The 115343-nt window shown below is 70.6% G+C and carries 72 protein-coding genes, 1 tRNA gene and 2 pseudogenes (1 of these 75 running past the window's edge); 44 read left to right on the forward strand and 31 right to left on the reverse strand.

Annotated features, from left to right (window positions below; translation table 11 throughout):
* Positions 1–92: 92 nt before the first annotated feature.
* The 3 genes from ACLQ2R_RS18740 to ACLQ2R_RS18750 are packed head-to-tail and all read left to right on the forward strand — an operon-like array spanning position 93 to position 6052.
* The gene (locus ACLQ2R_RS18740) at positions 93–5045 is read left to right on the forward strand and encodes a polymorphic toxin-type HINT domain-containing protein (protein ID WP_425961162.1); all 4953 of its coding nucleotides are present in this window, start codon (positions 93–95) and stop codon (positions 5043–5045) included.
* Entirely contained in the window at positions 5042–5524 is a 483-nt protein-coding gene (locus ACLQ2R_RS18745) for a hypothetical protein (protein WP_425961163.1), read from the forward strand. The genes ACLQ2R_RS18740 and ACLQ2R_RS18745 overlap by 4 nt, the downstream gene beginning before the upstream one ends.
* Positions 5525–5569: 45 nt before the next feature.
* On the forward strand, positions 5570–6052 hold the full coding sequence (locus ACLQ2R_RS18750; RefSeq protein WP_425961164.1) for a hypothetical protein: 483 nt from the start codon (positions 5570–5572) through the stop codon (positions 6050–6052).
* 639 nt (positions 6053–6691) lie between these two features.
* Here the strand turns inward: ACLQ2R_RS18750 and ACLQ2R_RS18755 are convergent.
* Positions 6692–7204 (reverse strand): annotated as a pseudogene (locus tag ACLQ2R_RS18755) (DUF6461 domain-containing protein); the annotation flags it as partial.
* 190 nt (positions 7205–7394) lie between these two features.
* Between ACLQ2R_RS18755 and ACLQ2R_RS18760 the strand changes: the two are divergent.
* Both ACLQ2R_RS18760 and ACLQ2R_RS18765 read left to right on the forward strand, forming a co-directional pair.
* The gene (locus ACLQ2R_RS18760; RefSeq protein ID WP_425961165.1) at positions 7395–7907 is read left to right on the forward strand and encodes an RNA polymerase sigma factor; all 513 of its coding nucleotides are present in this window, start codon (positions 7395–7397) and stop codon (positions 7905–7907) included.
* Positions 7904–8986: a CU044_5270 family protein gene (locus tag ACLQ2R_RS18765; RefSeq protein ID WP_425961167.1), complete on the forward strand. Its 1083-nt coding sequence runs from the start codon at positions 7904–7906 to the stop codon at positions 8984–8986. The genes ACLQ2R_RS18760 and ACLQ2R_RS18765 overlap by 4 nt, the downstream gene beginning before the upstream one ends.
* A 62-nt stretch (positions 8987–9048) precedes the next feature.
* On the opposite strand, the gene ACLQ2R_RS18770 is transcribed toward ACLQ2R_RS18765, so the two are convergent.
* Positions 9049–9642, reverse strand: a complete 594-nt coding sequence (locus ACLQ2R_RS18770) for a TetR/AcrR family transcriptional regulator (RefSeq protein ID WP_425961168.1) — start codon at positions 9640–9642, stop codon at positions 9049–9051.
* Positions 9643–9711: 69 nt separating this feature from the next.
* Between ACLQ2R_RS18770 and ACLQ2R_RS18775 the strand changes: the two genes are divergently transcribed.
* From ACLQ2R_RS18775 to ACLQ2R_RS18785, 3 genes are all read left to right on the forward strand, one after another.
* Positions 9712–10086 carry a nuclear transport factor 2 family protein gene (locus ACLQ2R_RS18775; RefSeq protein WP_425961170.1) on the forward strand — a complete coding sequence of 125 codons (375 nt, stop codon included), beginning with the start codon at positions 9712–9714 and terminating at the stop codon, positions 10084–10086.
* A 203-nt stretch (positions 10087–10289) separates the two neighbouring features.
* A complete protein-coding gene (locus ACLQ2R_RS18780) occupies positions 10290–11126 on the forward strand; it encodes an alpha/beta fold hydrolase (protein ID WP_425961171.1) in 837 nt (278 codons plus the stop codon).
* On the forward strand, positions 11119–11721 hold the full coding sequence (locus tag ACLQ2R_RS18785) for a TetR/AcrR family transcriptional regulator (protein ID WP_425961173.1): 603 nt from the start codon (positions 11119–11121) through the stop codon (positions 11719–11721). Before ACLQ2R_RS18780 ends, ACLQ2R_RS18785 begins: the two co-directional genes overlap by 8 nt.
* A gap of 176 nt (positions 11722–11897) precedes the next feature.
* Here ACLQ2R_RS18785 and ACLQ2R_RS18790 read toward each other — a convergent pair.
* Positions 11898–12380 (reverse strand): annotated as a pseudogene (locus ACLQ2R_RS18790) (DUF2306 domain-containing protein); the annotation flags it as partial.
* Positions 12377–12769 carry a hypothetical protein gene (locus ACLQ2R_RS18795; RefSeq protein ID WP_425961174.1) on the reverse strand — a complete coding sequence of 131 codons (393 nt, stop codon included), beginning with the start codon at positions 12767–12769 and terminating at the stop codon, positions 12377–12379. The gene ACLQ2R_RS18795 and the pseudogene ACLQ2R_RS18790, both read right to left, overlap by 4 nt.
* Before the next feature lie 108 nt (positions 12770–12877).
* On the opposite strand from ACLQ2R_RS18795, the gene ACLQ2R_RS18800 reads away from it, so the two are divergent.
* Genes ACLQ2R_RS18800 through ACLQ2R_RS18810 form a run of 3 tightly spaced genes read left to right on the forward strand, consistent with a single transcriptional unit; the run spans position 12878 to position 14903 of the window.
* On the forward strand, positions 12878–13993 hold the full coding sequence (locus ACLQ2R_RS18800) for a sensor histidine kinase (protein ID WP_425961175.1): 1116 nt from the start codon (positions 12878–12880) through the stop codon (positions 13991–13993).
* A complete protein-coding gene (locus tag ACLQ2R_RS18805) occupies positions 13990–14643 on the forward strand; it encodes a response regulator (protein WP_425961176.1) in 654 nt (217 codons plus the stop codon). The genes ACLQ2R_RS18800 and ACLQ2R_RS18805 overlap by 4 nt, the downstream gene beginning before the upstream one ends.
* A gap of 59 nt (positions 14644–14702) precedes the next feature.
* A complete protein-coding gene (locus ACLQ2R_RS18810) occupies positions 14703–14903 on the forward strand; it encodes a hypothetical protein (RefSeq protein WP_425961178.1) in 201 nt (66 codons plus the stop codon).
* Here the strand turns inward: ACLQ2R_RS18810 and ACLQ2R_RS18815 are convergent.
* The gene (locus tag ACLQ2R_RS18815) at positions 14893–15510 is read right to left on the reverse strand and encodes a TetR/AcrR family transcriptional regulator (RefSeq protein ID WP_425961180.1); all 618 of its coding nucleotides are present in this window, start codon (positions 15508–15510) and stop codon (positions 14893–14895) included. The two genes, ACLQ2R_RS18810 and ACLQ2R_RS18815, sit on opposite strands and share 11 nt — an antisense overlap.
* Before the next feature lie 156 nt (positions 15511–15666).
* On the opposite strand from ACLQ2R_RS18815, the gene ACLQ2R_RS18820 reads away from it, so the two are divergent.
* Entirely contained in the window at positions 15667–16470 is an 804-nt protein-coding gene (locus tag ACLQ2R_RS18820; protein ID WP_425961181.1) for a siderophore-interacting protein, read from the forward strand.
* A gap of 85 nt (positions 16471–16555) precedes the next feature.
* Here the strand turns inward: ACLQ2R_RS18820 and ACLQ2R_RS18825 are convergent, their stop codons facing one another.
* The 12 genes from ACLQ2R_RS18825 to ACLQ2R_RS18880 all read right to left on the reverse strand — a co-directional run bounded on the left by ACLQ2R_RS18825 (position 16556) and on the right by ACLQ2R_RS18880 (position 57013).
* Complete coding sequence (locus tag ACLQ2R_RS18825; protein ID WP_425961182.1) at positions 16556–17365, reverse strand: maleylpyruvate isomerase family mycothiol-dependent enzyme; 810 nt, start codon at positions 17363–17365, stop codon at positions 16556–16558.
* Between the two features lie 297 nt (positions 17366–17662).
* Positions 17663–19288 (reverse strand): MFS transporter, encoded by a 1626-nt coding sequence (locus ACLQ2R_RS18830; RefSeq protein ID WP_425961184.1) that lies wholly within the window; start codon positions 19286–19288, stop codon positions 17663–17665.
* Complete coding sequence (locus tag ACLQ2R_RS18835) at positions 19269–23582, reverse strand: AMP-binding protein (RefSeq protein ID WP_425961185.1); 4314 nt, start codon at positions 23580–23582, stop codon at positions 19269–19271. The genes ACLQ2R_RS18830 and ACLQ2R_RS18835 overlap by 20 nt, the downstream gene beginning before the upstream one ends.
* The gene (locus ACLQ2R_RS18840; RefSeq protein ID WP_425961186.1) at positions 23579–30685 is read right to left on the reverse strand and encodes an amino acid adenylation domain-containing protein; all 7107 of its coding nucleotides are present in this window, start codon (positions 30683–30685) and stop codon (positions 23579–23581) included. Before ACLQ2R_RS18840 ends, ACLQ2R_RS18835 begins: the two co-directional genes overlap by 4 nt.
* The gene (locus ACLQ2R_RS18845) at positions 30678–33941 is read right to left on the reverse strand and encodes a non-ribosomal peptide synthetase (RefSeq protein WP_425961188.1); all 3264 of its coding nucleotides are present in this window, start codon (positions 33939–33941) and stop codon (positions 30678–30680) included. Before ACLQ2R_RS18845 ends, ACLQ2R_RS18840 begins: the two co-directional genes overlap by 8 nt.
* Positions 33938–34147: an MbtH family protein gene (locus tag ACLQ2R_RS18850; RefSeq protein ID WP_425961190.1), complete on the reverse strand. Its 210-nt coding sequence runs from the start codon at positions 34145–34147 to the stop codon at positions 33938–33940. Before ACLQ2R_RS18850 ends, ACLQ2R_RS18845 begins: the two co-directional genes overlap by 4 nt.
* Positions 34144–39735, reverse strand: a complete 5592-nt coding sequence (locus ACLQ2R_RS18855) for an SDR family NAD(P)-dependent oxidoreductase (protein WP_425961191.1) — start codon at positions 39733–39735, stop codon at positions 34144–34146. Before ACLQ2R_RS18855 ends, ACLQ2R_RS18850 begins: the two co-directional genes overlap by 4 nt.
* Positions 39736–39905: 170 nt before the next feature.
* Complete coding sequence (locus ACLQ2R_RS18860; protein WP_425961192.1) at positions 39906–45281, reverse strand: amino acid adenylation domain-containing protein; 5376 nt, start codon at positions 45279–45281, stop codon at positions 39906–39908.
* A gap of 310 nt (positions 45282–45591) precedes the next feature.
* A complete protein-coding gene (locus ACLQ2R_RS18865; RefSeq protein WP_425961193.1) occupies positions 45592–48885 on the reverse strand; it encodes a non-ribosomal peptide synthetase in 3294 nt (1097 codons plus the stop codon).
* On the reverse strand, positions 48885–55892 hold the full coding sequence (locus ACLQ2R_RS18870) for an amino acid adenylation domain-containing protein (RefSeq protein WP_425961194.1): 7008 nt from the start codon (positions 55890–55892) through the stop codon (positions 48885–48887). The genes ACLQ2R_RS18865 and ACLQ2R_RS18870 overlap by 1 nt, the downstream gene beginning before the upstream one ends.
* A gap of 242 nt (positions 55893–56134) precedes the next feature.
* On the reverse strand, positions 56135–56776 hold the full coding sequence (locus ACLQ2R_RS18875) for a GNAT family N-acetyltransferase (RefSeq protein ID WP_425961196.1): 642 nt from the start codon (positions 56774–56776) through the stop codon (positions 56135–56137).
* A gap of 162 nt (positions 56777–56938) precedes the next feature.
* Positions 56939–57013, reverse strand: a tRNA-Leu gene (locus ACLQ2R_RS18880).
* Positions 57014–57130: 117 nt separating this feature from the next.
* On the opposite strand from ACLQ2R_RS18880, the gene ACLQ2R_RS18885 reads away from it, so the two are divergent.
* From ACLQ2R_RS18885 to ACLQ2R_RS18910, 6 genes are all read left to right on the forward strand, one after another.
* A complete protein-coding gene (locus ACLQ2R_RS18885) occupies positions 57131–57763 on the forward strand; it encodes an ANTAR domain-containing response regulator (RefSeq protein WP_425961197.1) in 633 nt (210 codons plus the stop codon).
* A gap of 503 nt (positions 57764–58266) precedes the next feature.
* A complete protein-coding gene (locus ACLQ2R_RS18890) occupies positions 58267–59430 on the forward strand; it encodes a branched-chain amino acid ABC transporter substrate-binding protein (RefSeq protein ID WP_425961594.1) in 1164 nt (387 codons plus the stop codon).
* Positions 59431–59591: 161 nt separating this feature from the next.
* Positions 59592–60560, forward strand: coding sequence for a branched-chain amino acid ABC transporter permease (locus ACLQ2R_RS18895; RefSeq protein WP_425961199.1), 969 nt, complete (start codon positions 59592–59594; stop codon positions 60558–60560).
* Complete coding sequence (locus ACLQ2R_RS18900) at positions 60557–61726, forward strand: branched-chain amino acid ABC transporter permease (protein WP_425961201.1); 1170 nt, start codon at positions 60557–60559, stop codon at positions 61724–61726. The genes ACLQ2R_RS18895 and ACLQ2R_RS18900 overlap by 4 nt, the downstream gene beginning before the upstream one ends.
* Positions 61723–62577 carry an ABC transporter ATP-binding protein gene (locus ACLQ2R_RS18905; protein WP_425961203.1) on the forward strand — a complete coding sequence of 285 codons (855 nt, stop codon included), beginning with the start codon at positions 61723–61725 and terminating at the stop codon, positions 62575–62577. The genes ACLQ2R_RS18900 and ACLQ2R_RS18905 overlap by 4 nt, the downstream gene beginning before the upstream one ends.
* A complete protein-coding gene (locus ACLQ2R_RS18910; RefSeq protein ID WP_425961205.1) occupies positions 62567–63445 on the forward strand; it encodes an ABC transporter ATP-binding protein in 879 nt (292 codons plus the stop codon). The genes ACLQ2R_RS18905 and ACLQ2R_RS18910 overlap by 11 nt, the downstream gene beginning before the upstream one ends.
* Positions 63446–63582: 137 nt before the next feature.
* Here ACLQ2R_RS18910 and ACLQ2R_RS18915 read toward each other — a convergent pair whose 3' ends face one another.
* The gene (locus tag ACLQ2R_RS18915) at positions 63583–64149 is read right to left on the reverse strand and encodes a DUF4352 domain-containing protein (RefSeq protein ID WP_425961207.1); all 567 of its coding nucleotides are present in this window, start codon (positions 64147–64149) and stop codon (positions 63583–63585) included.
* 242 nt (positions 64150–64391) lie between these two features.
* On the opposite strand from ACLQ2R_RS18915, the gene ACLQ2R_RS18920 reads away from it, so the two are divergent.
* The 3 genes from ACLQ2R_RS18920 to ACLQ2R_RS18930 are packed head-to-tail and all read left to right on the forward strand — an operon-like array spanning position 64392 to position 66874.
* The gene (locus tag ACLQ2R_RS18920) at positions 64392–65255 is read left to right on the forward strand and encodes an ABC transporter substrate-binding protein (protein ID WP_425961209.1); all 864 of its coding nucleotides are present in this window, start codon (positions 64392–64394) and stop codon (positions 65253–65255) included.
* A gap of 3 nt (positions 65256–65258) precedes the next feature.
* Positions 65259–66104, forward strand: coding sequence for an amino acid ABC transporter permease (locus ACLQ2R_RS18925; RefSeq protein WP_425961211.1), 846 nt, complete (start codon positions 65259–65261; stop codon positions 66102–66104).
* Positions 66101–66874, forward strand: coding sequence for an amino acid ABC transporter ATP-binding protein (locus ACLQ2R_RS18930; RefSeq protein ID WP_425961212.1), 774 nt, complete (start codon positions 66101–66103; stop codon positions 66872–66874). The genes ACLQ2R_RS18925 and ACLQ2R_RS18930 overlap by 4 nt, the downstream gene beginning before the upstream one ends.
* A 411-nt stretch (positions 66875–67285) precedes the next feature.
* Here the strand turns inward: ACLQ2R_RS18930 and ACLQ2R_RS18935 are convergent, their stop codons facing one another.
* A complete protein-coding gene (locus tag ACLQ2R_RS18935; protein ID WP_425961596.1) occupies positions 67286–67687 on the reverse strand; it encodes a PaaI family thioesterase in 402 nt (133 codons plus the stop codon).
* A gap of 89 nt (positions 67688–67776) precedes the next feature.
* Between ACLQ2R_RS18935 and polA the strand changes: the two genes are divergently transcribed.
* From polA to ACLQ2R_RS18970, 7 genes are all read left to right on the forward strand, one after another.
* The gene (polA, locus tag ACLQ2R_RS18940) at positions 67777–70605 is read left to right on the forward strand and encodes a DNA polymerase I (RefSeq protein ID WP_425961214.1); all 2829 of its coding nucleotides are present in this window, start codon (positions 67777–67779) and stop codon (positions 70603–70605) included.
* 108 nt (positions 70606–70713) lie between these two features.
* Positions 70714–71838, forward strand: a complete 1125-nt coding sequence (locus ACLQ2R_RS18945) for a polysaccharide deacetylase family protein (RefSeq protein ID WP_425961216.1) — start codon at positions 70714–70716, stop codon at positions 71836–71838.
* A 220-nt stretch (positions 71839–72058) separates the two neighbouring features.
* Positions 72059–73561: a 30S ribosomal protein S1 gene (gene rpsA, locus ACLQ2R_RS18950; protein ID WP_425961217.1), complete on the forward strand. Its 1503-nt coding sequence runs from the start codon at positions 72059–72061 to the stop codon at positions 73559–73561.
* A gap of 299 nt (positions 73562–73860) precedes the next feature.
* Positions 73861–74319 (forward strand): GNAT family N-acetyltransferase, encoded by a 459-nt coding sequence (locus ACLQ2R_RS18955; protein ID WP_425961219.1) that lies wholly within the window; start codon positions 73861–73863, stop codon positions 74317–74319.
* Between the two features lie 392 nt (positions 74320–74711).
* Positions 74712–75311, forward strand: coding sequence for a dephospho-CoA kinase (coaE, locus tag ACLQ2R_RS18960; RefSeq protein ID WP_425961221.1), 600 nt, complete (start codon positions 74712–74714; stop codon positions 75309–75311).
* 63 nt (positions 75312–75374) lie between these two features.
* Entirely contained in the window at positions 75375–76571 is a 1197-nt protein-coding gene (locus ACLQ2R_RS18965; RefSeq protein ID WP_425961222.1) for an SLC13 family permease, read from the forward strand.
* A gap of 523 nt (positions 76572–77094) precedes the next feature.
* Positions 77095–80415 (forward strand): LamG-like jellyroll fold domain-containing protein, encoded by a 3321-nt coding sequence (locus ACLQ2R_RS18970; RefSeq protein WP_425961224.1) that lies wholly within the window; start codon positions 77095–77097, stop codon positions 80413–80415.
* Positions 80416–80670: 255 nt separating this feature from the next.
* Here ACLQ2R_RS18970 and ACLQ2R_RS18975 read toward each other — a convergent pair whose 3' ends face one another.
* A complete protein-coding gene (locus tag ACLQ2R_RS18975; protein WP_425961226.1) occupies positions 80671–83709 on the reverse strand; it encodes a BTAD domain-containing putative transcriptional regulator in 3039 nt (1012 codons plus the stop codon).
* 327 nt (positions 83710–84036) lie between these two features.
* On the opposite strand from ACLQ2R_RS18975, the gene ACLQ2R_RS18980 reads away from it, so the two are divergent.
* Both ACLQ2R_RS18980 and ACLQ2R_RS18985 read left to right on the forward strand, forming a co-directional pair.
* On the forward strand, positions 84037–89493 hold the full coding sequence (locus ACLQ2R_RS18980) for a LamG-like jellyroll fold domain-containing protein (RefSeq protein WP_425961227.1): 5457 nt from the start codon (positions 84037–84039) through the stop codon (positions 89491–89493).
* A gap of 90 nt (positions 89494–89583) precedes the next feature.
* Entirely contained in the window at positions 89584–90429 is an 846-nt protein-coding gene (locus ACLQ2R_RS18985) for a hypothetical protein (protein ID WP_425961228.1), read from the forward strand.
* Between the two features lie 163 nt (positions 90430–90592).
* On the opposite strand, the gene ACLQ2R_RS18990 is transcribed toward ACLQ2R_RS18985, so the two are convergent.
* Positions 90593–90802 (reverse strand): DUF397 domain-containing protein, encoded by a 210-nt coding sequence (locus ACLQ2R_RS18990; protein ID WP_425961229.1) that lies wholly within the window; start codon positions 90800–90802, stop codon positions 90593–90595.
* Complete coding sequence (locus ACLQ2R_RS18995) at positions 90799–91623, reverse strand: helix-turn-helix domain-containing protein (RefSeq protein WP_425961598.1); 825 nt, start codon at positions 91621–91623, stop codon at positions 90799–90801. Before ACLQ2R_RS18995 ends, ACLQ2R_RS18990 begins: the two co-directional genes overlap by 4 nt.
* Before the next feature lie 252 nt (positions 91624–91875).
* On the opposite strand from ACLQ2R_RS18995, the gene ACLQ2R_RS19000 reads away from it, so the two are divergent.
* Positions 91876–92295 carry an ATP-binding protein gene (locus ACLQ2R_RS19000; RefSeq protein ID WP_425961230.1) on the forward strand — a complete coding sequence of 140 codons (420 nt, stop codon included), beginning with the start codon at positions 91876–91878 and terminating at the stop codon, positions 92293–92295.
* Between the two features lie 129 nt (positions 92296–92424).
* Positions 92425–92967 (forward strand): CPBP family glutamic-type intramembrane protease, encoded by a 543-nt coding sequence (locus ACLQ2R_RS19005; protein WP_425961231.1) that lies wholly within the window; start codon positions 92425–92427, stop codon positions 92965–92967.
* Positions 92968–93259: 292 nt separating this feature from the next.
* On the opposite strand, the gene ACLQ2R_RS19010 is transcribed toward ACLQ2R_RS19005, so the two are convergent.
* On the reverse strand, positions 93260–94063 hold the full coding sequence (locus tag ACLQ2R_RS19010) for a hypothetical protein (protein WP_425961232.1): 804 nt from the start codon (positions 94061–94063) through the stop codon (positions 93260–93262).
* A gap of 87 nt (positions 94064–94150) precedes the next feature.
* On the opposite strand from ACLQ2R_RS19010, the gene ACLQ2R_RS19015 reads away from it, so the two are divergent.
* Positions 94151–94939: a class I SAM-dependent methyltransferase gene (locus tag ACLQ2R_RS19015; RefSeq protein ID WP_425961233.1), complete on the forward strand. Its 789-nt coding sequence runs from the start codon at positions 94151–94153 to the stop codon at positions 94937–94939.
* Positions 94940–95042: 103 nt separating this feature from the next.
* On the forward strand, positions 95043–95912 hold the full coding sequence (locus ACLQ2R_RS19020; protein ID WP_425961234.1) for a GNAT family N-acetyltransferase: 870 nt from the start codon (positions 95043–95045) through the stop codon (positions 95910–95912).
* 90 nt (positions 95913–96002) lie between these two features.
* Here the strand turns inward: ACLQ2R_RS19020 and ACLQ2R_RS19025 are convergent, their stop codons facing one another.
* From ACLQ2R_RS19025 to ACLQ2R_RS19040, 4 genes are all read right to left on the reverse strand, one after another.
* Entirely contained in the window at positions 96003–96545 is a 543-nt protein-coding gene (locus tag ACLQ2R_RS19025; RefSeq protein WP_425961235.1) for a dihydrofolate reductase family protein, read from the reverse strand.
* A gap of 68 nt (positions 96546–96613) precedes the next feature.
* Complete coding sequence (locus ACLQ2R_RS19030) at positions 96614–97384, reverse strand: sporulation protein (protein ID WP_425961237.1); 771 nt, start codon at positions 97382–97384, stop codon at positions 96614–96616.
* Between the two features lie 29 nt (positions 97385–97413).
* Positions 97414–98685: an SPFH domain-containing protein gene (locus ACLQ2R_RS19035; RefSeq protein ID WP_425961239.1), complete on the reverse strand. Its 1272-nt coding sequence runs from the start codon at positions 98683–98685 to the stop codon at positions 97414–97416.
* Positions 98682–100325 carry an SPFH domain-containing protein gene (locus ACLQ2R_RS19040; protein WP_425961240.1) on the reverse strand — a complete coding sequence of 548 codons (1644 nt, stop codon included), beginning with the start codon at positions 100323–100325 and terminating at the stop codon, positions 98682–98684. The genes ACLQ2R_RS19035 and ACLQ2R_RS19040 overlap by 4 nt, the downstream gene beginning before the upstream one ends.
* Positions 100326–100579: 254 nt before the next feature.
* Between ACLQ2R_RS19040 and uvrB the strand changes: the two genes are divergently transcribed.
* A complete protein-coding gene (gene uvrB, locus ACLQ2R_RS19045) occupies positions 100580–102691 on the forward strand; it encodes an excinuclease ABC subunit UvrB (RefSeq protein ID WP_425961242.1) in 2112 nt (703 codons plus the stop codon).
* Positions 102692–102881: 190 nt separating this feature from the next.
* Here uvrB and ACLQ2R_RS19050 read toward each other — a convergent pair whose 3' ends face one another.
* The 4 genes from ACLQ2R_RS19050 to ACLQ2R_RS19065 form a co-directional block, all read right to left on the reverse strand.
* Positions 102882–103463 (reverse strand): Uma2 family endonuclease, encoded by a 582-nt coding sequence (locus ACLQ2R_RS19050; RefSeq protein WP_425961244.1) that lies wholly within the window; start codon positions 103461–103463, stop codon positions 102882–102884.
* A gap of 114 nt (positions 103464–103577) precedes the next feature.
* On the reverse strand, positions 103578–104192 hold the full coding sequence (locus ACLQ2R_RS19055) for a hypothetical protein (protein WP_425961245.1): 615 nt from the start codon (positions 104190–104192) through the stop codon (positions 103578–103580).
* A 142-nt stretch (positions 104193–104334) separates the two neighbouring features.
* The gene (locus tag ACLQ2R_RS19060) at positions 104335–104925 is read right to left on the reverse strand and encodes a DUF4126 domain-containing protein (protein ID WP_425961247.1); all 591 of its coding nucleotides are present in this window, start codon (positions 104923–104925) and stop codon (positions 104335–104337) included.
* 79 nt (positions 104926–105004) lie between these two features.
* Complete coding sequence (locus ACLQ2R_RS19065; protein WP_425961249.1) at positions 105005–105787, reverse strand: acyltransferase; 783 nt, start codon at positions 105785–105787, stop codon at positions 105005–105007.
* Between the two features lie 156 nt (positions 105788–105943).
* On the opposite strand from ACLQ2R_RS19065, the gene ACLQ2R_RS19070 reads away from it, so the two are divergent.
* The 9 genes from ACLQ2R_RS19070 to ACLQ2R_RS19110 all read left to right on the forward strand — a co-directional run.
* Positions 105944–107614 (forward strand): CTP synthase, encoded by a 1671-nt coding sequence (locus ACLQ2R_RS19070; RefSeq protein ID WP_425961251.1) that lies wholly within the window; start codon positions 105944–105946, stop codon positions 107612–107614.
* Between the two features lie 62 nt (positions 107615–107676).
* Positions 107677–108288 carry an NUDIX domain-containing protein gene (locus ACLQ2R_RS19075; RefSeq protein WP_425961599.1) on the forward strand — a complete coding sequence of 204 codons (612 nt, stop codon included), beginning with the start codon at positions 107677–107679 and terminating at the stop codon, positions 108286–108288.
* Between the two features lie 12 nt (positions 108289–108300).
* Positions 108301–109227 carry a tyrosine recombinase gene (locus ACLQ2R_RS19080; protein ID WP_425961600.1) on the forward strand — a complete coding sequence of 309 codons (927 nt, stop codon included), beginning with the start codon at positions 108301–108303 and terminating at the stop codon, positions 109225–109227.
* A 100-nt stretch (positions 109228–109327) separates the two neighbouring features.
* Positions 109328–110275, forward strand: a complete 948-nt coding sequence (locus ACLQ2R_RS19085) for a ParA family protein (protein WP_425961253.1) — start codon at positions 109328–109330, stop codon at positions 110273–110275.
* Positions 110276–110326: 51 nt separating this feature from the next.
* Complete coding sequence (locus ACLQ2R_RS19090; protein ID WP_425961255.1) at positions 110327–111154, forward strand: segregation and condensation protein A; 828 nt, start codon at positions 110327–110329, stop codon at positions 111152–111154.
* Complete coding sequence (gene scpB, locus ACLQ2R_RS19095; RefSeq protein ID WP_425961257.1) at positions 111147–111761, forward strand: SMC-Scp complex subunit ScpB; 615 nt, start codon at positions 111147–111149, stop codon at positions 111759–111761. The genes ACLQ2R_RS19090 and scpB overlap by 8 nt, the downstream gene beginning before the upstream one ends.
* The gene (locus tag ACLQ2R_RS19100) at positions 111758–113977 is read left to right on the forward strand and encodes a pseudouridine synthase (protein ID WP_425961258.1); all 2220 of its coding nucleotides are present in this window, start codon (positions 111758–111760) and stop codon (positions 113975–113977) included. Before scpB ends, ACLQ2R_RS19100 begins: the two co-directional genes overlap by 4 nt.
* Before the next feature lie 78 nt (positions 113978–114055).
* The gene (gene aroH, locus ACLQ2R_RS19105; protein ID WP_386243286.1) at positions 114056–114415 is read left to right on the forward strand and encodes a chorismate mutase; all 360 of its coding nucleotides are present in this window, start codon (positions 114056–114058) and stop codon (positions 114413–114415) included.
* Positions 114416–114497: 82 nt separating this feature from the next.
* Positions 114498–115343, forward strand: partial view of a prephenate dehydrogenase gene (locus ACLQ2R_RS19110; RefSeq protein ID WP_425961259.1) — the 5' portion only. 228 nt of this gene lie beyond the right edge of the window; the window shows 846 of its 1074 coding nt (coding positions 1–846); its start codon is at positions 114498–114500; its stop codon lies beyond the right edge, outside the window.

Below are 115343 nucleotides of genomic sequence, written 5' to 3' on the forward strand. Positions count from 1 at the left end.
ACTACCGTCGTCAACAGGCCGCACTCACCGCTGCAGAAACCAAGTAGCCGAGTCTCCACGAAACCCGGCGCGGTTCAAGATGCACCGTCCAGGTGGGTTGTACCAACGGGGCGCTGGCCTTCTACTCCACCCGCAAGCTGAACTCGGTGCTGACCGAGTCGCTCAACGCCGGCGGCGGCTGGGATCCGGTGGACCGCCTGGATCTGAGTTACGCGTGGGTCTACACCCGCACCGACTTCGGCACACCCTATGACCCGGTGCTGTGGCTGGACACGATCCAGCACACCGGTCTGGCCGGTGGAGGCTCGGCCACGCTACCGGCAACCGACTTCGACGCGGTGATGCTGGCCGGGAAGATGGTCTATGACGACGCCTCGGACTGGACGCAGTACCTGTCGTGGCGGATGGTGCCGCGGATCGGCGCGATCGCCAACGGGATGGGCGGGCGCGTCGAGGTCGCCTACGGCCAAGCTGATCCATGCTCGGGCGGCAAGGGCCGCGACGGCACCAACTACCACGCCGACCATGTCGGTGACTGCTACAAGATCGACATGAGCGAGAGCGGCAACGAGGCCTGGACGCTGTACTACAAGCAACTGGTCACCAAGGTCACCGAAAAAGACACGGTCGCAGCCTCCCCGGACATGGTCAACGCCTACGAATACCTGGGCGCGCCGGGCTGGGCCTCACCGGTGGAGTACGCCGAGCCCGGCCTCTCACCGCCCTCGACCGACTGGCGTGGATACGCCACCGTGCGCACCACCCAGGGCTCGGGCACCGACGTGAACGGCTACACCGTCACCTCCGCCACCTTCCTGCGCGGCATGGGAACCACCATCACCAACTTCGAAGGCGGCACGGTCAGCGACGCCCGTGCTCTGCAAGGACAGGTGTTGCAGGAACAGTCATGGAAACTGACCACGCTGAGCCCACGCGTCCTCGCCGAAGTCGACGGAACACGGTATGAGTACTCCATCCTCGCGACCGGTACCGGTCCCGGGGTGCATGATCCGGTCAAGGTACTGACCACCCGTGAGCGCGATCGTGAACTTCTCGCGGGCGGTTCGTGGCGCTACACCGACGAGAAGACCGCCTACAACGCCGATGGCCTGCCCAACAAGGTCAACGACTACGGCCAGGACGGCGTCACGACCGACAACTCGTGTGTGTCGATCACCTACGCCCGCAACACCGACCCCGGCCAGTGGATGATCGACTATCCATCGGTGACAGAGAAACGGGCCGGGGACGAGTGCGCGGCCGGAACGCTGGTCAGCAAGTCGATCACACTGTATGACGGCGGCACCGACCCAGCCACCAACAAACCCACCGACGGCAACGTCACTGAGAGTCGCTCGTATGCGAACGCGACCACGATCTCGACCGCCAAGACGACCTATGACGACTACGGCCGCGTCCTGACCAGTGTTGATCCACGCAACAAGACCACCAGCACCCTCTACAGCCCGGCTGTTGGCTGGCCGTACACCGGGGTCACTGTCACCAACCCCCTCGGCCACACCACGATCACCAAGGACTCCCACCTTCACGGCGGCCCCCTGTCGGTCGTTGATGCCAACACCAAGAAGAGCGAGGTCGACTACGACGCTCTCGGACGCTCCACCAAGGTTTGGGGGCCGGGCCAGCCGCGCGCCGGCGGCACGCCCACCGCGACCCTCGCTTACCAGCTGACCGGCGCCACCCCGGCCAAGACCACGATCAATCGCCTACTGTCGGGCACCGGCAGCGGCGCGAAATGGCTGACCTCGCACACCTTCGACGACGGGTTCGGCCGCCAGCGCGAGACCCAGGCCACCTCCCCGGCCGGAGGACGGGTGGTAAACGTCACCACCTACGACGAACGCGGCTTGGTGGCGGCAGTGTCCGATCCGGTGCACAACGCTTCGACGGCCGGATCAGGGTTGCTGAATCCTGTTTTGACCAGCCTGCCGCAGTGGTCCAAGACTCTCTATGACGGGCTGGAGCGACCGGTCGCCGATGTCGATTATCACCTGGGCACCGAGCTGCGCCGCACTACCACCACCTACCCCGGCGCCGACCGGACCGAGACGGTCCCGCCGGTGGGGGGCAAAACCGTCAGCGTTCTGGACGCCTCTGGTCAGCTGTCCAAGGTTGAGGAATGGGTGGACGCGACCGCCCATCACGACACCGCCTACGCATATGACTTGGACGGCAACCTCACCACGATCACCGACGCCAAGGGCAAGATCCGCACCTTCACCTTCGACTGGCTGGGTCGGCGCACCGCCGCCACCGACCCCGACACCGGGGCTTCTTCCTCCGGCTACGACGCGGCCGGAAACCTGACCTGGAGCATCAACGGCAAAAACCAGAAGGTCTCCTACACCTATGACGATCTGGGACGGCGGGCCGCTCAATGGGCTGGAGAGGTGAGCATCGGTACCAAGCTCGCCGAATGGACCTATGACACCCTGGCCAAGGGTCGTCCGACCGCGGCGATCCGCTATACCGGCGGCCAGGCCTACGCCCAAACTGTCGCCGGTTATGACGCCGGCTACCGTCCCACCGGTTCCAAGGTGACCATTCCCGCTACCGAGGGCTTGCTCGGCGGCGAGTACGCCTTCACCTCCGGCTACGACGCCGCAGGCAACCTGATCAAACAGAGCTTGCCTGCCGTCGGCGGCCTGACGGCCGAGGAGCTCACCTTCGGCTACAGCGACTTAGGACTGCCCAAGACGCTCACCTCCAACCACGGCGGCGGCTTCACCTACGTCAAGGACACCACCTACACCGCCACGGCCCGTCTGAACGATCGCACCCATGGCGCCAACGGCCAGCTCAAGCGAGCCTTGGCCTGGGATGATGCCACAGGTCTGCTCAAGCGGGTCACCACCACGACCAAGGCCGACACCGCCGTCCCGGTCACCGCGCAAAACGACGAGTTCTTCTACAACACCGCCGCCCAGATCACCCGGATCCTGGACGCCGCCTCCGCCGTCCCGAACGGCACCACCGGACAGTCGGAGTGCTACACCTACGACGCTCGCCGCCGCCTGAGCACCGCGTTCACCACCACCGGCTCCTCTTGCGCGAGCCCCGCCGACGGCTTGGGACTGGATCCCTACAACCAGACCTACAGCTATGACGCGGTCGGCAACATCACCTCCCTGAGCGAGGACGGCCAGGCCGCCACCTACACCTACCCCACCGGGACCGTTCGTCCGAATGCGGTCACCTCCATCACCCGGCCCGGCGGCACCGACACCTACGGCTACGATGCCGCCGGGCAGATGACCAGCCGCACCGCCGCGGGCAAACAGGCCACCTTCGACTGGGACGAACTTGGTCGGCTCACCCAAGCTGTTGTCGACGGCCAGCAGACTTCCATGGTCTACGATGCCGCCGGCGAACGCCTGATCCGCCGCGACCCCGGCGGCGCGACCACCCTGTACCTGGGGGCGATGGAACTCACCCTGTCCGGCGGAGCGGTCAGCGCCAAACGCTACTACGCCGCAGCCGACGGCTCCACCATCGCTATGCGCACCTCTGCTGGTCTCACCTGGATGCTGCAAGGGCTGCACGGCAGCAATCAGCTCGCCATTAATGACGCCACCAGCCAGGTCAGCCGCGAGCGCTACACCCCCTTCGGTAAACGCCGCGATGACGACGACCTGCCCTTCACGGACCGGGGCTTCCTCGGCAAAGTCGAAGACGCCTCCACCGGCCTGACCTACCTCTCAGCGCGCTACTACGACCCGGCCGTCGCTAAATTCATCAGCCCCGACCCGGTGTTCAACTCGCTGATCCCAGCCTCATTCAATCCCTACGCCTACGCCGGCGACGACCCGATCGGCCAATCCGACCCTAGCGGCCTATGCCGTCCGGATTACTGTCCTCAGCGCGCCGGTGGCTTGCGCCGGCTGGCCGACAAGGCCAAAACCAAAGCGGAGAAGAAGAAATACGAAAAACTCGCCCGCAAGTCCGAGAAGGGCGAGGCGAAGCGCAATAAGCGTCAACAAAAGACATATGCAGAGTCTCAGAGGAAAGCGAGCCAAGAGCAGAAGATCTCTCAGCGAGAGGCGGCCAGGAGGAAGGCTGCCAGAGATGAGTACTATGCGAAAAACCGTGCCCGCTATGGCTGTGACCAGCCGCCGTGCTCGGATGGCCAAGCCCGTCCAGATGGACTCGTCGGGGAAGGGGAGGGGGTTCTTGAGGACCTTTTAGCAGCCCGGCTTGGCGCCCGGCGTAGCTCGAATGGGTCGAAAAGCTCGAAACGTAGGGACTCGGAATGTAGCAGTTTTGTGCCTGGCACCAAGGTGCTTATGGCCGATGGCTCTTCCAAGTCGATCGAAAAGATCAAGGTCGGCGAAAAAGTCCTTGCGACAGACCCGCACACCGGCAAGACCGAAGCCAAGTCCATAACAGCTCTTATCGGCAGCACAGGCGAAAAGCGGCTTGTGCGAATCAGCGTAATCACCGACGACGGCAAGCCCGGCAAGACGAGGGCAGTTCTAGCGACTGACCAACACCCGTTCTGGGTTGAATTCGAGCGCCGCTGGGTCGATGCCGATCAACTCAAGCCGGGCATGTGGCTCCGTACCGGCTCTGGCACATTTGCGCAGGTTTCCTCTGTCAAGGTTCAGCTTACCAAAAAACAGAACGTTCATAACCTAACCGTTGCCGATATCGCTACATACTATGTATTCGCTGGTATTGCGCCGGTTTTGGTGCATAACTCTGGCGGTCCTTGCCCGCACGTGAATTATGATGGCGTCCCGGAACACCTTAGGCCCGCCGCCGAGAACGTCATCAGGTCGATAGACAAGGATGGGACATTGCCCCCGGGGGTCAGGCAGGGGGGGACCCGTAAAAAGCCTGGTATTTACGGTGGGGAAGGTTTGCCACCCGCCTCGGAAAACTACTACACAGAAATGGATATCCTGCCTACGCCACCTGGCGGTAAGAGGGCGGACGGGCGACTGGTATACGGAGGGCGGGGCGAAATATGGTATACTAACCATTATAAGGATGGTTTCGTTCAGCTCAGGGGGCCGCACTGGTGAACGCTGATACGCCGAAGGCTTCGAAGCTGTGGGTCGACGTGGTGGGGCGTATTTCGTGGCTGCGTTCCCGACCATTTCTTGTAGATGTTTCGAAGGTGGGGGCTCTGGTCGGAGATCTTTCGGAGTCGGGGTTCCGGGTGGTGCGGGTGGATTTTCCTCGGGGTGCGGCGGATTCCGAGGAGGCGTTGTTGATCGAGCTCAGCGGGAGGCTTGGTTTCTCTGAGTCCGGTGCGGGGAGCTGGGCCGCTTACAATGACCGGCTCTGGGATCTACAAACGGCGGAGAGCGAGCCGCCTCTCGCCGTGCTGATCGAAGGACTCGACGCCCTTCTCCAATCAGACGTTCAGAGATTCGTCAGGTGTGTACACAACCTGCTCTCGATGACAGAAGCAGCCGATCCGGCAGACGCTGAAACAGGTCTTCAAATCGAATATTTTTTCACCGGTCGATGGGCCCTGGATCAAGAAAAACAGCCATGACCCCGGAAGGTATAAAGATGAAGACTCCAACAGGGGGCCGCACTGGTGAACGCTGATACGCCGAAGGCTTCGAAGCTGTGGGTCGACGTGGTGGGGCGTATTTCGTGGCTGCGTTCCCGACCATTTCTTGTAGATGTTTCGAAGGTGGGGGCTCTGGTCGGAGATCTTTCGGAGTCGGGGTTCCGGGTGGTGCGGGTGGATTTTCCTCGGGGTGCGGCGGATTCCGAGGAGGCGTTGTTGATCGAGCTCAGCGGGAGGCTTGGTTTCTCTGAGTCCGGTGCGGGGAACTGGGCCGCTTACAAAGACCGGCTCCGGGACCTGAAAACGGCGGAGAGCGAGCCGCCTCTCGCCGTGCTGATCGAAGGACTCGACGCCCTTCTCCAATCAGACGTTCAGAGATTCGTCAGGTGTGTACACAACCTGCTCTCGATGACAGAGGCTGTCGGTCTTTCAGACACGAAGGCAAATCTGCAGATTGAATACTTTTTCACCGGTTCGTGGGCTATGAACTCGGCGCGGAGACGCTAGCCTCGATCTTTCGTGATCTTCGTGTTGTCGGTTGAGAAATTCGGGTGAGGGTTGATTTCGCGTCCTGGTCAGCGTGGTGGCCCGGCTGTCGCGCCGGGTGGGCGGGGTTCCACGAGCCCGTGGGTGTCCTTTCTTGGTCGTTGGAACGGCTTGATGCTGGTCAAGGCGGCGCCGGTACGGCTTGCAGGCGGGTGGCAGCGGTGATGATCTGCGTTGCCCAGGTCGTCGGGCGGTGATGCGGAGCCGGAGCCGTCGGCCGCCGTGGCCCAGGCGTCCGGCGACGGTGAACAGGCGCAGTCGCAGGCGTTTGGGTGTGCCGAGTTAAGACGTACGTCGGCGGGCCCGCGGGTGGGGCCTGACGTGTCACGGCCCGGACCCGGGCGAAGCGAGGACGGGGGCCGAGAAGGGAAAGGGGAGTGGCCTGACCGTCGCCCTGCGGCTATGCCGGGGGAGGCGGTCGGCTGTGCCGGTTCGCCGCCGTTCGTGGTCGAGGGTCTATCGGGCCCGTGCCGCCAGGTCGGCCCGATCGACGTCGGCCAGGGCGAGGCCGTGGGAGACGGTGCCGTTCACGGTCTGCTCCTTCTTGTCGAGGTGGCTGGACGGGGCAAGGCAGGGCGAAAAGGGAAATGCCCGCCGGTGTCACGACGCGGGTGGTTCCGGGACGACGCCCCACCTGAACGTGGAGTCCTTCAGCAGTCGCTCCGTCACCATGATCCCGGTCAGGTGCTCGACGAGCAGGAACGCCGGCCCTCTGTAGAGCCGGGGATACGACGGATAGAACCTGTCGATCTTCGCCACCGTGTCCACGAGTTCGTCCGGAATCTCCATCAGGTATCCGTCGTCGCCGCCCCAGGCGAACCTGATCTCGCCGTCCTCGCACCAATAGAAGTAGTCCGTGTCCTCGATGCCGAGTGCCATCTGGGAGACGAGGCGGGTGCCCCGGGAGAGTTCGGTGATCACGTCTTCGCGGGTGCCGAGCCAGTCGGGGTCGAAGACGAACGTCCAGTCGCCGATGGAGGTGACGCCGAGAGGCTCCCCATGGCGTGGGTACTGATCCGGGTCGTCGGGGAAGGGGCCCGGCGTGAAGTCCTCCCAGCGGCCACCGAGGCGGGCGATCACCCGTTGAGGCGTGGCGCGGACGTAGATGAAGCTGTAGCACTCCTCTCCGTATTCGCCGCGGAGCCAGGAGACGTCGGGGGGTGCATGATCATGTCGTCATGCTGCCAGCCGCCACCGACAGGCGACGACAAGCGGACAACGCGGGCTGTTCGCGGTGAGGTGTCACAGTTCCGAAGGTGCCGGACATGAACAGGCGTCCGGCACCTTTCGGCAAGGAGATCGTGTGACCCACCGAGATCGCTTCGAGGCGGTCTATGACGCGTACTACCCGGCGATACACCAGTACGCCGCCCGCCGCGCCGGTTCTCCCGACGACACGGCCGACGTCATCTCCGAGACCTTCCTCACCGCCTGGCGGCGCATCGACGACGTGCCCGAGGGCGAGGAGGCGTTGCTGTGGCTGTACGGGGTGGCTCGCCGCGTGCTGGCCAACCAGCGGCGCGGCGCCGTCCGCAGGGCCGTGCTCGCCGAGCGGCTGCGCAAGGAACTGGCCGTCGGGCGGCCGGCCGGGCCGGTCGAGCTGGACCATGTCCGCGCCGCCTTCGACGAGCTGCCCGAGCGTGACCGCGAGGTCCTGGCGCTGGCCTGCTGGGAGGAACTGACCAGCGAGCGGATCGCCAAGGTCGTGGGATGCACGGCCATCGCCGCACGGACCCGGCTGCGCCGGGCGCGCAGACGGCTGGCGGCGGTGCTGGAGCGGCAGGCGTCCTTGACGACCGCGACGGGAGAAGCATGAGTGACATCGACGACCTGGTGAAGGCCATCGACCTCGCGCCGCACGCGCCGGATCAGGGGCCCGGCGCGCGCGAACTGCGCGAGGAGATCGTGATGACCCGGATCGAGCCCGGCACCCGCACCCGGACCCGGACCCGGACACGCTCGGTCCTGGCGGCCCGGCGGCGCCTGTCGTGGCGGATCGGCGCCGCCGGGCTGGTCGCGGCCGCGTCGGCACTCCTCGTCGGCCAGCTCGTTCCCCTCGGAGGGCCCTCTCCGACGGCCGTACCCGGTGGCGCCGAGCTGTCGGGGACCTCGGTCCTGCTGGCCGCCGCGGCCAAGGCCGAGGCCGCCCCCGAGGGGACCTACTGGCGCCTCAAGGAGCAGTACACGCATCGGCTGTTCTGGACGTTCGGCGAGAACGGCATCTCCTACGATCTGGAGCTCTCCCACGTGACGGAGACCTGGGTGGCCAAGGACGGTCGTAGCTGGGACGGCTTCAGGCAGCTGGCCTCGCGTCCGCTGGACCTGGAGGCATGGCGGCGGGACGGCTCACCGACCGAGTGGGCGATGGGCAGGGACCCCGCCCCTCCCTTCTCCGTCTCGCCCGGCGAGGGCAGGCTCTCGCGGAACAAGAGATGGGCGAAGATCTACTGGAGTGCCATGCCCATGACCCTGAAGCAGATCGAGGCGCTGCCCGCCGACCCCGAGGCGCTGAAGAAGCGGGCCCTGCGGGCGATCCGCAGGGACGCCGACCTCGTCACCCCGGCGGAGGAGGGCCTGCCGGAGACCCTGGCCTCGCTCCTGTACCAGCTGCCCGCCTCCCCGCAGGTGCGCAGCGCCGCCTACCGGGCGATGGCGACGCTGCCCGGGGTACGGGCCGAGGGCCCGGCCACCGACTCGCGGGGGCGGCGGGGCATCGCCGTGACCTTCCCGATCCAGCCGGAGCGAGGCACCAGGAGCAGGCTGATCATCGACCCCGCCACCTCCAAGGTGCTGTCGGTCGGTTCCATCGGCCTGCCGCGCGACAAGAGCGGAGACAGGGTGGTGCTGGAGTCGGGCTGGACCGACACCAGGCCGTCCCCGCCCTCGGCCGGGTGAGCCCCGGCGGCTGAGCGCGTTCTCGTCCAGGCGTCCGATCCGGTGCCCGGGGGCGTCGCCGATCAGGGTTCGCGGGCGCCGTACACGCGCACGATGCTGTGGCGGAGCGCCGTCGCCGCCTGGTCGGTGGTCATGCGGCCGGCGGCGACCTCGCCGCCGGCCGCGTGACCGAGGGCGATGGTCGCGGAGATCAGCCAGGCCGGGTCGAGGACGCCGTCGAACTCGCCGTCGGCCCGGCCGCGCCTGATCAGCTTCTCCAGGCCCTCGGTGACCGGGGCGTGCAGGCGGTCGGAGTCCGCCGGGTCGACGGCGGTCACCGAGGGGTGCAGGAGCAGCGGGTACCGGTCCATCAGCCGCCAGATGACGTCCAGCCAGCGCAGCAGCGCCTCCAGGGCGGTGCCGCTCTCCATGTCGGTGTCGAGGGCCGCGACGACCTCGGCGGTGATGCGGTCGACGACCGCGGCCACCAGCAGCGGCCGGGACGGGTAGTGGGCGTACACGGTCTGGCGGGTGACACCCGCCGCTGCGGCGACCTCCTCCACCGTCGCGTCCGGATGCCGGCCGAGCACCCGGACGGCGGCGTCCAGCACGGCGGCGGCGCTGCGCTCGGCGTCCGAACGCCGCCGGCGGCGCCGGGCACCCGTTATCTCTGACACGTTGTCCAATCTATCAGCCGACGTTATCGTGGACACGATGTCAAAGATAAGACGACCCAGGGAGATCGCATGACGCCTCGCGCCGATCTGTCCGGCTACCTGACCCGCTACCCGCGGGAGGCGGGGCTGGGGGAGGAGGATCCGGCGACCGTGCTGGACCGCTATCACACGCCGGACTACGAGATGGTCAACGACGGTGTGCGGCTGGACCGGCAGCGGCTGCTCGACCACATGCGGCCGGCCCGCAAGCGGGTCGCCGGTGTCCGTGTCGAGGTGGAGCAGGCGCTGGTGGACGGTGACCAGGTCGCCGCCCGGTACCGGCTCGTCGCGGAGATGCGCAAGGGCGGCGCCGTCGTCACCGAGATCTACATGTTCGGGGAGCTGGCCGCCGACGGCCGGTTGCGCCGCGCGGTCCAGATCACCCGGCCGATCCCGTCCGAGTAGATCCGCAGGAGCGGGAGCGCCGACCCCGGCAGGCGGGAAAGGGGGGGTGGTGTGGCGGGTCGCGCGGGCTGACCGGGGCGGGCCGTCGCGTTCCGGAAGGCGCCCTGCCCCTCCTCGTGGCCGTTGCCGGGGGGCGTCGTTGACAGGTTTGGCTAATGAGAGTAGCTTTTAGCTAATCGAGTTAGCCAAACCTGGAGGATGTCGTGACCGAACACCTCGCCGTCGACGGCGGCACGATCGCGTACGAGGTGACGGGGTCCGGGCCGCTGATCGTCCTCGCGCACGGCATGGGAGACAGCCGGGCCGCGTACCACGGCGTGATCCCGGAACTGGTGGCGGCGGGGTACCGGGTCGCCGCGGTCGACCTGCGCGGCTGCGGCGAGTCCAGCGTCGACTGGCCGTCCTGGAGCCGTACCGACATCGCCGGTGACCTGCTCGCCGTGATCCGCCACCTGGGCGGCCCGGCCGTGCTCGTCGGCCACTCGATCTCCGGCGGCGCCGCCACGATCGCCGCGGCGGCGGAGCCCTCGCTGGTCATCGCGGTCGTCGAGCTGGCGCCCTTCACCCGCAAGCAGTCGATCAGCCTCGGCGACCTGCGGGTGAAGCGCTTCCGGCGGGGCATGCTGCGGCTGGCCGGCGCGACCGCGTTCGGCAGCGTGCCGCTGTGGCGCTCCTACCTCGACGTGGCCTACCCCGGGACGAAGCCGGCCGGCTGGGCCGGCCGGCTCGACCGCGTCGACTCCCTGCTGCGCGAGCCGGGCCGGATGAAGGCCCTGCGGGGCATGGGCGGGGGCACCCCGGCCGACGCCGGCGCGCGGCTCGGCAATGTCCGCTGCCCGGTCCTGGTCGTGATGGGCACGCTCGACCCCGACTGGGCCGACCCGCGCGCCGAGGGTGAGGCGATCGTCGGCGCCCTGCCGTCCGGCCTCGGACGGCTGGAGATGATCGAGGGCGCCGGGCACTACCCGCACGACCAGTTCCCCGAGCGGGTGACCGAGCTCGTGCTGGACTTCCTCCGCTCGGACACCTTCCGTGCCTAGGGCCGGCCTGGACCCGGCGGCCGTGGTCGCGGCCGGAGCCGCCCTCGCCGACGAGGTGGGTCTCGCCGGACTGACGATGGGGTCGCTGGCCGAGCGGCTGGGGGTGCGCCCCCCGTCCCTGTACAAGCACGTGGACGGCCTGGAGGACCTCACCCGGCGCATCGCGGTCCTGGCGCTGGGCGAGGCCGCCGAGGCCATCGGCGGCGCGGTCCAGGGGTACGCGGGCCGCGACGCCCTGGAGGCCGCGGCGCGCGCCTTCCGCGCCTTCGTCCTGGAGCACCCCGGCCGGTACGCCGCGACGATCGGCGTGGAACCGTCCGGCCCGGACGACCCGCTGGCCACCGAGAGCCGGCGCGCGCTGGGCGCGTTCACGGCGGTCCTGCGCGGCTACGAGATCGGGGAGTCGGAGATGGACCACGCCCTGCGCATGCTCCGCAGCCTCTTCCACGGCTTCGCCACGCTGCAGGTGAACGGCGGTTTCCAGTGGAGCGCCGACGTCGACGAGAGCTTCGAGTGGCTGATCGCCTTCGTCGACCGGGGCCTGAGCGCCCTGGGAACGCGGCCGGCGGCGGCCGCACCCGCCGCGGCGCCCTGAGGCGTGCCTGACGATCCGGTGTGGTGGCCGTTCCGCCGGCGGCGCCTGATGATGCTCTCCGCCACGACGAGGTCGACGATCCAGCCGAGGGTCTGGCCGATCGGGATCAGGGACCCAACGCGTTCCCCGATCGGTCCGGCGTCACCGGGGACGAACGGAACCTGGGCCAGGAGCAGCAGCGGGGTGAGGACACGCGAGGTGACGGCGAGGAACGTCAGCGCGTAGTTGCGCGTCATCCAGTCCCGGTGGCCGGCGAAGTCCCGGCGGCGGGCGGCACGGCAGGCGAGCCCACCGGTGATCAGCCACAGGACGGCCGCGGTGGTGAGACCGATCTGGGTCACGACGCGGCCGGACCACAACGCGACCGGGATCGCGGTCACCGCGGAGGGCAGGACTCCGGCGACGAGGTAGACCCGGCCGATCGTACGGTGCAGGGTCCGGCGCGCCCGCACCCCGGGCATGAACTGCAGCGGTCCGAGCACGATGGCGACCGCGGCCGTGAAGATGTGCGCCACGAGCATGCGGTAGTGCAGGGTCCCGCCCACCTCCAGGCGGCTGTCGTCGATGTCGAGCCCCAGGTACGGGCCGAGGAGGACGACCCCGACGACGAGCGCGGCGGCGAACATCGGCCATGCGCCTCGTGGGCGCGGCAGGGTCATCGCCCGGCCCGGCGTTCCCGTCCGACGGCGATCGAACCGGCCGCCAGGGCGACGACGACACCGGCCAGCTGTGTCACGGTGCCGATCACCCCGCCGACGCCCGCGTCGCCGGTCAGGTAACCGATGCCGGCCCCGCTGACCACGCTGGACAGGACGAACCCGACGATCACGAACAGGCCCAGGAACGCGCCGACGCCCGGCGCCCAGAAACGCCTCACCAGACCGACGAACGCGGCGCCGCCCGCCAGGATCAGCAGACCCGGCGGCGGGTAGAACGGGAACTCGACCCCTGACGCCCACAGCATCGCGATGCCGGCGGCGCCCGTGGCGAGCCCGCAGACCGTGAGCCTGCGGGGTGTGGTCGACGTGGTTGTCACACGATTGGTCATCGACGCAGCATGCCGGGGCGCGGCGGCGCCGGCATCGGCTCGATCGCGGCGGCGGTCGTACGCAGAATCGCGTACGCGGCACGGTCGCCGTCCTGCGAGGATGACCGGATGGGGTGGATCCGTTCCTCCGCGGCGGACCTGGGCGCGGCCGCCCTGCTCGCCGCAGCCGCCGTCGCCGGCAGCGCCGTGGCCGACGAGGTCGGCCGTCCGTCGGTGCCGATGGGCACGCCGGGCCATGTCCTGGTGGTGATCGCGGCGCTCGGCCTGGCGGCGCGCCGGCGTCGGCCGCTCGTGACGCTGACGACCGCGGCGGTCTGCACCGGCGTGTACCTCGCGCTGGGCTACGCCTACGGTCCAGTCATTCTCGTGCTCATGATCGCGGTGTACAGCGCGGCCAGGCACACTCCTCCCCGGGCCTTCGTCTGGTGCGCGGCGGCGACGTCGACGCTGCTCCTGGTCCACCTGCTCACCTCCGACCGCGCGCTGGGATGGCTGGGCGTGGTGCCGACGGCCGCGTGGGTGGCCGTTCCCGGCGCCCTGGGACACAGCCTGCGCCTGCGGCACCAGGCCGACCGGCGGGCACGGGCCGAGGCGATACGGCAGGGGCTGAGCGACGAGCGTCTCCGCGTCGCCCAGGAGGTCCACGACGTCGTCGGGCACGGCCTGGCCGCCATCAAGATGCAGGCCGATGTCGCCCTGCACGTCATGTCCCGGCGGCCCGGCCAGGCTCGGGTGGCACTGGAGGCGATCAGCCGGAGCAGCGGGCAGGCGCTCGACGAACTGCGCACCACACTGGCCGCCGTGCGGCACGCCGACGGCGACGACCGCGCCCCCGTCGCCGGTCTCGGCCGCCTGAACGACCTGCGCCGGCGGATGGCCGACGCGGGCGTGACGGTACGCGTCGACACCACGGGGACGCGTTTCGGCGCCGTTTCCCCGCAGGTCGACCTGGCCGGGTATCGCATCGTGCAGGAATCGCTCACGAACGTGTTGCGGCACGGACGCTGCGAGCGGGCCGACGTCACTGTCCGGTACACCGCCGACAGTGTCACGATCACGGTCGCGAACCCGATCACCGGCACGCCCGCACCCGGCACCGGCACCGGCACCGGCATCAGCGGGATGCGGGCACGGGTGGAGGCGCTGGGCGGTGACTTCGCCGCCGGGCCGGTGGCCCGGCGGTTCGAGGTCCGCGCGCGGCTTCCCACCGGGGGCGGCACATGATCGGCGTCCTGATCGCCGACGACCAGGAACTCGTCCGGCTCGGGCTGCGCGCCCTCATCGCCGAAGAGGACGGCCTCACCTGCGTCGGCGAGGCCGCCGACGGCCTCGCCACGGTGGCGACGGCCGTCCGCACCAGACCGGACATCGTGCTGATGGACATCCGCATGCCGGGTATCGACGGACTGGAGGCGACCCGCAGGATCGTCGCCGACCCCCGGCTGAGCGCGACACGCGTCATCGTGCTCACCACCTTCGAACACGACCGGTACGTCTTCGACGCCCTGCGGAACGGAGCGAGCGGCTTCCTGCTCAAGGACACCGCGCCGGCGGAGCTTCTCCGCGCCATCCGCACCGTCGCCGACGGCGGCGCGCTGATGTCACCGTCGGTCACCCGCACACTGCTTCGGGAGTTCGTCACGCTCCGGCCCCGCACGAGGCTTCCCCACCCGCAACTGCACACCCTCACCGATCGGGAACGCGAGGCCGTGGTGCTCGCCGCGGAGGGACTCGCCAACGACGAGATCGGCAGGCGCCTTCGCATCAGCACCGCCACCGCCCGCACGCACGTGAGCCGCGCCATGGTCAAGCTCGGCGCCCGCGACCGCGCGCAACTCGTCGTGTTCGCCTACCGGTCCGGGCTCGTCGACTGAGACGTGGCCGCTGAACGATCTCGACGGTCCGGCCGGACGACCCCTCGTGGCGCGATGAGGTGAGGCCCCGCTCCGCGATCCTCGACGTCATCCGCCGGATCTTCGACACCGATGTCCTCGGCGTCGTCACCGGCGCCTTCACCGACGACACGGGTTCGGTGCCCTGGCAGGAGCGGCCGGTGCGGGTCCAGGGAGCCGGTCCCCGCGACCGGTCCAGGGGGCGGGGGAAACCCGGTGCGGGTCGTCCCGTCAGGCCGTGAGGTAGAGGGTGAGCATGGCCGTGAGCTCGTTCTCCAGCCGGGAGAGGTCGACGGGGTCGGGGGCGGCGATGAGCTGGTGGACGACGAGCTCGACCGTGGAGACGGCGAGCCGGGCCGCGGTGTGCGTGTCCTCGACCCGCACCTCGGGGTGATGGTCCAGCAGGTCCCGCATGGAGGTGACCAGGACCCTCTCGTGCCGGGAGATCCTCTCCAGCAGCGCGCCGGAGCGGGGGGCCTGCTCGACCATCACGCGCAGCAGCTGCGGATCGTCGAGGTGGTTCTCGATCGCCGCCCGTACGAAGACGCGGACGATCCCCTCCAGGGAGTCGGGCGGCTCCTCGCCCTGGTGGTGCTCGACGGCGGCCATCCCGGCGTCGAGGTGCGCGGCCAGCAGCTCCACCAGGATCGCGTCCTTGTTCGGGTAGTACTGGTACAGCGAGCCGATCGAGATCCGGGCCCGTTCGGCGATCCGGTTGGTGGTGCCCGAGGCGTAGCCGTGCTCGGCGAAAACGTGAGCAGCCGCCGTGAGGATGCGCTGCCGGGTGATCTCGGCCCGGGGTTGGCGTGGCTGTTTACGTGGGCGGAGCCGGCGTTCGTCGGACGTCATGACACCTCCTGGACGGCGCCGGAAAGCGAGTGGCGCGCGATGTGAATAATTGCTCATAATACTGCCCTGAGCTGCGGAGAAGTAGGAAAGAGTCGTCGTGGGAGCAGTTGCTCGGCTCATACCGCCGCCGACCGGCCGAACCCGATGAGGAACGACATGCTGCCCAAGGTACGCGCCCCCGAGACACGCAGAATGATCACGCTGGAGGTGCTCGCGAACACCGCGCTGAGCCCCGGCTTCACGACCGTCACCCTCGGCGGCCCCGAGCTGGAACACCTGAGACCCACCGGAGACGACCAGACCGTGCGGCTGTTCTTCCCCCGCGACGGGCAGGACCGGCTGCGGATGCCCACCTTCTCCAACGAGGCGTGGATGGCGGAGCTGCTCCTGATGCCCAGGTCACGCCGCCCCTGGGTGCGCAACTTCACGATCAGGCGGGTCCGGCCGGAACTCGGCGAGGTGGACATCGAGTTCGCCCTGCACGGCGACGCCCCGGCCTCCTCCTGGGCCCGCAGCGCCCGGCCGGGATCGCCGGCGGGCATCTTCGACATGGGGGTGAGCTACCTGCCGCCGGCCGGGGCGTCCTGGCAGTTGCTGGTGGGGGAGGAGAGCGCCGTGCCGGCGATCCTGGCCATCCTGGAGCACGCCCCCGCGTCGCTGGCCGCGGAGGTCTTCCTGGAGGTGCCGCGGACGGAGGACATCCGGCCGGACGTCGTCGCCCCCGAGGGGGTACGCGTGCACTGGCTGGCCCGCGACGGCGCGGACGGCCTGCCGGGAACGCTGGCCCTGGAGGCGGTCAGGCGCTCCCCGCTGCGGCCGGGCCGCTTCTACACCTGGGTCGCGGGCGAGGCCAGGCTGCCCACCGGCCTGCGCCGCCACCTGGTGAACGACCGGGGCGTGCCGAAGTCCGACATCGCGTTCCTCGGGTACTGGCGGCACGGGCGGTCGAGCCCCGGCTGACGCCCGGCGCGCGCGACGGGACCCTCGGCGCGGGACGACGGCCGTGTGGAGGACCGCGCCGCGGGGAGCCCCGGCGCGTACGGGCTCAGAAGCCCGGGAACACCCGGCGCAGGTGGTCCAGGGTGACCCCGTCGCCGATGACCGTCACCGTCGCCGGGGTGTTCTCGGGCGCCAGCCTGCCGGTGAGCAGGCGGATCCACGCCTCGGCGGGCAGCGACAGGACGACGTCGGCGTCCTCGGGGGCCTCGCTGAAGCCGACGGTCTCGCCGAGGATCAGGCCCAGCCTCCGCTCAGGATCGGTGGTCTCGACCCGCAGCGTGGTGGCCAGGCGCGGGTCCAGCGCGTCGGACCTGGCGATGAAACCGGTCAGGAAACCGAGCGGCCCGGCGTGCAGGTCGGTCAGCACCCCGGCCGCCTCCGGCGCGACGGCGGCCCCCGGGTCGAAGGCGACGCGCACGTCCCAGGTGTGCAGGGCGGTCTCGTTCAGGCGCATCCCGGCCACCAGCGCGACGTCGCCGGGCTCGGGCAGGAAGCCCAGCTTGATCCGCAGTTCCTCGCGGGCGCCCGCGTCCAGGCTCTCGTACGCGGAGACGATCTCGGCGTCCGCGGTCGCGAAGTCCTCGGCCTGCTCCTTGGGGCCCTTGGCGTTCCAGCGGTCCCAGACCCCGTTCATGAAGTCCGAGCCGGGGGCCTCCCGGCCCTCCTGCGCCGCGCGCAGCGTCTCCAGGCCGATCTCCGCGCCGCTGCCGAGGTGGCTGAGCACCTGGGCGACGGTCCACTCCGAGCAGCCCGAGGTACGGGTGAGATCGGGCGCGTCCAGATCGCGGACGAGGGCGGTCAGCTCGTCGTGGGTGGTGCGCAGGGCCGCGATGGTCCTGTCGGCGAGGGTGGTCATGGTGCTCCTGACGGGGTGGACGCGGGACGCGGCGGCCGGGTGGACCGGCCGGGTGCATCGTATCCGGGTACCGGCACGTGATCGCGTACCGCCGTCCGGGTACGTCGCGTCCGGCCACCGGCACGAGGTCCGGGAGGACGCCGGGTGTGTCGTGTCCGGCCACCGGCACGAGGTCCGGGCGATCGGCCGGGTGTGTCGTGTCCGGCCGTCGCGACGACCGGCCCACGGAGGTTCATCCCGTGGAGAGGACACGTGGCCGGGGGCCCTCCCCCGGAGAGAGGGAGGGCCCGTGGCCGGTCAGGTGCCGGGGATCCTCTTCACCTTCGGGATGGGGGAGAAGACCAGCAGCAGGATCGGCAGGATGGCCCCGGCGACGACCGCGAACAGGATGGCCGTGCGCAGGCCCAGGGTCTCGCCGAGCAGGCCCGCGCCCAGGGCGCCCAGCGGCGCCGGGATCAGGCCGAGGGAGTAGATCGTGCCGATCACCCTGGCCTGCAGGTGCGGCGGCGTGATCGACTGGACCAGGGTCATGTTGCTGACGAAGAAGACCTGGTTGCTGGCCCAGACGACGAACTGCGACAGGCCGAGCATCCCGGCGGCCAGCCAGACCGGCCCGGACGCGAACGGCACCAGCAGCAGCGCGCAGTTGCCGACCACCGTGCTCCACAGCAGCGTCGGGCCGATCCCGATGCCGCGCATGGTCCTCACCGACATGGTGGCGCCGAGGATGGCGCCGACACCGCCGGTCGCCATCACGATGCCGATCCACTCCGCCGGGAGGTTGGGCCCGCCCCGCAGCAGGAACAGCACGTAGATCGACTGCATGGCGCCCATGACGAAGAACGAGTACAGCCCGCTGGCGATGGCCAGCGGCCGGATCATCGGCTGCTCCATGATCCACTTGAAGCCCGCCCAGATCGCCCGGTGCACGCTGCCGGCCGTCTCCTCGTCGGGTACGGGGGCGTCCTCGCGCTTGCGGATGAGCATGATGGCGATCGCGGAGAACAGGTACGTGAGCACGTCGATCATGATGAGCAGCGGCGCGGCCACCACCTTGAGCAGCGCCGAGGCGACACCCGGACCGGCCGTCTGCGCCAGCGACTCACTCAGCTGCAGCTTGCCGTTGCCCTCGCCGAGCTGGTGCATCGGGACGAGCAGCGGGAAGTAGGAGCGGTAGGCGACCTGGAACAGCACCGACAGCAGGCTCAGGAAGAACACGACCACGTACAGCACGCCGAGCGTGAGGGCGTCCAGCACGTACAGCAGCGGTATCAGGGCGAGCACCGCCGCGCGGCCCAGGTCCGACCAGATCAGCACCGGCCGCTTGCGCATCCGGTCGATGTAGACGCCGAACAGCAGGAAGCCCAGCATCGGCAGCCGGAGCAGCGCGCCGAGGATTCCCATCTCGGTCGCGCTCGCGCCCAGCGTGACGATGGCGATCAGCGGGATCACCAGGTAGGAGATCTGCGAGCCGAACTGGGAGAGGGTCTGGCCCGTCCACAGGCGCAGGAAGTCCTGGTTGCTCCAGAGGCTGCCACCGCCCCCGCCCTGGCCGGGGTGTTCCCCGTCCCCGGTGTCCCCGGTGTCCCCGGTGTCCCCGGTGTCCTTGGGGTTCACCGGCTCGCCGGGGCCCCCGGAGTCCCCGAGCGCGGCGGGGTCCGCCGGGCCGGCGGCCTCACCGGCGGGGCCGACGACACCCGCGGGCGCGGCCGGTCCCGCGGGCTCCCCGGGAGGGCCGGTGACGGTCGCGGCCGGTCCCGCCGTGTTTCCGGGAGGATCGGTGACGGTCTTTCCGGGAGGATCGGTGACGGCCGCGGCCGGACCGGTGGACGGGACGCCACCGGGGCTCTCGGCGCCGTCCGGGCGCCGGGGTGGTCCCGCGCTCCCGGCACCCTGGGTGCTCTCAGTGTCCGGTGACGCCATGGTCGATCCAACTCCTCAGCTTGGCGGCCGCCTCGGCGACCAGGGGTTCGAAAAGGATGACCACGCGCTCGCCGGGAATCGCCTCGATCGCGAGGTTCCCCTTGACCACGCCGCCCCAGCCCAGGTCGGGCCGGTCACCGGTAGGGGCGAACAGCGCCACGTCACCGTCGTACGGTTCGTGCCGGTAGCGGCCGACCGCGTGCGCGTTGGCCCGGAACACCGTCAGGAAGCGCCTGGCCTGCTCGACGTCGGCGGTGTCGGGGGCCAGCCGCTGCTCCCGGCTCGCGGCGGCGATGACGGCCAGCAGCATCTCCTCGGGGCCGAGCCCGGCGAACTCCGCGGAGTCGGTCTCCAGCGGCCCTCCGGCCAGCGCGTGGGTCATCAGCGAGGCGTCGTCCTCCAGCGAGCTGTTGATCACGGGCTCGTCGGCGTCGGAGTAGAACAGCACCAGCAGCGGGACGTCCTCGCCGAGCTCGCGCAGCCGCCGGGCCATCTCCATCGCGATGTTCCCGCCGATGCAGAAACCGCCCAGCACGTACGGGCCGTGCGGCCGGACGGCGCGCAGCCGCTCGACGTAGTCCTCGATCATGTCGGCCATGGTGGTGTGCGGTTCCTCGCCGGCGGCCAGGCCGGCGGCGGCGATCGCGTAGACGGGCTGGTCGGAGCCGAGCCTGCGGGCCATCGGCTGGTAGCGGAAGACCTGCCCGCCCAGGGCGTGCACCAGGACGATCGGTGTACGGTCGCCCTCGGCGTTGAGCGTCACCAGCCGCTGCTCGCTCAGGTCCTCCGGGCGGCGCAGGACGTCCGCCAGGCCCGCCACGGTCGGCGAGGCCAGCACGGTGGCGACCGGCAGGTCCCTGCCGAACTCCCGCCTGATCCGCACGGCCAGCCGCAGCGCCAGCAGCGAGTGCCCGCCCAGGTCGAAGAAGTCGTCGAACACCCCGACCATGGGGACGTCGAACAGCTCCTCCCAGATCGCCGCGACCCGTCCCTCGACCGGGTCCCTCGGCGGCACCCGGAAGGCGTCGCCGCCGGCCCGCTCCGGCGCGGGCAGAGCCTTGCGGTCCAGCTTGCCGTTGTGGGTGAGGGGGAGCGCGTCCAGCGTCACCCAGGCGGAGGGGATCATGTGCTCGGGCAGCCGGGAGCGCAGCCGTGCCCGCCAGTCGACGCCCCTGACGCTCCCGGCGTCTCCGGTGCTCCCGGCGCCATCGGTGTTCTCGGTGCCCTCGCCGCTTCCGGTGCTTACGGGGTTCTCGCCGTTCCCGGCCGTCTCGGTGGTCACCACGTAGCCGATCAGGCGGTCGCCCTCGACGACGACCGCCGCCGCCCGGACCTCGGGCTCGGACAGCAGCGCGGCCTCGATCTCGCCGGGTTCGACGCGCATGCCGCGGATCTTGGTCTGGGTGTCGAGGCGGCCCAGGTAGTCGAGTTCTCCGTCGGGCCGCCAGCGGGCGCGGTCCCCGGTGGCGTAGAGGCGGGAGCCGGGGGGTCCGTAGGGGTCGGGCAGGAAACGTTCGGCGGTCAGGGCGGGGCGGCCCAGGTAGCCGCGGGCCACCTGCACCCCGCCGATGAACAGCTGCCCGGGGGTGCCCACCGGAGCCCGCCCGAACCGGTCGTCGAGCACCTCCAGGCGGGTGTTGTCGACCGGGCGGCCGATCGGCACGCTCTGCTCGGCCGGATCACACACGTGCCAGGAGACGTCCACCGCGGCCTCGGTCGGGCCGTAGAGGTTGTGCAGCTCCACCCCGGGCAGCCGCTCGGCGAAGCGCCGCACCAGGTCGGCGGGGAGCGCCTCACCCGAGCACACCACCCGGCGCAGGCTTCCCGTACGGGCACCGCTCGCGCGGGTGGCGTCGGGGCCGTCGGGGCCGTCGGTGACGGATTCCTTCGCGATGTCCACGAGGAGCGCGGTCGCGGCGTCCTCGGGGGACTCGGGGGATTCAGGGAACGCGGGGGACGCGGCGGACTCGGCGGATGCGGGGGTGACGCCGGTCGCGTCGGTGCCGTCCGCGAGCAGGTCCGGTGTGTCGAGGAACGCGTCGAGCATGGACGGCACGAAGTGCGCCGTGGTGACCTGCTCGGTCTCGATGAGGTCGATGAGGTGACCGGGCTCGTAGTGCCCGCCGGGCCGCGCCACCACCAGGCCCGCGCCGGTGAGCAGCGGCCAGAACAGCTCCCAGACCGACACGTCGAACGACACCGGCGTCTTGTGCAGCACCCGGTCGGCCGCGGTGAGCCGGTAGGTCTCCTGCATCCAGCGCAGCCGGTTGACGATCGCGCGGTGCGAGACCCCGACGCCCTTGGGACGTCCGGTCGACCCGGACGTGAAGATCACGTACGCGAGCGAGTCCGGCAGGTCCTCCGCCACCGCGCCGACCAGGTCGACCGGTTCGGCGGGTACCCCGGGCACGGCGAGTCCGGCCGGGGGCAGGACGACGACGCGTACCCCCTCCGGCGCCTCGTCCGCCAGGTCGGCGGAGGTCAGCACCACCGAGGCGCCCGCGTCGTCGAGCATGCCGCGCATCCGTGCCGGGGGGTGGCCCGGCTCCAGCGGCAGGTAGGCGCCCCCGGCGGCGAGGACGCCCAGCAGGGCGGCCGGCAGGTCCGCGCTCCGTTCGAGCAGCACCCCCACCGGCTGGTCGTGCGACACCCCGGCGCGGTACAGCTCGGCGGAGATCGCCGAGGCGCGCCCGGCCAGCTCGCGATAGGTGGTCCAGGAGCCCTCGAAGGACACCGCCGGGGCGTCGGGGGTCAGCGCCGCCTGCGCGAGGAACAGGCCGTGCAGGGTGCCGCCCGCCGGGTGGGCGCGGCCGGTGGCGTTCCAGCGGTCGATCGTCTCGTCCTCGGCCGGGTCCGTCGCCGGTTCGCCGGTCAGCGCGCCGATCACCCGCCCGGCCAGCGACTCCATCTGCTCGCGCGGGAACTGCGAGGCGTCGTAGGACAGCGTGAGGGTCAGGCCGCCGCCGGGCAGGCGGACGAAGGCCACCGTGCACGGCATGTCGGTCTGCTCGAAGAACTCCTGCCCGGTGATCGCCACGCCGTCGCCGGACAGGCCCCCGTACACGTGGAAGTCCCGGAAGTCGAACAGCGTGTCCAGCAGCGGCGAGCGCCCGGCGGCCTGCTGGATCTCGAACAGCGGGTAGTGCCGGTACGGAACCGCCGCCACCTCCGCGTCGAACACCCGCCGGACCAGAGCGGCCCGGTCGCCCGCGTCGAGGTGGACGCGGAGCGGCAGCGTGTTGAGGAACAGCCCCAGCACCTCGCCGCCGCCCTCGGTCTCCGGGCGGCCGTGCCCGAGGACACCGGCCATCACCTCCCGCTCGCCGGTGACGTGACCCAGCGCCGTCAGGTAGGCGGCGAGCAGGGTGGTGCGCAGCGGGACCCGCAGCTCGCGGCTCCGCCGCTCCAGCTCCGCCACGGTCCCCTCCGGTACGGGCACGGCCACCACCTCGGCGGCACGCGGCCCCCCGGTGGGGAACCCGGGCAGGCGGGGCAGGCGGCTCTCCGGGGCGTCCTCGACGCGCTCGCGCCAGAACTCCCGCGCCTCGGCCGAGGCCGTCGCGGCCCGCTCGGCCGCGACCAGGTCCCGGAACAGGGCCCGGGGCAGATCCCGGGACGGATCCAGGGACGGCGCGGACCCGGCCTGTCCGGCATCCGTGCCGGTCGTGCCGTCCGTGCCGGTCGTGCCGTCCGTGCCGTCCGTGCCGTCCGTGCCGTCCGTGCCGTCCGTGCCGTCCGTGCCGTTCGAGCTTCGGGCGCCGTCCGGGCCGGGGGCGTTCGCGCCGTCGGCGGTGTAGCGGCCCAGCAGCTCGGTGACCAGCGCCGCGACGCTCCAGCCGTCCAGGATCGCGTGGTGGAAACTGAGGCTGAGCGCGAACTCCTCCTCGTCCAGCACGTGCGCGTACGCCCGCAGCAGCGGCGGCGACGACCAGTCGAACCCGTTGTGCTTCTCCACCTCGCGCCAGGCGGCCAGCCGCTCGCGCGGACCGTCGCCGGTGGCGCTCCCGCCCTCCGTCGCGGCGCCGTCGCGCAGGTCGACGACCTCCAGCGGGACGGTCACGTCGTCGTGCACGAGCTGCAGCGGCTCGCTGAACCCGGTCAGGTCGAACGAGGTGCGCAGCACCGGATGGCGGGCCGCGACCTCGGCCAGCGCCCGGGTCAGCGCGGGCACGCTCAGGGAGCCGCGCAGCGTGACGGTCATCAGGTCGTGGTAGGTGGGGCTGCCGGGTTCGAGTTCGCTGTGATACAGCATCCCCGCCTGCAGCGCCGCCAGCGGGTACGCGTCCTCGATCATCGTTCGCCCTTCCTGAGCTTGGCCAGATCCGCGGCGCTGAGCAGGCCGAACGCGCCTGTGGCGGCCTTCGGCTCCGGCTCGGCGACGGGCTTGGCGCCTGGTGTGTCCAGCACGGAGGCCAGCTCGGCCACGGTCTGGTGGGTGAACAGCCGCTGCAGGTCCAGCGTGTAGCCCCGGCGGCGCAGTCCCGCGACCACCGAGAGGCTGAGGATGGAGTCGCCGCCGACGGAGAAGAAACCGTCGTGACGGCCCACCCGCTCCAGGCCGAGCACGTCCCGCCACACCTCGGCGACGTCCTGCTCGGCGCCGGGACGCGGGGGCTCCCACGCCGCGACGCCGGAGTGCGCCGACGGCGACGGTGACGGCAGCGCCGCCCGGTCCAGTTTGCCGTTCGGCGTGAGCGGGAGGGCCTCCAGCTCGACCCAGAGGGCAGGGACCATGTGCTCGGGCAGCTCCTCGCGGAGCCGGTCCCTGAGCCGGTCGTGCAGCTCCGGGTCGGCGGCGAGCTCCCGGACGCCGCGCCGGTCGTGCGGTTCCAGGTCTCCTGCGGGTCCCTGGACGCCGTGCCGGTCGTGCGGCTCCGGGTCCCTCGCGGGCTCCCGGACCCGTCCGCCCTCGCCCGGCGCATCACCGGGGAGGGTTCCGGCGCCGGGGCGGCGCACGACGTAGCCGACCAGGCGGGCCCCGCCGGGGCCGTCCAGGGTCACGCCGACCGCCGCGGCGCCCAGCTCCGGGTGACGGGCGAGCGCGGCCTCGATCTCGCCGGGTTCGACGCGCATGCCGCGGATCTTGGTCTGGGTGTCGAGGCGGCCGAGGTAGTCGAGTTCCCCGTCGGGTCGCCGGCGGGCGCGGTCCCCGGTGGCGTAGAGGCGGGAGCCGGGGGGTCCGTAGGGGTCGGGCAGGAAGCGTTCTGCGGTCAGGGCGGGGCGGCCCAGGTAGCCGCGGGCCACCTGCACCCCGCCGATGAACAGCTCGCCCGGCATCCCGGCGGGCACCGGGCGCAGCGAGCCGTCCAGCACGTACAGGCGGGTGTTGGCCACCGGGCGGCCGATCGGCACGGTCGGCTCGCCCGGCACGTAGCGGTGCCAGGAGACGTCCACCGCGGCCTCGGTCGGGCCGTAGAGGTTGTGCAGCTCCACCCCGGGCAGCCGCTCGGTCAGCCGCTCCGCCGCCGCGGCGGTGAGCTCCTCACCGCTGCAGATCACCCGGCGCAGCGAACGGCACTCCTCGATCCGCTCCTCGGCGGTGAAGGCCGCGAGCATCGACGGGACGAAGTGCATCGTGGTGATCGCCCGCGCGATGACGAGGTCGCGCAGGTAGGCCGTGTCGCGCTGGCCGTCGGGGCGGGCGAGCACCAGGCGCGCACCGCTGATCAGCGGCCAGAAGAACTCCCACACCGACACGTCGAACCCGGCGGGGGTCTTCTGCAGCACCGCGTCACCGGCGTCCAGCCGGTAGGTCTCCTGCATCCAGCGCAGCCGGTTGACGATCGCGCGGTGCGAGACCCCGACGCCCTTGGGACGTCCGGTCGACCCGGACGTGAAGATCACGTACGCGAGCGAGTCCGGCCGCTCCCCGACCCGGTGACCCGTCTCCCCGGGATCGGCGAGGGTGTCGAGCTCCACGGCCCCGGCGTCGGCGAGCATGGCCGCGACGCGGCGGTCGGGCAGCCCGGGGTCGAGGGGCAGGTAGGCGGCCCCGGCCTTGAGCACGGCGAGCAGCCGCACCGGCAGGTCGAGGGAACGCTCCGCCCGTACGGCGAACACCTCGCCGCCGCCCGCGCGCAGGCGCGCGGCCAGTGCCTCGGCCCGGTCGTTCAGCTCGGCGTAGGTGAGGGTGTCGTCGCCGAAGATCACGGCCGGTGCGTCGGGCGTCCGCGCCACCTGCTCCTCGACGAGGCCGTGCAGCGTCTCCGGCGGCGGGTACGCGGTGCCGGTGGCGTTCCAGCCGGTCAGCACCAGCTCCCGCTCCGCGGGGGAGAGGAGGTCCAGCTCGCCGACCCGGGCCCGGGGGGCGGCGACGGCCGAACGCAGGAACGTCTCGAAGGACGCGGCCATGCGCTCGACGGTCGCGGGCAGGAACAGGTCGCGGTTGTAGACGAACCTCGCGGCGAGGCCGCCGCCGGTCTCCGAGACGTACAGCTCCAGGTCGAACCGGGTGGAGGTGGTGTCGGGCGCGAACGGCTCGGTGACCGTCGTGGCCGCCGTCCCCGTTCCCGCTCCGCCGGTCGTCCTGCTTCCCGCTTCTCCGGTCGTCGCATGGCCCGGTCCGCCGGCCGGTGCGACGACGGATCCCGCGGGGACCGTGCCGCCCAGATAGCTCTGCAGGGCGAAGAGCGCCTGCACCACGGGCGGCCGGGTGGCGTCCCTGGCCAGGTCCAGCTCGGCGACGAGCTTCTCGAACGGCAGCTCCTGGTGGGCGTAGACCTCCAGGGCGGCGTCACGGGTACGGCCGAGCAGGTCGGTGAACGTGGGGTCGCCCTCCAGGCGGGCGCGGAGCGGGAGCAGGTTCACGAACAACCCGACCACGTCCTCGAACTCGGCCCGGTCCCGTCCGGCCACCGGCGAGCCCACCGCGAAGTCACGCTGCCCCGACCAGCGGGAGAGCACGGCCTGGTAGGCGGCGAGCAGCACCATGTAGAGCGTGGCGCCGTTCTCCCGCCCCAGCTCACCGAGGTCCCCGGTGAGTCCCGCGTCCAGCCGCAGGTCGTGCCAGGCGCCCCGGTGTCCCTGCCGGGCCGGTCGTGGCCGGTCCAGGGGGAGCTCCAGCGGGGGCAGCGCGGCCAGCTCCCGCCGCCAGAACTCCAGGTGCCCCTCCAGGCGCTCCCCGGTCAGGCGGTCGCGCTGCCAGAGCGCGTAGTCGCCGTACCCGACGGACGGCTCCGCACGACCGGCGCGGTCGGTGAGCAGCTCGTCCAGCAGGAGTTCCGCCGACCATCCGTCGGCCACGATGTGGTGCACGGCGACCAGCAGCACGTGGTCGCCGGGGCCGATCCTGACGAGGGTCGCCCGCAGCGGCGGGGCGCCGGCGAGGTCGAAGGGGCGGGCCGCGTCGGCACTGACGATCCGCCGGGCCTCCACCTCCGCCGCTCTCGCCCTCGTCTCCGCTTCCGTCCCCGCCTCGGCCTCTGCCTTCGTCCCTGTGCCGGCTCCCGTCCCCGCCTCGGCCTTCGTGCCGGCTCCCGGCCCCGCGTCGACGACGCGGAGCGCGACCCGGGACGCGGGGTCGTCCGCGGCGACGATCCTCACCTCGGGCCGCCCGTCGGGGGCGGCGGGGAAACGCATCCGCAGGCTCTCGTGCCGGGCCACGGCCGCGTCCAGCCTCGCGGCCAGTGCCGCGAGGTCCAGCGGCCCGCGCAGGCGTGCCGCGGCGGGCAGGACGTAGGCGCCGGTCCCGGGGCTGAACTGCTCCATGAACCAGAGCCGTTCCTGCGCGAACGACAGCGGCGGCGCCGTGCCCTCCGGCCGCCGGACCGGGCCCGGACCCGCGCCGGTGCCGGGACCCGCCTGGGCCAGCTCGTCGAGCGCCTCGGCCAGCCGTCGTACGGACGAGTGGCTGAAGGCCAGCTTCAGCGGGACGTCCAGCCCGGTCGCGGCCGAGAGCCTGGCGATGGTCCTGGTCGCCAGCAGCGAGTGGCCGCCGAGCTGGAAGAAGTCGTCGAGCGCCCCGACCCGGTCCACTCCCAGCACCTCGGCCCAGACCGAGCAGACCAGCTCCTGGGTGGGGGTGCCCGGGGGCAGGTAGCCCTCGCCGGAGCGGTGTTCGGGGGCGGGGAGCGCGGCCTGGTCGACCTTCCCGCTCGGGGTGAGCGGGATGCGCGCCACCTCCACCACGGCGCTCGGCACCAGGTGCGGCGGCAGCTCGGCCGCCAGATGCCCGCGCAGGTCCACGTCGCCCGGCCGTGCCCCGGTGGACGCACCGGTCTCCCGGCCCTCCGCCACGACCTCACCGGGAGCGGACCCGTCCGGGAGCGGTCCGGTGGTGCCGGGATCCCTCGGTACGACGTAGGCGACGAGGCGGCGGTCGCCGGGGGTGTCCTCCCGGACCGTCACCGTCGCCCGCGCCACCCGGGGGTGGGCCAGCAGCCGGGCCTCGATCTCGCCGGGCTCCACACGGTAGCCGCGGATCTTCACCTGGCGGTCGAGGCGGCCGAGGATCTCCAGGCGGCCGTCCGGCCGGAACCGGGCACGGTCGCCGGTGCGGTAGAGCCGCGCCCCGGCCGGGCCGTGCGGGTCGGGGACGAAGCGCTCCGCCGTCAGCGCGGGCGAGCCCAGGTAGCCCCGGGCGAGGCCGTCGCCGCCGATGCAGAGCTCGCCGGGCACGCCGACGGGGACCCGCGCGCCGTACGCGTCCAGCACGTGCACGCGGGTGCCGGAGAGCGGGTGCCCCACGGTGGGCCGCCTGGACGCCTCGGCGGGGTCGAGCTCCCCGGCGGTGGCGATGATCGTCGTCTCGGTGGGCCCGTAGCTGTTGACCAGGGTGACGCGCTCGCCCTGCGCCTCGTACCAGGAGGCGAGGGCGGGTGCGTGCAGCGGGTCGGCGCCCAGGATCAGCAGGCGCAGCGCCGCGGGCCAGGTGATGCGGGCCGCGACCAGCTCCTGCCAGTACGAGGTGGGCAGGTCCATCACGGTCAGTGACGCGGCCTCGGGGGTGCGCAGGAAGTCGGGGAGCGGCTCGTCCGGGGCGAGCACGAGCTCCGCCCCGGAGGTGAGCGCGGGGTAGACCTCCTCGGCGTGCGTGTCGAAGCCCACCGAGGCGAACTGGAGGACCCGGTCGCCGGGCCCGACGCCGTACTCGGCGCGCATCCACGCCACCCGCGCGTCCAGCGCGCGCCGCTCGACCTGAACGCCCTTGGGACGGCCGGTCGACCCCGAGGTGTAGATCACGTACGCCAGGTTCGCCGCGCCGCCACGGACCGGAACCCGGCCGCCGCCGGCGGTGACCGCGTCGCCGGTGGGCGGGCCGTCGGCGACGCCCTCCAGCGGGATCACCGGCACCTCCCCGCCGGAGACGCCCGAGCTCCCGGAGGCGCCCGAGCCCTCGGAGACGCCCGAGGTCACGGAGGCGCCCGAGGTCACGGAGACGCCCGAGGTCACGGAGATCCCGGAGACGCCGTCCCGCGGGGACGATCCGGACGGCTCGTCCTGGGAGAGCAGCAGCGCGGCCCCGCTGTCGCGCAGCATCCAGCGCAGCCGCTCGGCCGGGTAGGCCGGGTCCAGGGGAAGGTAGGCGGCGCCCGCCTTGAGCACCGCGATCAGCGCCACGACCAGTTCGAGGCCGCGCCGGGCGCGTACGGCGACCACGGTCTCCGGTCCCGCCCCGGCGGCGGCCAGCCTCGCGGCCAGCCGTCCGGCGCGCTCGTCCAGCTCGGCGTAGCTCAGCCGCCGGTCGCCCTGGCCGACCGCGGGCGCGTCCGGCGCGAGCCTGACCCGCTCCTCGAACAGCTCGACCACCCCGGCGGTCCCGCCGGATGGCCGGGCTGCGGGCCCGGCCACCCCGGCGCCGGAGGCACCCGGAAGAACACCGTCCGGAAGAACACCGTCCGGAAGAACACCGCCAGGGAGAGCACCGGCGGAGGAGACGTCCCCCGGGGAGAGCAGGGCGGAGGGACGGGCGCCGGTGGACAGCGACGCCGTGACCGCCGGCAGCCGGTCCTCGGGCAGCAGCATCGCCGCGCGCAGCCGCGAGAGCGGGATGTCCGGGTCCGCGGCCACGGCCTCCAGGACGCGCTCGTAGCGGCGCAGCATCCGGGCCATCGTGTCCGGCTCGAACAGGTCGGCGTTGTAGGACAGCAGCGCGTACAGCGAGTCCGAGCGGGGCGTCACGTCCAGCATCAGGTCGAACTTGGCCTGCCGCGCGCCCGGGTCGAAGACGCCGGTCTCCAGGCCCGGGATGGTCAGCGCGGAGGCGTCCTTGTCCTGCATCACGAACATCGCCTGGAACAGCGGCGTGGTGCTCAGGTCCCGCTCCACGTGCAGCTCGTTCAGCAGCCGCTCGAAGGGGATGTCCTGGTGGGCGAAGGCGTCCAGCACCGTCGACCGGACCCGGCCGAGCAGCTCCCGGAACCCCGGGTCGCCCGACAGGTCGGCGCGCAGCGCGAGCGTGTTCGGGAAGAACCCGACGACGTGCTCCAGCTCGGGACGCTCACGCCCGGCGATGACCGATCCCACGCACACGTCGTCCTGCCCGGAGTGGGCGCCGAGCAGCGTCTGGAAGGCGGCCAGCAGCACCATGAACGGGGTGCACCGCTCGTCCCTGGCCAGCCGGTCCAGGTGGGCGGTCAGCTCGCGCCCGATGCGCCGCGCCGCGTAGTCGCCGTTGGACGAGCGCACCGGCGACCGGGGCCGGTCGGCGGGCACGTCCAGCACCGGCACCCCGGCCAGGCGCTCGCCCCAGTAGTCGAGCTGGCGGCGCACGCCCTCCTCGTCCAGGCGCTCGCGCTGCCAGGCGGCGTAGTCGGCGTACTCCAGCACCGGCTCCGGCAGGACGGCCTCGCGGCCCTCCAGGTGGGCGCCGTAGAGGGTCGCGAACTCGCCCAGCAGGATCTTCAGCGACCAGCCGTCGGCCACGATGTGGTGCAGCACCACGCACAGCACGTGGTCGTTCCGCGACAGGGTGATCAGGTGGACCCGCAGCAGCGGCCCGGCCGCCAGGTCGAACGGCCGGTTGGTGAGGTCGGCGACCAGCTCGGTCGCGCGGCTCTCCCGCTCGTCGGCCGGCAGGCCGGTGAGGTCGATCAGGTCGGGCTCGACCGGCTCGGGCGGCCCGATCTCCTGCACCGGGCTGCCCTCGCGCGCGGTGAAGCGGGCGCGCAGCGTGGCGTGCCGCTCCACCAGGCGGCCCAGCGCGTGCCGCAGGGCCTCGGTCGAGACCCGCCCGCGCAGCCGCTGCACCATGAACATGTTGTACGAGGCGTCGGCGGGGTCGAGCTGCTGCAGGAACCACAGCCGTTCCTGGCCGAAGGAGAGGGGCGCCGGGCCGTTCCCCGCGCGCCGGGGGATGCCCGGCGCGCGCTGCGGCGACGGCTGCCGTCGCATCCTCTCCTCCAGCGCGGCGCGCTGTTCCGGGCTGAGCCGGGCCAGCCTCGCCCTCAGGTCACTCATTCGCGGGATCCTCCAGCGACGCCAGCAGCGCCTCCATCTCCCCGTCGTCCCCGTCGAACTGCGACTCCAGGACGACCAGGGCGTGCTCGGCGACCGTGGTCGCCTCGAAACAGCGTCGCAGCGGCATCTCCACGCCGTAGGTCTCCCGGTAGCGGGTGACCAGCAGCACCGCCAGCAGCGAGTGGCCGCCGAGCTGGAAGAAGTCGTCGTCGACGCCGATCCGCTCGCGGCCCAGCAGCTCGCCCCACAGGGCGCTCAGCTCGGTCTCCAGCGGGGTGCGCGGCTCGGCGTAGGGGGTGCCGAGGTCGGCGCGTCCCGAACCGGTCGGCGCGGGCAGCGCCTTGCGGTCGAGCTTGCCGCTCGGCCCGAGCGGGACGTGGTCGATCGCGACGAACGCCTGCGGGATGAGCGCGGCGGGCAGCTTCCTGGCCAGGGCCCTGCGCATCTCGGCGGTGAGCGCCGCCGCGTCCCCGGACCAGTCGACGTAGCCGACCAGGCCGCGTCCGCCGGGGGCGTCGTCGCGCAGCGCCACGATCGCCCTGCGCACCTTCGGGTGCTCGGCGATCACGGACTCGATCTCGCCGAGCTCGACCCGCCAGCCGTGCACCTTCACCTGGTCGTCCAGCCGCCCGAGGAACTCCAGGTTCCCGTCGGCGCGGACCCGCGCCAGGTCACCGGTCGCGTACAGCCGCGAGCCGGGCTCCCCGTACGGGTCGGGGACGAACCGCTCGGCGGTCAGCGCCGGGCGCCCGGCGTAGCCGCGCGCCACCTGGACGCCGCCGATGTGCAGGTGCCCGGGGACGCCGACCGGCAGCGGCCGGAGCGCCTCGTCCAGCACGTGCAGCCGGTTGCCCGGCATGGGCGGGCCGATGGGCAGCGTGTGCAGCTCCCGCAGCGCGTCCGCGCTCTCGCCGCTCTCGCCCGGCACCTGCCAGGCGGTCACGTCGACCGCCGCCTCGGTCGGCCCGTACAGGTTGTGCAGCTCCACGCCGGGCAGCCGCTCCAGGAACCGGGCGGCGACCCGGGGCGGCAGCTCCTCGCCGCTGCAGATGACCCGCTTGAGCGACCGGCACGACTCGATGCCGGTCTCCTCAAGGAACAGCGCCAGCATCGAGGGCACGAAGTGCACGGTGCTCACCGCGTGCGCCTTGATCAGGTCGCGCTGGTGGGTGGGGTCGCGGTGCCCGCCCGGCCGGACCGGTACCAGGGACGCGCCGGTCACCAGCGGCCAGAAGAACTCCCAGACCGACACGTCGAAGCTCGTCGGGGTCTTCTGCAGGACCGTCTCTGCCGGGGTGAGGCCGAACCGGCGCTGCATCCAGGCGAGCCGGTTGACGATGCCCCGGTGGGTGTTGACGACCCCCTTGGGGCGGCCGGTCGAACCCGAGGTGTAGATCGTGTACGCGGCGTCGTCCGGCCCGGTGACCGGGGGCGGCGAGCCCGCGGGCTGCGGCCCCCAGGACTCGGGCGCGTCCAGCAGCACCGGCTTGACGGCGCCCTCGGGCAGCAGCTCGCGCAGGTGGCGCTGGGTCAGCATCACCCGGGCGCCGCTGTCGGCCAGCATGAACGCCAGCCGCGACGGCGGGTACTCCGGGTCGAGCGGCACGTAGGCGCCGCCCGCCTTGAGCACCGCGAGCAGCGCCACGACCAGCTCGGCCGAGCGCTCGGCGCAGACCGCGACCGGGCTGCCCCGGTGGACGCCGATCCTGCGCAGCCAGTGCGCCAGCGCCCCGGCGCGCTCGTCGAGCTCCGCGTACGTCAGCGTGACGTCGCCCGCGACCACGGCCGGGGCGTCCGGGGTCCTGGCCGTCTGCGCCTCGATCAGTGAGGTCAGCGTGACCTCCCCGTCCGGGACCCCGCCGTCACCGGCGCCGCGCAGGTCCCGCAGGTCCTCCAGGTCCCCGGCCGTGCCGAGCGCCAGGACGTGCTCGCTTTCGGCCGGGGTCAGCAGCGGCAGCGCGGAGATCGGCGTGCCGGGGCCGGCGATCGCGGCCTCGACCAGCGTCTCCAGGCTCGCCGCGAACCGCTCCATGGTGGGCCGGTCGAACAGGTCCGTGCTGTACTCCAGGCGCAGGTGCAGCCGCCCGTCGCGCATGTTGATGTCGAGCTGCACGTCGACCTTGGCGGTCCCGTTGGCGATCTGGCCCTCGTTGGTGTCGACGGCCAGGTTGAACATCACCTGGTAGATCGGCGGCACGCTCAGGTCCCTGGACGGCTGGAGCGCCTCCACCAGCCGCTCGAACGGCAGCTCCTGGTGGTCCAGGGCCTCGGCGACGGTGTTGCGCACCCGTCCCACGGCCTCGGCGAACGTCGGGTCGCCCGACAGGTCCGAGCGCAACGCCACCGCGTTGACGAACATGCCGATGACCGGCTCGGTCTCCGGCAGCAGCCGTCCCGCGATGGGGGTGCCCACCACCACGTCGTACTGCCCCGACCAGCGGGCCAGCACGGTCGTGAACGCGGTGAGCATGACGGTGAACAGCGTCGAGTTCAGGTCCTTGGCCAGCCGCTGCACGCCCGCCGAGGTCTCCGGGGAGAACGCGGCCAGGTGCATCTCGCCCCGGAAGCTGCGGCTGCGCGGGCGCGGCCGGTCGGCGGGCAGCGCCAGGTCGGACGGGATGCCGGCCAGCCGCTCCCGCCAGTGCGCCAGCTCCTGCTCGACGAAATCGCCGGTCAGCCGGCCCCGCTGCCAGACGGCGAAGTCGGCGAACTGGATGGGCACCTCGCCCAGCTTGGGCTCGCGGCCCTCGCCGAGCGCGTCGTAGCACTCCTCCAGCTCGTTGACGAAGATGTGGCTGGAGACGCCGTCGAACACGGTGTGGTCGAACACGCAGACCAGCCGCAGGTCGTTCTCGCCCATCCGCACGTGCCGCAGCCGCCACAGCGGCGCCTGGTCCAGCACGAACGGCGCGACGCCGTCGCTCTTGGCCAGCCGGGCGAGCTCGGCCTGGCGCTCGTCCGGCGGCAGGTGCGTCAGGTCGGTCTCGGTGAGCCGCACCGGCGGCACCGTGCCGTCGACGATCTGCATCACCTGGCCGTCACGGAACTCGAAGACCGTGCGCAGCACCTCGTGGCGGCGTACCACCAGGGCGATGGCCGCCTCCAGGCGGCGCGGGTCGACCGGCTGGCGCGCGGTCATCGGGATGACCATGCCGATGTTGTAGACGGCGAGTTCCGGCTCGAAGCGGGCCAGGAACCACATCCGCTCCTGCCCGGAGGAGGACGGGAAGACGTCCTCCACCTGTTCGGTGGTCATCCCGCGCCCCCGGCCTGCATCGCCTCGCGCAGGCTGCGCGGGCGCATGTCGGTCCACACGCGCTCGATGTGGGCCAGGCACTCGTCCCTGGTGCCGGTGAAGCCCTCGTCGTGCCAGCCGGCCGGGTTCTCCCGGTTCGCGGGCCAGACGGAGTACTGCTCCTCGTCGTTGAGGACGACCTTGGTGTCGGGAAGGGAATCGGTCACTGCTGCTCACTCCTGCGGGGGAGGCGGGGGATGGAGGTCGGGCCGGCGGCCGGGGTGGCGCTCTCCGCCGGTGCGGCGGCGCGCGCCTGCTCGATCAGCGAGGTGACCCCGGCCACCGTGGGCTCCTCGAAGAGGCTGCGCATCGGCAGCCGCACGCCCAGCTCCTTGCGGATGAGGGCGATGAGCTGCACGGCGATCAGCGAGTTGCCGCCGAGCTCGAAGAAGTCGTCGTCGACGCCGATGCGCTCGCCGCCGAGCACCTCGCTCCACAGCCGGGCGATGGCGGTCTCGACGTCGCCGCGCGGCGCGACGTAGTCGTCGTCGGCGTGGCCGGGACGGGAGGGGCGGTCGGACACGGCGGCCGGGTCCAGCTCCGTCTCCACCGTCTCCTGGGTGACCGACCCGACGCCCGACAGGTAGTCGGCCACCGGCGTCGCGGCGATCACCACCTGCGCGCCCAGAGGCGTGGCCAGCAGCCGGTGGAACGCCTCGGCGCCCTCGGCCGGGCGGATGCCGACCGCGTCGGGGCCACCGGCGACCGTCGCGACCGTACCGCCCTGATCGGCGGCGGCGACCACGCCGGCCTGCTGGGAGTCGGCGTTGGCCGTCACCCCGGCCACCACCGCCTCGGTGTTGATGCGCCGCAGCACGTAGTCGGAGATCTCGACCACGATCGCGCCCTCGTCGTCGATGAGCGTCACGTCGACCGCCAGCACCTCGTCGGTGCCGCTGTCACGGAAGCGCATGTGGCTCCAGAACGTGCCGGGCAGCCGGTCGACGACGGTGATGCGGCCGTAGCCGAGCGGCAGGTAGTGGCCGACGACGTCGATCCAGGTGAAGGAGGTCGCGCTGTCCAGCAGCGCCGGGTGCAGGCCCCAGCCGGCCAGGTCCTCCGAGAGCTCCGCGGGCAGCTCGAACCGCCCCAGGGCCTCGTTCTGGCCGATGTACCACTCGGTCATGTGACCCCAGTGGGGGCCGAGCGTGAGCAGTCCCGACAGCGGCACGCCGCCCTGCTCCTCGGTGGCCGGGGTGCAGCGCTCGATGATCGCCGCCACGTCCGCCTGCCGGCCCGAGGGGGAGTCGACCTTGGCGGCGGTGCCGCGCGCGTGGGTGCGCTCGCTGCCGCCGATGACGCTCTGCACCTGGAACTCCGCGCCGTCGGCCTCGGGGGTGAACATCACCCGCACCTCGGCGAAGGCGCCGTCGGCCACCGAGAGCGGCTCGACGAACACCACGTCGCGCAGCTCGACCGCGCCCGTGCCGGGCAGCCCGACCTCACCGGCGCTGCGCGCCAGCTCCAGGTGGCCCGTGCCGGGCAGCACCGGCACGCCGGAGATGCGGTGACCCTCCAGCGCCCAGTGCGTGTCGGGCGACAGGCCGCCGCCGGCCCAGCCGAGCCCCTCGCCGTCGGCCTCGTGCCAGGCCGACAGCACCGGGTGGTCGATGGCCCTGATCCGGTCGCCGCGCTGCAGCGCCACGAACCCGGCGGGGGCGGTGACCTCCGCCGCCATGCCGACCTCCAGCCACTTGCCCCAGTTGGCCGAGACGACGGTGGCCGCGCGCCAGCCGTGCTCACCCCTGGCGTGCGCGTCGAGGAAGTTGTTGGCCGCGCAGTAGTCGACCTGGCCGAAGCCGCCCGCCACCGCGGTGATCGACGAGCAGAGCACCACGGCCTGCAGGTCGAGGTCGCCGAAGGCGTCGCGCAGCGCGAGCGTGCCGGCCACCTTGGGCGCCAGCACCTGCTCGGCGGCGGCCCGCTCCTTGATCTCGGCCATGCCACCGCCGGGCAGCCCGGCCGCGTGCACGATCACGTCCACCCGGCCGAACGCGGCCAGCGTCTCGTCCCTGACCCGGCGCATGTCGCCGGCGGAGGTGACGTCGGCGGCCAGCACCAGCACCTCGGCCCCGGCCTGCTCCATCCTGCGGATCGCGGCGATCGCCCGGCCCTGGCGGCCGGCCGGGTGCCCGTCCCACGCCGTCCGCTCCGGCAGCCCGCTCCGCGAGAGCAGCACCAGCCGCACCCGGGCGCGCGCCGCAAGGTCCTCGGCGAGGGAGACGCCGATGCCGCCCAGGCCACCGGTGATCACGTAGACCTGCCCGTCCACCGGGCCGGCGTTCCCGGCGACCGCCAGGGCCGTCTCGTCCTGGCCGGGACCGGCGTGGCCCGCCTCGGCCGGCACCGTCCCGTCCGGGGACGCCTCACCGGCCGCGGCGGTCTCGACCGCGGGCACCTCCAGCTGCTCGTAGTGCTGCGACCAGCGGCGGCCGCCCCGGATGCTGACCGTGGTCAGCAGCCCGGCCTCGTCGGTCTCGGGCCTGCGGCCCAGCTCGGCCGCGGCGTGCCTGACCCAGTCGCGGGCCTCCACGTCGATGTGACGCACCCGCAGCCACGGGGTCTCCAGCGGCACCACGCGGGGGAAACCGGCCAGCGTCGCGTGCTCGGGGCGGATCAGGTCGCCGCCGACGACGTCCTGCGCGCCCGAGGTGAGCAGCGAAAGCTCCACCCCGTCGGCGGGCTGCACGGCGGTCAGCGCCTGCACCAGCGCCAGCACGCTGAAGAAGCCCGCGTCCTGCGCCTTCCAGGTCTCGTCGACCCCGGCGGCGGGCTCGGCCGAGACCGTCCAGGCGTGGACCACCCGGCCGGGCACCTCGCCGACGGCCGCCAGCAGCGCGTCGTAGTCGGCGCGCTCGGCCGGGCGCACGGTGTAGCCGTCACCCGAGGAGGCGAACTCCGTCCCCGGCCTGACCGCGACCACCTCGGCGCCTCCCGCGCGCAGCGCGTCCACCAGGCCCGAGGAGCCCTCGTCGGCGAAGACCAGCGCGCGGGTGACCGGCGACAGCGGCGCCGGGCCGGGCGGGGTCTGCCGCCAGACGGGCACGCTGAACCAGCGGTCCAGCGGCAGGTCCTCCTCGACCGGCGCGCGGTTGGCCACGCCGCCGACGAACGCGCCGTGCGGGTCGGGGTCGATCCAGGCGCGCTGACGCTCCCACGGGTAGGTGGGCAGCGAGATCCGCCGCCCCTCCTCGCCGAACGCCTCCAGCGCGACGCCGTGCGCCCACAGCGTGCCGACGGCCGCCGACAGCACCCGCACGTCGCCGCCGTCGTCCTTGGGGCCGGGCAGCGAGGGCAGCGGCGCGACCGCGCCCGGCGGGTTCTGCGCCCGCGCGAGCCCGGAGAGCTGCCTGCCGGGACCGCACTCGATCATGATCCAGTCGCCGTCGGCGAGCAGGGTCGCCACGCAGTCGCCGAACAGCACCGGCTCGCGCATGTGCCGCGCCCAGTACGACGGGTCCGTCGCCTCGGCCGCGGTGATCCAGGTGCCGGTCACGTTCGACAGGAACGGCAGGCTCGGCGCCGACCGCTCGACACCGGCGACCAGCTCACGGAACTCGCCCAGGATCGGGTCCATCATCTCGGAGTGGAAGGCGTGCGAGGTGCGCAGCTCCATCCGGCCGATGCCCTCCTCCTCCAGCAGGGCGGCGAACTCGGCGATGGTCTCCGGCGGGCCGGCCACCACGCAGGTGCCCGGGCCGTTGACGGTCGCCACCGACACGCCGTCGGGCAGCAGCGGCCCGATCTCGTCCGGCGCGAGCTGCACGGCGAGCATCGCCCCGGCGGGCATGCTCTGCACCAGGCGGCCCCGGGCCGCGACCAGCCGCAGGGCGTCGGGCAGGGTGAACACCCCGGCCACGGTCGCCGCGACGTACTCGCCGATGCTGTGGCCGATCATGCCCGCGGGCTCGGCGCCCAGCGAGCGCCAGAGCGTGGCCAGCGCGTACTCCACGGTGAACAGGGCCGGCTGGGTCAGCGAGGTCTGCCGCAGCCGCTCGTCGGCCTCCTCGCCGCGGGCGAAGATCAGGTCGCGCAGGTCCTCGCCCAGCTCGGCCCGCAGGATCTCGGCGCACTCGTCGACCGCGTCCCTGAAGACCGGCTCGGTGCGGTACAGCTCGGCGCCCATGCCCGCGTACTGCGAGCCCTGGCCGGAGAACAGGAACGCCGGCCTGGGGGTGCGCCGGGAGGTGGCGCCGGCGATGAGCCGCTTGGGGTCGCGCAGCGCGGCGACGGCGTCGGCGACGCCGGTGGCCACCACCGCGGTCCTGCGCGCCAGCTCCCTGCGCCCCACCCGCAGGGTGTGGGCGACGTCGGCGAGGTCGGCCTCGGGGTTGGCCTCCAGGTGCGCGGCCAGCCGCTCGGCGGCGGCGGCCAGCGCCGAGTCGGTCCTGGCCGACAGGCGCAGCAGGTGCGCCGGGCGCGGGTCGCGCTCCTCGCGGGCCGCGCGGGGCGCCTCCTCCAGCACGATGTGCGCGTTGGTGCCGCCGATGCCGAACGAGCTGACGCCCGCCCGCCGCGGGAAGCCGTTCGGCTCCCACTTGGTCGGCGACGCCGCCACGTAGAACGGGCTCTGCGTGAAGTCGATCTTGGGGTTGGGGCTCTCGTAGTGCAGCGTGGGCGGGATCAGCCCGTGCTCCAGGGCCAGCACGGCCTTGATGATGCTGGCGATGCCCGCCGACTGGCCCAGGTGGCCGATGTTGCTCTTGACCGAGCCGATGCCGCACCACTGGGTGTCGTCGGTGTCCTGGCGGAACACGCTGCTCAGCGCCGCGACCTCGATCGGGTCGCCCAGCGCGGTGCCGGTGCCGTGCGCCTCGACGTAGGTGATGGTGCGCGGGTCGACGCCGCCGACGCCGAGCGCCTGGGCGATGACCGCGGCCTGGCCGTCCATGCTGGGGGCGGAGAAGCCCACCTTGCTGGCGCCGTCGTTGTTGATCGCGTTGCCCAGGATGACGGCCCGGACGTTGTCGCCGTCCTCGATCGCCTCCGACAGGCGCTTCATCACGATCACGCCGCCGCCGCTGCCCCAGATCGTGCCGGCGGCCTTGGCGTCGAAGGCGCGGCAGTGGCCGTCGGGGGAGACGATGCCGTCCTCGTCGTAGACGTAGCCCTGGCCCTGCGGCAGGTCCAGCATGGCGCTGCCGGCCAGGGCCATGTCGCACTCGCCGTTGCGCAGTGCCTCGGCCGCGACGTGGATCGCGACCAGCGACGTCGAGCACGCCGTGTGCAGCGTGTAACTGGGACCGCGCAGGTCCAGCTTGTACGACGACAGGGTCGCACAGTAGTCGACGTGGTTGCCGACCATGACGGCCAGCCAGCCCGCGTTGGCGTGGGCCTGCGCGTTGCTCCTGATGTTGATCCACTGGTAGAAGTCCGAGCCGGAACCGGCGTAGACGCCGATCTCGCCCGGGTACCGGAAGGAGTCGTAGCCGGCGTCCTCCAGGGCGGTGTGCGACAGTTCGAGGAAGAGCCGGTGCTGCGGGTCCCGGATCTCCGCCTCCCTGATCGACATGCCGAAGAACCCGGCGTCGAACCCCTGGTGGTCGTCGAGCATCATCGCGGACGGCACGAAGTCCGGGTCGTCGAGGATGTGGTCGGGCACGCCGAGCGCGCGCTGCTCCTCGCGGGTGAAGTGGGTCAGTGACTCGACTCCGTCGGAGAGGTTGCGCCAGAACTGCCTGGCGTCCCCGGCTCCCGGCACGCGGCACGAGAGGCCGATGATCGCGATCGGTTCGACGGTGGGCTCCTCGGCCATGCGGGGGTCCCTTTCTTCCTTGCTGGGCGCGGTCGGCGCCGGTGCGGGGGTTCGAGCGGTATGGGACGCCGTGAGCGCGGTGTGGGTCGTGTGCGTCGCGGACGTCGTGGTCCGGGGCTCCGGGCCGATGGGTCGTCGGCCCGGATCCGGCTTCGTGTGCGGCAGTGGTTTCAGCTCGGTTTCCGTGAGCGGTCCTTGAGGCGGTCTCGCCGGACGGCGAGGCGCCGGGCGGCGCGGTCGAGGCCGGGGGTGGGGCCTCCACCGTCGAGGTGCGCGGCGAGCGCGCGGATGGTGGGATGGCGGAACAGGTCGACGATCGGGATCTCCCGGCCGAGCGCCGAGCCCAGGCGGGCCTGGACCGCGGCGATGGCCAGGGAGTGACCGCCGATCTCGAAGAAGTTGTCGGCGGCGCCGACCCGCGGGACGCCGAGCACGGCCCGCCACACCTCGGCCACGGCCCGCTCGGTGGGCCCCGACACCTCGCCGCCGGCCCCGTCGCCCTGCCGGGGGGCGGGGCGGCGCAGCGCGGCGCGGTCGATCTTGCCGTTGGGGGTCAGCGGCAGCGCGGGCACCACGATGACCTCGGCGGGCACCGCGTGCTCGGGCAGCACCGCGCGCAGGTGCTCCAGCAGCCGCTGCGGCGCCAGTCCCGGCCTGCGGGGCACCGCGTAGGCGTGCAGCACGGTCTCGCGTCCCTCGCCCCGGTCGGCCACCGCGGCGGCGGCGCGGACCTCGGGGTGGGCGGTCAGCGCGGCCTCCACCTCGCCGGGCTCCACCCGGAAGCCGCGGACCTTCACCTGGTCGTCGCGCCGCCCGGCGATCGTCACCGTCCCGTCCGGGTTGAGCCGGCCCAGGTCGCCGGTGGCGAAGGAGCCGCCGGTGAAGCGGAGCCGGGTCAGCTCGGGGTCGAGGTAGCCGGTCGCCAGGTTGGCGCTGCGCACCACGACCTCGCCGAGCTCGCCCACCCCGGCCCGGCGGCCGTGCCGGCCGAGGACGACCAGCTCGCTGCCCTCGATGCCGCGCCCGGCGGGGACGGGCTCGGCGCTCTCGCGCGGCCGCTCGGGCAGCTCGTGCCAGGCGTGCGCCTGCGGCGTCTCGGTGGTGCCGTAGAAGGCGACCAGGCGGGCGGCCGGGGCCAGCCGCCGCAGCCGCGCGGCGTCGGCCTGGGTGAGCCGGTCGCCGCCGGTCGCGATCAGCCGGACGTCGGGCAGTGCCGCGCCGGTCCCGCAGAGCATCCTGGCCAGTTGCGGGGTCAGGTGCAGCACGCCGACGCGGTGCTCGCGCAGCCACGCGGCCAGCCGGGCGGGGTCGCGCAGCAGGTCCTGCTCGGGCATGCAGAGCCGGGCGCCGGTGGCCAGCGGCACGAACAGGTCGCGCAGCGCCGGGTCGTGCGCCAGGCCCGAGAGCAGGGCGAACCGGTCGCCGGGGGTCACCGCGAAGGTGGCGGCGTACCAGGCGACGAAGTGCGCCAGCGGGCCCTCGCCGGTCAGCACCGGCTTGGGGTCGCCGGTGGTCCCGGAGGTGAGCGAGAGGTACCCGCGCCCGGTCCCCGCCGGAGCCTCCGCCGGGGAGGGCCCCGTCGAAGCCCGCGCGGAAGCCTCCGCCGGAGCCTCTGCCGAAGCCCGCGCGGAGACCTCTGCCGGAGCCTCTGCCGACGTCTCCGCGGAAGCCTCCGCCGGAGCGGGCTCCGGCAGGACGATCTCCGGCAGGCCCGGCAGGGCCGGCGTTCCCGGGCAGCGCAGCACGGCCACGGCCCCGGCGGCGGCGGCCTGGCGGGACAGCACCGGCCCGGGGTGGGCCGGGTCCAGGATCACCCAGCGGGCCCCGGAGGCCAGCACCCCCAGCAGCAGGCCGGGAAGCTCGGGCACCCGCGCCGCGAGCACCGCGACCGCCTGCCCCGGCTCGACCCCGGCCGCGCGCAGCGCCCCGGTCGTGCGCCGGCGCAGCGCGACCAGCCCGTCGTACCCGAGGGTCCGGCCCGCGCCTTCCACCACGACCTCGGGGTGCAGCGTCTCCAGCGGCCCCGGCCCGTCCCAGACCGGCAGCTCGGCGGGGGGCTCCGGCTCCGACAGCACGGCCAGGCGCGCCGCCTCGGCGGGACGCTCCAGCAGCCCCGCCAGCAGGTGCCGGTAGGAGGCCAGCAGGGCCTCCATCCTGGCGGCCGAGAACAGGTCGGGGTTGTAGACGAGCTGCAGCGCGTAGCCGTCGCCGCGCTCGCTGACGTACATCGTCAGGTCGAACAGCGCGCCCGGCAGCCCGGCCGCCAGCGCCTCGGTCACGCACCCGGGCAGGTCGAGCTTGGGCTCGGCGAAGTTGTACATGTTGAACATGACCTGCGTCACCGGGTTGCGCCCCAGGTCGCGGGGGACGCGCAACGCCTCCACCACGCGCTCCAGCGGCACCTCGCCGTGCGCCACCACCCGCGACAGCTCGTCCCGGCAGCGGGCCACGTGCTCCTCGAAGGAGGAGTCCGGGTCCCGGCTCAGCCGCAGCGGCAGCACGCGCACGCACATGCCGACCAGCGACTCGAACGCTACGTGCCCCCGGTCGGCGTACGGGGTGCCGACCACCAGGTCGTCCTGCCCCGACAGCCGGGAGAGCAGCTCGGCGAACGCGGCCAGCAGCACCGGGTACGGGGTGACCCCCATCCGCAGGGCCAGTTCCCTGACAAGGGCGCCGACCCGGGAGTCGACCTCCGCTGTCAGGAGCGCTCCAAAAAAGGTCTGCACGGGGGGCCGGGGGGCGTCCCTGGGCAGGTCGAGGACCATGGGCGCGTCGCGCAGGTGCTCGCGCCACCAGTCGACGGCCTCGCCGTTCGAACGCTCCCTGGACCAGGCCACGTAGTCGGTGAACGCCGCTCCGGCGGGCCCGGGGTCGGTGCCCCGGTAGGCGGCGCTCAGGTCGCGGTAGAAGACGTCCTGGGACCAGCCGTCGAAGACGATGTGGTGGACGGTCACGGCGAGCACGTGGTCGTCGCCGGCCAGGCGCAGCAGCCTGGCCCGCACCAGCGGCCCGGCCTCCAGGTCGAAGCGCGTGCGGGCCTCGCGCTGCAGCAGCCTCTCCAGCGCCACCTCCGGGGAGGGGTAGGCCGACAGGTCGTCGAGCGGGAGGGGCACCTCGCCGGGCGGGGCGACCGAGACGTGCGGCACGCCGTCGCGGGAGGCGATCCGCCAGCGCAGCGCCTCGTGCCGGGCCACCACGGCCTCCAGGGCGCCGCGGAGCGTGTCCTGGTCGAGCGGGCCGCGTACCCGCTCGGCCATCGCGATGTTGTGGGCGGGCGTCTCGGGGGCGAGCCGCTCGACGAACCACATGCGCCGCTGCGCGGGCGAGAGCGACGGCCCCTCGGCGCCCGGGGTGCCCGGCGCGTCCGAGGCGCCGGGCGTATCCGCGAGGGCGGTGCCGGCGCCGGTGCCGCACGGGGGCGCCTGCTCGACGCCGGACGACAGGGCGCCGTAGGTACGGGCCGCGTAGACGTCCTCGACCGAGACGTCCCGGCCGAGCTCGGCGCGGATGGCGGAGACCAGGCGCATCGCCCGCAGCGAGTGCCCGCCGCGCTCGAAGAAGTCGTCGTCGTCGGCCGGGGCGGGGGCGTCCAGCACCCGCGCCCAGATACCGGCCAGACCGGCGTCGCCGGAGGCGCCGGTGACACGGGTGACACCGTCGGTGCTGTCGGTGCCGACGGTGCCGGCGGCTTCGTCGGTGCCGGTGGCGTGGGCGGCGTCGCGGGGGAGGGCGCGCAGGGCGGCCAGGTCGACCTTGCCCGAGGAGTTCAGCGGCAGGACCGGGACGCGTACCACCCGGGTGGGCAGCATGTACACCGGCAGGCGCCGCGCGCAGTGCTCGCGCAGAGCGGCCTGGTCGGGCGCGTCCAGCGGCGCGAGGTAGGCCACCAGCTCGCCGGGGGCGTCGACCACGGCCTGCGTCACCCCGGGGTGGGCCCGGATGACCGACTCGACCTCGCCGATCTCGACCCGCTGTCCCTGGATCTTCACCTGCCGGTCCAGCCGCCCCATGAAGGCGATCCGGCCGTCGGGCTGCCAGGCCACGTGGTCACCGGTGCGGTAGAGCCGCGTCCCCGGTGTCCCGGAGAACGGGTCGGGCACGAACCTGCCGGCCGTCATGCCGGGCAGGCCCAGGTAGCCGCGGCTCACCTGCGGCCCGCCGATGTACAGCTCGCCGGGGACGCCGACGGGACACTCGCGCATGTCCTCGTCCAGGATGTGCGCCCGGCAGCCGCCCAGCGGGAACCCGATCGGCAGCGACCGCTCCCAGGTGCCCGACAGCTCGGTGCCGACCACGCACACGGTCGTCTCGGTGGGGCCGTACCAGTTGTGGAAACGCGTCCGCGCCGACCAGCGCTCGACCTGCTCCGGGCCGGGCGGCTCGCCCGCGGTGACCAGGTCGCGCAGGTGCGGCAGCCCGGCCGGGTCGACCAGCGGCAGCAGCGCCGGGGGGATGAAGCCCCAGGTGACGTCGTGCGCCTCCAGGAAGCGCTGGAGGCGGCCCGGGTCGGACCTGTCCTCGTCCGGGACCAGCTGCACGCACCCGCCGGCGGTGAGGGGGGTGAACATGTCGAGCACCGAGACGTCGAACCCGAGCGCGGAGAAGGCGATCGACCGGCACGTGGCGTCCAGGCCGAAGTGGGCCGCCGAGGCGGTGACGAAGGCGACCACCGAGGAGTGGTTCACGACCACTCCCTTGGGCCGCCCCGTCGATCCCGAGGTGTAGAGCACGTAGGCGGCGTTCCCGGGACGGACACCGCCGCGGGTGTCACCGCCGCCGCCGGTGATCGTCTCCCCGGCACCCGTTCCCGCGGTCGCGTCACCGGTTCCGCCCGTGCGGCCGCTCGCGTCGCCGGTTCCGCTCGCGGTACCGGTCGCCGTCGCGGGGCCGGTTTCGGTCACGGCGCCGGTCGCGGGGGGCGTATCGCCGGTTTCGGACGCCGGGGTCGCCGGGGCGCCGCTCACCGCTGCGGCCGGTGTGACGGAAGGGGTGCCTGCCGGGGCGTGAGCGGTAATTTCGGACACGGTTCCGGTCCCCGTGCCGATTTCCGGCTCGACCAGGACCCGCCCGCAGCCGGCCAGCAGCCCGTGCCCGCGGGCGTCGGTCACCACGATCGTGACACCGGCGTCGTCGAGCACCTCGTCCAGCCTGCGGCGTGGGTGCGCCGGGTCCAGGGGGACGTACGCGCCACCGGCCATCATGATGCCCAGGGCGGCGACGGGCATCAGGGGAGTGCGCCCGGCGCAGAGCCCCACCCGGTCCTCAGGACCCACTCCCAGGGCACGTAACCGCAGCGCAAGGGCGGTGGCCGCGTCCATCAGCCCCCGGTAGGTGAGACGGTTCCCCCACTGCCGGATCGCGGGCGCGGAGGGTGTCCGTGCCGCCTGGGCGGCGATGAGGTCGCAGAGCAGCGCCTCCGGAGCGGTGTGCGCCGGTCCGGCCGTCCAGGAGGCGGGAGCGGGAGCCGCCGGCGGTTCCGGAGAGGTGAACGGCCCTCCGGTCACCGATGCGGACGACGAGTCATCCCGCGTCGCTTCGAGCATCCACCCCCCATAGCCCCAAACAGGGTTTTTACCCTGTCAAGTATTCACAAGCCTCAAGCCAGTCATTCCTAATGTTTGTCTCAGGGGGCAGTCAAGGGTTGAAAGTTAAACCTGTGTCGGAATGCCGGTTTCGGCTGTCCCTCAAGATCCCTGCGGGCATTGACCGTCCAGAATCACCGCAGGTCACAGTGTTCTGTTAGACGGAAGGTGACCGTCCACTTCCCTCTGTCGCGAAGCGCGGGGGTGGACGGTCACCTGATGTCATGACGCGTTGACCGAGAGCAAATGGCCGAAATACCAATTTCGGTCGTCAGTTCACCACGCTGTCATCCCGGTCGTAGTCGTCGGCGATTCGCTCGGCCTCCTCGTCGGTCAGCCGGTCGATCTCGGCGGCCAGCGTCTCCTCCACCACCAGGGCGAGGCGGCGGACCGAGCGGGTTTCGAACAGGGCGTTGAGCGGCAGGTCGATCCCCACCGCCGAGCAGATCCTGGCGACCACCTTGGTGCCGAGCAGCGAGTGCCCGCCGACCTCGAAGAAGTCGTCGTCGACGCCGAAGCCCTTGCGGCCCAGCACCTCGCACCAGATCTCGTGCACCAGCTCCTCGCTCGCCGTGTCCGGGGCGGCGGGCGGGGCCGTCGTGTCCGGCGCGTCACCGGCGTCGGCGGGGGAGGGCAGCGCGGAGCGGTCGAGCTTGCCGTTGGGCAGCCGGGGCACCCGCTCCAGCGGCACGAAGAGGCTCGGCACCATCGTGGCGGGCAGCCGCGACGCCAGGAACGCCCGCAGCTCCCCGGACGGCACCCCGCCCCCGGGAGCCGCCTCACCGCCCGCGCGGCCGTCCGAGCCGCCAGAGCCGCCAGAGCCGCCAGAGCCGCCAGAGCCGCCAGAGCCGCCAGAGCCGCCAGAGCCGCCAGAGCCGTCAGAGCCGTCAGAGCCGTCAGGGGCGGCGCCCGCGCCGGTCGCGGGGGCCATGTCGACGTACGCGACCAGTGCCCGGCCGCCCGGAGCGTCGTCGCGGACCGCGGCGACCACCCGGCGCACCCCCGGGTACGCCGCCAGTGCCGCCTCCACCTCGCCCAGCTCGATCCGCACCCCGCGCACCTTCACCTGGTCGTCGGCGCGTCCCAGGAACTCCAGGGTGCCGTCGGCCGACCGCCGCACCAGGTCCCCGGTGCGGTACAGGCGGGTGCCGTCGCCGAACGGGTCGGGCACGAAGCGCTCGGCGGTCAGCCCGGGCCGCCCCCGGTACCCGCGCGCCACCCCGTCGCCCCCCAGGAACAGCTCCCCGGCCACCCCGACCGGCACCGGCTCCATCCGCTCGTCCAGCACGTACGCCGTCGTGCCCGCGACCGGTGTGCCGATCGACATCGACTCCGCGCCGTCGGGCACCCGGTGGGCCAGCGACCAGATCGTCGTCTCCGTCGGCCCGTAGAGGTTCCACAGCTCACCGGCGACCCGCCGGATCCGCGCGGCCAGCGCCACCGACAGCGGCTCCCCGCCGCTGAACACCCGGCCCAGCCCGGCCGGCAGCCGCTCGGTGATCTCCTCCAGCACCGACGGCGGCGCCTGCACCGTCGTCACCCCGGTCCGCGTCACCAGCTCCGCCAGCCCGCCGTTCCCGTACGGGGGAGCCAGCACCACCGCGCCGCCCGCGGTCAGCGGACCGAAGATCTCCAGCGCCGCGATGTCGAACGAGAGCGAGGTCAGCAGCAGCATCCGCTCCCGCTCGGTGAAGCCGAACCCGGTGACCAGGTTCACCACCCCCCGGTGCGGCACCACCACCCCCTTGGGCCTGCCCGTCGAGCCCGAGGTGTAGATCACGTACGCGGGCGCGTCCGGGGAGAGCGGCTCGGGCTCCAGGACGGGCCCGCCGTTCATGGGCAGCGCGTCCATCAGGATCGCCGGGGGATGGCTGGCCGGAAGCCGCTCCACCATCGTCGAGCGGGTCAGCAGCAGCGGGCTGCCCGAGTCGGAGAGCATGAAGGCCAGCCGGTCCGCCGGGTAGTCCGGGTCGAGCGGCACGTAGCACCCGCCCGCCTTCAGCACCGCCAGCAGCGCCACCAGCAGCTCCGGGCCGCGCGGCAGGCAGACCGCGACCGGCGTCTCGGCCCGCACGCCGCGCTCGCGCAGCCGCCGGGCCAGCACGCCCGCCCGCCGCTCCAGCTCCCCGTACGTCAGCTCGCCCTCGCCCCAGATCACCGCGGGCGCGTCCGGCGCCCGTCCGGCCCGCTCGGCGATCAGCTCGTGCAGGCAGCGCTCCGGGTAGGAGGGGGCGGGCCCGTGCCAGGAGGACAGCACCCGCTCCCGCTCCGCGCCGTCCATCACCGGCAGCCGCGACAGCGGCAGGTCCGGGTCGGCCACGGCGGCGCCGAGCAGCGTCAGGAACCCCGACGTCAGGCGGCGGATCGTCGCCTCGTCGTACAGGTCCGTGCTGTACTCGATCCAGCCCTCCAGCGCGCCCGCGGGGTTGTGCAGCTCCATCGTCAGGTCGGTCTGGGAGGTGCCGTTGCCGTACCGGCCGCGCCCGTCCGTCGCGATCTGGTTGAACCCCACCTGGAACAGCGGCGTCCTGCCCGGGTCGCGCGGCGGGTCCACCACCTCCACCAGCTTGGCGAACGGCACGTTCTGGTGGTCGAACGCCTCCAGCACGGTCGTGCGGACCCGGTCCAGCGCCTCGGCGAACGACGGGTCGCCCCCCAGGTCGCTGCGCAGCGGCAGCGTGTTGACGAACATGCCGATCAGGGCGTCCAGCTCGGGCAGCTCGCGCCCGGCCACGGGTGAGCCCACCACCACGTCCGTGCGCCCGCTCCAGCGCGCCAGCAGCGCCGAGAACGCCGTCAGCAGCACCGTGAACGGGGTGGTGCTGCGCGACCTGGCCAGCGCGCCCACCCGGGCCGACAGCTCCTCGGGCACGGTGAAGTCCACCGAGGCGCCCAGGTACCTCAGCTGTGCCGGGCGCGGCCGGTCGCCCGGCACCTCCAGCGGTACGCTGCCGCGCAGCCGCTCCCGCCAGTAGGCCAGGCCGGCGTCGAGCTCGCCGCCGCCCAGCCGGCCGCGCTGCCAGGCCGCGTAGTCGGCGTACTGGATCGGCAGCTCGGGCAGCTCCGGCGCGCGGCCTTCGCGCAGGGCCAGGTAGATCTCGCTCAGCTCCCGCGAGAACACCCCGGAGGACCAGGCGTCGAAGATCGTGTGGTGCAGGACGCCCACCAGCCGCCACCGCCCGCCGCCCAGCGTCACCAGCCGCATCCGCCACAGCGGGGCGGTGTCCAGGCGGAAGGGCCGGCGCGCGTCCCCGGCGGCGATCCGCTCGAACTCCGCCGAGGACGCCTCGGGCGTCAGGCCCGACAGGTCCGTCCTGGCGAGCTCGACCGGCACCCGGTCCGCGACCGCCTGCACCACCTGCTCGTCGCGCAGCTCGAACGTGGTCCGCAGCGACTCGTGCCGGCCGGCCAACGCCTCCAGTGCCCGCTCCAGCAGCCCGGGATCCACCGGCCGCATGGCGGTCAGCTCCGAGACCCAGGCGACGTTGTAGACGGCCAGCTCCGGCATGAGCTCGTGCAGGAACCAGATCCGCTCCTGGGCGAACGAGGCGGGGAAGACGTCCATCACACTTTCTCCTTCAGGCATTCGCGGAGCTGGTCGGCGATCGTGGGCAGGGCGGCCGTCTCGCCCAGGGTGGCCAGCCAGTGCCACTGCTCCAGGGCGTGGCAGAGCCGGTAGAAGGCGAGGCGCTCGGCCTGGTCCTCCGGCAGGTCCCCGTACCCCTCCAGCAGGTGGCGCCGCAGCTCCTCGTCGCCCCTGACCGCGAAGTAGTCGGTCCGCGCCAGGTCCATCAGCGGGTCGCCGCCCAGCGCGTTCTCCATGTCGATGACACCGGTCATCCGCAGCGGCCCGGCCGCTCCGCCCGAGCCGTTCGAGCCGTTGCGGACGGCCGACCCGTCGTGCCTCTCGACCATCACGTTGCGTTCGTGGAAGTCGTAGTGGCACAGCACCGGCTCGGTGCAGCGCGCCAGCAGGTGCCGGTCGCGCCCGATCCGGCCGGTCAGCTCCGCGTGCAGCTCCGCCTCCCCGCCGAACTCGACGAACTGCGCCAGCAGCGTCTCCATCCGCGCGCCGAAGAAGGCGTCGTTGGAGGACTCCATCGGCCCCTCGACAGGTCCGAAGCCCTCCACCCGCACGCCGTGGATCGCCCGCAGCGTCCGGCCCATCTCCCGGTAGAGCGGGGCGATCTCCTCGCCCGACAGCCCGGACGACACCTCCGACAGCGGCCGTCCGGCCACCTTCGTCATCACCGAGTACGGGTAGGGCAGGTCGCGCCGCGAGTCGTCCCAGTGGACCACCTCCGGGCACGCGGCGCCGCTGCCGCGCAGCAGCGCGTAGACGCCCACCTCCTTGTGCAGCCGGGCCGCCAGCACGTTCGGGTAGATCTTCACGATCAGGTCCCGGTCGGCGCACTCGACCTCGTACACCGCGCTGATCTCCCCGCCGGTGCGCAGTCTCACCCCGCGCACCTCGGCGTCCGGGCACGGGCCGCTCAGCAGCGCCCGTGCCCGCTCCACCGGCAGCGGCATGGTGATCGCCTTGGCGAACGCCGGCGCGGTCCACGACACGCTCACCCGGTTGCCCACCCGCTCGCGCAGGATCTCCGCGCCCACCAGGTCGTCCGGCGGGGCGTCGGGCATCTCGTCGTCGAACGTGGACAGCACCCGGGTGCGCATCGAGATCAGCACGTGCACCGCGATGCCCAGGCCCAGCACGATGTACATCAGCGCCACCCCGCGTCCGGGACCGACGCCGATCACGGCGCCCACCGTCGGCGCCAGCGCCCCCTCGGGCATCATCAGCGGGTTCAGCAGCCGCTCGCCCAGCGGCGCGACCACCGCCATGCCGATCGGCAGCGTCGACCACGACACCATCTGGTTGAGCGACTGCACCCGGCCGTGGAAGCGCTGCGGCACCTTGGTGTGGATGATCGTCAGGAAGGTGCCGTTGACGATCGACAGGCAGCCCCACAGGCCGAACGCGCCGATCCCCACCACCAGCGCGGAGGGCTGCAGGCCGGTGATCACCGCGAACACCGAGAGCGCCAGCGTCGCCAGCAGCACCCCGCGCATCCGCCGGCGCCGGGGCCCGCCCCACAGCGCGATCACCATGCCGCCCAGCGCCCCGCCCAGGCCGCCGACGAAGGAGATCTGACCGGCGACGGTCAGCGTGGAGAACGACAGCACCAGCGGCGTGATCGACAGCAGCAGCGCGGCGAGCATCACGTTGAGCGTCGCGAAGTAGATCATCGCCGCCCGCAGGTGGCGGTTGCCGATCGACATCCGCAGGCCCTGCCTGATCTCCTTGGAGAGCGGCTCCCTGGGCGAGTGCGCCATCGTGTCCGGGAAGCGGATCAGCAGCAGGGCGCCCAGCACCAGCACGAAGCTCGCCACGTCGACCACGAGGATGCCGCCCAGGCCGATCGAGGAGAGCAGCGCCACGGCCAGCAGCGGCGCCGCGAACTGCGCGGTGCCGATCACCATCTGGACCACCCCGGCCGCGTGTCCCATGTACTCCTTGGGGACGAGCTGGGGGAGCGCGGTGGTGAAGCCCAGCCGCTGGAAGATCAACGCGATCGACAGACACACCGTCAGCGGGTAGATGTGCCAGATCTGCAGCGTGCCGGTCCAGAACAGCATGCCCAGGACCAGTTGCGTGCCCCCGGCCATGCAGTTGCCGAGGATCATCATCGAGCGCCGGCTCGACCGGTCCACCAGCGCTCCGGCCAGCGGCGCGACCACCACGCCCGGCATGATCGACAGGGCCACGAACAGCGCGAAGTCCACCAGCGACCCGGTGGTCAGGTAGATCCACACCGGGATCGCGAAGTCGGTGATCGCGGTGCCCACCATCGAGACGAGCTGGAACACCGAGACGATCAGGAACCGCCGCAGGCTGGGCGGCGGCGCCTTGCGCGCGGGTGCCGTTCTCACCGGCGCGGCCCTCGTCGCCGACCTGGGCACGGGGGGCGGTGGCGCTACGGCCGGTGCGGGCGTCCCGGTTCCCGTCGTGCCCGCGTCCGCGTCCGCGTCCGCGTTCGTGTCCGCGTTCGCGTTCGTGCCCGTGCTCGCGTTCGCGTCCGTGTTCGTGCCGGTGTCCGTCGCCGCCGGGGCCGGGTCGGCCTCGCCGGGCTCGGGGGAGCGGAGGGAGACCTCCTCGACCCACCAACCCGCCCCCGGGCCCCGGGAGGGCCGGTCCAGGGTGTCGGCGGCGTCGTACCCGATGGCGATGTGCGTGTTGGTGAGGATCTCCGACAGCTCAGCCGCCCGATATTTCAGGAAATAGTGACCGGCTTCATCCAGGATGACCAGCGCGGCCGTGTCGCTGAGGAAGTGCCACTCCCGGTAGCGCTCCAGGTAGTAGTCGGTCGTCGGGTCCTGCTCGCCCACCACCGAGACCACCGGCGCCCGCAGCCGCTCCACCTTCTCCGCCAGCGCCCGCGTGAAGATCTCCTCCGCGATCAGCGTGTCCTGCCGCTGGTTGCGCACCATGAACCGGATCTGCTCGTCGTCCAGCCCCGAGATGTCGGTGCCCATCGACTTCATCCGGTTCTCGTACACCCGGTCGCCGCGCAACCGGTCGTAGCGGGTCAGCCGGGCCAGCGGCCCCATGATCCGCCCCCGGGGCCGGGCGAACGGGAAGATCGCGCCGATGTACACCGCCTCCAGAGCGCGTCCCCGCGCCTCCAGCCGCCGCGCGACCTCCACCACCAGCGCCCCGCCGATGCCGCAGTGCCCGTACAGCGCCAGCGGGCCCTCCACGTTCGCCAGGATCTCCTGCACGCACAGGTCCGCGACCTCCTCGAACGGCCGCGTCTCCTCGTCCGGCAGTCCCGGGTCGTGCCCGGGGAAGGCCAGCGCGTGCAGCGCGCACCCGTCCGGCAGCGCGTCGGCCAGCGGCTGGAAGATCAGCGGGCTGCCGCCGCCGTACGGCACGCACACGTACGTCATCAGCCGCGGCCCCGGCGCGGTCAGCTCGTACAGCAGGCTCCGCGGCCCCGACGGGCCCGTGGGCCGTTCCACCAGCGCGGCCAGCTCGCGCACCGTCGAGTGCTTGAACAGGTCCATCACCCCGACCGCCCGGCCCCCGACCATCGGCAGCGACTTGCGCATCCGCGCCACCGCCTGGATCGCGACCAGCGAGTGACCGCCCAGCGCGAAGAAGTCCCCGTCGGCGCCGACCGACTCCACGCCCAGCAGCTCCCCCCAGATCTCGGCGATCGCCCGCTCCACCGGCGTCCGGGGCTCGGCCCCGGGCCCCGCCGTCTCGGCGGGCCGGCCGGGCGCGGGCAGCGCGGCGCGGTCCAGCTTGCCGTTCGGGCTCAGCGGCAGCGCGTCCAGCACCACGAACGCCGCCGGAACCATGTGCTCGGGAAGCGTCAGCTTCAGCGCCCGCCGCAGCTCCGCCCCGTCCGTCGCCGTCCCGCCCGCGGCTCCGTCCGCCGTCCCGCCCGCGGCCTTGCCCGCCGCTCCGCCCGTCGCACCGCCCGTCGTCCCGTTCGCGGCGCCGTTCGCGGTCCCGTCCGCCGTTCCCTCCGCGGCCCCCGGCGCCTCACCCGGTGCCGGGACCACGTACGCCACCAGCCGCCGGTCACCCGGCGCGCCGTCCTCCCGCACCGTGACCACCGCCTCGCGCACCCCGGGCAGCGCGCGCAGCGCCGCCTCGATCTCGCCCGGCTCGATCCGCTGCCCGCGGATCTTCACCTGGTGGTCGATCCGCCCCAGGAACTCGACGGCACCGTCACGCCGGAGCCGCGCCAGGTCGCCGGTCCGGTACAGCCGCGACCCCGGCTCCCCGAACGGGTCGGGCACGAACCGCTCGGCCGTCAGGCCGGGCCGGGCGTGGTAGCCCATCGCCACCTGGACCCCGCCGATGTGCAGCTCCCCGGGCACCCCGAACGGCACCGGGCGCAGCTGCCCGTCCAGCACGTACAGCGACGTGTTCCGCACCGGATGCCCGATCGGGATCCGCTCCTCACCCGGGCGGCACCGCCACAGGCTCACGTCGATCGCCGCCTCCGTCGGCCCGTACAGGTTGTACAGCTCCGTGCCCGGCAGCCGGTCGAAGAGCCGCGCGGCCACGTGGACGGGCAGCTCCTCGCCGCTGCACACCACCCGCCGCAGCGACCCGCACGCCTCGACGCCCTCCTCCTCCAGGAACGCCGCCAGCATCGAGGGCACGAAGTGCGTCGTCGTCACCTTGCGGTGCACGATCAGGTCGCGCAGGTACGCCGCGTCCCGGTGCCCGCCAGGACGGGCCAGCACCAGCCGCGCGCCGGTCACCAGCGGCCAGAAGAACTCCCACACCGACACGTCGAACCCGGCGGGGGTCTTCTGCAGCACCACGTCGTCGCCGGTCAGCCGGTAGGTCTCCTGCATCCAGCCCAGCCGGTTGCGGATGCCCGCGTGGCTGTTGGGCACCCCCTTGGGGCGCCCGGTCGATCCCGAGGTGTAGATCATGTACGCCGCGTCCGCCGAGGTCGCGGACGGCTCCACCGGCGTGCCCGGCCCGTCCAGCGGATCGTCGAGCACCACCGTCACCACCCCGGTGGCCGTCCCCCCCGGAGACACATCCGCCGCCGTGCCCGCCGCCCTCGTGGCCGCGTCCCGCAGCTCGGGGAGCGTCTCCAGCACCGCCCGCTGCGCCAGCAGCACCGGCACGGCCGCGTCGGCCAGCATGAACGCCAGCCGCTCCGGCGGGTAGTCCGGATCCAGCGGCACGTACGCCCCGCCCGCCTTGACCACGCCCAGCAGCGCCACCACCAGCTCGACCGACCGCTCCGCGCACACCGCCACCAGCGAGCCGCGCCCCACCCCCAGCTCCCGCAGCCGGTGCGCCAGCCGGTTGGCCCGCGTCTCCAGCTCCGCGTACGTCAGGCGCTCACCCTCGAACTCCACCGCCACCGCGCCGGGCGTCCGCGCCACCTGCTCCTCGAACATCCCGCCCAGCGTCGCCCCGTCCCGGTACGGCTCGCCCGGTCCCGCCGCGCACGCCAGCACGCGCTCCCGTTCCCCGGCCGAGAGGACGTCCAGCTCCGAGACGCGCGCGGCCGGGGCGGCGACCACCGCCTCCAGCAGCGTCCGCAGCTGGGTGACCATCCCCTCGACCGTGGCCGCGTCGAACAGGTCGCGGTTGTAGACGAACAACCCGCCCATGCCGTCCGGCTGCTCGGTCAGGAACAGCTCCAGGTCGAAACGCGTCGCGCGGGCCTCGAACTCGAACGGCTCCACCTCCAGCCCCGGCCAGCGCGTCGCCTCCCTGCTGCCGTAGCTCTGCAGCGCGAAGACCGTCTGGAACACCGGCGAGCGGCTCACGTCCCGCTCGACGCCCAGCTCCCCGACGAGCTGCTCGAACGGCAGCTCCTGGTGCTCGTACGCCTCCGTCGTGGTCCTCCTGACCCGGGCCAGCAGCTCGGAGAACGTCGGGTCCCCCGACAGGTCGGCCCGCATGGCCAGCACGTTCACGAACATGCCGATCACGCTCTCCAGCTCCCGGCGGGGCCGCCCGCCCACCGGGGAGCCGACCGCGAAGTCCTCCTGGCGCGCGTAGCGCCCCAGCAGCACCTGGTAGGCCGCGAGCAGCACCATGTACAGCGTCGCGTCCGACTCCCGCGCCAGCCGCGTCAGCCGTTCCGTCAGCCCGGGGCTCAGCGAGAACCCCCGCGAGGCGCCCGCGAACGTCTGCTCGCCGCGCCGCCGCCCGTCCAGCGGAAGCTCCAGCGGCGCCACCCCGGTCAGGCGCGACCGCCAGTACGCCAGGCTCGCCTCCGAGGTGGGCCGCTCCCGCTGCCAGAGCGCGTAGTCGCCGTACTGCAGGGCGGGCGCGGGCGGTTCCTTCCCCGCGTAGCAGGCTCCCAGCTCCCCGGCCAGGATGTCGGCGGACCAGCCGTCACCGCAGATGTGGTGAAGGGCGACCAGCAGCACGTGCTCCTCGGCGTCCCCGGCCGGCGCGTACCCGGCCACGGTCCCGCGAGCGTCCCGCACGTCCCCGGCGTCCCCGGCCCGCGCGTCCCCGGCCCGCGCGTCCCCGGCCCCATCCCCGTCCTCGGTCCCGGCCTCGCGAGCGTCGTCGGTGTCCGGGGCGTGGTCCACCCGGACCAGCAGCACCCGCAGCAGCGGCCCCCGCGACAGGTCGAACGGTGCCGCCGCCGCGTCGCTCACCACCCGCAGCGCGTCCTTCAGGTCGCTCGCGCGGGCCCGCTCGAGCGGGACCTCCACGCGTTCCCCGACCACCGCCGACGGGCGCCCGTCCTCGTCGGAGGGGAACAGGGTCCGCAGGCTCTCGTGCCGGGCGACGACCGTCCCCACGGCCCGCTCCAGCGCCGCCACGTCCAGCCGGCCCCTCAGGCGCAGCGTCATCGGGATCGTGTACGCGCCGGTTCCCGGGGCGAAGCGGTCCATGAACCACAGCCGCTCCTGCCCGAACGAGAGCGGCGCGGCCTGTCCCGGCGCCCGCCGGGGGATCGTGTACGCCGGATCCGGTGCGCGCCGGCGTAAGCGTTTCTCCAGTAGTGCTCGCTTGGCCTCGGAGAGCTGGGTGCTGCTGGGAGACGGGCCAGGCGGGGAGCTCACACAGGTCTCACTTTCCGCGGGGGGTGGGGAACGCTCCGCGGCGACAAGCACGCCGGATCGCTACACGACCACTTCCCCTTCCTCGGGATCACAGATACCCATGCATATCTGTCGAACCCGGGTGAGATCAACGAAAATCACGATTGAAGTCACCATTCGTTCACATTTCGGCACACTCGCGCCGTGTCTCCCCTCCACACGACGTTCCGTTCACGCCGCGTCCCGCCGGCGTCGCGTCCGCCTCACGTCGTGCCCCCGCTTTTCCCGCCGTTCCCCTCGTTCCCGTCACGCGCGCCGGGCTCCGCGTACTCCCAGGTGCGCAGCGTGATCGACCGCCCCTTCCCCTCCGCGGGCGCCGGTGGCGCGTCCGTCAGGCGGTATCCCGTGGCGCGGGCCACCGCCACGCTCGGGGCGTTGTCGTCCTCGATCTCCAGCAGCAGCCGGTCCACCCCGACCGTCTCCCGGGCGTACTCCGTCATCAGCCGCACCGCCGCCGTCGCCAGCCCGCGTCCCCGGTGGGCGGCTCCCACGCTGTAGCCGATCGCGGCCAGGTCGGGGCCCAGCCCCCTGAACATCAGCAGGACCTCGCCGGCGGGCTCGCCCCCGTCCACGGTGATCACCAGTTGCACGGACTCCCCGGCCGCCCGCCGCTGCCGGGACCGCTCCAGATAGGTCCGCGCCGCCTGGAGGCCGAAGGGCGAGACCAGCGGCGTCCAGTAGGCCACCTGGGGGTCGTCGAACAGCGTCACCATCGCGTCGAGGTCGCCGTCCTCCCACTCCCGCAGCACCACCCCGTCACCGGTCAGCCTCACGTGCTCGGGAAGGCGCACCCGGGAGCCGTCCCCGGCCCCCCGCTCCGGCCCGCCGTCTCCTGCAGCCTCCACGCCGCCACCTCCGGTCGCACCACGTCACGTCACTGGTGAGCAACCTACTCGCCCGCGCGCCTGCCCTCGCGGGGGAAGGGGGGGGGCGGGGGCCCGTGGCAGGAAAGCCGGGCGTGGTGACACGAAAAACCGCCCGGCTGAGCAGCCGGGCGGCCGATGTCGTGCCCCGGGTGGGACTCGAACCCACACTGTACGGGTTTTGAATCCGCTCCCTCATGCCAATTGGGGTACCGGGGCAGAGATTCGAACATGTCCGAATCATCCAAAACGCTTGCCGTGCAGCCTAGCCGATGACGATCCCTTGACCGGTACCGGCGTGGTCCCAATCTAGCGGACGTCGGTACTCTCTTGCTCGTGAGTACGCAGCGGCGAGTGGTGATCGCGGAAGACGAGGCTCTGATCCGTCTCGACCTCAAGGAGATGCTGGAGGAGGAGGGGTATGCGGTCGTCGCGGAGGCCGGTGACGGGGAGTCGGCGGTCACGCTGGCGCTGGAGCACCGGCCGGATCTGGTGATCCTGGATGTGAAGATGCCCATCCTGGACGGGATCTCCGCGGCCGAGCAGATCGTGTCGCAGCGGATCGCCCCCTGCCTGATCCTCACCGCCTTCTCGCAGCGCGACCTGGTGGAGCGGGCGAGGGACGCCGGCGCGATGGCGTACCTGGTGAAGCCGTTCACCAAGTCCGACCTGGTGCCGGCGATCGAGATGGCGGTCAGCAGGCACCAGGAGATGGCCGCGCTGGAGCGCGAGGTGGGGACCCTCTCCGAGCGGCTGGAGACGCGCAAGCTCGTCGAGCGGGCCAAGGGCCTGCTGATGGAGCGGCACGCCTGGAGCGAGCCCCAGGCGTTCCGGTGGATCCAGAAGGCGTCGATGGACCGGCGGCTGAGCATGCGGCAGGTGGCGCAGATCGTGGTGGCCGACACCGGCACGGCCGCCACCGCGGACGCGGGGACCACCGGACCGGACGCCGGGACACCCGAGGCCTGACCCGGACACCCGCGCCCGGACGGGGACACCCGGGCCCGGACGCGGACACGGACACACGGGTCCTGACACCGGGACACCCCCGGCCTGACAGGGGACACCCAGGGCCGGAGCGACTTTTCTGTCGATTTCATGCTTTTCTGGCGGCACCTGCCGGGAGACCGTAATGTGCTGCCGCGCGGGCGCCCGGGAGGCGCGCGCGGTGTGGTGCCGGGGGCGCGATGTGGTGTTCCCGGTGCTCAGGGCGATCTCTGTGAGGCCGTAAGGTTGCCAGTGACCACGGCTTTTACATCTGATAGCCGAAAAGGATCGGTGCTGTAACGAAGCGGTAACGGCGGGCCGTACTGTATCGACCCGTGACATCCGCTGGTTGTACTAACCGACACAACCCCTGGCCACCCGCCAGGGAGGGCATCTGTGAACCCGGGCCCGACGAAGGGCCGGGCGAAAGGAAGGCAACCTTGCGGCTTAAGACTGCACGCCTCGGTGGAGTGCTTGCCGCCAGTGTGGCGCTCACCCTCGGTCTCGCCGCCTGTGGCGGCGACAGTGGTGGTACGGCGACCGCGCCGGCTGAGGGCGGCTCCAGTGCTGCCGCCCCTGGTACCGTCAAGATCGGTTTCATGGGTGACCTGACCGGTGCCAACGCCGGTATCGTCATTCCCCCGCGGAACGGCGCCAAGCTCGCCATTGACGAGTACAACAAGACCAACCCGGCCACGAAGATCGAGCTGGTCGAGTACGACAGCCAGGGAGACCCCTCCAAGGCAGTCGCCCTGGCCCAGCAGGCCATCAAGACCGACAAGATCGTCGCGATGGTCGGCCCGGCCTTCTCTGGTGAGTCCGCCCAGGTCGCGCCGGTCCTGGAGGAGGCGAAGCTGCCGAGCATCTCGGCCTCCGCCACCAACGCCGCCCTGTCGGCGAACGGCTGGAAGTACTGGCACCGCGTGCTTCCCAGCGACAGCATCCAGGGCCCCGGCATCGGTGAGTTCATCGCCACCGGCGTCGCGGCGAAGAACGTCTTCGTCATCGACGACAAGTCCGAGTACGGCAAGCCCCTGGCCGACGCGGTCCGCAAGACCCTCGGCGACAAGGGCGTCAAGCTCACGAACGACTCGCTCGACCCGGCGGAGAGCGACTTCTCCTCGGTCGTGAACAAGGTCGTGTCGACCAAGCCCGACGCGATCTTCTTCGGTGGCTACTACGCCGCGGGCGGCAACCTGCTCAAGCAGCTCCGCGACAAGGGCGTGAAGGACACCAAGTTCCTGTCCGGCGACGGCTCGCTGGACAAGGGCCTGATCGACGGCGCCGGCGCGGCCAACGCCGAGGGCGCCCTGGTCGGCTGCCCGTGCTACATCGCCACCCCGGACGTGACGGACGAGAAGGTCAAGGCCTTCGCCGACGCCTACAAGACCGCCTACAGCGCCGACCCGGCCATCTACGCGGCCGAGGGCTACGACGCGGGCACGGTCTTCGTGAACGCGGTCAAGGAAGGCGCCGTCACCCCCGAGGCGATCAACGAGTTCATCGCCAAGGTGGACTTCGGCGGGGTGTCCAAGCAGGTCAAGTTCGAGGCCAACGGTGAGGTCTCGGCCAAGGACATCTACATCTACCAGGTCAAGGACGGCGTCATCGGCCTGCTGGGCAAGTCCACCGAGGCCAAGCTGGGCTAGTCCGCCGCTACAAGATGAGTAGGTAGCCGACGCGCCGGGAGCGGGAACGCGCGATGCGTTCCCGCTCCCGTCGTACTCCCGGCGGGATCCACGAGATCCCGCGGGGAGCGGTGTGCTACCCGGACAGTGCAGGCGACCCCCGCTAGAAGTGGTAAACCCTAGTGCTCAATGACTTCATCAATCAGTTCTGGCCGGCGACGATCGACGGCCTGTCCTTCGGGTCGATCTACGCCCTGATCGCGCTCGGTTACACCATGGTGTACGGCGTGCTCAGGCTGATCAACTTCGCGCACTCCGAAGTTTTCATGATCGGCACCTTCGGCGCGATGCTCGTGCCGTTCGTGTTCGGCATCAACTCGCCGCTGACCGGCATCGCGCTGGTCGGCCTGATCGTGGCGATGATCCTGGCCGGCATGCTCGCCTCGGCGGGCACCGCGGTCGCCCTGGAGCGCATCGCCTACCGGCCGCTGCGCAAGCGCGGCGCGTCCCGGCTGGCGGCGCTGATCTCGGCGATCGGCGCCTCGATCTTCCTGCAGGAGCTCTTCGCGCTCCTGGTCATCCCCAACGTGTTCAACCGTCCCGAGCAGGGCCGGATCCAGATGGGCCTGCCCCGCATCATGGAGAAGACCGAGCTCTTCTCCATCTTCGGCTACGGGGTCCGGGTCGACCAGGTCTTCGTCGTCGTGGCCGCCGTCGGCATGATGATCGCGCTGGACGCCCTGGTGAACCGGACGAAGATCGGCCGAGGCATCCGCGCCACCGCGCAGAACCCCGAGGCCGCCGTCCTGATGGGCGTCGACATCAACAGGATCGTCAGGATGACCTTCCTCATCGGCGGTGGCATGGCCGGTGTGGCGGGCGCGCTCTACCTGATCTCGTACGAGAACACGAACTACTACATCGGATTCCTCTTCGGTATCAAGGCGTTCACCGCGGCGGTCCTGGGTGGCATCGGCAACCTGCGCGGAGCCCTTGTCGGCGGAATCACGCTGGGGCTGGTGGAGAACTACGGGGCCATCTTCTTCGGCTCCGACTGGAAGCATGTGATCTCCTTCAGCATCCTCGTCTTGGTCCTGATGTTCCGTCCCACCGGAATCCTCGGTGAATCACTCCAGCAGGCGCGCGCATGAACCAGAAGAGAACCTCGGCAGGCCTCCGCAGCGGTCTTGGCACCTTCGGTGACACCATGCACGAACGCTGGTTGAAGACCCCCGGCTGGCAGCGCTGGATCCTGTACGTGGCGCTGATCGTCGCCGCGCTGCTGCTGCCCTCGGAGAGCCTCGCGCCCTTCATGTCGCCCTACACCGACTGGGCGAGCATCCTGTTCTTCCCGATCGGGACGTACGTGGTGCTGGCGATCGGCCTGAACGTGGTGGTCGGCCAGGCGGGCCTGCTCGACCTCGGCTTCGTCGCGTTCTACGCGGTGGGCGGCTACGCGATGGCGCTGCTCGGCACCCGGCTCGGATGGAACTTCTGGGTCATCCTGCTGGTCGGCATCGGCATCTGTGCCCTGTCGGGCATCACGCTGGGCGCTCCGACGCTGCGACTGCGCGGTGACTACCTGGCCATCGTCACACTGGGCTTCGGTGAGATCATCCGCATCACGGCCCGCAACACCGACGAGATCGGTGGCCCCAACGGCGTCCGCGGCATCCCGCACCCGCCGAGCGTCGAGGACTTCCAGCTGTTCGGGATCAACTTCTCCGAGGTGTTCGGGGTCGATCCCTTCAAGTACGGGGTGCTGGACCCTCGGCCCTACTACTACCTGCTGGTCGCGCTGGCCGTCATCGTGATCATCCTGGTGAAGCGCTGGGAGAAGAGCCGCGTCGGGCGTGCCTGGGCGGCCATCCGCGAGGACGAGGACGCGGCCGAGGTCATGGGCGTGCCGACCTTCCGGTTCAAGATGCTCGCCTTCGCCATCGGCGCCTCCATCGGCGGTGCCATGGGCGTGCTCTGGGCCGCCAAGGCCATCTCGATCAACCCGAACGACTTCCAGTTCCTGCTCTCGGCGACGATCCTGGCCGCGGTGGTCATGGGCGGCGCCGGCAACCTGCCGGGCGTCATGCTGGGCGCGTTCGTGGTGGCCTGGCTGCCCGAGCGGTTCCGCGGCCTGCAGGAGTACCGCATGCTGATCTTCGGTGCGGTGCTGGTGGCCCTGATGATCTTCCGTCCGGAGGGTCTGCTCCCCTCGCGCCAGCGCAAGGCGGAGCTACAGGAGGGATCAGGCGGGATGGGTACGCTCGGAGCCGAGGTCCCCGGGCCCGAGTCGCACGGTGAGGAGGTGGCTTCCAAATGAGCGCCGACGTCAACCCCGGCGGCACGACCGCAGAGCCCACGGGGACGGGACCGACGTCCCCGTCTCCGGAGCGGGCCGGTCGCGACATGCTGGAGCTGAAGAGTCTCGTCATGCGGTTCGGCGGCGTCACGGCGCTGCGCGACGTGAACCTGACCATCAAGGAAGGGGAGATCTTCGCGCTGATCGGCCCGAACGGCGCCGGAAAGACCACGGTCTTCAACGTGGTGACCGGCGTCTACCAGCCGACCGAGGGCGAGGTCCGCTTCCTGGGGGAGCGGATCAACGGCGTCAAGCGCTTCAAGATCACCAAGCGCGGCATCGCCCGTACGTTCCAGAACATCCGGCTGTTCCACAACATGACGGCCATCGAGAACGTCATGGTGGGCGCGGACGCGCACCACAGGTCCGGCATGGTCAGCGTGGCGCTGGGGCTTCCCTGGCACCGCAGGGCCGAGCGGGACGGGCGCAAGCTGGCGATGGAACTGCTCGACTTCGTGGGCATCTCGCACCGCGCGGACGACCACGCCAAGAACCTGCCCTACGGTGACCAGCGTCGTCTGGAGATCGCCAGGGCACTGGCGACGAACCCGAAGCTGCTGCTGCTGGACGAGCCGGCCGCCGGTATGAACCCGGCGGAGAAGGTGGCCCTGCAGCAGCTCATCCGGGACATCCGCGACGCGGGCCGGACGATTCTGATCATCGAGCACGACATGAGCCTCATCATGGGCATCAGCGACCGCATCGCGGTGCTGGACTTCGGCCAGAAGATCGCCGATGGCCTGCCGGACGAGGTGCGGACCGACCCCAGGGTCGTCGAGGCGTATTTGGGAGCTCCCGCCGATGCTTCTTGAGGTCAAGGACATCCGTGTCCACTACGGCAAGATCGAGGCGCTCAAGGGCATCTCGGTCGAGGTGAACGAGGGCGAGATCGTCACGCTCATCGGGGCGAACGGGGCCGGCAAGACCACGACCCTGAAGACGATCTCGGGCCTGCGCGGTCTCTCCTCGGGGAGCATCCTCTTCGACGGCAAGGACATCAGCAAGATGCCCGGCCACAAGCGGGTCCTCGCGGGTCTGGGGCAGGCGCCCGAGGGCCGGGGCGTCTTCCCCGGCATGACGGTGTACGACAACCTGCTCATGGGCGCCTACACGCGCTCGGGTGACCTGTCGGCGGACCTGGCCGAGGTGTTCGAGCTCTTCCCCCGCCTGGCGGAGCGCAGGACGCAGATGGGCGGCACGATGTCCGGCGGCGAGCAGCAGATGCTCGCCATCGGCCGCGCGCTGATGGCCAAGCCCAAGGTGCTGCTGCTGGACGAGCCGTCGATGGGCCTGGCCCCGCTGATGGTCCAGCAGATCTTCTCGATCATCGAGGAGATCAACCGCCGGGGCACCACGGTGCTGCTGGTGGAGCAGAACGCCCAGCAGGCGCTGCGGCTCGCCCACCGCGCCTACGTCCTGGAGACCGGGTCGGTGGTCAAGAGCGCGAACGCCGACGTGCTGCTCAACGACCCGGCCGTGCAGGCCGCGTACCTGGGTGGCGGCGTCGAGGCCGCTCCCGTCGCCGGGAAGGGGACCACGCAGGCCCCCGCCGCGGTGACGCCGTCCGGTTCGTCCCCGGCTCCCGCTCCCGCCTCGGGTGAGCGGGACGTCACCGGCGAGCGAGGCGTCCAGGGTGAACGGGACGTTCCCGGCCGGGACGTGCCGGGGGAGCGCAGCTGATCCGCGCCCGGGTCCCCGCCGCGTGACGGAGACGGGCCCGCCACCCGGCGGGCCCGTCCTCCGCACCCGGCGGGGCACGGCGCCGTGGCCTTCCGGTACGCCGCGACCTTCCGGGAACGGCGGGACGCGGCACGGGCTCAGGGCAGCGGTACCTGGACCCCGTCGGTGCCTCCGGTCACGCCCAGCGGCGGGTCGCCGAACAGCCGGATCGCCGAGACCTTCGCCTCCTTGGGAATGTCGTACCAAAGATCCATCTCCACCCTGACCTGGGCGCCGAGCGAGAACGTCTCGGGCTGGCGCTTGATGGCCTGGGCGAACTTGTTCGGCGCGTGGGCGGTGCCGTCGGCGGCGACGAGCCTCTGCAGCATGGCGTCGAAGTGCGAGGTGGTGCGGCCGGTGTTCTCCACCACGACCCGCACGACCACGTACTGGCCCTTGGCCTGCCACTCGGCGTGGCTGCCGAAGAAGCCGCTCAGGCCCTTCTGCAGGCCGATCACCTGGAACCGGGTCTCGCCGTCGATCACGGGGGCGGCCCTGACCGGGATCTCGCCGGGCCGGACCGGGCGCGGCGGGAGGTCGTAGGCCGGAGTGGGACTGCCCGTGGGGGAGGGGGAGGCGGACGCCCCCCGATCGGTCCCGGTGCAGCCGGACATCGTGGCGACGGCAAGGAGGGCACCGGTCAACGCCAGTAGGGGGTTGCGCACACCGGGCAACGTAACCGAGGTGACCGCCGGAGTTCAACGGCTCGCCCGCGTGGCATCGACGATCCGGCAGAGCCCCCCTCCCGAGGCGGCTCGGGGGGCAGGGTATTGACTTGACATGCTTCGGATGTAGTTATTGTCCGAATCGTGTCGTAGTGGTGATGTGCATGGTCACGCGGGTGATGCAGCATCACCTGCACTGAGGTATCCATACAAGACGCGACATTGACCGTAAGGAGGCCTTCGTGGGCCTGAGTTTTGTTTCCCGGCGTGCGCTCGCGGTGTGCGCCATGGTCGCCGCCGGCACGCTCGGCCTGTCGGCCTGCGGCAGCGGCGAGTCCACCACGGCGAGCCCGAGCGATGGTGCCTCGGCCAGCGCCCCGGCGGCCGCCGCCGGCGCGAAGGTGATCACGCCCGGCAAGCTGACCACCTGCACCAACCTTCCCTACGAGCCCTTCCAGTTCAAGGACGGGGACAAGGTCGTCGGTTTCGACGTCGACATCGTCGACCTCGCGGCCAAGAAGCTCGGCCTGACGCAGGAGATCGTCGACATCGACTTCGCGATCATCAAGAGCGGCGCGGCGATGGCCGCCGGCAAGTGCGACGTGGCCGCCGCCGGTATGACGATCACCGACGAGCGCAAGGCCAACATCGACTTCTCCGAGCCCTACTTCGACGCCACGCAGGCCCTGCTGGCCAAGAAGGGCGCGGGCGTCAAGACCCTGGACGAGGTGAAGGCCAAGGGCCTCAAGCTCGGCGCCCAGGCCTCCACCACGGGCCTGGACTACGTCAAGGAGAAGGGCCTGGACCCCAAGGAGTTCGCCGACTCCCCCAAGGAGCTGCTCGGACTGCAGTCCGGCCAGGTCGACGTGATCGTCCAGGACCTGCCGGTCGTCCTGACCTGGCTGAAGAAGCCCGAGATCGCCGAGAAGTTCGAGCTGGTCGCCAGCCTCGACACCGGTGAGCAGTACGGTGTCGGCCTCAAGAAGGGCGCCGACCCGGTCCTGCTCGCGGCGATCAACGAGGCGATCAGCACCGCCAAGTCGGACGGCACCTACGAGCAGATCTTCGTCAAGTGGTTCGGCAAGAAGCCCGGCGAGCTCGGTTAATCGATGACCGACCAGCCAAGGACGGCAGAGCCCGCTCCTGACGGCACCCCCGTCAGGAGCGGGCTCAGTCCCCGCAAGAGGCAGCAGATCAGCCGCGCCGTCCAGTACGTCGTGCTGGCCCTCGTGGTCGTCTTCCTCGCCCTGAACATCGAGTGGGTCCAGCTCGGCCAGAACTTCACCAAGCCCGAGGTGGCGGCGGAGACGCTGCCCGCGCTGTTCACGGTCGCGCTGAAGAACACGATCATCTACTCGGTCGGCGGCTTCGTCTTCGCCTTCCTGTTCGGCCTGCTGTTCGCGCTGATGCGGATGTCGTCGGTGCGGCCCTACCGGTGGATCGCGGTCACCTACATCGAGATCTTCCGCGGCCTGCCCGCCGTGCTGATCTTCCTGTTCATCCTGTTCCTGCCGCTGGCCCTGCCGGGCTTCGAGGTGCCGGGCGGCACCTACGGCCAGGGCATCCTGGGTCTTGCGGTCGTCGGCTCGGCGTACATGGCCGAGACGCTCCGCGCCGGGCTTCAGGCCGTGCCCAGGGGACAGATGGAGGCGGCGCGCTCGCTGGGCATGTCGCACACCCGCTCGATGGTGAGCATCGTCATCCCGCAGGCCATCCGCATCGTCATCCCGCCGACGACCAACCAGTTCGTGGCCCTGCTCAAGGACTCCTCGCTGGTGCTGTTCCTGGGAGTCTCCGGCGAGTACGTCGAGCTGACCAAGTTCGGCAACGACATGGCCTCCACCTTTGCCAACGCCACGCCCATCCTGGTCGTGGGAGTGACGTATCTCCTGGTCACCATCCCGCTGGGCTACCTCGCGTCCCGGCTGGAACGTCGCCAGGCGAGGGGACGGTGACTCCGGTGAGCCAAGCGGCGAACCACGCGGTCGAGATCCGCGACCTGCACAAGAGCTTCGGCAAGCTGCAGGTCCTCAAGGGCATCGACTTCGCCGTCGATCCCGGCCAGGTGGTCTGCGTCATCGGCCCCTCGGGGTCGGGCAAGTCCACCCTGCTCAGATGCGTGAACCTGCTGGAGGAGCCCACCTCGGGCAAGGTGGTCGTCAACGGCGTCGAGCTGACCCACCGCGACGTCGACCTCGACGCCGCCCGGCGCGGCGTCGGGATGGTCTTCCAGCAGTTCAACCTGTTCCCGCACATGACCGCGCTGCAGAACGTGATGATCGCGCAGCGCCGGGTCCTGAAGCGCGACAAGGCCGAGGCCGAGCGGATCGCCAGGGAGAACCTGGAGAAGGTCGGCATCGGCGAGAAGTGCGACGCCTACCCGGCCCAGCTCTCCGGCGGGCAGCAGCAGCGGGTGGCCATCGCCAGGGCCCTGGCGATGAGCCCGGCGCTGATGCTCTTCGACGAGCCCACCTCGGCGCTCGACCCCGAGCTCGTCGGCGACGTGCTCACGGTCATGCGCAAGCTCGCCGAGGAGGGGATGACCATGCTCGTGGTCACCCACGAGATGGCGTTCGCCCGTGACGTGGCCGACCGGGTCGTGTTCATGGACGGCGGCGTGATCGTGGAGGACGGCACTCCCGAGCAGGTGATCGGCGCCCCGCGCAACGAGCGCACGCAGACCTTCCTGCGCCGCGTGCTCGACCCGACGCACACCGACGTCTGAGCCCCTCGGGGACGCGGGTCTCCCGGGTCCCCGAGCGGCTGGGAAGCCCGGTCCGTCCGGACGCCCGAGCGGGGGTGGGGGTGGGGAGGGCCGGGTGGATCCCGGCCGCTCCACGGGCCCGGCGAGCCCGGGGAAGACCTTTGGCGCCATACGGAGCTTCCCCGACCCCGTACGTTTTCTACTCGGTCTTCCCGCGGGCATCGCCGTCACCCACCGTAGCGGACCGGTCGCTGCGAGAGGGCAAAAAGGCGGTCCGAATATGATCGAGTACGAGATGTGATCAGACGTCCGCCGCCACACCCCGGGCGCCGGCCGCGCTCCGGACGCCCGCCATGCCCCGGACGTTAACCGCGCTCCGGGCGCCGGCCGCGCTCCGGGCGCCGGCCGCGGCCCGGGTGCCCGCCGGGCGCCTCAGGTGTCGCGGAGCATGCAGGTCAGGCGCGAGCTGCACACCCTGCGCCCCTGCTCGTCGACGATCTCGATCTCGTACGTGGCCAGCGTCCTGCCGCCGTGCACCCGGGTGGCCACGCCGGTGACCAGGCCCGAGGTGGCCGAGCGGTGGTGGGTCGCGCTGATCTCGACGCCCACCGCGATGCGCCCGGCCCCGGCGTGCATCGCCGCGCCGGTCGAGCCCAGCGTCTCGGCCAGCACGCAGGACGCGCCGCCGTGCAGCAGGCCGTAGGGCTGGATGTTGCCCTCCACGGGCATGGTGCCGACCACCCGCTCGGGGGAGGCCTCGGTGATCTCGATGCCCATCCTGTCCACGAGCGTGTCGCGGTGCATGGCGCTCACCTGTTCCTTGAGCGACCGCATGGACTCGTCGGGGTCTGTCATGGTCAAGGGGGCGTCTCCTGTCGAGCGAGGCCAGGCTTTCTGTCGTAGGAGGAGACTAGGCTTTCGCTGTGCCGAAGAGCGAAGCGACCCCCACTCGTCCGTGTCTCCTGCTGCTGGACGGTCATTCACTGGCCTACAGGGCGTTCTACGCCCTCCCGGAGGAGAACTTCTCCACGAGCACGGGCCAGAAGACCAACGCCGTCTACGGGTTCACCTCGATGCTGGTCAACGTGCTCAGGGACGAGCGGCCCACCCACGTGGCGGTCTGCTTCGACCGCTCGGAGCCCACGTTCCGCCACGAGGAGTACGCCGACTACAAGGCCGGCCGGAGCGCGACCCCCGACAGCTTCCGCAGCCAGATGAGCCTGATCCACGAGATGCTCGACGCATTGGGCGTGCCGCACCTGTCGCTGGCCGGGTACGAGGCCGACGACCTGATCGCGACCCTGGCCACCCGCGCCTCCGCGCGGGACATGAGCGTGCTGATCGTCACCGGCGACCGCGACGCGCTGCAGCTCGTGGACGAGAACGTGACCGTGCTGATGACCCGCGTCGGCATCAGCAACATGACCCGCTTCACCCCCGAGGCGGTGCTGGAGAAGTACGAGCTCACCCCGGTCCAGTATCCGGACTTCGCCGCCATCCGCGGCGACTCCAGCGACAACCTCAAGAACATCCCCGGCGTGGGCGAGAAGACCGCGGCCAAGTGGATCCGCGAGTTCGGCTCGCTGGAGGCGCTGGTCGACCGGATCGACGAGGTCAAGGGCAAGGTCGGCGACAAGCTCCGCGACCACCTCGACCAGGTCCTGATGAACCGGCGCCTGACCCAGCTCATCCGCGACGTCCCGGTGGACCGCGAGGTCGGCGACCTGTCACTCGGCAAGCCCCACCGCGAGCAGATCGACACGATCCTCGACACGCTGGAGTTCCGCGGCGAGATCCGCGACCGGGTGCTCAAGACGATCGCCTCGCCCGAGGCCTCCGGCGAGGCCGAGGAGGGCTTCGAGATCGAGGCCGTCGTCCTGGGGCCCGACGAGGTGGCCCCCTGGCTGCGCGACCTGCCCCGGGGCCGCGCGGGCCTGGCCTTCCGGGGCACCTACGGCAGCGGCACCGGCCGGATCGACGGCATCGCCATCGCGGCGGCCCCGGCGGCGGCTCCGGCCTCCGGCGCGGGAGCCGGCGCGGAGGCCGCCACCGGAGCCTCTGAAGGGGCCTCTGACGGCGCCTCTGGCGGCGCCTCTGACGGCGCCTCTGACGGGGCCGCGAGGCGGGCGGGAGGGCGCGCCGCGTTCGTCGACCCGGCCACGCTCACCGAGGCCGACGAGGCCGCCCTGCGCGCCTGGCTGGCCGACCCCTCGGTCCCCAAGGCCGTGCACGACGCCAAGGGGCCGATGCTCGCGCTCTGGGCGCAGGGCATGGAGCTGTGCGGCCTGAACTGCGACACCGCCCTGGCCGCCTACCTCGCCACGCCGGGCCAGCGCTCGTTCCCCCTGGAGGACCTCGTCCGCGTCTACCTCAGGCGCGAGCTGCGCAGCGAGGCCGACAACGGCGGCCAGGCCAGCCTGTTCGACGACGACGACGCCGACGGCGCCCGGGAGCTGGCCCTGAGGGCGATGGCCGTCGGCGAGCTGGCCGACGCGCTGGAGGCGTTCCTGGAGCCGCTGGGGGCCATCCACCTGCTGCGCGACGTGGAGCTCCCGCTCGTCACCGTCCTGGCCGAGCTGGAGCGGGCCGGCATCGCCGCCGACCGCGACCACCTGGAGGCGCTGGAGGCCGAGTTCGGCGCCGCGGTCAAGCAGGCCGTCGAGGCCGCGCACGCCTCCATGGGCGGCGAGCAGTTCAACCTGGGCTCGCCCAAGCAGCTCCAGGACATCCTGTTCGTGCGGCTCAACCTGCCCAAGACCAAGAGGACCAAGACCGGCTACACCACCGACGCCTCCGCGCTGGCCTGGCTGGCCTCCCAGACCGAGCACGAGCTGCCGACGATCATGCTGCGCCACCGCGACCAGGCCAAGCTCAAGGTCACCGTCGAGGGCCTGATCAAGGAGATCGCCGACGACGGCCGCATCCACACCACGTTCAACCAGATCGTGGCGGTCACCGGGCGGCTCAGCTCGGAGAAGCCCAACCTGCAGAACATCCCGATCCGCACCGCCGAGGGCCGCCGCATCCGCCAGGGCTTCATGGTCGGCAAGGGCTTCGAGACCCTGCTCACCGCCGACTACAGCCAGATCGAGCTGCGCATCATGGCCCACCTGTCCGGCGACGAGGCGCTGATCGCCTCCTTCGAGTCCGGCCACGACTTCCACAAGGCCACCGCGGCGCGGGTCTTCGACACCGACCCCGAGAAGGTCACCGGGGAGATGCGGGCCAAGATCAAGGCGATGAACTACGGCCTCGCCTACGGCCTGTCCGACTTCGGGCTGTCGGAGCAGCTCGCCATCCCCGTCCCCGAGGCCAGGTCGCTCAAGGAGGAGTACTTCGAGGAGTTCGGCGGCGTCCGCGACTTCCTCAACGCGATCGTCGCCCAGGCCAGGAACGACGGCTACACCGAGACCATCATGGGCCGCCGCCGCTACCTGCCCGACCTCAACAGCGACAACCGCCAGCGCCGCGAGATCGCCGAGCGGATGGCGCTCAACGCGCCCATCCAGGGGTCGGCCGCCGACATCATCAAGGTCGCCATGCTGGGCGTGCAGGACGCGCTCAAGGAGGCCTCGCTCGCCTCGCGGATGCTGCTCCAGGTCCACGACGAGCTCGTGTTCGAGGTGGCCCCCGGCGAGCTGGACACGCTGCGCGAGCTGGTCACCGACCGGATGAACGCCGCCTACTCGCTGCGGGTCCCGCTGGCGGTCTCGGTGGGCGTCGGACGCACCTGGGAGGACGCCGGCCACTGACGGCCGCCGCCTTCCTCTCCCGCCTTCGTCCCGCTGATTGGTCGGGCCTGTCCGAGTCTGTTCTAGGGTGGTCACCCAGCCGACAAGCTCGACGGGCACGGGAGTTTTGTGCTGAGTTCAATCCCCCTGACGCGGATCATCATGCTGGCCAACGTGCTGGTCGTCACGATGGCGGTGGTGGTGCTCCTCACGCTCCCCACCCCGCCCGCCCGGCCCGGGACGGCCACCTCCGGCGACCCCACGCGCGGCCCCTCCCGGCCACCCGGCCCGTCCGCGTCCCCCTCGCCGACCCCGGGCCTGCCCTCGGCCGAGCTGCCCCCGCCGATCACCGCCTCGCCCGAGTTCGCCCGGCAGGTCAAGGCCAACGAGGCCGGGACGGTCCCGATCCTGATGTACCACCGGATCACGAAGAAGCGGCTGGCCTCGATCGACCGTACGCCCGCCCAGGTCCGCAAGGAGCTGGAGAGGCTCGCCAGGGACGGCTACGTGCCGGTCACCGCGCGGGAGTTCGCCACCGGGCGGATGGACGTCCCCGCGGGGAAGCACCCGGTCGTGCTCACCTTCGACGACGGCCACCACAGCCACTTCTCGCTCCAGGCGGACGGCACGCCGGCCGGGGACAGCGCGGTCGGCATCATCTACCAGGTCGCCAGGAAGTACCCCGGCTTCCGGCCGGTGGCCACCTTCTGGATCAACGACCACCCCTTCGGCCTGCGCGAGCGGCGCGACCAGGAACGGGCCGTGCGCTGGCTCGTCGACCGGGGCTTCGAGGTGGCCAACCACACCTGGAGCCACCCCCACCTGCCGAGCCTGGGAAAGAAGCAGATCGCCGCGCAGCTCGCCCGGCTGGAGCGGCTGCTCAAGAAGCTGGGCGTGCCGCCCTCCGACACCATGGCGCTGCCGTTCGGGGCGATGCCCCGCAAGCGCTCCGTCGTGCAGTCCGGGAAGTGGCACGGGACCTCGTACCGCTTCAAGGGGGTGTTCCTGGCGGGGGCCGAGCCGTCGGTGTCGCCGTTCGTCAGGCGCTACGACCACCGCTCCATCCAGCGCATCCAAAGCAACGGCAAAAAGGGTGAATGCCGGAAATGGTGTTCGCAGTACTGGCTGGAGTGGCTGAACAGGCACCCCCGCCAGCGCTACACCGCGGACGGCGACCCGGGCCGCATCTCCGTCCCACGCGGGCTTCGGGGGAATATCAGGAGCGACCGGAAGCATTTGGTCAACGCGTACTGAGCGAGATCGTCGACCTCGCGGCCCCTGGTCGCGTAGTGTCGTCGGATTGACCACACCCGTCTGGTCTCATATGCTGATCGCTGCGCTGTGGGCTCGCGCGTGTCTCGGACGGAGTGGGCTCGCGCTCGATCATGTCGACGTCAATTCTTCGGCTGACGGTAAGAGGCCTGCCGCGCGTTCGCCACATCGACATCTGTCCGCGTTCGGAGCATCTCCACACATGACGAGCAGCACTGAGGCCACCTCGAGCACCCCGCAGGTAGCGGTCAACGACATCGGTTCCGAGGAAGACTTCCTCGCAGCGATCGACCTGACCATCAAGTACTTCAACGACGGCGACATCGTCGAGGGCACCGTCGTCAAGGTCGATCGAGACGAAGTTTTGCTCGACATCGGCTACAAGACCGAGGGTGTCATCCCCTCGCGCGAGCTCTCGATCAAGCACGATGTCGACCCGGCGGATGTCGTCGAGGTTGGCGAGCACGTCGAGGCCCTGGTCCTCCAGAAGGAGGACAAGGAAGGCCGCCTGATCCTGTCCAAGAAGCGCGCTCAGTACGAGCGGGCCTGGGGCACGATCGAGAAGATCAAGGACGAGGACGGCATCGTCACCGGCACGGTCATCGAGGTCGTCAAGGGTGGTCTCATCCTCGACATCGGCCTGCGAGGCTTCCTGCCGGCGTCCCTGGTCGAGATGCGGCGCGTCCGCGACCTCCAGCCGTACGTGGGCCGCGAGCTCGAAGCGAAGATCATCGAGCTCGACAAGAACCGCAACAACGTGGTTCTGTCCCGCCGCGCCTGGCTCGAGCAGACCCAGTCCGAGGTTCGCCAGACGTTCCTCAACACCCTGCAGAAGGGTCAGGTCCGCAAGGGCGTCGTCTCCTCGATCGTCAACTTCGGTGCGTTCGTCGACCTCGGCGGCGTCGACGGTCTGGTCCACGTCTCCGAGCTCTCCTGGAAGCACATCGACCACCCCTCCGAGGTCGTCGAGGTCGGCCAGGAGGTCACCGTCGAGGTGCTCGACGTCGACATGGAGCGCGAGCGCGTCTCCCTGTCGCTCAAGGCGACGCAGGAAGACCCGTGGCAGCAGTTCGCCCGTACCCACCAGATCGGTCAGGTCGTCCCGGGTCGCGTCACCAAGCTGGTGCCGTTCGGTGCGTTCGTCCGCGTCGAGGAGGGCATCGAGGGCCTGGTGCACATCTCCGAGCTGGCCGAGCGCCACGTCGAGATCCCCGAGCAGGTCGTCCAGGTGGGTGACGAGATCTTCGTGAAGATCATCGACATCGACCTCGAGCGCCGCCGGATCTCGCTGTCGCTCAAGCAGGCGAACGAGGGTGCCATGGGCGCCGACGTCGAGTTCGACCCCACGCTGTACGGCATGGCGGCGACCTACGACGACTCGGGCAACTACATCTACCCCGAGGGCTTCGACTCCGAGACCGGCGAGTGGCTCGACGGCTTCGACAAGCAGCGCGAGGAGTGGGAGCGGCAGTACGCCGAGGCCCAGACCCGCTTCGAGGCGCACAAGAAGCAGGTCGAGGAGGCTCGCAAGGCCGAGGCCGAGGCGGGCGAGGCTGCCCCCACGTCCTACTCCGGCGAGACCCCGCCGGCCGGTGGCTCCACCGGTGCCGCCAGCAGCGGCTCCTCCGCTCCGGCGGGTGGCGCCCTGGCCTCCGACGAGGCTCTCGCGGCTCTGCGCGAGAAGCTCGCGGGCGGTCAGAACTGATCACGCGGTAGACGTTCCACGGAAGGGCCCCGCTCCGGCGGGGCCCTTTCCGCGTCCGGGGACGGTTCCCGCTCGGTGGGTCTTCCCGGCGTTCCCCGCCGGTTCGCGCGTCCGGGGCCGGTTCCCCGTCCGCTGCCGAGCAGTGCTCCTCTCGCTGTCCCGCTCTCGGACACCCAGGCCATGGCCGGGGTCGTTGAACCCTTGCCTGCCGTCGCCTTGCCATGCCCCGCTCTGGCCGGGGGCACGTTCCCGCATCCCGGCTCCCCTCTCCCGGCCGCGTCCCCGCTAGGGTGGCCGCCGTGATCGTGATCGAGGGCGCGAGGCCCGAGGACGCCGGCGAGGTCCTGACCGTGCAGCGCGCCGCCTACGTGGGCGAGGCCCAGCTCTACGGCGACCCGTTCATCCCGCCCCTGGTGGAGTCGGCCGGCCAGGTCCGCAGGGCCGTCGAGACGGCCGTCGTGCTCGTCGCCAGGGACGGCGGCAGGATCGTGGGAGCGGTACGCGGCCGGATGTCCGGCACGACCTGCCTGGTCGGCCGCCTGGTCGTCGCCCCGGACCGGCAGGGCACGGGCATCGGCGGCTCCCTGCTGGCCGCCCTGCACGCCGAGGCCGCCACGGCCCTCGCCTTCGACCTGTTCACCGGCCACCTGTCCGAGGTCAACCTGCGCCTGTACCGCCGCCACGGCTACCGCGAGACCGGCAGGGAGCGGATGAGCGACCACCTGACGCTGGTGCACATGCGCCGGGAGCACTTTTAAGGCCCCTCGGGGCCGGGAACGTCTGAGAACGCCTCACAGGCGCGCGACCGCTCTCCCCTCCCTCCGGAAGGGGGGCCTTCTCCTGTGTTCTGGTCATGACAGGGGCGGCCGCCGGGGCATACGCGGGACCTCGTGGATGAGGCCGCGTGCCGCGTTCCCCTCAGACCGCGTGACGCGTTCTCCTTGGGCCGCGTGACACGTTCTCCTTGGGCCGGGTGCCGCGCTTCCCGCGGGCCGCGTGCCGAACCCCGCCCTCGGACCGGGGGCCCCTGGGCCCGTCACCTGACGAGCCACGACAGGTGACCCACGGCCGCCCTCACCCCGTATCCCCATGGAGGCCCCGGGGCGTCGGAGATTCTGTGGCACGCCCCGTACCGCGTATGCTGCGGATCATGTTCAAGGTGGGGCTTACCGGCGGCATCGGGTCCGGCAAGAGCGAGGTCTCCAAGCGGCTGGCGGCCCGAGGCGCCATGGTGATCGACGCCGACAAGATCGCCCGTGAGGTGGTCGAGCCGGGCACCTCCGGCCTGGCGCGCGTCGTCGGCGTCTTCGGCTCCGGAATCCTGCGCGAGGACGGCTCCCTCGACCGGGAGAAGCTCGGCTCGATCGTCTTCGCCGACTCCGAGAAGCTGGCCTCGCTCAACGCCATCGTCCACCCGCTCGTCGGCGCCCGCATCGCCGAACTCCAGGAAAAGGCCCCCACCGGCGGCATCGTCGTCTACGACGTGCCGCTGCTGGCCGAGAACGGCCTCGCGGGCATGTACGAGATCGTGGTCGTCGTGGACGCCCCCGACGAGGTGCGTCTCACCCGCCTGCTCGACCTGCGCGGCATGACCGAGCAGGACGCCAGGGCCAGGATCGCCGCCCAGGCGACCCGCGAGGAACGCCTGAAGATCGCCGACATCGTCGTCCGTAACGACGGCACGCTGGAGGAGCTGGAGGCCCGGATGGACGACCTCTGGTCCGACCTCACCACCCGCGCCACCGCCTGAACCGTCCGCGCCGCCCGCTCCCCGGCGACGTCGTGGCAGGTCAGGCATGTCATCCTTGCCGATGTGCCGCGCAGACCGAGTGCCCTGAACCTGATCCGCCTCGCCCTCCTGGGGCTCGGCCTGCTGTTCCTCGTCACCGGTCTGCTCCCCGCCCGCGAGGCATGGGCCGAGATGGAGCGGATCGCGCCGATCCTGCTCTTCCTCGCCGCGGTGATCGTCATGGCGGAGCTCGTCAAGGAGGCCCAGGTCTTCGACGTGGTCGCCACCCGGCTGGCGGTGCTCGGCCGCGGGAACCACGCCGCGCTCTTCCTGCTCTGCACCGCCTTCGCCTCGCTGGTCACCATGTTCCTGAACCTGGACACCACGGTGGTGCTGCTGACACCCGTCATGCTCGCCCTCGCGGCCAGGACCGGCATCGCCGCGCTGCCACCGGCCATGACGACCCTCTGGCTCGCCAACACCGCGGCCCTGCTCCTGCCGGTCTCGAACCTGACGAACCTGCTGGCCGTGGAACGGCTCGGCATGTCCGCCCGCGAGTTCGCGGGAAGGCTGTGGTTTCCCCAGCTCGTGTCCATCGCGGTCACCGCGGCCCTGCTGTGGGTGTTCTTCTGGCGCCAGGGACGCCGGGGCCCGCGCGGGACCGGTCGCTACCGGCCGCCGGTCGCCGAGGCGGTCGCCGATCCGCTGCTGTTCAGGATCGCGGCCGGAGCGTGCGTGCTGTTCGTGGCCGCGATCCTGCTGGAGGTGCCGATCCAGCTCGCGGCCCTGGCCGGTGCGGCCCTGATGCTCGCCTCGTTCGCCTGGCGCGACCGCTCGAAGCTCACCCTCGCGCTGTTCCCCTGGCAGCTGCTCGTCTTCGTCGTCGGCCTGTTCCTGGTCGTGCCCACCCTGAGCCGGTACGGCCTGGCGGGGGTGATGAGCACCCTGATCGGGACCGGCGAGGGTGGCGAGGCGGCCGGCGCCTACCGGGTGGCGGCCGTCGGCGCGGTGCTGTCCAACCTGGTCAACAACCTGCCCGCGTACACCGTGGTGGAGCACGTCATCCCCGCGGGTGACCGCGACCTGCTGCTCGCCCTGCTCATCGGCACCAACGTCGGCCCGGTGATCACCCCGTGGGCCTCCCTCGCCACCCTGCTGTGGTTCGAGTGGTGCCGCCGCAGGGGAGTGCGGGTCCCGATGCTCACCTTCGTACTGACCGGGGCCGTGCTGGTGGTGACCTGCGTGACCGCGACGGTGGGGGCCCTGCTGCTCACCGCCTGAACGACACCGCCGCCCGTCTGCTCAACCAGGTGGAATTGCCCGACGATATCGAAAACAAATTAACGAGAAAACAATTCTTCATAAATGGTAATTTGTTGCGTCTATACCTCTTGTGCTATTCTGTGGGGGTGGATGCCCCCTTTCCGGCTGATCGTCTGAGCATCTTGATGGGCGAGAGTTCGTGAACAGGTCGAGAATTCGGCTCATCTCCCGGATTGACAGGCCATCTGGACGGTCGGCGATCGCGGCCGTGCTCGCGGTGACGGCATCGCTGCTGGTGCCCGGGACCGCAGGGGCCACGGTGGCGTCGGCCGATCCCGAACCGGCTCCTGCCGCGGTGTCGGCTCCACCGTCGATGACGACCTTCCCCAAGCCGCGGGACCCGGACGCTCCGCTGCGGGCGGCGGCGGATCAGGCGCGTCGGTCCGGCCGGCCGGTGCCGGTGGAGAACGCCTTCACGGAGACCTCGCGGGTGTGGGTTTTTCCTGACGGGCATTTCACCACGCATGCCTACGGCGGGCCGGTGCAGCTCAAAAAGGCCGATGGCACGTGGGGCTGGGTCGATACCGGTCTCGTGGAGCGGGACGGCGTGCTGAAGCCGAAACTCGCCAAGGCGAATACGAGTTTCTCTCTCGGCGGTGACGGCCCTTTCGCCTCGCTGACGCGGGGTGAAAAGCAGAGTGTCGCCCTGTCCTGGGGGGCGCCGCTGCCGCGCCCGGAGATCACCGGTGATGTCGCCCGGTACGCCGGCGTGGCCGGCCCCGATGTCGATCTTGTCGTGACGGCCCTGCCCTCGGGGTTCCGGCATGAGGTGGTGTTGCGGGAGCGGCCCGCCAAGCCGGTGGAGTTCCGCCTGCCCGTACGGACCGAGGGACTGACACTCTCGACGGCCAAGGGGGGCGGGCCGGCACTCAAGGACACCAAGGGCACGACCACCGTGTCGGCGCCGGCGCCCCGGATGTGGGACACCGCCGACGATCAGCCGGGCCGTGAGGCCAAGGTCACGACGAAGGTGGAGACCAAGGACGGCAAGACCGTCCTGGTGCTCAGGCCGGACGCGGCATGGCTGGCCGACCCGGCCACGCGATACCCGGTGACCATGGAACCCGCCTCCCTGGGCATCACCCAGGAGGTGGGGATCGGCTCGCCGGACGTCCGGACCGGTCCCGGTACCGTCGCCGGGAAGAACCATCGGCGCTGCACGGGAACCTGGCCGAACCAGACGTGCGCCTACCGGCCGGGGGCCTGGCGCGCGCTGGTGGCCTTCGACACCGCCCCGATCACCGGACGTCAGGTGGTCAAGGCCACCATGCGGCTGACGCTTCGCGAGGACACCGACTCCTGCCAGACCGGCCACCGATCGATCTTCGTCAACCGCGTCACCGGTGCATGGGTGGACGACGGCACATCCTGGGACGATCGGCCTTCCACGACCACGGAGGGGCGTACCTCCATCAGCGCCTGTTCCCTGCTCCGCGCCGGCGGCTCGGTGTGGAGCAGGGATCTGACCGCGACGACCCGGGCGTGGGCCGGAGGCGCCGCCAACCACGGCCTGATGCTCCGGCTGACCGATGAATCCGCGACCCCCTGGAACACCACGGAAGTCTCTCCCCTGTGGACGCAGCCGTGGGGCCGCAACGTCCCCAGGCTGACCGTGGACTGGATGCTGCCGCCGCAGATCCCGACCGTGACGGCCGAGTCGATCGACTCCCTGAACGGTGACGACGCGATCGCCCGCTCCACCGCGGTCAAGGTCACCTACAGGTCCGGCGTGCCGGAGGGGACCGCGCTGGACTACACCGTCAGCGTCGACGGCTCCACGACAACGTCGCCGCCCGGGCGGTCGCCCACCGGCGAGGCAGCCCACTGGAAGCTGGACGAGACCACCGGTGCCACCGCGACCGACGCCTCCGGACGCGACCGGCCCGTCACCCTCTCGGGCGGTTACACCCGCATCCCTGGACAGACCGGTCAGGCCGTGGACCTCAACGGGGCGACCGGTTCGACCTCCGGTCCCGTGCTCGACACCGACCAGAGCTACACGGTGACCTCCTGGGTCCGGCTCGACGACAACACCAGGGACCAGGTGATCTTCTCCCAGCGAGGCGTCGACCAGCCCGCCTTCACCCTCGCCTTCGCCGCCTCCGGCTATTCGGGCCTGGACCAGCGGTGGGTGTTCGACCAGGTCACCCGGGACATCCCCAACACCGTCCACGAACGGTGGGCGGTCTCCAAGAACGTCGCCCGAGTCGGCACATGGACCCACCTGGCCGTCCAGTACGACCGGCCGGCTCACAGGATCCGCCTGTTCGTCGACGGTGAACCGGCCGGCGAACGCGACCACACCGTGGACTGGAACGCCCGAGGTAACTTCCAGCTCGGCCGCGGCCAGTTCGCCGGCACCGCCACACCGTTCACCGGCGCGATCGACGACGTCCACGTCTACCAGCGCGTCCTGTCGCCCGCCGACCTGCGCGCCATGGCCACCCCCCCGGGTACCACGACCGACGACAACGTGCCCGCCGACCGGACGCCGGAGAGGATCTTCTCCCTCGACGACCCGGCCGGTCTCACGTTCGTGGTCAAGGCCTGTCGCACCGGTGTCGTGCCGCCCTCCTGCAACCGATCCCCGGCCTACCGCATCACCTCCGACGCGGCGACGCTGCCCAGCGACACCAGGACCGGCATGGCCGACCCGGCCCAGCCCGTCCTGAGCGGCATGGTCGACCGTTCCTCCGGCGGGCCGGTCACGGCCAAGTACTACCTCTACAGGCAGGACGGCACACCGGTCGGCACCGTGCCGCTGGGGACCCGCACCGTCAACGGCGGCGAGCGCGCCTCCCTGCAGATCCCCGCGGGCACCGTGCGACCCGGCACCACCTACACCTGGCAGATGACCGCCTGCGCCGTCGGCCGAGGCGGAACCACGCCTCCCACGCCGACTCCGGCGAGCACCGCGCCTCCGGCCACCGGTGGCCGCCTGGAGGAGATCTGCACCGACAAGACCGCCGCGGTGAGCTTCACCACCCCGGGTCCCCAGGCCGAGCCGCCCGCGGAAGACGTCCGGCACCTGACCCTGCGCAAGGACGACCTCGTCATCAGGACGGCGAAGACCGATCCGACCGCCTGTGACGGTGCGCCGTGTGAGGTGACCGACGCTGCGGTGATGCGGATCGGTGACACCGGTACCGGCAGGACCGCCGCGGTGATCAGCTTCGATTTCGACAAGCTTCCCGAGGGTGCGGCCATCAGCAAGGCCATCCTCGAACTCGGTACGCCGACCTGCCCGGAAGGCACATGTCCACGTGGTGCGGTCATCACCGCCACGCCGCTCATGAGCTTGGTGACCGGCGAGTCCACGGGATCAGAACTGGCAGGCGACGCCGACCCGACGGCTCCGCCGTTCGCATTGCCTCTCGGTGACGCGCGGGCCGATATCGCGGGCAACGAACATCAGTGGCTGCTGCTCACCTCCAACAAGGACGAGACCGTCGTCTTCGGAGACTCGGACGGCACGACGCAGCCCTCGCTCACCCTTACCTACCTGCTTCCCGGACCACCGAGCAAGGTGCTCGGCCTGGCCGCGCAAGGTGGCGACGACAGCACACTCGCTACCTGGGCACCGCCCGCGTCCCACGGCACCGTCGCCTTCTTGAACGGCTACGACGTCCAGGTGGTGAACAGCGACGGCATCGTGACGAAGACGTTCGAGGTCGTGGACCCCTACGTCGCCATCAGCGACCTGGCGAAAGGCGCCACCTACACCATCAAGGTCCGAGCCAGATCCGCCTACGGGGTCAGCGACTGGGAAACCACAACCGTCACCGCCAAAGCCGTACCCTGACCGGCAACCGGTGCGGCATACGGCTCAGAGGCTCCCGGCACGGGGCTGTCCAACCTGATCAACAACCTGCCCGCCTACACCGTGGTGGAGCACGTCATCCCCGCAGACCATCGCGACCTGTTGCTCGCCCTGCTCATCGGCACCAACATCGGCTCGGTGATCACCCCATGGGCATCCCTCGCCACCCTGCTCTGGTTCGAGCGGTGTCGCCGCAGGGAAGTGCGGGTGCCGATGCTCACCTTTGTTCTGCGGCGATCACGGGCGGCCCACCGTATACTCCGCCACCTCCTGAAGTCGCCCCGCCACCTCTTCGGCCTCCCGCATGCCCATGGGGCCGAGGATCGCCAGGGCCTTCTTCCAGTGCCCCTGTGCGTCTTCGATCCGTCCGACGGCGTACAGGGCCTCGGCCATGCTCTTGTGCGTCAGGCCGTCCATACGGCGGTCGGAGAGTGTGGAAGCGATGTCCCTGGCAGTTCGGCAGTACTCAAGCGCCGATCGCTTGTCGCCCATGGCGAGGTGATCACTGCCCAACTCGATGAGGGTCTGACACTCCAGGTGCCGGTTCCGCAGATCTTTGGACCGCCCGAGCGCCTTCCGGTGGTGTTCGACGGCCTCGTTGTGACGCCCTCGCGCGCGACAAGCCATACCGAGACCGATGAATGCCTCCGTCTCCAGACTGTCGATGCCGAGTTCCTGCGCGATCTGAAGGGCTTGGGCCAGAAGTTCGGTGGCGCCATCCGTGTCACCGAGCTGGATGTGGATCATGCCCAGCTCTATGAGGGTGAAGGATTCGTCGGCGCGGCGTCCATGCTCACGTTCGTAGGCGAGACACACACGCAACAGGTCCCGGCTCTCCGCTGCGCGACCCACATCACGGTAGGCCGTCGCCAAAGTGGTCATGACCGCGTTCTCGGCACCTCGGTTGCCCATCAGACGGAGCAGTTCGATGGACTGCTTGCTGATCTCGATCGCCCGGGTAAGTTCCCCCAAGGTCACGAGGGCGAACGCGATATCACCGAGTGCCCGGGCTTCCCCCATCTGATCGTCCAAGGACTGGAAAACGGCGAGAGCCTGCTCTAGATGGGAGAGGTAACCGGCGTAGTCCCCGTTGCACAGATAGGCCAGGCTCAACGATTTTAGCAATTCGGCCTCGCCGCGTTTTTCATCCAGGCGACGAACGGCTGACAAGGCGACCCTGTGGCTTGCGATCATTTCATCTGGCTGATCCCTCATGTAAAAGAATCTCGACAATGTGAGGGTGAGCTGCCAGGAATGCAGTGGGAGGTCCCCGACACCCGCATAGGTGATCATCGCCATCAGCGTGGGAAACTCAACGTCCAGCCAGTTCAGAGCCTCGTCCGCACCGGAGAAGGACCGAGCGACGGGAAGCGCGGGTACGGTCGGTTCTATAGTGTTCCCTTCACCGGTCGCGCGTTTAATGGCTCTGGACGTCATGTGCAGGTACCAGCCAGCGAGCCGCGCCAGTGCCGTGTGGTGTTCGGCCGCGCTGTCATCCATTTCGCTGCGTTCGTGCCCGTACACACCGAGCAGGTCGTGCATCGCCACTCGCTGGTCACCGATGCGGTAGATCAGATGGGCGTTCACGAGTGTGTCGATCGCGGCGTCGACCTCGCGCGGGGAAAGGCCGGTCAGAACAGCGACCGCTTCACAGTGGATGTCCGGTCCAGGCTGCGCGCTGATCAGCCGGAACACTCGCCGGATGCTTTCCGGCAAGGCACGATAGGAAAGCTCGAAAGCGGCGCGCACCCCAATGTGCGGATCTTCTTCGATGTCGAGGGCGGTCAGCCGGTTCTCCTGGCTCAGCCTCGCCACGAAGTCGCCCAGGAGGAGGGTGGGCTGGCTGTTGAGATGAGCGGCGGCCAGCTTCAACGCCAACGGCAGGTAACCGCACAGTCGTGCGAGTTCGGCGGCCTCCTCCGCCTCGGCGGTGACGCGCTCGGCACCCAGCATGGCGATGAGAAGCGTGCGTGCCTCGACCGCTGGCAGGATGTCGAGGGTGATCGCATGCACGTCATGGGTGACCGAAAGACCTCGCAGCGTGTCGCGGCTGGTGATGACTGTTCTGCACAGTGGTGACCCAGGCAGAAGCGGGCGAACCTGTTCGGGGGTGGCAGCGTTGTCGAGAATCATGAGCATCCGCCTGTCGGCCACCAGGGAACGGTAGAGACTCGCACGTTCGTCCGTGTTCGTGGGAATCTCATCCGGTGCCATGCCGAGTGCTCGCAGAAATCGGTGCAGGGCCTGTGCGCCGGTGACCGGTTCACTGTGTGAATAACCGTGCAGGTTCACGTAGAGGTGTCCGTCAGGGAATCGTGCGGCCATCCGGTGACCCCAGCGTGTCGCCAGCGCGGTTTTGCCGATGCCTGCGGTTCCGGCGATAGCAGAGATCACCACGGTTGACGTGTCGGCCTGTCCGGGAGCCAGCAGCTCGTCGAGTTCTCGTAGCTCATTTTCACGGCCGGTGAATCGGATGACGTCGACCGGTAGTTGCCGGGGCACAGGGGTGAACGGTCTGCCTGCGGCGGCACGGTGTGTTTCGGCGGCCATGTCGGAGGAGAGGACCGTCTGCTGAATTCTCACCAGGTCCTTACCTGGGTCGACGCCGACCTCCTCCTGGATGTATTCACGCGCCAACTGGAACTCCGCGAGCGCCTCAGCTGTCCGTCCCGCGCCGTGGAGCGCCAATATCAGCTGGCCACGCAGTTCCTCGTTCAGTGGGTGTTCGGCTACCAGGAGGCGCAGTTCACTGATCAGTTCCGCATGGTTTCCCAAGAGAAGATCGGTCTCGATGCGCTGAAGAAGGACCGCGACGCGCCGCTCCTCCAGGGCGGCCCCCTCTGTAGCCTGCAATTCGGTGCGGGTTCCTCCCAGCGCGGGCCCTCGCCACAGCGACAGGGCTCGATGAAGCAGTTCCGACGCGCGCGGAGCGTCTCCAGAAGAGAGAGCGGTACGAGCCCTGGCCGTCTCGGTGGTGAAGACGTCAAGGTCGGAGGCGCCCGGCTCCAACTGCAGCGAATAGCCGCTGGGCATGCTGACCAGGTTCTGCCCGTCGCCGAGCAGGCGTCTCAAGGACCATACGTGGCTGTGCAACAGTCGCCGGCCTGTGGCCGGGACCTCGTCGCTCCACAGCGCCGCCATCAGACGGTCGTGGGAGACGGTCCTATTGGCTTGCAGTACCAAAACCCCCAGTAAAGTGCGCTGTTTCAGGCCGGTGATCGCGAAGGAGCGTCCGTCACGCCATATGTCAACCGGACCGAGGATGCGAAGTTGCATGCCGACCTCCATAAATCTGGTCACGTTGATGTAGTGCGCTCGATCGGCTCGCCCATGTTTGCTGTAACGGGCCTGCCACGCTGCGGTTTTCTTGAGAAATCCGACACCTGGTAACACGCTTCAAGATCAAGACATTTCATCCTACAAGATCAATGGCGTTGCCCATCATGCTGGAGACGATCATCTCCGGTCGGGTCGCACCATTCTGATGCCCTGCCGATCAAACCCCTTTTCGCAACGGAGGAACCGGTGGGGTCTCCCTTACCGAACCGTCCTGCCGCGCCGCCCTCACGGCGCGGATCGAACAGACGGTCCACGACTGCAGTCGTGACCGTCTCAGCCCTGGTGGCCTCGCTCCTGGTTTCGAGTGGAGCTTTGCCCGCCCAGGCCGATCCCACGTCCCCTCCCACGTCCGCAGCCCCACTCCAGACGGCGTTCCCCCGCCCTGAGAACCCCGACGCCCCACTGCGTGCGGCGATCGCGGAAGCCAGGAAACAGAACAAACCGATCGAGGTCACGGGTGCCTTCACCGAGGCCTCGCGAACCTGGGCCTTCCCGGACGGGAGCCTGAAGACGGAGTCGTACTCCGGCCCCGCCCAGATCAAGCAGGAGAACGGCTCGTGGGCGTGGATCGACACCACGCTGGTGGAGAAGGACGGCGTCCTCAAGCCGAAGGTGGCCAAGGCCGATCTCGCCTTCTCCCTCGGTGGGGACAACGCTCCGTTCGCGGTGATGAGGCGTGAGGCGGATGAGAGCCTCAGCCTCTCCTGGGAGGGGAAGCTGCCCCGCCCGGTGGTGAAGGACAATGTCGCCACCTACCCCGACGCCGCCGGGCCCGCGGCCGACCTGGTCGTCACCGCCCTGCCCACCGGCTTCCGGCACGACGTGGTGCTGCGTGAGCGTCCCAAGGAGGCGCTGGAGATCCGCATCCCGGTGGAGTCTCCGGAACTGACCCTCGCCATGTCCAAGCGGGGTGGCCTGGAGCTCACCGACGGCAAGGACAGGCTCGTCGCCCAGGCGCCGAAACCGGTGATGTGGGACAGCACCGGCGCCGGCGTGAGGGACCCCAAGGCCGCCACCGCTCCGCGCAGTGCTCCGATCGCCACCTCCGTCGTCGGGGACGGCGGCAAACGGACGCTGGTCCTCAAGCCGGACGCCGGCTGGCTCGCCGACCCCGCCACCGTCTACCCCGTCGTGGTGGACCCCACCTCCACGCTGACCGTCAAGACCGACACGCTGCTCTCCAGCGGCGCCGACTGCACCGTCAACGACCAGCCGGGCGCCACACTGCTGAAGATCGGCGCCGCTTACTCCAGTTGCAACGGAGTGAGCGCGGTCAACTACTTCCGCTCCTACCTGACGTTCGACGTCGCCGGCCTGGCCAACAAGCCCATCATCTCCTCCACCATGCAGCTGTGGCGCACCGAGTCGCCCGGCTGCCACCAGCGTGGCGACGGCAAGGTGTACGCCACCAGGGTCAACACCGGCTGGACGCCGGGCAGGATGACCTGGTCCAACAAGCCGGCCCTTCTCGACTTCGTGACCACTCCGTGCCCGACCACGAACGTCCTCATGCCCGGCGTGATGACCTGGCCCATCACGAAATGGGTCAAGGACTGGGCCGCAGGCCAGCCCAACTACGGCATCGGACTTCAGGGGCCCACCGAGAGCGTCGACCGCTACAGCGGCTACTCGGCGGTCTATCACTCAGCGGAGACGACCGGTGCCGGCGCCACTCCGCCCAAGCTGATCACCCAGTACATCCTGCCGCCCGAGATTCCCACCGTCACCGCCGAGTCGGTCGACTCGATGGACGGCGACCACGCGATCGTGCGCAAGAGTTCGGCCAAGGTCGCCTACAAGTCTGCCTCCGTCGACGGCAGGAACATCGACTACTACGTCTCCGTGGTCGAGTCCACCGCGCCGCTTCCCTCCTGGACGACCGGTGGAGGTGAGATCGGGAAGTGGAGCTTCACCGACGGCACGGGGGGCACCGACTCCACCGGCAAGGGCAACCTTCTGACCTTCGTCGACGGACGCTACTCGTGGATCGACGGCAAGGACGGCAAGGCGCTCCTTCTCAACGGTGCCGCAGGGAATCCCTCCCACGCCTCGACCGCTGGTCCGGTGCTGCGGACGGACAAGAGCTTCTCCGCGGCAGGGTGGGTCAGGCTGGACGTCGGGACCACCACGATCCCGCTGATCAGCCAGAACGGAACCGTCAACAGCGCCTTCAGCGTCGGCTATGACTCCACCGCTCGCAAGTGGAACATGCAGATGTACCACAACAACACGGCCACCAGTCCGGTGACGGAGATCAAGTCCTCCACGACGGCGTCGATCGGAACCTGGACGCATCTGGCCGGGGTCTACGACGCCGTGGCCAAGAAGATCCGCCTCTATGTCAACGGTGTCCAGGCCGCAGAGGCCGACCACACCGTCACCCCGTGGCAGGCCGATCGATCCTTCGAACTCGGCGACGGCAGGCGCGGTGGTCTCAGTTACTCCTCGGTCAAGGCCGCCTACGACGAGATCCGCGCCTACGACCGGCCCCTGAGCCCGACCGAGATCCAGTGGATGCTCAACCTCACCCCGCCCACCAACGCCAACCTGCCCTCCGGTCAGAGCGCGTCCATCACCTACGACGTCAGCAACGTCGACAGCTTCAAGTTCTCCGTCAGGGCCTGTATCAACGGGGCCACCCCCATGACCTGCAGCGAGAGCCCGTACTACCGCATCACCACCGACGCGCCGTACGTTCCCACGGACGCCGAGACCGGCATGGCCGACCCCACCCGGCCCATCCTGTCGGGCATGGTCAACCGCCCCTCGGGCGGCCCGGTCACCGCAAAGTACTTCCTGTACGACAACGCCGGCACACCGATCGGATCGAGCCCTCTAGGCGTGAGGTCGGTCAACGGCGGTGAGCGCGCGTCGTTCCAGGTGCCGGAGAACACCGTCCAGGCCGGTCGCACCTACAAGTGGCAGATGCAGGCCTGCGTCGTCGGTGGTGGCACCTCACCAGGCCCGGGCCCAAACTCGACCCCGACACCCACTCCGTCGGTCACCCCGACACCGACCCCGACACCCACTCCGTCGGTCACCCCGACACCGACCCCGACGCCCACTCCGTCGGGAGACACGACCCCTCCGACAGTCGTGACAACCACCCCCGCCAACGGCGCAACGGGGGTCGAATCCTACGTCGACGTGGTGGCGACGTTCAGCGAGCGGGTGACGGGTGCCCAGATTGAGGTCATCGGTTACAACCCTGACTTCTCCATGCCGGTAGACGGCGCGGCGGAGATGGACGCCACCGGCAAAATACTGACCTTCGAGCCCTACATTCTCCAGCAAGAGATGCGATATGTAGTCAAGGTGACCGGCGCCAAGGATCTCGCCGGCAACACCATGACCCCCTATCAGTGGACGTTCTACACCCCCGGCGGCCAAGCTCCCGCGGCCTCGAAGTCGAACGCCACCCCCCTAACCGGGGAAGGCGCGGCAGCGACTACGCAGGACGAGGGCGTGGAGGAGATCTGCACCGCCAAGACCGCCTTCATCAGTTTCACCACCCCGGGAACCCCGACGGACCCGCCTGCCGAGACCGTCAACCACCTGACCCTGCTCAAGGACAACTTCGTCATCAAGACCGCCAAGGTCGATCCGACAGCCTGTGCCGGTGGTCCCTGTGCCCTCGCAGATTCCTCCACCATCCAATTAGGAGGTGTGGGAGCAGACAAGGTCGCAACCGTGCTGGGCATCAAGCTCAGCGAGTTGCCCGACGGCGCCAGCGTGTCCGAGGGAATCCTCAAACTCGGAACGCCTACCTGCCCTTTGGGGGCGTGTCCGGCAGACACAGTGATCACTGCGGTGCCTTTGAAGAGCGAGGTGACCGGAGAAACTATGGGGTCAGACCTGGAAGGTGACATCGATGACAGCACTGCTGCCTATACCTTCCCGATCGCCGCGCCGCAGGTCGACATCGCCGGTAGCGAGTACCAGTGGCTGATGCTTACCTCCGGCAGCGACGAGGCCATCGCCTTCGGAAGCTCAGGAGTCACCGACCAACCGTCGATCGTCCTCACCTATATGCCTGCGGGCCCTCCGGGCAATGTTCTCAATCTTGTCGCCTCGGCTGGCGATGGTGGTGCGGTTGTGAGCTGGGGGTTGCCGGAGACCAACGGGAGTGTCGCGCTCCTGGATGGTTACGACATCGAGGTGTCCGATGTCGGCGGTGTCCGCATTCTTGAAGCTACCGATCCGTTCACCCTGATCGCTGGTCTAACCAACGGCACTGTCTACACGATAAAGGTTCGATCACGTACAGCTTTTGGTGTTAGTGGATGGGAGGCTACAACTGTTACTCCTAAGGCGGTACCGCCCCCGCCTCCGCCCTCGTCCTCTCAGGGATGTGTTCCTTATCTCGACGCGCCTTCTAAAGCCTCGGCCGCCCGGTCGGTGTTGGCCACGCAGAGCTATGCGGACAGAATCAGAACTTACTATGAAGCACAGGACGCTGTCTTGGAGGATCAGGCAGCAACGATCTGGCAGGCGCCTGGGGTGACACCTGACAGTCCCATCACCGCCCAGGTATCTCTTCTCAACTCCTCGCTGACCGGGCAGAGGAACAACCTGGATGCCCTAGGTCTGGCCCGTACTGACTCCACCATCACGCTTGAGAACGTGGTGGCGCAGGAGGCTGGTAACGGCGCAGTACGTGTGACCGCAAAGGTCACACGTGGCTGGAAAGAAATTCCCACAGCGCCGGCTGGCGAGACGGCCGCCGCGAGAATGATCGACGATGTTCCCGGGCAGGTCGAGCCTAGCGAATCCACTATCTCGATCTTCGTTTTCGACCGCTGTGGTGGTTTGACCATCATCGAGGCCCCGATGCCTGCTGAGCAGGACTCCACGGACTTCGGAGACCCCGGGGCCATCGGGTGTGCTGAAGACCTCTCGGAGACCCGCGTTTCAGCTGCCGCTCAATGCGGTTCCGCCGGTGGGGTTGCTCCCGGTGGCGGTCGAAAGTGTGCCATCGAGCAATACAGCCTCTACTGCGAGGTCAATCAGAAGTTGGGAAAGAAAAACTGGTGGGTACTTTCCTCTGTACATTCGAGTTGGCTCCCTCCTGAGCAGTATGGGTCGACCGATCGACTGCAGAGGTGGGAGCTGAAGAAGTTCAACAACTTCATGTATGCGTATCCGCAGAACAAGAAGTACTGGAACACTGAGTTCGCAAAAGCGTTTAAAAAAGCTCTTCGACACGATCACAAAGATCCAAAGAAAGACCTAGGTGGGATGGAGATGAAAGGGCTTGCCTGCTTCCGTCACAACCTTACGCAAGTGGAAGCGAATGCCGAAGGCGGAATTAGTCTCGATCCGGCCAGCAATGGGATCAAGGGGATTGTAAAGCTTAGCGGTGAGAAGATAGAAAAATGTCATGATCAAGTTTCTTTGAACAATGACCCAAATAATCCTACAACCGCAAAAGATCAGACAGGGCAGGTGGTGGTTAAGTGCGCACAACCCTTCATAGGAAGCTGTAAAATCGACCGTTACGGCCACTATGCGAGAGGTGTCATCTGGGCCTACTTTACAGTCAAAACAACGAATTCGAAGACAGGCAAGCCTGCTGATCTGAATTACTCGGTCAGAGCTGAACATGCCTACACGTGTGATTTGGAAGCAAAACTTGTTCCCCGGTTGGTGGGAGCAGAAATGCAACTTCATCCCATTGCCTGTAAGGGGGAAGCGGTCGAGCTGTATGGTTCACTAGACTAGTGACGCTTGTCAGGGAGTGGAGAGATGTACTCTCTCCACTCCCTTGTTATTGAATTTCGAGCTCCTCGTCAAAGGAAGTAGCAAACGACCGTGAACAGTTCTACGCTGGTCCGTCTCGCGGCTGTGGGAACGGTGGTATCCATTACCCTCTTTCTTCTTTTCGGGCGAGGGTTCGGGGTGTGGAAGGAATACACCAACAACGAAAAAGCTCGACTGGTTGTCGTTAACGCTTTCGCTGTTGGCCATCCGGGAAATTATGTCGTCTTTGAAGACCTCAAAGACGAGGACATAGACGTACGGCCTCATGAGGGGTCTATTTCGGTTCTCTTAGGACCAAGATCGCCTTATTTTGATGGGACGTTTCAAGGTCACCGGTACAGGACAAGTTTAAAACTGCTTTCCTCGGGAGCGCTTGATCCTTCGTGGCTCATGGAAACAGGCGCCACCCGTGCTGTCGACGCACTTAGTGAGGGGGATGAAACCGATGTACGGTCTGCCGCAGCTACACTCGGTGGCATAGAGGGACAGGTGGCGGTGACAGTTTTTGTATGGTTGACGCGTCCCCTGGGTGAGGATGTAGCCCAGGAGTCGTGGCGCAACGGATTCGATACCATTTTCCTGGGACCATTACATACTGGAATATCTCCTATATCTTGGTCGCCCTCCGCATGCAACTGGAGAGGTATTGGCAACTGTGACGCGGAGATGATGCGGTCCCCTGTGGGGCAATTTCGACGTTGGGCCTCCCTGCTCGACGAGAAGGATGAGCCTGTCTTGAAGCAGTTGAACCTCGACCTTCAGGAGATACGTGACCGCGCTCAACAGGGGCTTGTGCATGGATACCTTGCCACAGGACATCCCGATGAGCTGATTAAATTGTCCAAAGATCCTAGTGTTCGGCAGATGCAGATTGTTGATGTTATTTTCGAAGACTGAGCCCTGCTGATGGGTCGCGTGCTGAAATTTTGGCGATTTTTTGGAGTCATGGAGTCGCCGGTAATCGAGGCGACCAGCGGCTAACTTTGCAAATTCAGATTTTGTTCTACTTCGCCTGATTTCATGGTCCAAAGGCTAAGTATGTAAAGTCGCATTTTCATTGTCAGTTGAAGTGGTCCGACTTTAGGGCGGTGAGGAAAGTAACCCAATCGCCTGAGGTGAGGACAAGTGCCGGGCCTGTGGGGTTCTTGCTGTCGCGGACGGCGACGACTCCGAGGAGGTTGTCGGCGACCTCGACGCAGTTTCCGCCGCTGTCACCGCTGAGGGAGCTCTTCTTCCAGTCGGCCTTGGAGAGGTCAAGGCCGGTGGTCACATCTGCTTCCATTGGTCCCTCGCTTCTTTGATCATCTGTAGCGACTGTCCGGGACGGTGCGCTTCCGCGCGGATCCTGTCATATCTATCCCAGATGAACGCCGCCAAATCGTGCTCCGCCGATACTTCACCCGCCCCCGAGGACTCGATGGAGATGGTGGTCGGGGCGTCCGCCAGCTCGGCGAGTACGAATCCGGACATGAAGCCCGCCGTGCAGGAGGTGTCGTGCGGAACGATCTGCACTTTCACGTTCTGCCGACCGGCGACGGTCGCGACGTGGTCGAGCTGCTCGTACATGACCTCCGGACCCCCGATGGGGCGGCGGAGCACCCATTCGTCGAGAAGTGCCCACAGCATGGGCGGGCCGTCCTTCGTGAGGATCAGTTGCCGCCGCATGCGGGCACTGACCTGTTCTTCGATCTCCTCCTCCGAGGTTGCCAGGCCGCCTCGGAACACGGCTCGTGCGTAGTTCTCCGTCTGCAGCAGCCCGGAGACCAGCAGCGGGTCCCAGCTTCGCAGCACGCGGGCGCGGGGCTCGATCTCGTCGGACCATCTGAGGAACCAGCTCGGCCCGGTCGGAGCGGCGATGTTGCGGCAGAGGTGGGTGAAGAGGTCGCCCGTCTCGAAGAACTCGTCACACTGGGCGGCCAGAACGGTGTTGGGGTTCCGGTTGCCGGTCTCGATGTGACCGATGAGCGATGTCGAGACGCCCAGGTGGGTGCCGAGCCGGCTCTGTGAGAGCCCCGCCTCTCTGCGGGCTCGCCCGAGCTCGCGGCCGAAACGCTGAGCCGCCGTCAGGCGCGGATCGAGGTCGTTTCCCATGGTCACCTCTCAACCTTTTCAATGACGCCGTACGTCATATGAATGACACATTCCTACGTCACACGTAGGGGTTTGTCGGAGATTCGTCAGCCGTTATTCCGTGCGACGCCAGCTTAACCACAGGCACTCTATGGGCCAAGCCTTTATCCGGGAGATGTCAAGGAATTAAACGGACAATTGTCCCGGATAAAGGATTCATTGGACAGGTGGGTTTTCGGCACCTGTGACCTGGCAGGGAATGGCGGTGGTCAGATGAACGCGGAGGCGCTTCCCGGGGTCGGTCTGCTGGGCCGGGTGGAGTTGCCCGGGGTGGCCGAGTCCGTCGGTGCGGCGCGGCGTTACGTCAGGTGCGTGCTGGAGGGCTCCGGCGGCCGGGACACCTGCGACGCCGAGCTCGTGGTCAGTGAGCTGGTCGCGAACGCGGTCAGGCACTCGGCGTCGGGCCGGCCGGGCGGCACGGTGGCGATCGCCGTGGCGGACCGTGGGGACACGGTCTGGATCGCGGTGACCGACGAGGGATCGCCCACCGGCCCGCCTCTCGTCCCGGCAGAGCCCGACGAGGACGCCGAAGGAGGACGTGGGCTCTGGCTGGTCCACCGGGTGGCCCTGTCCTGGGGGTGCCACGAGGACGAGGCGGGCCGGGTCGTCTGGTGCCGGTTGGCGCGGGGATGACCGATCCACCTGTCGTCGGAGTCGCCGGAGGTGGTGGAAGGACACGTCGAACCGCACGGTGAGGGACCGGCTCGCGGGCGGCACCCGAGTGGCCTGCGCCTCGGGCCCGGTGGCTAGGTTGGCCGTGTGGTGGAACTGGTTCTGTACTGCGTACCCGCGCTCGTGTACGTCATCGTGCAGTCTCGCGGAAGGGATGAGACGTTCACGTCGGCGTCGGCCCGGGTGGGGGCGACGCGGGGATCGGCCTCGGCCTACGGGTGGGCGCTCGTGGTTCTGTTGCCACTGGTGCTCGCGTCGTGGCTGGCGATCGTGCTGATCCCGGCCGAGATCCTCGAAACGCCGGGCGTGTCCATCGCCCGGCTCACCTCGGTGAGCGTCGCCGTTGGGGTGGTTGCGCGGGCCGTCGGGGAGGAGGTCTTCTTCCGCGGCCTGCTGGGAGGCGTCCTGATGAGGCGGCTGGGTTTCCCGTGGGGAAACCTGCTGCAGGCCCTGCTGTTCCTCGCTCCTCACCTGTTGCTGCTCCTGATCGATGCCCGCCTGTGGCCGATCCTGCCGGTGCAGTTCGCCGCCGCCTGGCTCCTGGGGTGGTTGCGGCACAGGACGGGGACCTTCGTTCCCGGTGCCGCGGTTCACGTCATCGCGAACATCACCGCGGGCTTGATCACGCTTTGAAAGTCGTCCGACGAGGGGTCGGCAAGCCACCCGGTCAAGGATCCCCCTACGGGACGTCCTCCAGCTCTTCTCGATTTCGGTCGCGGTTCTTCGTGTGCGGGTGACGCGGCAGGCGAAATGAATGGTGATCCTCGGCTGGTCGAATGCCTGGCAAAGTCTCCGAATGCGCCGGGGTGTGTCCGGCGGATTCAACCCGTTCCCAGGAAAGCCGGAACCGCGGGCGTTCGGATTCTGACCGGCCTGGGTTTCGGCGACCGAGACCAGGCCGGTGAGCGGGATTTCCGGGAACGGGTTACGAGACCTTGGCGGAGGGGGCGGCCCAGGTCTTGCAGGACCGGGGATCGGAGGTGGAGTAGCCCCGCTTGGTCCAGTGGACGATGTTGGCGCTCTTGCCGAAGTAACGGAACTCGCCCTTGGGGTCGGCCTCGGCCCTGGCCAGGTCCAGCAGGCGCCCGGCGTCCTTGGCGGGGTAGCCGAGGGCACGCCACACGCTCTTCGCGGTCATTCCGCCCAGGCACTTCGCCTGAAGGCTGTAGCGGCGGAGTTGCTCCTGGATCTCCTTGTCGCCGTCGGCGTGCAGGGCGTTGTAGCCCTCCCTGATGCCGGCCAGGCTCTGCACGTACTCGCCGTAGACGAAGCTCAGCTCCGCGAGGATCGGACGATCATCGGATGCTTTGATCCAGTCGGGACGGATGTGTACGGAGATGCCGGCTCCGAAGCAGGTGACGGCCTCCGATGTGGCGGGGTCCATCTTGGCCCCGAAGCAGTAGCGCTTGTACTTCTTCTCCAGGGTGGTTCCCTTCATCTCCAGGACGGGCGGAACGAACGACACGTCGGCCTTCTTCAGGTAGGGGCCCCAGGCGTTGTTCATGCACGTGACGAGCGCTTTCACATGCTTCTTGACCGAGGCGAGGCTCTTGCCCTTGGCGGGTTTGTCGGCGCACCGCGCCGCGGGGAGCTTGCCGGCGGAGTAGAGGGAGTTGCCGGTCAGGAGCGGGGCGTCCTCGACCGGGTAGGCGAAGGCGGTGGCCGTACCGGGGAAGAGCAGGACGGAGGCGGCGGCCGTCGCCGTGATCACGCGGATCTTCATGGTCATGGTCGTGGACATTAGGGCATATGTCTGTCGTTCGCCCGGCCGTCCAATTCGTTTGCCCCTTCACCAGGGGCGAAGACATCATTGAGCATGACGTTGACATCGGAGTTGCTCGACTACTACGGGCAGGACAGGGAAGACGAGAGGCTCCGCACGGGGCGTGGGCGGCTGGAGCTGTGGCGGACGCAGGACGTGCTGCGCGCGGCGCTGCCCGCCGCCCCGGCCAGGGTGCTGGACGTGGGCGGCGGCACCGGGGTGCACGCCGAGTGGCTGGCCGCCGACGGCCACGAGGTCGAGCTGCTCGACCCCGTACCGCTGCACGTGGAGCGGGCGGCGCGGCTGGCCGGGGTGACCGCGCGGCAGGGGGACGCCAGACGACTCCCGGTGCCCGACGGGAGCGTGGACGCGGTGCTGCTGCTGGGCCCGCTCTACCACCTCCCCGACCGCGCCGACCGGGTCCGCGCGCTGGCCGAGGCGGTACGGGTGGTACGGCCCGGCGGTCTGGTGGCCGCCGCGACCATCAACCGCTCCGCGGCCGTGCACGACATGATCTACCAGGGGCTGTACCTGCGGCCGGAGCTGCGGGAGGTGGCGCTCTCGGCCCTGGAGGACGGGGACCTGGCCGCGGGGCCCGCGGGCTTCACCTCCTACCTGCACGACCCGGACGACGTCCCGGCCGAGTTCGCCGACGCCGGGCTCCCCGGCGCCACCCGCCACGGCCTGGAGGGCGCCTTCTGGCTGTACGGCGACATCAACGACTGGCTCGACGACCCCGAGCGCCGCGCCATGGTGCTCGACGCCCAGCGCCGCCTGGAGTCCGTCCCCTCCCTGCTGGGCGTCAGCGGTCATATGATCACGCTCGCCCGTAAGCCGTCCTGATCGGTGGCGTCCGGGCCGGGCCGCCGTCTCGAATCCTCTCGAGGGAGGGGACGAGGGTGGCCCGGTAGCCGAGCACCTGGGAAGACCCCGAGATGGAGAGAACGTGTCGATTCGGATCGTCCCGCTGGCCGATCCCCACCCGAGCGCGTCCAGCCGCCGTCTGGTGTGGCTGGCCGTCGACGGTGACGGGGTTCCCCTCGGGTCGGCGTTCCTGCGCCTGTTCGACACCGAGGGGCAGGACCACCTGGCGGAGCTGGAGCTGAACGTGCATCCGGCGGAGCGGCGCAGGGGCGTCGGCTCCGAGCTGCTGGCGCGGGCGGTGGCGGGTGTCGTGGGGGAGGGGCGGCGCTGCGTGCTCGCCCAGGCCGGGGCCGACACCCCGGGGGACCACTTCCTGGCCGAGCGGGGGTTCAGGAGGGTGCTCACCCTGACCTACGCCAGGCTCGCGCTGGTCCACGCGATCGCGGGTACGGCCGCCCGGCCGCCCGCCGGATACCGGCTGCGTTCCTGGGAGGGCACGGTGCCGGACGAGCTCGCCGAGACCTTCACCGCCTCCCGGCGGGCCATGGACGACATGCCGATGGACGACACCGACTACGGCGTCGTGGTCTGGGACGTCGAGCGGGTCAGGGCGGCGGCCAGGGCCGTCGAGGACCGGGGCGAACGGCTTCACACGGTCGCCGCCGTCGACGAGTCCGACGGCTCGATCGCCGGGTTCACCGAGCTGGTCGTCCCCGGCGACGGCAAGGGCGACGGCCAGCACTACGGCACGGGAGTCCTGCCGGAACACCGCGGCCGTGGCCTGGCCCGGTGGATGAAGGCCGAGATGATCCGGCAGGTCCGCGAGCGCTACCCGGACCTGATCGGGCTGCTGGCGGACACGGCCGAGAGCAACACCCGCATGCGGGCCGTCAACGACGCGCTCGGCTACCGGCCCACCCACAGGACGTTCCAGTACCAGCTCGACCTCTGATCCCTTCCGGCACCCGGGGCGACCGGATTGCGAGGCTTTCCCCGGCGCGGCGGTGGACCACTCAGGCGTCTGCGGCCGCCCCGGGACGGCTCAGCCGACGACGCGGAACCGGATGCTCGTCGCGTGCTGCGCCTGGGCCACGCCGATGCGCTCCAGCCTGACCCTGGTCCCGCCCGGGTGGTCGAACAGCCGGACGCCGTCACCCAGCATCACGGGCGCGATGAACACGAGGACCTCGTCGAGCACACCCGCCTGGAGGCACTGCCGGGCGACGTCGGCACCGAGGATGTTGACGTACTTCCCGCCCGCGGCGGCCTTGGCCGCGGCGACCCCGCCGTCCAGGTCGCCGACGAAGGTGACGCCCGGCACCGGGGTGTCCGGGATGTGGTGGGTGAGCACGAACTGCGGCCCGCTCCAGCCCCCGCCGAACGCCTTCGCCTCCTTGTCGGTGCCCCGGTGGGGGTCGTCGCCGCCGAAGGTGCGGTTGCCGACGAGAAGCGCGCCGATCTCGTCGACGAGCCCGTCGGCCGTCGGGTCGGGGCCCAGGTACGCGGCCAGCCAGGACATGTCACCACCCGCCCCGGCGATGAAGCCGTCCAGCGACATGGTGACCGAATACAGCATCTTGCTCATGGGGTGTCTCCGTAAACGCGCGTACGGGTGTGCCCCGGAGAGCGGAGCACACCCGTACGGAGAACAGTCTAGAACCAGCCGCGCTTCTGGGCCATGGCCTGGAGGGCGCCGCGCAGCGACTGCTCCACCTGGCCCGGGTGGTCGTTGTAGTGGACCGTGAAGCGGCTGTAGGTGTCCTGGCTGGAGCCGAAGCTGCCGCGCTTGTCGGCCTCCAGGATGATGTCCATCGCCTGCGGGCCCGCGATGAAGGTGAGCTCCAGCTCGTTGAAGTGGCGGCGGTACTCGGGACCGGCGTAGTACTCGATCTCCTGGAAGAACGGCATCCGCGAGCCCTGCAGCGTGCCGCGCTCCAGGTCGGCCTTCTTGAAGCCGAAGCCCAGGTTGCTCAGCGCGCCGAGCACGTGGTCCTGGGCGGGCAGCGGGTTGACGAACAGCGCGTCGAGGTCGCCCTTGTCGAGCGCTCCGGCCAGGGCGAGCTCGGTGGAGACGCCGAGCTGCATGCCGCGCAGCGGGTGGCCGGCGACGGCGCTGATCGGGGTCTCCCACGGCACCTGGATCTCGAAGGGCGCCGACTGCGGGGCGCCCGCGGCGAGCTGGAAGGAGCCGGTGATCTGCTGGCGCAGGAAGCTGTACGTCGACTTGTACTCGTTGTCGCCGCTCTCGACCTCGACGACGGCGGTGAAGTCGATGAAGATGCCCTCCACCTTGTAGTCGGAGCCGCCGCCGCGGAAGTTGACCTGCCCGCGCAGGACCTCGCCGGGCCGCACGTGCGAGTTCTGCAGGACCGTGTCGACCTCGACACCGGCCCCGAACGCGGCCATCAGCTTACGGAACACCATCTGGACTCCCAGGGGTCGGAAATTTGTTCTCAGGGGTTGTGGATCGAGGGACTGGCGTGGCCGTTGACGCCGGCCGCGCCGCCGGCGTCGTCGTTCAGCCGGGGCAGCAGCTGGGCCAGCAGCAATGTGGACAACGCGGAGGTGTCGCCGGAGGTTCCTGAGGTGCGCACGACGACCGGCCGGGGGGCGCTCTCGGCGAGTTTGGCGCCCACGTCCAGGCGGCGGCGGGCCAGCTCGTACTGGAGCACGGCGCGGTTGTCGCGGTAGGAGTCGGCGAGCCTGCGCAGCCCCTTGGCCTCGTTCTCGGCCGAGGTGAGCTCGGCGCGGCCCTTGGCCTCGATCTCCCAGCGCACCCGCTGCGCCTCGGTCTCGTGCTCCTCCAGCATGCGGGCGACGTCCTTGCGCGCGGTGTTGGCGGCGGCCCGTACCTCGACGATGCGCGCGTCGCGGGTCTTCTTGGAGCGTTCGATCTCCATCAGCAGGGTGTCGATGCGGCGCTTGCGGGTCAGCTCCCACTCGCGCTCGAACGCCGACAGCTCCTTGGCGACCTTCTCGCGGGTGGCCAGGTGCTGCTGGTACTGGTCGGGAAGCTGCACGTCGGGGATGTTGGCGCCGGTGATGCGCACCCCGTACCGGCCGAGCTGGCGGGTGAGCAGCTCCTGCATGTCGCCGACGTCGGACCCGCGCAGGTCGTAGGCGCGCTCGGTGTGCACCTGGCGGCTGCGCTGGCGGATGGCGTCCTGTACGGCACTGCTGAGCACGAGGTCGAAGTTACCGGCCCCGATGGTACGGACGAAGGCGACCGGGTCGACGATGCGGAACTTCAGGAAGAACTCGATCGACTTGAGCGGGACGTTCTCGGCCGTCGGGCAGGCCGCGATCGGCGCGGAGTAGGGGATCTCGGTGGAGGTGTCGACCACCGCGTCCACCCGGTCCCAGGGCAGCCACAGGTAGTGCCGTCCCGGAGGGAGCGTGCCCACGATGGCGCCCCACCGGCTGCGCACGCCCGTGGTGCCCTCCTCGATCTCGATGATGGCGCGGCGCCACAGCCAGACGCCCGCCGCGAGCAGGGTGAACACCGCCGCGGCCGCGGCCAGCAGGGACAGGGCGCCCCCGGCGAACACCGCGGTGCCCGCCAGGTAGAGGGCCAGCAGGAGCAGGCCCACCCAGGCGAAGCCCCGGCGGTCCTTGGGGATCACCACCGGCACGAGCTGGCCCGACTCGCCGCCGCGCAGCAACTGGCGGATCTCCGACCACGAGGCCAGCGATTCCTTGATCTTGGAGAACTCTCTGCCGCTCATCGGACCTCCTCCTGTACGGCGCTCGCCGCGTTCTCACCGTTGGTCACGGACGAGGCCGCGCCCGGGACGGGGACGACGGCGTCGGCCGGGGCGTGCAGCAGGGCGGCGATCTCCGCCCCGCGCTTCTCGACGCGCCCGCCGATCTCGCCCGTACGGGCCCTGATCGCGGCCATGTCGGCCTCGGAGAACAACTGCGCCTCGTGCCCGCCGACGAGCTGCCCGGCCAGGGCGAGCAGGTCGACGTCGGCGGTCTCGCCGACCTGGACCAGGCGGGGCAGGTGCGGGGCGACGGACTCGAGCTTGTCGAGCAGGTCCTGCTGGAAGCGGTAGCCGAGGATCTCCGGGGCCTGGGCGGCGCTCAGCGCCCGGATGTCCAGTGCCTGGGCCTCCAGCAGCGCGGCGTTGGCCTTGGCGGTGGACTCGGCCTCCACCAGCCGCTGGCCGCCGGCAGCCTTGGCCTGGTGGGAGGCCCGCTCCAGCGCGGTGTCGATGCGGGCCTGGTGCCCGGCGATCTCGGCGTGGATGGCCGAGAGCTGCTCCTGCAGCCCGGCGAGCTCCTTGATCAGGTCGCCCTCGTTCTGCTCCTTGCGGAGCTGGAGCTCGTACTCGTAGGTGTACGCCTCCTTGGCGACCCTGATCATCTCGGGGGCGGCCAGGTCCATCCGGTACTCCTGGCTGGAGGGCTCGGCGTGCGTGATGTTGACGTCGGTGAGCCGTACCGCGGGCAGGAACTGCTGGTTGAGGTTGTCCAGCATGCCCATGGTGCTCTCGCCGACCAGGTCGTAGATCTCCTCGGCGCGCTGGGCGTAGATCAGCGAGCGGGTGACCTCGCTGATGGCGTTCTGCAGCTTGGCCTGGAAGCCGCCGACCGAGCCGAGCACGAAGATGAACTCGGCCGGGTCCTCGATGCGGAACTGCAGGAACAGGTCGACGCTGGCCTTGACGCCCTGCTGGGTGGGGGCCTCGCGGATGGGCGCGTTGAACGGGTACTCGCGGGTGGTGTTGACGATGTAGCTGACCCGCTTCCACGGGTTGAACAGCGTCACCCGGCCCGGCTCGGCGATCTGCACGAGCTTGCCGAACTTGGTGATCAGCGCCTTGCAGCCCTCGGGGACCATCACCACGCTGCGCCGCCACCACAGGAACGCCGCGGCCAGCACCAGCACGACCCAGTAGTGCGGGCCGAACAGCACCCGGGCGCCGTCGGGCAGCCCGGTGGCCACCAGGCCGACCACGCCGAGGCCGGCCAGCACGACCAGCGGGACGATCACCCTGGCGGTGGTGCTCCTGGGGATGACCACGGGGGAGATGACGTGGACCGGCTCACCGCCGGGGCCGGTGCCGCTGAAGCTGCGGTTGACGATCTCCCCGGCCTCGTTGAGCGGTGCGCTGCGGGCCTCGATGACGGTGCCCAAGGACGCGCCCTGGTCGCGGGCCGCGGTGAAGTCGGAGGGGGTGAGCGCGAAGCCCATGGCCGCCCCGGACCCGCCCTGCCTGCCGCCCTGGCCGCCGAACTGGCCCTGGACCTGGCCGGCGAACTGCTCGGCGGCCTGGCCGACCACCTGGCGCACGTCGCCGCCCTGGCCTATCGTCTGGGCCGCGGCCCTGGCGTACTGCATGGCTTCCCTTGGCCGGGACATCACACCTCCGGATTATTCATAGCTCGAAGAGCCGATATATCACGCTTTGTGATCGTGCGCACTCGGGACAGTAAAGGGGATGCCGCTTGCGGTCCGCTTGTCGAGCGGTTGACGCGGCCCCGTCCCGAGCGTAGGGCGTCCCCGGGAGGTCGTCCCCGGACGGCCCCCGCCCTCCCGTACGGGAAGGACCGGCTCCGGGAGGGCGGGGGCCGTCCGGGGGAGAACTGTCGGTCGCGCCGCCTACAGTGAGACAGGTGAGGCCGGTAACAGATTTGCAGCGCAAGGTGGCCCCCTTCGAGGTCGTCACCGACATGGTCCCCTCGGGTGACCAGCCCACCGCGATCGCCGAGCTCGAACGGCGCGTCAGGGCGGGTGACAGGGACAACGTCCTGCTGGGCGCCACGGGCACGGGCAAGACCGCCACGGTCGCCTGGCTGATCGAACGCGTCCAGCGGCCGACGCTGGTCATCCAGCCCAACAAGACGCTCGCCGCCCAGTTCGCCAACGAGCTGCGCGAGATGATGCCCAACAACGCCGTCGAGTACTTCGTCTCCTACTACGACTACTACCAGCCCGAGGCGTACGTCCCGCAGAGCGACACCTACATCGAGAAGGACTCCTCGATCAACGAGGAGGTCGAGCGGCTCCGCCACTCGGCGACCAACTCGCTGCTGACCCGCCGCGACACCATCGTGGTGGCCTCGGTGTCGTGCATCTACGGCCTGGGCACCCCCCAGGAGTACGTCGACCGCATGGTCAGGCTCAAGGTCGGCCAGGAGATCGAGCGCGACGTCCTGCTCCGCCGCCTCGTCGACATGCAGTACGTCCGCAACGACATGGCCTTCACCCGGGGCACCTTCCGCGTGCGCGGCGACACCGTCGAGATCATCCCCAAGTACGAAGAGCTCGCCGTGCGGATCGAGATGTTCGGCGACGAGATCGAGAAGCTCTCGACCATGCACCCGCTGACCGGCGAGGTGATCACCGAGGACACCGAGCTCTACATCTTCCCGGCCTCGCACTACGTCGCGGGCACCGAGCGGATGGAGAAGGCCGTCCGGGGCATCGAGGCCGAGCTGGCCGAGAGCCTGGAGACGATGGAGCGCCAGGGCAAGCTCCTGGAGGCCCAGCGGCTGCGCATGCGCACCACCTACGACCTGGAGATGATGCGCCAGATCGGCAGCTGCTCCGGCATCGAGAACTACTCGCGCCACATGGACGGCCGCGCCCCCGGCAGCGCGCCCAACACCCTGCTCGACTACTTCCCCGAGGACTTCCTCCTCGTCCTGGACGAGTCCCACCAGACCGTCCCGCAGATCGGCGCGATGTACGAGGGCGACGCCTCCCGCAAGCGCACCCTGGTCGAGCACGGCTTCCGCCTGCCGTCGGCGATGGACAACCGCCCCCTGAAGTGGGAGGAGTTCCTGGAGAGGGTCGACCAGACGATCTACCTGTCGGCCACCCCGGGCACCTACGAGCTGGGCCGCTCCAAGGGCGACGTGGTCGAGCAGGTCATCCGGCCGACCGGCCTGATCGACCCCGAGGTGATCGTCAAGCCGACCACGTCGCAGATCGACGACCTGATCCACGAGATCCGCCTGCGCACCGAGAAGGACGAGCGGGTCCTGGTCACCACGCTGACCAAGAAGATGTCCGAGGACCTCACCGACTACCTGCTGGAGCTCGGCATCCGGGTCCGGTACCTGCACAGCGAGGTCGACACCCTGCGCCGCATCGAGCTGCTGCGCGAGCTGCGGATGGGCGAGTTCGACGTGCTGGTCGGCATCAACCTGCTCCGGGAGGGCCTGGACCTGCCCGAGGTGTCGCTGGTGGCCATCCTCGACGCCGACAAGGAGGGTTTCCTGCGTTCGGAGACCTCCCTGATCCAGACCATCGGCCGCGCGGCCCGCAACGTCTCCGGCCAGGTGCACATGTACGCCGACCGGATCACCCCCTCCATGGAGCGGGCGATCGACGAGACCAACCGCCGCCGGGCCAAGCAGACCGCCTACAACGAGGCCCACGGCATCGACCCGCAGCCGCTCCGCAAGAAGATCGCCGACATCCTCGACTCGCTCAACCGCGAGGACGCCGACACCGAGCAGCTCCTCGGCGGCAGCGGCCGCCAGCAGTCGCGCGGCAAGGCCCCCGTGCCCGGCTTCGCGCTCAAGCAGGCGGGCCAGCACGCCAAGGCGATCGCCGGGGAGATGCCCAGGGCCCAGCTGGAGGCGCTGATGGAGTCGCTCACCGAGCAGATGCACCAGGCCGCCACCGACCTCCAGTTCGAGGTCGCCGCCCGGCTCCGCGACGAGATCAAGGAGCTCAAGCGAGAGGTCCGCGACATGCGCGAGGCCGGGGTCACCTGACCGGTCGTCCCGATCGTCCCGGCGCCGCCCACGCGATCGCGCGCCCTCACGAAGGGTGCGCGATCGGGGCGGAGGCTGAGATCGGGAGAGCGGAACTCACGGGCGGATGAAGGGCCTCATCGACCGGATCGGCGCCGGAGGCACCTGCGACGATCTCGTCGACCTCCCGATACCCACGAGGACCCCGTGATCACGGGCCGATGAACGTGCCGAGGTCGAGGTCGATGTCGACCGGGAAGCCGATGTCCGTCGTCAGCCGCCCGCGATGGATGCCCGTCGGGACGTACGCCCTGACGGCGGGCTCCAGCTCGAAGGTGTAGACGACGGGCTTTTCGTTCTCCTGCTCCACACGCCACAGGTGCCTGATCCCGGCGCCGGAGTACTTGACGGGCTTGGTGGTGCGGTCTCGCTCCAATGACTCGGGAGACACCACCTCGACCACCAGGTGCACGTCCTCGGGTCTGAACGAGGTCGTCCTCAGGTTCGTCAGCGCGGACCTCGCGACCACCATGACGTCGGGCTCGGGCCGCTGCCGGACTCCCAGGGTCACGGTCATCTCCCTGGCGACGGCGAGATGGCCGGGAGGCGTGAGCCCTCTGTCGACAAGTCCGACCGTGAACATGTGGAAGGCGTTCTGGGGAGGCCTCATGACGAGCGACCCGTCGATCAGTTCGACGTGCCGTAGCGCACCCGAGGGAAGATCATCGAGCATGCCGGCGGTCCACCCGCCGACCGGCCCCGGGTAGAACCACCCGGGGAGAACGTCCGTCATCGAAGAGCCCCCTCGGCTGCCACCGGGACATCACCTGGCGGAGTCAGGATGGCACTCTCCGCGTCCGGCGCACACGTTTTCCGAGGGAGTCGCGCCGCCGGACCGCGGGGAGGGTCAGTGGGAGTCGTCGTGGCGGGAGCGGTTGATCATCGTGCGGTTGTAGAGCTCGTCGATCTCGTCCAGGGGGTCGGGAGCGCGGCGACGGGCCTCGATCTCCAGGTCGGTGCGCCCCTGGATCTGCTCGATGCCCCCTGCCGAGTGCTCCATCTGGTCGTTGCGCAGGTCGGCCCTGATCCGGGCGCAGGACGTGGTCAGTTTGGAGTGGTGCTCGCGCAGCCTGCTCAGGGCCGTGTGGTCGACGTAGGGCGACACCCGGCGTTCCTGGGCGTAGTGGGCGAGCTGGGCGTCCAGCTGCTCGGCGTGCACCGAGATCTCGGCCACCAGGTGGGGCAGGTCGCCCAGACCCCAGCCGCCCCGGAGGGCGTGATCCACGGCCTGGCGGGTCAGGGAGACCTCACGCTTCAGGTCGAGCCGCATCCGCTCGGTCTCGGCGGCGTCGCCGGTGCCCATCGCCGCCATGTGCGAGGCGACCCGCGTGCCGACCTTCCTGGCCTTCTTGGTGGCCTTCCTGCCGACCTTGACCAGCAGGTAGATCCCGACTCCTCCCAGGAGAAGGAAGAACAGCAGGATCACCAGCAGGACGATGAGGAAATCGCCGATCGGAGCCACCTCCCGGCAGGGGTTGGACGGGGTCTTTCGAGCATAGCCCGCACCCGCGCCCCCGCGGGGGCAACGGATGCGGCGGGACCGGCCGGTGACGGCCGGGAGGAACGGCCCGGGCGGCTCGTCGGAGAGCCCGGGCGGAGCGGGGTCATCGCAGGCTCGGCTGGGCGGCGCGCCGCCGTCGTATCCGCCGGGTCGCCAGCCAGGCCAGCACCGCGAGCATCGCCACCACCACGACGACCAGTACGGGAAGGAAGATCGCGACCAGGCTGATGCCCAGCGATCCGGCGTCCTCGACCGTGCTGACCACGGGCGCGCCCACCCCGGCCGTGGTGGCGTTCACCACCGGCCTGGTGGCCGCCTTCATCGTGTGCACGACCAGTGCGATCCCGACGCCCAGCACCCAGCTGAGCCAGGGGTTGTGGCTCATCCAGGTCGAGCCGTCCAGCCGGGTCGCGGCCTCGGTGGCGCTGAAGACCACGCCGCCCGAGGCCGGGCGGACGACGGTCTGGATCATGTCGTTGACGCTGTCGACCACCGGGACCTTGTCGAGCACGAACTCCGCCAGGAGCAGCACCGCGATGATCCCGAGCACCCAGCCGTTGGTGAGCCAGGCGAACTCCTGCGGCAGCCGGATCTGATCGGTGAAATTGGCGAGCAGGCCGACCACCAGCAGCGGGATGTAGGCGTTGAGCCCGGCCGCGGTGGAGAGTCCGAGGCCTGTCAGTGCCGCGAGCATCGCACCTCCGTAGTGTTCTCTGCCGGGTTCAACGGCCACCGCCCGCCGAACGATCCCGATCAGGCGGCCCCGGCGGATATCACTCTGGTATCGGCGGGCGTGCCCGTACCGTCACCGGGGCCCGTGCCGCATCGCTCAGGTCCTCCATGTCGCCCAGGCCGTCCAGGGCGGTCGCCGCGTTCACGATGTCCGTCCCGTCGGCGCCGTTCACGGTGTCCGCGCCGTCGGGGTGGGGCGGCAGCCAGCCCCGGCCGGGCACGTAGTGGCGCACCACCCTGGCCGGGACGCCCGCGATCACGCTGTGGTCGGGGAACTCCCCGCGCACCACCGCCCCGCCCGCCACCACGCACTGCCTGCCGATCCTGGTGCCCGGCAGGATGATCGCGCCGGTGCCCAGCCACGAGCCCGACCCGATGGAGACCGGGGTGTTGCGCGGCCACTGCCGCCCGATCGGGGCCTCCGGGTCGTCGTAGACGTGGTTCTGGTCGGTGATGTAGACGTACGGGCCGGTGAAGACGTCGTCGCCGATGTCGATCGACTGGTGGCCCACGATGTGGCTGCCCCGGCCGATGGAGCAGCTGCGGCCGATCCGCACGATCGCGTCCGGGCCCAGGTCCACGCCAGGGCCCATGCCCGCGGAGATGGAGACCCGCTCGCCGACCAGGGTGTGCTCGCCGATCTCGATCCAGGCCTCGCCGAAGATCGCGCCCACCGGGAACGACAGGCAGGCGCCCTCGCCCAGCCGCCGGAAACGGTACCCGCCGGGACTGGCCGGGGTGACGGTGCCGGCCTCGCGGACGGCGGCCCAGAGCCGGTGAACGAGGCTGCCCGCGGCACGCCGCACCACACCACGAAGTGACATGAGGGACCAAGTTACCGCTCGGTCGCATTCGCCGGGCACGTGGGTCGGGGTCGTCCGGGCCGTCCGCCTGCGCCGTTTGTTATTCTGAGAGCCCGTGGACCTGTAGGCCATTCATAAGGGTGCGCCGACTGATCTGTAACGACCACGGGAGCCTTCTTGCGCAACGCCGCACATACCAAACATCTGTTCGTCACCGGCGGCGTCGCCTCCAGCCTGGGAAAGGGACTGACGGCCTCCAGCCTCGGGCGCCTTCTCAAGCTGCGCGGCCTGCGGGTCACCATGCAGAAGCTCGACCCCTACCTCAACGTCGACCCCGGCACCATGAACCCGTTCCAGCACGGCGAGGTGTTCGTCACCGACGACGGTGCCGAGACCGACCTGGACGTCGGTCACTACGAGCGGTTCCTCGACACCGAGCTGCACGGCTCGGCCAACGTGACCACCGGCCAGGTCTACTCCAACGTCATCGCCAAGGAGCGCCGCGGCGAGTATCTCGGTGACACCGTGCAGGTCATCCCGCACATCACCAACGAGATCAAGGACCGCATCCGGTCCATGGCCGGGCCCGACGTGGACGTGGTGATCACCGAGGTCGGCGGCACCGTGGGCGACATCGAGTCGCTGCCCTTCCTGGAGGCCGTCCGCCAGGTCCGGCACGAGGTCGGCCGCGACAACGTGTTCTTCCTGCACGTCTCGCTGCTGCCCTACATCGGGCCGAGCGGCGAGCTGAAGACCAAGCCGACCCAGCACTCGGTCGCCGCGCTGCGCAGCATCGGCATCCAGCCCGACGCGGTCGTCCTGCGCTCCGACCGTCCGGTCACGAACGCGATCAAGCGCAAGATCAGCCTGATGTGCGACGTGGACGAGGACGCGGTCGTCTCCGCCATCGACGCCGCCAGCATCTACGACATCCCCAAGGTGCTGCACTCGGAGGGGCTGGACGCCTACGTGGTGCGCCGCCTGGGCCTGCCCTTCAGGGACGTCGACTGGAAGGAGTGGGAGCAGCTCCTGCGCCGGGTGCACCGCCCGGCCAACGAGGTCACGATCGCGCTCGTCGGCAAGTACATCGACCTGCCCGACGCCTACCTGTCGGTCACCGAGGCGCTGCGCGCGGGCGGTTTCGCCAACGACGCCCGCGTCAACATCCGCTGGGTCAAGAGCGACGACTGCGAGACCCCCGAGGGCGCCGCCCGCGAGCTCGACGGCGTCGACGGCGTGCTGATCCCCGGCGGCTTCGGCGTGCGCGGCATCGAGGGCAAGGTCGGCGCGATCCGGCACACCAGGGAGAACAAGATCCCGCTGCTCGGCATCTGCCTGGGCATGCAGTGCATGGTCATCGACGCGGCCCGCCACCTCGCGGGCATCGAGGACGCCGGCAGCACCGAGTTCGACGCGGAGACCGCCCACCCGGTGATCTCCACCATGGCCGACCAGGAGGACGTCGTCTCGGGCGAGCGCGACATGGGCGGCACCATGCGGCTGGGCCTGTACCCGGCCAGGCTGGCCGAGGACTCGCTGGCCCGCAGGCTGTACGGCATGGCCAGGGTCGACGAGCGCCACCGCCACCGCTACGAGGTCAACAACTCCTACCGCGAGCAGCTGGAGAAGGTCGGCCTGGTCTTCTCCGGCCTCTCGCCCGACGGCCGCCTGGTGGAGTACGCCGAGCTGCCCGGCGACGTCCACCCCTTCTTCATCGGCACCCAGGCGCACCCGGAGTTCCGCTCCCGGCCCACCCGCGCGCACCCGCTGTTCAAGGGCCTGATCGCCGCCGCCCTGACGTACGCCGACGTCCGCGGCACCGCCGCCAAGGCCGGGAGGGGCAAGTGAGCGGTCCCGCCGGGAGCACGGGTTCCACCGGGAGCATCGAGATCATCGGGGGTCCCGCGGACCTGGAGGTCCGGGACGCGCACGAGGAGTGGAAGGTCGACTCCTCGGTCGAGCACCTCCGCGCCCGGGTGATCACCGCTGTCACCGACGCGGTGGTGATGCCGGACGGTGAGATCGTCGACCGCGACTACGTGGTCCACCCCGGCTCGGTGGCGGTCGTCGCCCTCGACGACCGGGGCCGGGTCCTGCTGCTGCGCCAGTACCGCCACCCCGTGCGGCGGCTGCTGTGGGAACTGCCCGCCGGGCTGCGCGACGTGGACGGCGAGCCCCTGCACGTGGGGGCCGCCCGCGAGCTCGCCGAGGAGACCGGCTACCGGGCCGGGACCTGGCACGTCCTCGTCGACGCCTTCACCTCGCCGGGCATGGCGAACGAGCGCACCCGGATCTTCCTGGCCAGGGACGTCACGCTCCTGCCCGAGGGGGAGTCGGACTTCGTCCGGCGGCACGAGGAGGCCGACATGCCGCTGGCCTGGATTCCCCTGTCCGACGCGGTTCGGCGTGCCATGGCGGGAATGATCCACAATTCCCAAGCCGTGGCCGGTATTCTCGCCGCATACGCCGCTTCGGTGGACGGATTCGCCTCTCTGCGGCCCGCCGACGCACCGGAGGCATGACAGGAGGACACCCTGAGCGAGACGGAGGCCGTCCTGTCCAGCTACCTCGACCATCTGGCGGTGGATCGGGGCCTGGCCGCCAACACCCTGGCCTCCTACCGCCGTGACCTCCTGCGCTACCTGGAACACCTGAGGAACCGCGGGCGCGTCACCCTCGGCGAGGTCGCCGAGGGTGACGTCACCGCCTTCGTGGCGGCGCTCAGGGAGGGCGACGAGAGGCACCGGGCCCTCGTCGCCGCCTCGGCGGCACGGGCCGTCTCCGCCGTACGGGGCCTGCACCGCTTCGCGCTGGTCCAGGGCGTCTGCCGGCACGACCCCGCCCGCCAGGTACGCCCGCCCCGCCAGCTGCGGCGGCTGCCCAGGGCGATCAGCGTCCGCGACGTGGAGCGGCTGATCGCCTCCTGCGGTCCCGACGGCGCCCCCCTGACGCTGCGCAACCGGGCCCTGCTGGAGCTGCTGTACGGCACCGGCGCGCGCATCTCCGAGGCCGTCGGGCTCACCGTGGACGACGTCGACCTGGTCGCCGGCGCCCAGCGGGTGCGGCTGCGCGGCAAGGGCGGGCGCGCCCGCCTGGTGCCGCTGGGCGGCTTCGCCGGGGAGGCCCTGCGCGCCTACCTCACCGGGGCCCGCCCCCGCATCGCCGCCCAGGGGGGCGGCGGCTCGGGGCTGTTCCTCAACGCCCGCGGCGGCAGGCTGACCCGCCAGGGCGCCTGGGAGGTCCTGCGGGGCGCGGCCGAACGCGGCGGGCTCGACGGGGTGTCGCCACATATGTTGCGACATTCGTTCGCAACGCACCTCCTCGACGGGGGCACGGACGTTAGGGTGGTTCAGGAACTACTCGGCCACGCCTCGGTGACCACCACCCAGGTGTACACACAGGTGACGGTCGACGCGTTCCGAGAGGTCTGTGCCGCTGCTCATCCGCGCACGCGGGATTGACCTTGCTTATGTCCGGGCGTGCCGCCTTGCCGCATACGTGTTGACGCCATAGTGTCCGTCCGGACGGTTCCGGTTAGAGGCCGTCAGGGAGGTTCGACTGGTGACTGTGACCACCGACGGTTCTATCCGGGGTGCCACTTCGGCAAACCCCGAGAATCCCTGGGGCGACACCAAGACCGCCGGGACCCCTCGCAGCGGGGGAGTCCTCGGCCCGACCGGGCGCCCCCGGCCGGTCTTTCCCGACCCGCCCCCGCGCACGGTGCACGGGCCGGCGCGGGTCGTCGCCATGGTCAACCAGAAGGGCGGGGTCGGCAAGACGACCACCACCATCAACCTGGGGGCCGCGCTGGCGGAGGCCGGGCTGAGGGTGCTGCTCGTCGACTTCGACCCGCAGGGCGCCCTGTCGGTCGGCCTGGGCATCAACCCCCTCCAGCTCGACCTGACGGTCTACAACCTCCTGATGGAGCGGCAGATCACCGCCAGGGACGTGCTGCTGGAGACCGGCGTCGAGCGTATGGACCTGCTGCCCAGCAACATCGACCTGTCGGCGGCCGAGGTCCAGCTCGTCACCGAGGTCGCCCGCGAGCAGGTGCTCGGCCGGGTGATCAAGCCCCTGCTCCCCGAGTACGACGTCTGCCTGATCGACTGCCAGCCGTCCCTCGGCCTGCTCACGATCAACGCGCTGGCCTGCGCGCACGGCGTCATGGTGCCGCTGGAGTGCGAGTTCTTCGCGTTGCGCGGCGTGGCGCTGCTGATGGACACGATCATCAAGGTCCAGGAGCGCATCAACGACGAGCTGGTCATCGAGGGCCTGCTCGCCACCATGTACGACGCGCGCACCCTGCACGGCCGCGAGGTGCTGGCCCGCGTCGTGGAGGCGTTCGACGACAAGGTCTACCACACGGTGATCAACCGGACCGTGCGCTTCCCGGACGCGACCGTGGCCGGTGAGCCCATCACCAGCTTCGACTCCTCCTCGCTCGGCGCCAGCGCCTACCGCGAGCTCGCCAGGGAGGTCCTCTCCAGGTGGGCCGCGATGGAGCAGTGATCGTCCCGCCCGCGGGCACGGGACGATCATCGGGTACGGGACACTGGGGGGATGACCGAGCAGCCGCGAGCCGAGGATGACACCTTCAGGGTGCATCTGGAGGTCTTCGAGGGCCCGTTCGACCTCCTGCTCGGCCTGATCTCCAAGCACAAGCTGGACATCACCGAGGTCTCGCTCAGCCAGGTCACCGACGAGTTCATCTCCTACATCCGCGCCAGGGGCCCGGAGTGGGACCTGGACCAGACGAGTCACTTCCTGCTCGTCGCGGCCACCCTGCTCGACCTCAAGGCCGCCCGGCTGCTGCCGTCCGGGGAGGTCGACGACGAGGAGGACCTGGCCCTGCTGGAGGCCCGGGACCTGCTCTTCGCCCGCCTGCTGCAGTACCGGGCGTACAAGGAGGTCGTGAAGGTCTTCTCCACCCGGATGGCCGAGGAGGCGCTGCGCTTCCCCCGCACGGTGCCGATGGAGGCGCGGTTCGCGAGCCTGCTGCCCGCGCTGGTGCTGGGCATCGGCCCCGACCGGCTCGCGGAGATCGCCCGGCGGGCCTTCGCCCCCAAGCTCCCGCCGTCGGTCTCGACGGCCCACATCTACCAGCCGCTCGCCAATGTCCGCGAGCAGGCGGCTATCCTGGTCGAGCGGCTGCGACGGGTGCGGCGGGCGACCTTCCGGGCCCTCACCTCCGACTGCACCGGCACTTTCGAGGTCGTGGCGCGTTTCCTGGCCGTCCTGGAGCTCTACCGGGAGTCGGCCGTCTCCTTCGATCAGGTGGAGCCCCTCGGGGATCTGCACGTGACCTGGACCGGCAGCGACGACGGCGACGTCGCCGTGGACGACGACTACGACGAGACCACCGCGAAGAGAGAGCCTGCCGATGACTGACGTGGCGCCCGAGCCGGGTTCGGGCATCGGCGGGGACCCGTTTCCCGGGCCGGGACAGGACGCGGGACCGGGCCTGCGCGCGGGGCTGGAGGCGATCCTGCTGGTGGTGGACGAGCCCGTCTCCGAGATCACCCTGGCCCAGGTGCTGGACCGGCCCGTCGCGGAGATCACCAAGACGATCCGGGAGCTCTCGGCGGAATACACCGGGACCGGACGGGGTTTCGACCTCAGAGAGGTCGCGGGCGGCTGGCGGTTCTACACGCGGGCCGAGTGCGCGCCTCTCGTCGAGCGGTTCGTCCGCGACGGCCAGCAGACGCGCCTGACCCAGGCCGCGCTGGAGACCCTGGCCGTGGTCGCCTACCGGCAGCCGGTGAGCCGGGCCCGGGTGGCGGCCATCCGCGGTGTCAACAGCGAAGGCGTCATGCGCACGCTGGTGACCAGGGGGCTGGTCGAGGAGGCCGGCACCGAACCGGAGAGCCAAGCCGTGCTCTACCGGACGAGTTCGTATTTTCTCGAGCGGATGGGCCTGCGGGAGCTCGACGAGCTTCCCGAGCTGGCACCCTTCCTGCCCGACGACATGGAATCCCTAGAGGAGCAGAAGCAGTGAACAACAGGCGCAGTACCCCGTCCGGTGATGGACGCGGTCAAGGCCGTGGCGGAGCCCCGCGCGGCGGAGGTTCCCGCGGAGGATCATCGCAGTCCGGTGGATTCCGGGGCGGATCATCCCGGGGCGGATCGTCCTCGGGCGGTTCCCGAGGGGGATCGTCCTCGGGTGGTTCGCGCGGTGGTTCGTCGGGCGGTTTCCGCTCCGACGCTCCGCGCAGGGACGACCGCGGTGGCTTCCGCGCGGAGCGTGACGGGTCGCGGAGCCGGTTCGGCGGCTCCTCCGGTGGTCAGGGCGGCGGTTACCGTTCGGACGGCCCGCGTCGTGACGACCGTGGCTCCTCGGGCGGTTCGCAGGGCGGTTTCCGCTCCGACGGGCCGCGCCGCGACGATCGGGACGGTTTCCGTTCCGACGCTCCGCGCAGGGACGACCGGGGCGGATCGTCCTCGGGCGGTCCCCGAGGCGGTTCGTCCTTCGGTGGTTCGCGCGGTGGTTCGTCGGGCGGTTTCCGCTCCGACGCTCCGCGCAGGGACGACCGCGGTGGCTTCCGTGCCGACCGTGACGGGTCGCGGAGCCGGTTCGGCGGCTCCTCCGGTGGTCAGGGCGGCGGTTACCGTTCGGACGGGCCGCGTCGCGACGACCGTGGCTCCTCGGGCGGTTCGCAGGGCGGCTTCCGCTCCGACGGGCCGCGCCGCGACGACCGCGGTGGCTCCTCGTCCGGCAGGTCCTTCGGTGGTTCGTCGGGCGGTTTCCGTTCCGACGGCCCGCGTCGTGACGACCGCGGTGGTTCCTCGTCCGGCAGGCCCTCGGGCGGTTTCCGCTCGGACGGTCCGCGTCGTGACGACCGTGGCGGGTTCCGTTCCGACGGTCCCGGACGCGACGACCGGGGTGGTTCCTCCTTCGGCGGGTCGCGTGACGGTGACACGCGGAGCCGGTTCGGCGGCTCATCGGGCGGCCGGCAGGGCGGCGGGTTCCGCTCGGACGGCCCGCGCGGGGACGACCGGGGCGGCTACCGCGCCGACGGCCCCGGCCGCGACGACAGGGGCGACCGGGGCGGTTCCTCCTTCGGGGCCTCCCGTGACGCCTCGCGGGGCGGCTTCCGTTCCGAGGGCCCCCGCGGCGACGACCGGAGCGGCTTCCGCGCCGACCGGGACGGCTCCCGGGGAAGGCCCGGCCCCGACCGCCGGGGTGGCGCGCCGACCGGCGGCTCCCGCGGCCGTTTCGGCAGGAACGACCGCCGCGACGGCGTCCAGACGATCGGCGGCGACCGTGCCGACGCCTACGGCGACCGCCGCACCTCCGACAGGAACCCCGCGGGCCGGTCCTCCACGGGTCGCGCCACCGGCCGTACCACCGGGCGGGCTCCCGAGGCCAAGGCGCCGCTGCGGCCCGGAGCGATCGCGAACGACCGCTTCAAGACCGCCCGCCAGCCCAGGCGTGACTCCGACTTCTTCGACCGCGACTACGTCGACGAGCGCGACACCACCGAGGTTCCCGACGGTGTCCGGCTGCAGAAGGTCCTCGCCCAGGCGGGCGTGGCCAGCCGCCGGGCCTGCGAGGACATGATCGGTGAGGGCCGGGTGACCGTCGACGGCCAGGTGGTACGCCGCTTCGGCGCCCGCGTCGACCCGGCCAGGCAGGTCATCCACGTCGACGGCAAGCGCCTGCCGACCATGCCCGACCTGGTCTATCTCGCGATCAACAAGCCGATCGGCGTGGTCAGCACCATGTCCGACCCGGACGGGCGGCCCTCGCTGGCCGACTTCGTGGCCGACCGCACCGAGCGGTTGTTCCACGTGGGCCGTCTCGACACCGAGACCGAGGGACTGATCCTGCTCACCAACGACGGTGAGCTGGCCAACCGCCTGACCCACCCGAGCTACGGCGTGCAGAAGAAGTACTGGGCGAAGGTGCCCGGCCGGATCGAGCGCGACCTCGGCCGCCGCCTGAAGAAGGGCGTCGAGCTGGAGGACGGCCTGGCCAAGGCCGACTCCTTCGGCCTGGTCCAGGAGCACGGCCAGCAGGCCCTGGTCGAGATCGTCCTGCACGAGGGCCGCAAGCACATCGTCCGCCGGATGCTGGAGGAGGTCGGCCACCCGGTCATCGACCTGGCCAGGATCGAGTTCGGCCCGGTCAAGCTCGGCCGCCTCAAGCCGGGCACGGTGCGCGCGCTGACCCTCACCGAGGTCGGGGAGCTCTACGCGGCGGTCGGGCTGTAACCTGCCTGATACGCGAGTCAGAACACGCCGGACCACCCCTCGGGGTGGTCCGGCGTGGGTCGATATGGAGGAACGGCGATGATGCGGGCGATCCGAGGGGCCATCCAGGTCGAGGCCAACGACCGGGACGAGATCCTGTCCGGCGTCACCGAACTGGTCACCGAGGTGATGAGCCGGAACAGGATCACCACCGACGACGTGATCAGCGTCATCTTCACGGCCACGACCGACCTCACCGCCGAGTTCCCCGCCCTCGCCGCCCGCAAGCTCGGCTTCCACGACGTCCCGCTGATCTGCGCCTCCGAGATCGACGTCCCGGGCGCGCTGCCCCGCGTGGTGCGGCTGATGGCCCACGTCGACGTCGACCGGCCCCGTCACGAGATCCAGCACGTCTACCTGCGCGGCGCCGTCGCCCTGCGCGTGGACATCGCCCAGTGACCCGCCCGACGACCCCCCCGGCGGCGCACTCGGCGATCCTCCCGGTGACCCCCTCGTGCGTCACCACCGCCGAGGAGCGCGCGTGAGCGGCCTGGAGAGCGTCCTGGTCGTCGGCACCGGGCTGATCGGCACGTCGATCGCCCTGGCCCTGCGCGAGCAGGGCGTCGCCGTCCACCTGGCCGACCGCGACGCCGCCTCCCTGCGGCTGGCGCGGGAGCTGGGCGCGGGCGTGGAGTGGGACGAAAGAACTCGGGTGGACGTCGCGATCATCGCGATTCCGCCGCAGGCCGTCGCCGGCCACCTCGCCGCCCTCCAGAGGGCGGGGGCGGCCCGGTTCTACACCGACGTGGCCAGCATCAAGGTGCTCCCGCTCGCCCAGGCCGCCGGTCTCGGCTGCGACCTGACGACCTACGTGGCCGGGCACCCGCTCGCCGGCCGCGAACGCTCCGGGCCCGCCGCGGCGCGGGCCGACCTGTTCCTCGGGCGCCCCTGGGCGCTCTGCCCGGCCGAGGAGACCTCGCCCGACGCGCTGGAGGCCGTGTACGGGCTCGTCAAGCTCTGCGGCGGCGAGGCCGTCAGGATCGGCGCCGAGGAGCACGACCGGGCCGTCGCGGTCGTCTCGCACGCCCCCCACGTGACCGCCGCCGCGGTGGCCGCCCGCCTCGCGGGCGCCCCGTCCTCCGCGCTCGGCCTGGCGGGACCGGGGGTGCGGGACGTGACCCGCATCGCGGCGGGCGACCCGGCGCTGTGGACCGGCATCCTGTCGGGCAACGCGCTGCCGGTGGCCGAGGTGCTGGAGGCGGTGGCCGCCGACCTGGCCGCCGCCGCGGCCTCCCTGCGGGCCGCCGCCGATCCCGCCGCCATGGCGGCCGTCACCGAGCTGCTGCGCCGCGGCGTCGCGGGCACCGGCCGGATCCCCGGCAAGCAC

Origin of the sequence: Streptosporangium sp. DT93 (assembly GCF_049844535.1) — a bacterium.
Taxonomy (GTDB): Bacteria; Actinomycetota; Actinomycetes; order Streptosporangiales; family Streptosporangiaceae; genus Streptosporangium.

What these genes read in the sequence shown, in the direction of transcription:
- ACLQ2R_RS18765 (WP_425961167.1), top strand. Translation starts at nt 7,904, where the DNA reads ATGAGTGACATCGACGACCTGGTGAAGGCCATCGACCTCGCGCCGCAC.
- ACLQ2R_RS18775 (WP_425961170.1), top strand. Translation starts at nt 9,712, where the DNA reads ATGACGCCTCGCGCCGATCTGTCCGGCTACCTGACCCGCTACCCGCGG.
- ACLQ2R_RS18795 (WP_425961174.1), bottom strand. Translation starts at nt 12,769, where the DNA reads ATGACCAATCGTGTGACAACCACGTCGACCACACCCCGCAGGCTCACG.
- ACLQ2R_RS18800 (WP_425961175.1), top strand. Translation starts at nt 12,878, where the DNA reads ATGGGGTGGATCCGTTCCTCCGCGGCGGACCTGGGCGCGGCCGCCCTG.
- ACLQ2R_RS18805 (WP_425961176.1), top strand. Translation starts at nt 13,990, where the DNA reads ATGATCGGCGTCCTGATCGCCGACGACCAGGAACTCGTCCGGCTCGGG.
- ACLQ2R_RS18815 (WP_425961180.1), bottom strand. Translation starts at nt 15,510, where the DNA reads ATGACGTCCGACGAACGCCGGCTCCGCCCACGTAAACAGCCACGCCAA.
- ACLQ2R_RS18820 (WP_425961181.1), top strand. Translation starts at nt 15,667, where the DNA reads ATGCTGCCCAAGGTACGCGCCCCCGAGACACGCAGAATGATCACGCTG.
- ACLQ2R_RS18825 (WP_425961182.1), bottom strand. Translation starts at nt 17,365, where the DNA reads ATGACCACCCTCGCCGACAGGACCATCGCGGCCCTGCGCACCACCCAC.
- ACLQ2R_RS18830 (WP_425961184.1), bottom strand. Translation starts at nt 19,288, where the DNA reads ATGGCGTCACCGGACACTGAGAGCACCCAGGGTGCCGGGAGCGCGGGA.
- ACLQ2R_RS18835 (WP_425961185.1), bottom strand. Translation starts at nt 23,582, where the DNA reads ATGATCGAGGACGCGTACCCGCTGGCGGCGCTGCAGGCGGGGATGCTG.
- ACLQ2R_RS18840 (WP_425961186.1), bottom strand. Translation starts at nt 30,685, where the DNA reads ATGAGTGACCTGAGGGCGAGGCTGGCCCGGCTCAGCCCGGAACAGCGC.
- ACLQ2R_RS18845 (WP_425961188.1), bottom strand. Translation starts at nt 33,941, where the DNA reads ATGACCACCGAACAGGTGGAGGACGTCTTCCCGTCCTCCTCCGGGCAG.
- ACLQ2R_RS18855 (WP_425961191.1), bottom strand. Translation starts at nt 39,735, where the DNA reads ATGGCCGAGGAGCCCACCGTCGAACCGATCGCGATCATCGGCCTCTCG.
- ACLQ2R_RS18860 (WP_425961192.1), bottom strand. Translation starts at nt 45,281, where the DNA reads ATGCTCGAAGCGACGCGGGATGACTCGTCGTCCGCATCGGTGACCGGA.
- ACLQ2R_RS18865 (WP_425961193.1), bottom strand. Translation starts at nt 48,885, where the DNA reads ATGGACGTCTTCCCCGCCTCGTTCGCCCAGGAGCGGATCTGGTTCCTG.
- ACLQ2R_RS18900 (WP_425961201.1), top strand. Translation starts at nt 60,557, where the DNA reads ATGAACCAGAAGAGAACCTCGGCAGGCCTCCGCAGCGGTCTTGGCACC.
- ACLQ2R_RS18905 (WP_425961203.1), top strand. Translation starts at nt 61,723, where the DNA reads ATGAGCGCCGACGTCAACCCCGGCGGCACGACCGCAGAGCCCACGGGG.
- ACLQ2R_RS18910 (WP_425961205.1), top strand. Translation starts at nt 62,567, where the DNA reads ATGCTTCTTGAGGTCAAGGACATCCGTGTCCACTACGGCAAGATCGAG.
- ACLQ2R_RS18925 (WP_425961211.1), top strand. Translation starts at nt 65,259, where the DNA reads ATGACCGACCAGCCAAGGACGGCAGAGCCCGCTCCTGACGGCACCCCC.
- ACLQ2R_RS18935 (WP_425961596.1), bottom strand. Translation starts at nt 67,687, where the DNA reads ATGCGGTCGCTCAAGGAACAGGTGAGCGCCATGCACCGCGACACGCTC.
- rpsA (WP_425961217.1), top strand. Translation starts at nt 72,059, where the DNA reads ATGACGAGCAGCACTGAGGCCACCTCGAGCACCCCGCAGGTAGCGGTC.
- coaE (WP_425961221.1), top strand. Translation starts at nt 74,712, where the DNA reads ATGTTCAAGGTGGGGCTTACCGGCGGCATCGGGTCCGGCAAGAGCGAG.
- ACLQ2R_RS18975 (WP_425961226.1), bottom strand. Translation starts at nt 83,709, where the DNA reads ATGCAACTTCGCATCCTCGGTCCGGTTGACATATGGCGTGACGGACGC.
- ACLQ2R_RS18995 (WP_425961598.1), bottom strand. Translation starts at nt 91,623, where the DNA reads ATGGGAAACGACCTCGATCCGCGCCTGACGGCGGCTCAGCGTTTCGGC.
- ACLQ2R_RS19000 (WP_425961230.1), top strand. Translation starts at nt 91,876, where the DNA reads ATGAACGCGGAGGCGCTTCCCGGGGTCGGTCTGCTGGGCCGGGTGGAG.
- ACLQ2R_RS19010 (WP_425961232.1), bottom strand. Translation starts at nt 94,063, where the DNA reads ATGACCATGAAGATCCGCGTGATCACGGCGACGGCCGCCGCCTCCGTC.
- ACLQ2R_RS19015 (WP_425961233.1), top strand. Translation starts at nt 94,151, where the DNA reads ATGACGTTGACATCGGAGTTGCTCGACTACTACGGGCAGGACAGGGAA.
- ACLQ2R_RS19025 (WP_425961235.1), bottom strand. Translation starts at nt 96,545, where the DNA reads ATGAGCAAGATGCTGTATTCGGTCACCATGTCGCTGGACGGCTTCATC.
- ACLQ2R_RS19030 (WP_425961237.1), bottom strand. Translation starts at nt 97,384, where the DNA reads ATGGTGTTCCGTAAGCTGATGGCCGCGTTCGGGGCCGGTGTCGAGGTC.
- ACLQ2R_RS19035 (WP_425961239.1), bottom strand. Translation starts at nt 98,685, where the DNA reads ATGAGCGGCAGAGAGTTCTCCAAGATCAAGGAATCGCTGGCCTCGTGG.
- ACLQ2R_RS19040 (WP_425961240.1), bottom strand. Translation starts at nt 100,325, where the DNA reads ATGTCCCGGCCAAGGGAAGCCATGCAGTACGCCAGGGCCGCGGCCCAG.
- ACLQ2R_RS19050 (WP_425961244.1), bottom strand. Translation starts at nt 103,463, where the DNA reads ATGACGGACGTTCTCCCCGGGTGGTTCTACCCGGGGCCGGTCGGCGGG.
- ACLQ2R_RS19060 (WP_425961247.1), bottom strand. Translation starts at nt 104,925, where the DNA reads ATGCTCGCGGCACTGACAGGCCTCGGACTCTCCACCGCGGCCGGGCTC.
- ACLQ2R_RS19065 (WP_425961249.1), bottom strand. Translation starts at nt 105,787, where the DNA reads ATGTCACTTCGTGGTGTGGTGCGGCGTGCCGCGGGCAGCCTCGTTCAC.
- ACLQ2R_RS19090 (WP_425961255.1), top strand. Translation starts at nt 110,327, where the DNA reads ATGACCGAGCAGCCGCGAGCCGAGGATGACACCTTCAGGGTGCATCTG.
- scpB (WP_425961257.1), top strand. Translation starts at nt 111,147, where the DNA reads ATGACTGACGTGGCGCCCGAGCCGGGTTCGGGCATCGGCGGGGACCCG.
- aroH (WP_386243286.1), top strand. Translation starts at nt 114,056, where the DNA reads ATGATGCGGGCGATCCGAGGGGCCATCCAGGTCGAGGCCAACGACCGG.